At 45.1% G+C, this 115,343-nt stretch carries 81 protein-coding genes and 2 pseudogenes (2 of these 83 running past the window's edge); 49 read left to right on the forward strand and 34 right to left on the reverse strand.

Translation table 11 applies throughout. The features are described from left to right. Window positions 1–827, forward strand: partial view of a patatin-like phospholipase family protein gene (locus R3289_RS04945; RefSeq protein WP_318924381.1) — the 3' portion only. Its footprint begins 412 nt before the window's first position; 827 of the gene's 1,239 nt are visible here — the last part of the coding sequence; the start codon falls outside the window, past its left edge; it ends in the stop codon at window positions 825–827. A gap of 77 nt (window positions 828–904) precedes the next feature. Here the strand turns inward: R3289_RS04945 and R3289_RS04950 are convergent, their stop codons facing one another. Beyond that, window positions 905–1,810, reverse strand: a complete 906-nt coding sequence (locus R3289_RS04950) for a manganese-dependent inorganic pyrophosphatase (RefSeq protein ID WP_318924382.1) — start codon at window positions 1,808–1,810, stop codon at window positions 905–907. Window positions 1,811–2,175: 365 nt separating this feature from the next. On the opposite strand from R3289_RS04950, the gene R3289_RS04955 reads away from it, so the two are divergent. From R3289_RS04955 to emrD, 3 genes are all read left to right on the forward strand, one after another. Further along, on the forward strand, window positions 2,176–2,541 hold the full coding sequence (locus tag R3289_RS04955) for a hypothetical protein (protein ID WP_318924383.1): 366 nt from the start codon (window positions 2,176–2,178) through the stop codon (window positions 2,539–2,541). 356 nt (window positions 2,542–2,897) lie between these two features. After that, window positions 2,898–3,497 (forward strand): GTP cyclohydrolase II, encoded by a 600-nt coding sequence (locus tag R3289_RS04960; protein WP_318924384.1) that lies wholly within the window; start codon window positions 2,898–2,900, stop codon window positions 3,495–3,497. A gap of 393 nt (window positions 3,498–3,890) precedes the next feature. Continuing rightward, the gene (emrD, locus tag R3289_RS04965; protein ID WP_318924385.1) at window positions 3,891–5,099 is read left to right on the forward strand and encodes a multidrug efflux MFS transporter EmrD; all 1,209 of its coding nucleotides are present in this window, start codon (window positions 3,891–3,893) and stop codon (window positions 5,097–5,099) included. Window positions 5,100–5,181: 82 nt separating this feature from the next. Here emrD and R3289_RS04970 read toward each other — a convergent pair whose 3' ends face one another. Further along, window positions 5,182–5,508 carry an HI1450 family dsDNA-mimic protein gene (locus R3289_RS04970; protein ID WP_107284453.1) on the reverse strand — a complete coding sequence of 109 codons (327 nt, stop codon included), beginning with the start codon at window positions 5,506–5,508 and terminating at the stop codon, window positions 5,182–5,184. Between the two features lie 322 nt (window positions 5,509–5,830). Here R3289_RS04970 and R3289_RS04975 point away from each other — a divergent pair, with 322 nt between their 5' ends. Continuing rightward, on the forward strand, window positions 5,831–6,601 hold the full coding sequence (locus tag R3289_RS04975) for a nucleotidyltransferase domain-containing protein (protein WP_318924386.1): 771 nt from the start codon (window positions 5,831–5,833) through the stop codon (window positions 6,599–6,601). A gap of 93 nt (window positions 6,602–6,694) precedes the next feature. After that, window positions 6,695–9,073 carry a DNA polymerase II gene (locus tag R3289_RS04980; RefSeq protein WP_318924387.1) on the forward strand — a complete coding sequence of 793 codons (2,379 nt, stop codon included), beginning with the start codon at window positions 6,695–6,697 and terminating at the stop codon, window positions 9,071–9,073. A 79-nt stretch (window positions 9,074–9,152) separates the two neighbouring features. Here R3289_RS04980 and R3289_RS04985 read toward each other — a convergent pair whose 3' ends face one another. Then, window positions 9,153–10,463 (reverse strand): glycoside hydrolase family 18 protein, encoded by a 1,311-nt coding sequence (locus R3289_RS04985; RefSeq protein ID WP_318924388.1) that lies wholly within the window; start codon window positions 10,461–10,463, stop codon window positions 9,153–9,155. A 425-nt stretch (window positions 10,464–10,888) separates the two neighbouring features. Here R3289_RS04985 and R3289_RS04990 point away from each other — a divergent pair, with 425 nt between their 5' ends. Next, entirely contained in the window at window positions 10,889–11,143 is a 255-nt protein-coding gene (locus tag R3289_RS04990; RefSeq protein WP_318924389.1) for a DUF1289 domain-containing protein, read from the forward strand. Window positions 11,144–11,231: 88 nt separating this feature from the next. On the opposite strand, the gene rplY is transcribed toward R3289_RS04990, so the two are convergent. The 3 genes from rplY to R3289_RS05005 form a co-directional block, all read right to left on the reverse strand. Continuing rightward, window positions 11,232–11,510: a 50S ribosomal protein L25 gene (rplY, locus tag R3289_RS04995; protein WP_318924390.1), complete on the reverse strand. Its 279-nt coding sequence runs from the start codon at window positions 11,508–11,510 to the stop codon at window positions 11,232–11,234. Between the two features lie 206 nt (window positions 11,511–11,716). Next, window positions 11,717–13,459, reverse strand: coding sequence for a DEAD/DEAH box helicase (locus R3289_RS05000; protein WP_318924391.1), 1,743 nt, complete (start codon window positions 13,457–13,459; stop codon window positions 11,717–11,719). 243 nt (window positions 13,460–13,702) lie between these two features. Further along, the gene (locus tag R3289_RS05005; protein WP_318924392.1) at window positions 13,703–14,197 is read right to left on the reverse strand and encodes a GNAT family N-acetyltransferase; all 495 of its coding nucleotides are present in this window, start codon (window positions 14,195–14,197) and stop codon (window positions 13,703–13,705) included. A 276-nt stretch (window positions 14,198–14,473) separates the two neighbouring features. Between R3289_RS05005 and rsuA the strand changes: the two genes are divergently transcribed. The 4 genes from rsuA to R3289_RS05025 all read left to right on the forward strand — a co-directional run bounded on the left by rsuA (window position 14,474) and on the right by R3289_RS05025 (window position 19,230). Continuing rightward, window positions 14,474–15,169 carry a 16S rRNA pseudouridine(516) synthase RsuA gene (gene rsuA, locus R3289_RS05010; protein WP_318924393.1) on the forward strand — a complete coding sequence of 232 codons (696 nt, stop codon included), beginning with the start codon at window positions 14,474–14,476 and terminating at the stop codon, window positions 15,167–15,169. Window positions 15,170–15,415: 246 nt separating this feature from the next. Continuing rightward, the gene (locus R3289_RS05015; RefSeq protein ID WP_318924394.1) at window positions 15,416–16,606 is read left to right on the forward strand and encodes a Bcr/CflA family multidrug efflux MFS transporter; all 1,191 of its coding nucleotides are present in this window, start codon (window positions 15,416–15,418) and stop codon (window positions 16,604–16,606) included. A 16-nt stretch (window positions 16,607–16,622) separates the two neighbouring features. Next, complete coding sequence (locus R3289_RS05020) at window positions 16,623–17,285, forward strand: DUF2913 family protein (protein ID WP_318924395.1); 663 nt, start codon at window positions 16,623–16,625, stop codon at window positions 17,283–17,285. 373 nt (window positions 17,286–17,658) lie between these two features. Next, window positions 17,659–19,230, forward strand: a complete 1,572-nt coding sequence (locus R3289_RS05025; RefSeq protein ID WP_318924396.1) for a BCCT family transporter — start codon at window positions 17,659–17,661, stop codon at window positions 19,228–19,230. Window positions 19,231–19,285: 55 nt separating this feature from the next. Here the strand turns inward: R3289_RS05025 and R3289_RS05030 are convergent, their stop codons facing one another. After that, entirely contained in the window at window positions 19,286–20,746 is a 1,461-nt protein-coding gene (locus R3289_RS05030) for an SDR family oxidoreductase (protein ID WP_318924397.1), read from the reverse strand. A 628-nt stretch (window positions 20,747–21,374) separates the two neighbouring features. Here R3289_RS05030 and R3289_RS05035 point away from each other — a divergent pair. The 6 genes from R3289_RS05035 (at window position 21,375) to R3289_RS05060 (ending at window position 29,828) form a co-directional block, all read left to right on the forward strand. Continuing rightward, entirely contained in the window at window positions 21,375–22,046 is a 672-nt protein-coding gene (locus R3289_RS05035; protein ID WP_318924398.1) for an ABC transporter ATP-binding protein, read from the forward strand. Then, window positions 22,027–24,486, forward strand: coding sequence for an FtsX-like permease family protein (locus R3289_RS05040; protein WP_318924399.1), 2,460 nt, complete (start codon window positions 22,027–22,029; stop codon window positions 24,484–24,486). Before R3289_RS05035 ends, R3289_RS05040 begins: the two co-directional genes overlap by 20 nt. A 26-nt stretch (window positions 24,487–24,512) precedes the next feature. Then, window positions 24,513–25,613 carry a lipocalin-like domain-containing protein gene (locus R3289_RS05045; protein ID WP_318924400.1) on the forward strand — a complete coding sequence of 367 codons (1,101 nt, stop codon included), beginning with the start codon at window positions 24,513–24,515 and terminating at the stop codon, window positions 25,611–25,613. 123 nt (window positions 25,614–25,736) lie between these two features. After that, window positions 25,737–27,041 carry an amidohydrolase gene (locus tag R3289_RS05050; protein WP_318924401.1) on the forward strand — a complete coding sequence of 435 codons (1,305 nt, stop codon included), beginning with the start codon at window positions 25,737–25,739 and terminating at the stop codon, window positions 27,039–27,041. 95 nt (window positions 27,042–27,136) lie between these two features. Then, the gene (locus R3289_RS05055; RefSeq protein ID WP_318924402.1) at window positions 27,137–28,303 is read left to right on the forward strand and encodes a YcjF family protein; all 1,167 of its coding nucleotides are present in this window, start codon (window positions 27,137–27,139) and stop codon (window positions 28,301–28,303) included. Then, complete coding sequence (locus R3289_RS05060; protein WP_318924403.1) at window positions 28,284–29,828, forward strand: GTPase family protein; 1,545 nt, start codon at window positions 28,284–28,286, stop codon at window positions 29,826–29,828. The genes R3289_RS05055 and R3289_RS05060 overlap by 20 nt, the downstream gene beginning before the upstream one ends. A 159-nt stretch (window positions 29,829–29,987) precedes the next feature. Here the strand turns inward: R3289_RS05060 and cra are convergent, their stop codons facing one another. Further along, the gene (gene cra / locus R3289_RS05065) at window positions 29,988–30,971 is read right to left on the reverse strand and encodes a catabolite repressor/activator (protein WP_318924404.1); all 984 of its coding nucleotides are present in this window, start codon (window positions 30,969–30,971) and stop codon (window positions 29,988–29,990) included. Window positions 30,972–31,269: 298 nt separating this feature from the next. On the opposite strand from cra, the gene fruB reads away from it, so the two are divergent. The 3 genes from fruB to fruA are packed head-to-tail and all read left to right on the forward strand — an operon-like array spanning window position 31,270 to window position 35,168. Further along, window positions 31,270–32,388: a fused PTS fructose transporter subunit IIA/HPr protein gene (gene fruB, locus R3289_RS05070; RefSeq protein WP_318924405.1), complete on the forward strand. Its 1,119-nt coding sequence runs from the start codon at window positions 31,270–31,272 to the stop codon at window positions 32,386–32,388. After that, window positions 32,388–33,407, forward strand: coding sequence for a 1-phosphofructokinase (gene pfkB / locus R3289_RS05075; RefSeq protein WP_318924406.1), 1,020 nt, complete (start codon window positions 32,388–32,390; stop codon window positions 33,405–33,407). The genes fruB and pfkB overlap by 1 nt, the downstream gene beginning before the upstream one ends. Before the next feature lie 21 nt (window positions 33,408–33,428). After that, window positions 33,429–35,168 (forward strand): PTS fructose transporter subunit IIBC, encoded by a 1,740-nt coding sequence (gene fruA, locus R3289_RS05080; RefSeq protein ID WP_318924407.1) that lies wholly within the window; start codon window positions 33,429–33,431, stop codon window positions 35,166–35,168. Between the two features lie 218 nt (window positions 35,169–35,386). On the opposite strand, the gene R3289_RS05085 is transcribed toward fruA, so the two are convergent. Next, a complete protein-coding gene (locus R3289_RS05085) occupies window positions 35,387–36,220 on the reverse strand; it encodes a pyruvate, water dikinase regulatory protein (protein ID WP_318924408.1) in 834 nt (277 codons plus the stop codon). Window positions 36,221–36,405: 185 nt separating this feature from the next. On the opposite strand from R3289_RS05085, the gene ppsA reads away from it, so the two are divergent. Further along, window positions 36,406–38,778 carry a phosphoenolpyruvate synthase gene (gene ppsA / locus R3289_RS05090; protein ID WP_318924409.1) on the forward strand — a complete coding sequence of 791 codons (2,373 nt, stop codon included), beginning with the start codon at window positions 36,406–36,408 and terminating at the stop codon, window positions 38,776–38,778. A 122-nt stretch (window positions 38,779–38,900) separates the two neighbouring features. On the opposite strand, the gene R3289_RS05095 is transcribed toward ppsA, so the two are convergent. The 5 genes from R3289_RS05095 to R3289_RS05115 all read right to left on the reverse strand — a co-directional run bounded on the left by R3289_RS05095 (window position 38,901) and on the right by R3289_RS05115 (window position 46,724). Further along, a complete protein-coding gene (locus R3289_RS05095; RefSeq protein ID WP_318924410.1) occupies window positions 38,901–40,187 on the reverse strand; it encodes a carbohydrate-binding protein in 1,287 nt (428 codons plus the stop codon). A gap of 380 nt (window positions 40,188–40,567) precedes the next feature. Continuing rightward, on the reverse strand, window positions 40,568–42,007 hold the full coding sequence (locus tag R3289_RS05100) for a glyceraldehyde-3-phosphate dehydrogenase (RefSeq protein WP_318924411.1): 1,440 nt from the start codon (window positions 42,005–42,007) through the stop codon (window positions 40,568–40,570). 433 nt (window positions 42,008–42,440) lie between these two features. Further along, entirely contained in the window at window positions 42,441–43,538 is a 1,098-nt protein-coding gene (locus R3289_RS05105) for an anhydro-N-acetylmuramic acid kinase (RefSeq protein ID WP_318924412.1), read from the reverse strand. A 128-nt stretch (window positions 43,539–43,666) separates the two neighbouring features. After that, on the reverse strand, window positions 43,667–45,547 hold the full coding sequence (gene malZ, locus R3289_RS05110; RefSeq protein WP_318924413.1) for a maltodextrin glucosidase: 1,881 nt from the start codon (window positions 45,545–45,547) through the stop codon (window positions 43,667–43,669). Window positions 45,548–45,812: 265 nt separating this feature from the next. Continuing rightward, window positions 45,813–46,724, reverse strand: coding sequence for a LysR family transcriptional regulator (locus R3289_RS05115; protein ID WP_318924414.1), 912 nt, complete (start codon window positions 46,722–46,724; stop codon window positions 45,813–45,815). A 228-nt stretch (window positions 46,725–46,952) separates the two neighbouring features. Here R3289_RS05115 and R3289_RS05120 point away from each other — a divergent pair, with 228 nt between their 5' ends. The 4 genes from R3289_RS05120 to R3289_RS05135 all read left to right on the forward strand — a co-directional run bounded on the left by R3289_RS05120 (window position 46,953) and on the right by R3289_RS05135 (window position 52,181). Continuing rightward, on the forward strand, window positions 46,953–48,167 hold the full coding sequence (locus tag R3289_RS05120; protein ID WP_318924415.1) for a glycine C-acetyltransferase: 1,215 nt from the start codon (window positions 46,953–46,955) through the stop codon (window positions 48,165–48,167). Then, complete coding sequence (gene tdh / locus R3289_RS05125) at window positions 48,167–49,198, forward strand: L-threonine 3-dehydrogenase (protein ID WP_318924416.1); 1,032 nt, start codon at window positions 48,167–48,169, stop codon at window positions 49,196–49,198. The genes R3289_RS05120 and tdh overlap by 1 nt, the downstream gene beginning before the upstream one ends. A gap of 768 nt (window positions 49,199–49,966) precedes the next feature. Continuing rightward, the gene (locus tag R3289_RS05130; protein WP_318924417.1) at window positions 49,967–51,562 is read left to right on the forward strand and encodes an ABC-F family ATPase; all 1,596 of its coding nucleotides are present in this window, start codon (window positions 49,967–49,969) and stop codon (window positions 51,560–51,562) included. Window positions 51,563–51,725: 163 nt separating this feature from the next. Beyond that, a complete protein-coding gene (locus tag R3289_RS05135) occupies window positions 51,726–52,181 on the forward strand; it encodes a YaiI/YqxD family protein (protein WP_107282706.1) in 456 nt (151 codons plus the stop codon). 128 nt (window positions 52,182–52,309) lie between these two features. Here the strand turns inward: R3289_RS05135 and R3289_RS05140 are convergent, their stop codons facing one another. Together R3289_RS05140 and R3289_RS05145 are read right to left on the reverse strand one after the other, a co-directional pair. Continuing rightward, window positions 52,310–52,993: a pseudouridine synthase gene (locus R3289_RS05140; protein WP_318924418.1), complete on the reverse strand. Its 684-nt coding sequence runs from the start codon at window positions 52,991–52,993 to the stop codon at window positions 52,310–52,312. Between the two features lie 278 nt (window positions 52,994–53,271). Further along, a complete protein-coding gene (locus R3289_RS05145) occupies window positions 53,272–54,468 on the reverse strand; it encodes a hypothetical protein (protein ID WP_318924419.1) in 1,197 nt (398 codons plus the stop codon). Between the two features lie 389 nt (window positions 54,469–54,857). Between R3289_RS05145 and R3289_RS05150 the strand changes: the two genes are divergently transcribed. Continuing rightward, window positions 54,858–55,046, forward strand: coding sequence for a hypothetical protein (locus R3289_RS05150; protein WP_318924420.1), 189 nt, complete (start codon window positions 54,858–54,860; stop codon window positions 55,044–55,046). A 98-nt stretch (window positions 55,047–55,144) separates the two neighbouring features. On the opposite strand, the gene R3289_RS05155 is transcribed toward R3289_RS05150, so the two are convergent. The 4 genes from R3289_RS05155 to R3289_RS05170 form a co-directional block, all read right to left on the reverse strand. Beyond that, the gene (locus R3289_RS05155) at window positions 55,145–55,516 is read right to left on the reverse strand and encodes a hypothetical protein (protein WP_318924421.1); all 372 of its coding nucleotides are present in this window, start codon (window positions 55,514–55,516) and stop codon (window positions 55,145–55,147) included. 90 nt (window positions 55,517–55,606) lie between these two features. Then, window positions 55,607–56,713 (reverse strand): ParB/Srx family N-terminal domain-containing protein, encoded by a 1,107-nt coding sequence (locus R3289_RS05160; protein ID WP_318924422.1) that lies wholly within the window; start codon window positions 56,711–56,713, stop codon window positions 55,607–55,609. A 122-nt stretch (window positions 56,714–56,835) separates the two neighbouring features. Further along, complete coding sequence (locus R3289_RS05165) at window positions 56,836–57,516, reverse strand: DUF3334 family protein (protein WP_318924423.1); 681 nt, start codon at window positions 57,514–57,516, stop codon at window positions 56,836–56,838. A 179-nt stretch (window positions 57,517–57,695) separates the two neighbouring features. Beyond that, complete coding sequence (locus R3289_RS05170; RefSeq protein WP_318924424.1) at window positions 57,696–58,055, reverse strand: glutathione S-transferase N-terminal domain-containing protein; 360 nt, start codon at window positions 58,053–58,055, stop codon at window positions 57,696–57,698. Window positions 58,056–58,473: 418 nt separating this feature from the next. On the opposite strand from R3289_RS05170, the gene R3289_RS05175 reads away from it, so the two are divergent. The 7 genes from R3289_RS05175 to R3289_RS05205 all read left to right on the forward strand — a co-directional run bounded on the left by R3289_RS05175 (window position 58,474) and on the right by R3289_RS05205 (window position 65,814). Continuing rightward, complete coding sequence (locus tag R3289_RS05175; RefSeq protein WP_413466676.1) at window positions 58,474–59,406, forward strand: response regulator; 933 nt, start codon at window positions 58,474–58,476, stop codon at window positions 59,404–59,406. Continuing rightward, window positions 59,403–60,383, forward strand: a complete 981-nt coding sequence (locus R3289_RS05180; RefSeq protein WP_318924425.1) for a diguanylate cyclase — start codon at window positions 59,403–59,405, stop codon at window positions 60,381–60,383. The genes R3289_RS05175 and R3289_RS05180 overlap by 4 nt, the downstream gene beginning before the upstream one ends. Window positions 60,384–60,468: 85 nt before the next feature. Next, window positions 60,469–60,813, forward strand: a complete 345-nt coding sequence (locus tag R3289_RS05185) for a DUF3802 family protein (RefSeq protein ID WP_318924426.1) — start codon at window positions 60,469–60,471, stop codon at window positions 60,811–60,813. Between the two features lie 254 nt (window positions 60,814–61,067). Further along, the gene (locus R3289_RS05190) at window positions 61,068–61,805 is read left to right on the forward strand and encodes a tRNA-uridine aminocarboxypropyltransferase (RefSeq protein ID WP_318924427.1); all 738 of its coding nucleotides are present in this window, start codon (window positions 61,068–61,070) and stop codon (window positions 61,803–61,805) included. A 329-nt stretch (window positions 61,806–62,134) separates the two neighbouring features. Further along, window positions 62,135–63,046: an N-acetylglucosamine kinase gene (nagK, locus tag R3289_RS05195; RefSeq protein WP_318924428.1), complete on the forward strand. Its 912-nt coding sequence runs from the start codon at window positions 62,135–62,137 to the stop codon at window positions 63,044–63,046. Between the two features lie 158 nt (window positions 63,047–63,204). After that, window positions 63,205–64,446 (forward strand): DEAD/DEAH box helicase, encoded by a 1,242-nt coding sequence (locus R3289_RS05200; RefSeq protein ID WP_318924429.1) that lies wholly within the window; start codon window positions 63,205–63,207, stop codon window positions 64,444–64,446. A 99-nt stretch (window positions 64,447–64,545) separates the two neighbouring features. Continuing rightward, window positions 64,546–65,814: a GGDEF domain-containing protein gene (locus tag R3289_RS05205; RefSeq protein ID WP_318924430.1), complete on the forward strand. Its 1,269-nt coding sequence runs from the start codon at window positions 64,546–64,548 to the stop codon at window positions 65,812–65,814. A gap of 69 nt (window positions 65,815–65,883) precedes the next feature. Here the strand turns inward: R3289_RS05205 and R3289_RS05210 are convergent, their stop codons facing one another. Next, complete coding sequence (locus R3289_RS05210; RefSeq protein WP_318924555.1) at window positions 65,884–66,966, reverse strand: ketoacyl-ACP synthase III; 1,083 nt, start codon at window positions 66,964–66,966, stop codon at window positions 65,884–65,886. A gap of 239 nt (window positions 66,967–67,205) precedes the next feature. Between R3289_RS05210 and R3289_RS05215 the strand changes: the two genes are divergently transcribed. After that, a complete protein-coding gene (locus R3289_RS05215) occupies window positions 67,206–68,189 on the forward strand; it encodes a Gfo/Idh/MocA family oxidoreductase (protein WP_318924556.1) in 984 nt (327 codons plus the stop codon). Between the two features lie 127 nt (window positions 68,190–68,316). Here R3289_RS05215 and R3289_RS05220 read toward each other — a convergent pair whose 3' ends face one another. Together R3289_RS05220 and R3289_RS05225 are read right to left on the reverse strand one after the other, a co-directional pair. Further along, window positions 68,317–69,687 carry a DASS family sodium-coupled anion symporter gene (locus R3289_RS05220; RefSeq protein WP_318924431.1) on the reverse strand — a complete coding sequence of 457 codons (1,371 nt, stop codon included), beginning with the start codon at window positions 69,685–69,687 and terminating at the stop codon, window positions 68,317–68,319. 846 nt (window positions 69,688–70,533) lie between these two features. Continuing rightward, window positions 70,534–71,211, reverse strand: a complete 678-nt coding sequence (locus R3289_RS05225; protein ID WP_318924432.1) for a vancomycin high temperature exclusion protein — start codon at window positions 71,209–71,211, stop codon at window positions 70,534–70,536. 710 nt (window positions 71,212–71,921) lie between these two features. Here R3289_RS05225 and R3289_RS05230 point away from each other — a divergent pair. Next, a pseudogene (locus R3289_RS05230) lies at window positions 71,922–73,364 on the forward strand (chitinase); the annotation flags it as partial. A gap of 163 nt (window positions 73,365–73,527) precedes the next feature. Here the strand turns inward: R3289_RS05230 and R3289_RS05235 are convergent. Beyond that, window positions 73,528–75,216 (reverse strand): NAD-dependent malic enzyme, encoded by a 1,689-nt coding sequence (locus R3289_RS05235; protein ID WP_318924433.1) that lies wholly within the window; start codon window positions 75,214–75,216, stop codon window positions 73,528–73,530. Between the two features lie 293 nt (window positions 75,217–75,509). Next, window positions 75,510–77,876, reverse strand: coding sequence for a helicase-related protein (locus tag R3289_RS05240; protein ID WP_318924434.1), 2,367 nt, complete (start codon window positions 77,874–77,876; stop codon window positions 75,510–75,512). A gap of 260 nt (window positions 77,877–78,136) precedes the next feature. On the opposite strand from R3289_RS05240, the gene sbcD reads away from it, so the two are divergent. Beyond that, a complete protein-coding gene (gene sbcD, locus R3289_RS05245) occupies window positions 78,137–79,384 on the forward strand; it encodes an exonuclease subunit SbcD (protein WP_318924435.1) in 1,248 nt (415 codons plus the stop codon). Next, window positions 79,381–83,067: an AAA family ATPase gene (locus R3289_RS05250; protein ID WP_318924436.1), complete on the forward strand. Its 3,687-nt coding sequence runs from the start codon at window positions 79,381–79,383 to the stop codon at window positions 83,065–83,067. Before sbcD ends, R3289_RS05250 begins: the two co-directional genes overlap by 4 nt. 125 nt (window positions 83,068–83,192) lie before the next feature. Here the strand turns inward: R3289_RS05250 and R3289_RS05255 are convergent, their stop codons facing one another. The 3 genes from R3289_RS05255 to R3289_RS05265 form a co-directional block, all read right to left on the reverse strand. After that, window positions 83,193–84,638 carry an FAD-binding oxidoreductase gene (locus tag R3289_RS05255; RefSeq protein WP_318924437.1) on the reverse strand — a complete coding sequence of 482 codons (1,446 nt, stop codon included), beginning with the start codon at window positions 84,636–84,638 and terminating at the stop codon, window positions 83,193–83,195. A 275-nt stretch (window positions 84,639–84,913) separates the two neighbouring features. After that, window positions 84,914–85,123 (reverse strand): cold-shock protein, encoded by a 210-nt coding sequence (locus R3289_RS05260; protein ID WP_107282685.1) that lies wholly within the window; start codon window positions 85,121–85,123, stop codon window positions 84,914–84,916. A 402-nt stretch (window positions 85,124–85,525) separates the two neighbouring features. After that, window positions 85,526–85,735, reverse strand: a complete 210-nt coding sequence (locus R3289_RS05265) for a cold-shock protein (RefSeq protein ID WP_107282684.1) — start codon at window positions 85,733–85,735, stop codon at window positions 85,526–85,528. A 430-nt stretch (window positions 85,736–86,165) separates the two neighbouring features. Here R3289_RS05265 and R3289_RS05270 point away from each other — a divergent pair, with 430 nt between their 5' ends. Further along, complete coding sequence (locus R3289_RS05270) at window positions 86,166–86,471, forward strand: DUF496 family protein (RefSeq protein ID WP_107282683.1); 306 nt, start codon at window positions 86,166–86,168, stop codon at window positions 86,469–86,471. 283 nt (window positions 86,472–86,754) lie between these two features. Then, a complete protein-coding gene (locus R3289_RS05275) occupies window positions 86,755–88,029 on the forward strand; it encodes a MipA/OmpV family protein (protein ID WP_413466680.1) in 1,275 nt (424 codons plus the stop codon). Window positions 88,030–88,197: 168 nt separating this feature from the next. Here R3289_RS05275 and R3289_RS05280 read toward each other — a convergent pair whose 3' ends face one another. From R3289_RS05280 to R3289_RS05300, 5 genes and pseudogenes are all read right to left on the reverse strand, one after another. Then, window positions 88,198–88,791, reverse strand: a complete 594-nt coding sequence (locus tag R3289_RS05280) for an FMN-dependent NADH-azoreductase (RefSeq protein ID WP_318924439.1) — start codon at window positions 88,789–88,791, stop codon at window positions 88,198–88,200. A gap of 357 nt (window positions 88,792–89,148) precedes the next feature. Further along, window positions 89,149–90,579 carry a 16S rRNA (cytosine(1407)-C(5))-methyltransferase RsmF gene (gene rsmF, locus R3289_RS05285; RefSeq protein WP_318924440.1) on the reverse strand — a complete coding sequence of 477 codons (1,431 nt, stop codon included), beginning with the start codon at window positions 90,577–90,579 and terminating at the stop codon, window positions 89,149–89,151. 161 nt (window positions 90,580–90,740) lie between these two features. Then, entirely contained in the window at window positions 90,741–93,368 is a 2,628-nt protein-coding gene (locus tag R3289_RS05290; RefSeq protein WP_318924441.1) for a PqiB family protein, read from the reverse strand. Further along, the gene (locus R3289_RS05295) at window positions 93,349–94,545 is read right to left on the reverse strand and encodes a paraquat-inducible protein A (RefSeq protein ID WP_318924442.1); all 1,197 of its coding nucleotides are present in this window, start codon (window positions 94,543–94,545) and stop codon (window positions 93,349–93,351) included. The genes R3289_RS05290 and R3289_RS05295 overlap by 20 nt, the downstream gene beginning before the upstream one ends. Before the next feature lie 422 nt (window positions 94,546–94,967). Beyond that, window positions 94,968–96,461, reverse strand: a pseudogene (locus tag R3289_RS05300) (ABC transporter ATP-binding protein); the annotation flags it as partial. A gap of 108 nt (window positions 96,462–96,569) precedes the next feature. On the opposite strand from R3289_RS05300, the gene R3289_RS05305 reads away from it, so the two are divergent. The 4 genes from R3289_RS05305 (at window position 96,570) to R3289_RS05320 (ending at window position 100,666) form a co-directional block, all read left to right on the forward strand. Continuing rightward, window positions 96,570–97,028, forward strand: coding sequence for a GAF domain-containing protein (locus R3289_RS05305; protein ID WP_318924443.1), 459 nt, complete (start codon window positions 96,570–96,572; stop codon window positions 97,026–97,028). A 110-nt stretch (window positions 97,029–97,138) separates the two neighbouring features. Beyond that, window positions 97,139–97,783, forward strand: coding sequence for an RNA chaperone ProQ (proQ, locus tag R3289_RS05310; RefSeq protein ID WP_318924444.1), 645 nt, complete (start codon window positions 97,139–97,141; stop codon window positions 97,781–97,783). Window positions 97,784–97,800: 17 nt separating this feature from the next. Further along, window positions 97,801–99,801, forward strand: a complete 2,001-nt coding sequence (prc, locus tag R3289_RS05315) for a carboxy terminal-processing peptidase (RefSeq protein WP_318924445.1) — start codon at window positions 97,801–97,803, stop codon at window positions 99,799–99,801. 202 nt (window positions 99,802–100,003) lie between these two features. After that, window positions 100,004–100,666, forward strand: a complete 663-nt coding sequence (locus tag R3289_RS05320; protein ID WP_318924446.1) for a lipocalin family protein — start codon at window positions 100,004–100,006, stop codon at window positions 100,664–100,666. Window positions 100,667–100,734: 68 nt separating this feature from the next. On the opposite strand, the gene pncB is transcribed toward R3289_RS05320, so the two are convergent. After that, on the reverse strand, window positions 100,735–101,964 hold the full coding sequence (gene pncB, locus R3289_RS05325; protein ID WP_318924447.1) for a nicotinate phosphoribosyltransferase: 1,230 nt from the start codon (window positions 101,962–101,964) through the stop codon (window positions 100,735–100,737). Window positions 101,965–102,213: 249 nt separating this feature from the next. On the opposite strand from pncB, the gene pepN reads away from it, so the two are divergent. From pepN to rlmKL, 6 genes are all read left to right on the forward strand, one after another. Beyond that, window positions 102,214–104,853, forward strand: coding sequence for an aminopeptidase N (gene pepN / locus R3289_RS05330; RefSeq protein WP_318924448.1), 2,640 nt, complete (start codon window positions 102,214–102,216; stop codon window positions 104,851–104,853). Between the two features lie 126 nt (window positions 104,854–104,979). Further along, window positions 104,980–105,201, forward strand: coding sequence for a DUF2835 domain-containing protein (locus tag R3289_RS05335; RefSeq protein WP_318924449.1), 222 nt, complete (start codon window positions 104,980–104,982; stop codon window positions 105,199–105,201). 283 nt (window positions 105,202–105,484) lie between these two features. Beyond that, the gene (locus R3289_RS05340; RefSeq protein ID WP_318924450.1) at window positions 105,485–110,314 is read left to right on the forward strand and encodes an NAD-glutamate dehydrogenase; all 4,830 of its coding nucleotides are present in this window, start codon (window positions 105,485–105,487) and stop codon (window positions 110,312–110,314) included. A gap of 183 nt (window positions 110,315–110,497) precedes the next feature. Beyond that, on the forward strand, window positions 110,498–111,508 hold the full coding sequence (gene pyrD, locus R3289_RS05345; RefSeq protein WP_318924451.1) for a quinone-dependent dihydroorotate dehydrogenase: 1,011 nt from the start codon (window positions 110,498–110,500) through the stop codon (window positions 111,506–111,508). A 147-nt stretch (window positions 111,509–111,655) separates the two neighbouring features. Beyond that, window positions 111,656–112,204, forward strand: coding sequence for a cell division protein ZapC (locus R3289_RS05350; RefSeq protein ID WP_318924452.1), 549 nt, complete (start codon window positions 111,656–111,658; stop codon window positions 112,202–112,204). A 1,065-nt stretch (window positions 112,205–113,269) separates the two neighbouring features. Beyond that, window positions 113,270–115,343, forward strand: partial view of a bifunctional 23S rRNA (guanine(2069)-N(7))-methyltransferase RlmK/23S rRNA (guanine(2445)-N(2))-methyltransferase RlmL gene (gene rlmKL / locus R3289_RS05355; RefSeq protein ID WP_318924453.1) — the 5' portion only. The gene runs 65 nt beyond the window's last position; only the first 2,074 of its 2,139 coding nucleotides appear in the window; its start codon is at window positions 113,270–113,272; its stop codon lies beyond the right edge, outside the window.

Raw genomic sequence — 115,343 nt, forward strand, 5'->3', positions numbered from 1 at the left:
AATATCGGCAGGCATTTGCGTGTGCCACTCGCAAAGACACCTTGGCAGATATTTATTTGCCAATGTATCAAGAAAACTGGCGCGATGTACTTCGAGCAACATGTGCAATTCCCATGTTGTATAACCAGCCAGTAAACTTACAAGACTTGGAGTGGGTTGACGGCGGTGTAAGTGCTGCCGTTCCTGTTCAAGAAGCCTGGAAACGCGGGGCTGATCTCGTTGTTGTGGTAAGAACTGAGCCTCTTGAAAACAGTGATGACGGGGTTAGGGTGTTTGATGACTGGCGCGAGAAAATTGAATCTAGCCTGCCGCAATATATTGAGAAGCTTAATCTGAACCAGTCGCTTGAGAAGTTTAAGTCGATTCACAACGATCTCACCCAGCGCTTTGAGTTGTGGAAGGAGGGGCGGAACGATAAGGTGATAGAAAAAGAACAGCAGCGCTTACAAGAGCAGCAAAAGGTTATATCTGAGTTAATCGAACCGAAGAAGATGGATGCTGACGGTAGAAAATGGTTTACTTCCGACAATATCGAACGGTTTTTATCTATTACGGGCAAGGGAAAAAGTAGCGAAGTCATTGAAATGCTTGCTCGTTACTATCAGACATGCCGTGAAGTAAATGAATTTCTGGTTCAGCCTCCTGAAGGATTAAAGGTGATTCAAATTGCGCCCGATAAAAGATTGCGTAGCAGAGCGTTGCTGAGTGAAAAAGATGATCTGGAAGTTGACTACCGCGAAGGGAAACTAATCGGCCGACAGTTCGTTGAACATTTTTCGGATGCTCTGAATGAAACAACAAAACTTAATGAACACAGCAAGCTTTAAATAAAACAACCGATCCAAAAACAAAAAGGAACGCAATCGCGTTCCTTTTCAAGTTCGGGCAGAAATCACAGATTTTATTACGCCAGAACTTTCTGTAGCCAAGGCCAGCCTTGTTTCTTGCGGCTGAGTGTGTTTTCCATCATCAGCAGGCCATTGTCAGCATATTGCTCTAAGGTTGCGTTCCATTCACCTTTGAATAGCAGGCGCGTTGTGCTGCTAGTAATGTCAGTCAGCATTAAGGCTGCCATTGCCAGACCATCTTCATCACAACGACGCTGAAGATCTGCATTAAGCTCATCAATCATGCCGTCTACTTGCTCAAGAGTAGCAAGTTCGATTTGACCCACAACAACATCACGGTTGTTGAATGGGTAAGCTTTAAGATCTTTTTCAACCAGCTGAGAGGCAGAAAGGCCTTCGATATCAGTTTTTGCAATTAGCAGATCTTTGATGAAGGTATCAAGATCTTCAATACCCGCAATAGTTGTTAGCTCTGCTACAGCGTCTTTGTCTTTCTGAGTACAAGTAGGGGAAGCAAAGCCAACGGTATCACTTAAAATCGCTGACATCATCAGAACCGCGAGTGGGCGAGTGATCTCGGCATCTTCCATCTTGAACAGGTTGAACATGATGGTACAAGTACAACCAACCGGCCAGATCCAAGCTTCTAGTGGATTGGTTGTCGTTACATCGCCCAAGCGGTGGTGATCAACAATACCCAAGATCTCAGCATCAGCAATATCATCCGGGCCTTGAGCAAGGTCAGAATAGTCTACTAACCAAATGTTTTGACCAGCGACGCCAGTACACATTTCTGGTTGTTCTACGCCAGCTTGCTCCAGGATATGTTGCGTTTCTCGGTTTAGTTCGCCTTGACGAACGGCTTTAGCTTCCAGGCCACGAGCCTTAAGAAGTTCAGCGCCGACAAGGGCTGAGCAGATGCTATCACTATCAGGATTTTTGTGACCTACAACTTGAATCATGATGTTTCCTTTACTGTGTCAGGTACAGCAAAACCTTGCTGTAAGACGGAATGGGACTAACCTGATCTGCTGATTGTTAAAATCATTGTCAGAACAAGTGATCAAACTCGGGCAATTCTAGATGTTTTTTCACAAATAACAATTAAAGCAGGGCAATAAAAGGTGCGGTTGGCTAAATTGAGAGCTTTTTTGAGCGGTTTTATTATTCTTACTGTACGAAGAAGATGCTTTATTGGCAGAAGTGTGATCAAGCGGGATATCTTAATCCACACAATTAATGCGTTATTACAGCAGGTCGTTCCTGACTTCCTTTTTTGGTCATAAAGGTGTATGTATATTGCAAGTTATCTGTAAGGAATAGTGAAATGCAAGCACGACCAGCTCTTTTAAACATAAGATTAATGTTACCTGTACTGATCAGTTTATGGCTACTAGCAGCACATTTTTTGCGTGCAGGTGACATTCTGGTCAGTCTTGGATTGGCGGCTACACCGTTATTGCTTTGTGCACATAAAAGCTGGGCTGCTCGTACATTGCAAGTCATTTTGCTGGGAGCTTCATTGATTTGGATGCTATCGACCTATCAAATGCTGTCAACTCGCTTAATGATGGGAGACGATTGGATCAGAATGTTTATCATCATGGTTATCGTTATCTGTTTTACTCTTTTATCTGCTTGTGTATTTCTTCACCCTGAATGGGAGAAGAAATATGGCCTGAAGCGAAAATAGCCTGATGGTTCTGATTCTTTCAAAACTGTTGCATAATGAGTTCAGCATTGTTTTGTTATAATATAACAATCATCATTGATATTATGAAACACAGGAACAGATAACAGATCTTGTTCTGTAGTGCTGTTGTAGCGCAATTATTTTAGATATCATCTAAGCAATATAGAGGAATGCCTGCCTGTCGTATAAAGTGATTCGAATTATGCGATTACGATATTTGGGTGTTTGGTGAAGATTATCAGCCTTCTGGGATGCGAGTTAAGGTACAGAAGTGTACTTTAACGTTTAAATGGGCAAGTTCTACTAACCCAAATAACCCCGATCCCAGAGGGCCATTAAGAAGTACTAGGAACAAAATGGTTAATGTAAGGGCGAGAGTGCCTTTTAAAGTCGGCTTGAAGAGTAATATTTCAGCAGACTTACTTTCTTTTAATGGCCTTGAATCTGGCAAAGAACATGTTGCCGTCATTTTTCATGATGCTGACAAGCAGGCAGCAGCACCATTGGTACGCATGCACTCTGAGTGTTTAACCGGTGATGTATTTCACTCATCTCGTTGCGACTGTGGTGAGCAGTTAGATGAAACCATTGAAAAAATGGGCGAGATCGGAGGCATCATCCTGTATTTGCGTCAGGAAGGCCGTGGTATTGGTTTGTACAATAAAATCGATGCTTATGAGCTGCAAAGCCAGGGGATGAATACCTACGAGGCAAACAACCATCTTGGTTTCGGTGATGATTTGCGTGATTTCAACGAAGCGGCACTAATGCTAAAAGCACTCGGCATTAATGAGATCCGCCTGATTACCAATAATCCGAAGAAAATTGACGATCTTGAAAGGTGTGGTATCAAAATCGTTGAAGTAGTCGGCACCAAAACACATGTTAAAGACGGCAATGAAAGTTACCTGAAAACAAAAGCGAGTCATGGCAAACACCGGTTCAATTTCGATTGAGAATTTGCCATTCTTCAACAACGTTATGCTCGTAACGCAGTACTTGATTGCGCTGAAACGTAAAAAATATCGAATAATAGAAAAGCCCCGAGTATTCGGGGCTTTTCTATTTATGGTTCTTTGTTAAATCATCACTCCCAATTATCCATTATTTTTTCTAATCTAAATCATAATAAAGTTTCGTGCTTGGTGGCACGCTAATTTCTTGCTTGAATATCTTTTCACAATTATTATCATCGCTCTTTGAGTGAAGTTATAAACTGTATAATCTCTATAAAGAAGCCTTGTTTTTTAATTTTGTTTAAATATTTAGAATTATATCCTGATTTCGGGCGGATTTAATCAAATGCTCGTAAATTTCCTTTATATTGTTCTGTTGCGAGGGTATGGGTTGTGGTTCAGCAATCTTCTTCTGCTAAAATGTCAAAGTTGTTATTTTTAATTATCATTCTGGCTGCTGTCGGTCAGATGACGCAAACTATGTATGTACCAGCCATTCCTGTGATGGCACTTGAGTTTGCTATTAAGTCGTCATATCTACAGGCAGTTATGGCGGCCTATTTAATCCCGTATGGTCTGTCTCAATTTGTTTATGGACCGCTCTCGGATCGCGTTGGGCGTCGCCCAGTGATCATTGTCGGAATGGTGATCTTTCTAGTCGGTACTGTGGGCGCATTGTTTGCCCCTACATTCGAGTTGTTCTTACTGGCAAGTTTTATTCAAGGTGCTGGTACTGGCTGTAGCGGCGCGATGTGTCGAACTGTAACCCGTGACTGCTATGACGGTGCGGCGTTGCACAAGGCAAACAGCCTGGTTAGTATGGGCGTAATTTTCTCTCCACTCATTGCGCCGGTTTTAGGTGGTTATCTCTCATCAACGTTTGACTGGACTGCCAGCTATGTATTTTTACTGGTATTTGGGGCGGTTGTTACTGTTGCCATGATGGCGATGTTTACCGAGACACTACCCGTAGAAAATCGTCGTTATGAGCGTGTGTGGGTCAGCTATCGCTATGTGCTGGGTAACCGCCGTTTTCAGGGGTATGTGCTTTGCTTGATTGCAACGTTTGCGGGGATTGCTGTCTTTGAAGCCGCTGCGGGGGTATTGCTGGGCAGCGTGCTTAAATTGGATCCGCAAACAGTCAGCTGGTTATTTGTTTTACCTTTACCAGGCTACTTAATTGGCGCATGGTTGTCGGCCTTCATGGTTAAGCGAATTGGTAATGCTCGTGTGATGAATTTTGGTATGTTTGCGATTAGTTTGGGAGCGTTAACTATTTTGATCCCGGGTATGGCGGGGTTAGTTACAGTAAGCTCATTGATTGGCGGCGCGTTTATTTACTTTATTGGTGCTGGTGTATTGTTCCCCGCAGCAACAACCGCCGCTATTGAGCCTTTTCCTCAACATGCAGGTACAGCAGGAGCCGTACTTGGTGGATTGCAGAACCTGGGGGCCGGCATTGCGACTTTAGCCGCAGCATTTATGCGTGCAGAGGACCAATTCAGCCTCGGTGCGGTACTAACCGTGATGTCTGTTCTGGTAGCTATTAGCCTGTTTTGGGTTCGTCGTAGTCAACAGCCCAATACACCTGTATTAGCATAGGATGTTATTTGCATAAAAAAGGCGATGTATTTCCACATCGCCTTTTTTATACGCTAATTTTCTAGTTTCTAGAAATACGATTTTAATCGCGTTTCCATAAAATATGGCAGAACTTATGTTCAGGATCGCGGCTAATCAACATTCTTGCGAATACATCGTCAAGCTCGTCGTTTGCTTCATTGACCAGACCAATACGAACTTCGGCATAGCGTTCTTTATCGACGTCAAAACCAACATGTCCAGCCCAATCATCATGTGTTTCAACGACTTCAGCTGCGCCACGGTCTTCAAATTGAGCAGTAAAAAGAATAACGTCTGCAGGCTCAAGACTTTCTGGGGCCATTTCAAGGAAGATGTCGTAAGCCGCTTCAATAACGTCGTCAAAAGAAATTAGGTTTGATGTATCCATGTACTACACATATCTCTGGTTTGTGAGTGAAGGCATATTAGAACATGCTTTATGGTGTCGAGGTAAGGGGGTGACGAGACATTTCTGGAAACACCGTCGCTTTTTTGATGTTGCTAAGAGACTTAGTCGCGGGTATCTCGCTGCGTGAAAATGTGGTGGTGGCAGGTCAGATTACCGTTCAGTAAGCGGGGTTAATCTGTTTGGTCAACAGAGCCTTAGATTTGGTAGAATACGCGATAATATTAGGTATTAGTTGTTTTGTTGCAAATAAAAGCCAGTGGTTGTGACAAAAACACAATAAATAGAGAGAAAGAGGCTAGTGGTGAAAGGGTTACCCGTATTAGATGGCCAAACGCCTTTTCAACAGAAATATGTACCCGTATTGCTAGATGCCGTTAAGCAGCTGCGAACTGGATTAGGCGGGGCGTTCCATAGTCTTTATCTGTTTGGTAGTATTGCACGCCGAGAAGCAGTATGGGGGCAGTCAGATCTGAATCTGACGTTAATTCTTCAGCGACCACTTACCACGTCTGAGCAGTCGCTGCTCAATACGATAAAGTGGCGTCTATCTACCTACTATCCCGATGTACCTTCGGTTGAGATTAAAGTTGGATATTTATCCCACGTACTCTCTTTTGAGGCCATTTTTAAGTGGGGCTTTTGGCTAAAGCACTGTTGTCTCTGTTTGTACGGCGAAGATCTGTCGACCCGTTTTGGTCGCTTTGAACCAAGCTGGGATGTGGCGAAGGCTTTAAATGGTGATATCAAAGATGAACTGACCGTTTACCGCCAGAAGATCATGAAGACGAAAGTGGTCAGTAATTACCTTGATTATTGCCAGTATATTGCGAAGAAAATGCTTCGAAGCTGCTTTTCACTCGTGATGCATCGAGAAAAGTGTTGGGCTCATACGTCAGAACAATGCGCCGCCGCTTTTTTGAATTACTACCCTGATAAAAGTCTTGAAGTGGAGCGGTTATTTACTCTTATTAATGGCACTCAAGTACCAAAGCGTGCAGCGCTCTTTCTTCTTGAACAGTTTGGTAACTGGATAGTGAAAGAGTTTGAGAAGATAGATCGGAAAATTGGTTAACCTAACTGTCCACCTATTTTACTGTTTCGTCCAATAGCGACTTATTCTATTGATCCGCTATGTTTTTCCTTCATTGATGCTTTTGAGGCTTATTTGCAAACTCACTTAACAGGTTTTGTTTTAACGCGACAAAGTCGCGATTATCACGGTCAGACGGAGATCGTGCTATGGGTTAAAACTGATCTCGGTCCCTGTCGTTTACTTATTCATGGTGACAAACCAGTCTGTTTTATTCCTGTGGAAGAGCAGCAACAGGCATCTCAAGCCTTTGGTGCCGCTAATCTCCAGGTACAGTGGCGAAAGGTGTCGCTGCAGAACTTTCAACATAAACCTGTTAATGCTTGTTATACCCATACGGTACGCGATAGCTTACAAATTTCCGCCATACTTGCTGCCGAGGGACTGGCGGGTTTTGAAACCGATATACGCCTGGCCGATCGTTTTCTTATGGAGCGATTTATTCGCGGCGGAGTGGTGTTCGCGGGTTCGCCTAAACAAAAATTAGGCTATGTCGAATATTCGGACGTTAAAGCCAAGGCTGCTGATTATCTGCCTGAATTAAGCGTGGTGTCGTTAGATATTGAATGCTCAGAAAAAGGGGTCTTGTATTCGGTTGGCTTACATTGCGAGGTGGATAGCCGCGTCATCATGGTGGGGTCGCCAAAGCCTGAAGCTCATGATGAGCCATGGATCCAGTGGGTAGATTCAGAGAAAGCACTGCTGCTGGCACTAGAATCCTGGTTTTCTCAGTTTGATCCCGACATCATCATCGGCTGGAATGTTATCGACTTTGATTTCCGGTTATTGTTAAAGCGCGCTGAGTGGAACAAACTGAGCCTGAGGATCGGTCGTGGTAAACAAATACCGCACTGGCGTCAGTCGACACAAAATCCTAACCAGGGCTTTATTAGCATACCCGGTCGGGTTGTTCTTGATGGTATTGATACCCTGAAAACCGCCACCTATAACTTTCGCTCCTGGTCACTTGAATCGGTGTCCCAAGAGTTGCTGGGAGAAGGTAAGCAAATTCATAACGTGCATGATCGCATGGCTGAAATTAACCATATGTTCCGGCACGATAAACTATCGCTGGCTCGGTATAATCTGCAGGATTGCAAACTCGTTACCCGGATCTTTGAGCATACCCATTTACTCGATTTCGCCGTGGAGCGCAGCCGCTTAACGGGGGTGGAATTAGATCGGGTTGGCGGATCTGTCGCGGCATTTACCAATCTTTATTTACCACGATTACATCGGGCGGGATATGTTGCCCCTAACCTTGAGAGTGAGAATTGGATTGCGAGTCCTGGCGGTTACGTAATGGACTCGAAACCGGGCCTTTATGATGCGGTACTGGTTCTGGACTTTAAATCACTGTATCCCTCGATTATTCGCTCATTTCGCATTGATCCTATGGGGTTGGTGGAAGGGGTGTTATTGGAGGAAGGGAAAGAGAGTGATCAGGCTATTGCCGGTTTTCGCGGCGGGCGCTTCCATCGTGAGAAGCATTTCTTACCCCAAATGATCGAGGATTTATGGTCAGCGCGCGATCAAGCAAAACGTGATGGAGATAAGGCATTTTCACAAGCCATCAAGATCATCATGAATTCATTTTATGGGGTGTTAGGTTCATCTGGCTGCCGGTTCTTTGATCACCGCTTAGCATCATCGATTACCATGCGCGGGCATGAGGTACTCTCCCGCACCAAAGAGATGATTGAAGCAAAAGGCTACACCGTTATTTATGGTGATACGGATTCAGTCTTCGTGCATTTAGGTCGAAGTCATACCCAAGGCGAAGCCGATTTGGTTGGCGATCAATTGGTTGTCGATATCAATGCAGCATGGCAAGACCATCTTCGTGAAGAATATAGCCTTGATTGCTACCTTGAGCTTGAATACGAAACGCATTATCGAAAATTCCTGATGCCAACGATCAGAGGGCAGGATACGGGGAGTAAGAAACGTTATGCGGGATTAGTCTGTCAAGGTGATGAAGAAACGATTATTTTCAAAGGCCTTGAAACTGTCCGTACTGATTGGACGGTATTGGCTCAGGATTTTCAGAAAGTCTTGTACGATAAAGTTTTTCACAATCAGGATGTTGAAGAATATATTCGTGATTATGTAGAAAAAACCAATGCTGGTGAATTGGATGAAAATCTTGTGTACCGAAAAAGGTTACGACGTAACTTGTCTGACTATCAGAAAAATGTGCCACCTCATGTTCGTGCTGCCCGAATGGCTGATGACATTAATGAAAAAATGGGCAGGGCGTTGCAGTATCAAAATGGCGGCTGGATAGAATATCTGATCACTGTAAACGGCCCCGAGCCGAAAGAGGCCTTAACCAGCCTGATTGATTACAACCATTATGTCGACAAACAGTTGAAGCCCGTCGCCGATGGGATTTTACCTTTCATCGGACGCGGTTTTGATGAAATCACAGCCCCTCAGCTGGGGTTATTTTGACATTGAGTTGGCGTAACAAGAAAATTTTCGGGATCAACAGGGTTGATCCCGAAACCGCATCATTTCTGATCTGAAATGATTAAGACTTATCGCCTTTCAATGTTTGATACATGGTTTCTGTTAATTCGCCGGTTGGATCACCGGAAAGTTCCCAGGTAAACATACCGGCCAGGCCTTTTTGTTTGACCCACTCAGTTTTGGCTTTTACAGAATGTTTGTCTTCAAAGCTGATGAATACTTTTTTCTCCGGATGCCACAAGAACGGGGCTTCAGCCTCTTTATCATAGCCATACTTGTAACCTTGCTCCGGGGTATAGTTCTGCTTCAGATCCCAGTACATAAAATAGCCCGGCTCATCTTTGTCAGTACCGATGCTTGCCCCTTTTTCTGACACGAGTGAGTTGGTTGGCAGCTTACCATCAAAGTCTTGGGTGCCTTCCCAGCCACGACCGTAATACGCGGCGCCAAGCACGAGTTTATTTTGTGGAATACCAACCTCAATCATCTGACTGATAAAAGCATCTGCCCCCATTCCCCACCAGCTCCGATCTGTAGCATGCAGGTTAGTCAGGTGGCCTGTCTGCTGGCCCCAGCCGCCAAGGAAGTCGTAGGTCATCGCAAACATATGTGTCAGATAGGGTGCAGCGCCTGACCAGTCAATTTGTGCCGCTTTAGGGCCAACACCTACAGCGGTAGAGAGCTCGTAGTCACGCTTGGTCGTTATTGCCAGTTGATCCAGATCGGCACGCAGTGTTTTAACCAAGAAAGTATAGGCGTCGCGTTCTGCCGCTTTTTGATCATCCGACAATTTTGTTTTTTCATTCCAGGGTGATGTTGTATGGCCACCACCGCCAGGGTATTCCCAGTCAAGATCGATGCCGTCGAAAAAATCATATTTTGCAATCAGCTCAACAGCAGTTTTTGCAAAGTGGCGAATATTTGCTTGATTTTTCACCATGTCATGAAAAGGTTCAGACATTGTCCATCCACCGAAGCTCGGTAAGATCTTCAGATCCGGGTGTTTCTTTTTAAGCTCGGCTAATTGGGCAAAGTGGCCCTGGTAAGGGACATTAACACTGACTGTGCCAAAATCAATATCGAGTGCCGCTTTTTGATCCACGACAATAGCAGTGAATGGGGCTTTGTCTTGACATGCAGAGGCAACTTGTTGCTGCACCTTTTCTGATGCCCCCGTATGTGATCCGCACATACTCAGAAATGCATAGATCACATGGGTTAGCTTGTCTGCCGGAATATCTTTCACGGTGTAGGGCTTTTGCTCATTCGCATATTGCCAGTCTGCAAAATATCCTGCAATCACTTGCTGATCCGCAAGCGCAGCCGGTGCCAGCAAGCTGGCGATTAGCGCTGCTGTTAAAGTGTGTTTCATAAACGGTCCTTGTAGGCGAACGTAAAACTGGTGAGTAAGGGAGTCATATCGGTTTCGATAAATAATAATCGTTGAATGATCTGTGACTTAATATGATTGGTGGTTCTTTCCTTTTATCAAAATGCTCATCGTTAAGTTGCGGGGCAAATCTTGAAACGGCCGGACTGATTGAAGAGAAAGTCATTTATTAAGCGGATATCAAGTAATTAAATGTCACATAGGTAAATGGATAGAAATAATGTGAACTCTTGCTGAACACTGCAGCTTGAAATGGTTTGGCCATAGATCGTGTATCGATTACCGCTGGCTTGCTCGTATATACAGATTTGGCCTTGTACGGTGTGGTGATAGAATCAAATGAGCTTGATTGAATAATAAAGGGAGAGTTTGAGCAATAGGCTATTATTTATAGTTAGGGGGGAGATATGGAACAACTTGAATTTTTTTCTATTCCCAGCCCTTGCGTTGGTATCTGTCAGGTTAATGAGCGCGGTTATTGCAGAGGGTGCATGAGAAGCCGGGATGAACGGTTTAACTGGCAAAATATGACGGCTGACCAGCAGCGCAACACAATCCGCTTATGTCACCAGCGCTATATTCGAATGGTCAGGCAAGCAAAGGCTGAAAAGGCGTCGGCAGAATCAATATCAGAAGACGATTCTCAGCAGAGCCTTTTCTAACTGTTGTTCATATGATACCCAGCCTGAAAAAAGTACAAAAACAAAAAAAGCGCCGTTAGGCGCTTTTTGATTGAGTATGGCGTCGCAATTAGATGCGTTTAAAGTCCATGTGCTCAACTTTTGGCTTGTACACGTGACGTTGGATGTCTTGTGGCTTAACCTTAACTTCTTGACCATCAATTACAAGAATGATGCCTTCGTAGAACTCAGGCTTATCCATCTGGTTGATGATATCGCTGTGTACGATCTCGATTGCAACAGGAGCTGCTTCGCCACCGTAAACGATAGCTGGGAATTTTTCTGCGTGACGTAGACGGCGGCTCGCACCTTTACCTAGGTCAGTACGTACAACTGCTTCAAATTTCATATTAAATACTCTTTAATTTCATTAAGTTCACTGAGTAATGCGACCTTACTCAATGTCGTAAAAACGAGCGCGGATACTAACATTCAGGCCAAGTCTTAGCAAGGCTAATTATTGCCTTCTTGATTTAATTAGGAAATTGAGGTGTAAACGAATGATTTTTCGGCATTCTGTCTGGGAAGTCACCGGCCTGTTTTATGCCGGTTGGGTTACTCTTTTTTGTACTGGTTAAGATCGAACAGCTTGTCGCGAATGACCCAAAAACGCCCGCTTTTTCTTGTGATCACGATCTCTGGCGGACGTAATCGGTGTTCATTATTGGCCACTTTAGTGGGTGCAGTATCGGTGAAAGGGCGATGACGGTCGACCAGGTGCGGGTTAATGAATTTCTTTAAAAATGCTGCTTTCTGGGTCTTTGTCGACAGCGGCCAGACCTCGCTGATTTCAGAGCCTTCGTCGCTGATATAAATGACTTTAAGCTGAGGCTTATCAAATTTGTTTTTACCTGCTTCAAGGCGCAAATCAACGCATTTCATGATCATCGCATCTTTGAGTTTTAGTGCATCCCGTAATTTTTTATCCGGATCGACCATCACAGCATGACATTGGTGGCAACGGCGGGCTGCGATATCATTATCGGCACCACACTCCTCGCAATACTTGGCGCGGAAGCGATAACCACATTCTTCTCGTTCGCCATCATCATCTTCAAAATAGCCCTGGCAACGTCTGCCGTAGTGTTCAACCAGAAAGCCTGCAGGGTCTAATTTCCCCCAGAAGCTATTGTTGAAGCCGCAAGCAGGGCAGGGAACCATAATGACTTCGCTGTCGCTGTTGGGCTTAGGATCACCGACTTCTGGCTGATACAAGTCATAACAGTTTCCAGCGTACTCCAGAACCAGACAATCTTTTTTACCCTCAAACAGGCGGAGCCCACGACCGACAATCTGCTGGTACAAACTGATAGATTCTGTCGGGCGCAGAATGGCGATAAGATCGACATGGGGAGCATCGAACCCCGTTGTGAGTACCGATACATTGACTAAGTATTTAATTTCCTGACGCTTAAAGGCATTGATAATGCGATCCCGTTCATCAAGAGGCGTGTCACCCACCACTAACGCAGCATTTTCGTTGTGCAAATAACTCATGATCTCTTGGGCATGATTTACCGTTGATGCAAAAATCATAACCCCGCGTCGATCTTTGGCGTAATCGATAACCTGCTCGATGATCATTGGTGTGGCCCGGCTCGATTTTTCTATAACGTTATCTAAATCAGACTCGCGGTAATGTCCGGATGCCGATGGCGTCAGGCTGGAAAAATCATAGCCGATAACAGCCATATCCATGACTTTAGGTTCCGTCAGAAAATTTTCATCTAATAGATAGCGAATAGGGAGTTCAAAGATACAATCCCTGAAGAAGCGTTCCTGCTCGGTTTTTACTTGTCCCCGGGTATGGTATTTATAGATCCAGCCCATGCCTAAGCGATAGGGGGTCGCGGTCAGGCCAAGGATCTTAATACCCGGATTGATTTTCTGCAGGTGAGAGATAACCCGGCGATAAGCACTGTTTTCATCGTCCGGTACGCGGTGGCATTCATCGATGACCAACAACGAAAATTCATTCGCAAATTGTTCCAGGCTGTTAGCCATCGATTGTACGGAGGCAAACACCACTTGACGATCGGTTTCTTTACGGCCTAAACCGGCAGAAAATATCGACGCTTTCAGGCCATAACTTTCATACTTGCTGTGGTTTTGCTCAACCAGTTCTTTTACATGGGTTAATACCAAGACCCGCCCCCTGGCGATACGGGCCAATTCAGCGACAACCAGGCTTTTACCAGCGCCTGTTGGCAATGCTAATACTGCAGGGCTGCTATTTTTCCGAAAGTAATGAATAGTGGCTTTGACACTGTCTTGCTGATAGGGGCGAAGGGTATACATGTTCGAGCAAATAGTAATGGAAACTGGACTGGCAGTGTACCTAGATACCCAAACGACCTCAAGATGCAGCGTTGAGCGAGAATTCAGTATCTTGAGGTCACTTGGGCATAAAGGAACCAATGGCAATGGAGAGGCTATGAAAGTGATCAAGGCCACCTGAGTGGCTCAGGAGTCTCTTTGGGCCCACTTTTGTGAGCCCGGCTAAACAGGGATGTTGACGACGCCTTGTTTATGACGGCAAAGTTATGATGCTATGGTAAGTGGAACTTCTTCCGGTGTGATAATTTTTGTCATCATGCAGAATTGGCGACGTGGTACAAAATCATGTTTTTCATAAAAACGACGTGCACCAGAGTTACCGATGTTTATTTCTAGTGACAGGGCGTGGACACCGTTCTTGGCTAGATGGTGTTCAATTTGAGGGATCAGTTCGGTACCGATACCTTGCTGGCGCCATTCAGGCTTGAGGAAAAACTGATCGATAAAGCCGACACGGCCGCCGTGCTCAAGGCTAAAGCTGTAACTGACGATGATGTGACCTGCGATCGCTTTCTCGCCGTCATGTTCCACTTCAATAAACCATGCTTGTCCTAATTCCGGGTCATTTAGCAGCTGGTGTATAGCTTGTCTTGTCTGATCAATTTTTTGCGGGAGTGCTTCGTAAGCAAATAGTTCTTCGACGAGTTTTAATAGCATGTCAATAGAAGACTGACTTGGCGCAACAAGTGAGATTTTCATAGATTAACCTTGTTTGTTAGTCGATTCACTCTTGTTTGGCTACTGATAATACGTAACGAGTCTGTAGAGTGTCCATCCTTTAAGACTGGTTTAGAATAAAAATGTTCCACTTTTTTGAGCTTAGTAATAGTTCGATGAAAAAGGTCAGAAATTTTGCGATGAGTGTTGATTTTTACTCATTGGATAATCAGAGATCAGTATAACGGTAAGTTTTTAATGCAAGTTATGACGGAGCTTTTTATAATACGGACCCTTTTGTAACATGTGGAGCCCGTGATGAGGCTTGATAAATTCTTAGGTACCACTTTGGGTATTACTCGCAGAGAAGCCGGTAAGCTACTGAAAGACAAGTTAATTGAAGTGAATGGCGAGATTATAAAAAACGGTTCGTTTCAAATCACCGACGATTGCGAAGTTGAATTTAATGGTCGCATCTTAGCCTTACAAGGGCCGCGATATTTTATGCTAAACAAGCCGCAAGGTTTTGTCTGTTCGCATGTGGATGATCATAACCCGACGGTTTTCGTGTTAATTGATGAAGTCAGCCCGGAAAAAATGCACGTCGCTGGCCGTTTAGACGGTGATACGACAGGCTTGGTTTTATTAACGGATGATGGCCAGTGGTCACACCGTGTTACTTCGCCTCGCCATGTGTGTGAAAAAACGTATCACGTTGAATTGGCAGATCCTGTTCCGGAAGAAACTATTCAGACTTTTGCTGACGGTGTTCAGTTACGTAGCGAAAAAGAAATAACGCGTCCAGCTAAATTAGAGTTGCTCGGTGAGCGAGAAGCCTTACTGACGATTTCTGAAGGTAAATATCACCAGGTAAAACGTATGTTTGCCGCCGTTGGTAACAAAGTTGTCGGACTTCACCGCCAGCAAGTGGGTAAGGTGGTACTGGATGACGAACTGGAACCGGGGGAGTACCGTCCCCTGACAGACGAAGAGATAGCGTCTTTTCTGAAGTAACGAGTCCAAGACTACTTTAAGATGCTGAACTTTGCATTTTGGAGTGGTTTGGTTTCATTTCATTGCATCCCCCCTTTCATACCTCAGGAGTATCCTCCTCCAAATAGTTGTGGCTGTGGTTTAATGAAAGAGAAACTGATCTATTCCTGACGGGAAAGAATAAAATCGATCAATTCATCGTACAATACATTTCTTAATTTTTCCCATACTGTTCTTTGCAAAAATAACAGTACACGTAGTGAATATATGACCCGACAAGACAGCCAAAAACTGAGTCTGCAGCTGATTATAATTCTTGGTGCGATTGCTGCACTTACACCGCTGGCGATTGATATGTATCTGCCAGCAATGCCCGCGATTGCTAAAGATTTGGCGGTGACTCCCGGCTTGGTACAAACAACATTGACGGCTTATACCGCAGGCTTTGCTATCGGGCAGTTACTGCATGGTCCGCTCGCTGACAGTTATGGACGTCGTCCGATACTGATCATAGGCATTGTGTTTTTTACCATTGCCGCAGTGATGAGCGCGATGAGTCGCGATATTGTTGAGTTAACCTGGTTTCGTGCCGCACAGGGGTTTGCCGGAGCATCAGCCGCGGTGATTATTCAGGCGTTGGTTCGGGATATGTTTGAGCGTGAAGAGTTCGCTCGTACCATGTCATTTGTGACTCTCGTTATGACAATCGCGCCATTGGCTGCCCCGATGATTGGGGGATATATATCCGTTTGGTTTGGCTGGCGGTCTATTTTCTGGTTGCTGGCAATATGTGCCGTACTGGTGATTCTGGCGGTGCTGTTGAAAATACCGGAAACACTGCCAGCCGAGAAACGGCTGCCTTTCCATCTGGGTTCGACATTACGTAATTACGCCAGATTGATGACGACGCCAACTGCCGTTGGTTTTGTCTTCTGTAGCGGTTTTTCTTTTGCCGGTATGTTTACGTTTCTTACTGTAGGCTCATTTGTTTATATCGATCTTTATCAGGTAAGTACTCAGAACTTTGGTTATTTGTTTGGTTTAAACGTGATCTGTCTGATCCTGATGACCAGTATTAATGGCCGGTTAGTGAAGAAGATGGGATCTCACTGGATGCTGCGTTTTGGATTGGTCGTCCAATTAATCGCAGGTATTGGATTGATCCTTGGTCAGATATTTCACCTGGGCTTGTGGGGGGTAGTTATCCCTGTCATGCTTTTTGTTGGTACGATCTCAATCATAGGCAGTAATACCATGGCGTGTTTATTGGCGAAGTACCCGCATATGGCCGGAACCGCTTCATCGTTAGCGGGTACAATACGTTTTGGTACGGGAACTGTGGTGGGAGGGGCTGTTGCGATGATGCCTGATGCCACCGTCTGGCCTATGGCGTTAACTATGGCGGCTTGTGCATTGCTCTCAGCCGGTTTCTACTGGTTCATGTCCAGAGAAGCGTAAAGGTGTAAGGAAAACAATGGCGATTTACTCTCAAGAAATTTACAAGCTGGTAACGGCGGGTTTAAAAGAACTCGAAGAATCTCAGCTATCCGGAAAAATACAGAAAAACCCCGTGAGCGAAACGCATTTTCTCAGTGCATGGGTGACAAGAGCAATTAAGCAGCAGGCTTTCGACCGTTGTGTCGTACAAACACTGATGACTTGGCAGCAGCAAGCTCGCAGTATGGGTAAGAATGCCCAGCTAAAGCAAAATTTTGAACATATTGCAGAGGCCTATGAGGGTGTCCGCGGCGATGATGGTAAGGCTATGATCATTACGCGTGATCAGGTTCAGTCGCTTTATCAGTCGCTAGAGCAGAAAGGCTGGATGGTCACCACTGAGTTTGAAGTAACCCGCAAGGTTACCCACCATACAGAGGGGCAGGCGTCTCTAGTGGTGTGCGTGAAGCAATTCCGCGACGTATTTTCTATCCCGGACGGATCGACTGAACTGGCTAAGCCGCTATCGCTCTATGTTCGCGGTAGCGCTCAGGAGATCATTGATACGGCATTCAGCCTGGGGTTACTGTTGTTCAAGGTGACTGATTACAAATCGAAAGTGAAGTATCACGGTGAGTATATCCTGTATCCGAACAATAACGGTGCTGACTTACCAGAGTTACCAACACGCGAAATGTAGCTGAAGTAATAATAATTAGGGTGCAAACAGATAGAGTACAAATGGAAAATGGCCTGATTCAGGCCATTTTTTTATCTGAAAATCGTATTTGGCGCGTTATCAGTCATTTTAGCCGCTTTTATTAAAGGGGTATCTAATCTCGGTTGATGTAATTGATGACCTCTCTTTAGCGATGGGTAATTATCGACCGTTCAGTCATTTCAGAGAATAATAACCAAAAAAAGTTTAGTGCCCTAAGTAATTGATATCACTTTATCTTTCGTAATATAACAACAGAAGGTGTAGTTTTATTACTGTAATTAATGGTGTTTATGCTGGATGTGGCTAGTAATTGTTGCTAATGTGTCGCCCTCACACTGATAGTGAGAATTTTATGCAAAGCAACGCATGCCATCTTGGCAATAAATTAGTCGTAACATCTACAACGAAAGATACGAAAAAACGCCATGTTGGCGATAAACTTGTGCCAACGCTAACAATAGGTTTTATCAGCCTGTTTCTTCTGGCAGCACTGTTTGATCTCTCTCGATTTACCACCCTAATCCAGTCTTTGTTTTCATCAGCAGCCTCACAGTTTGGCTACTGGTGGCAATGGCTTATGGTTGTTAATTTTGCTTTAGCGTTGCTCATTGCAGCCAGTCGTTACGGTAAAACCCGGATGGGAACCCTAGCCAAACCGTCTATCGGTACGTTCCGTTGGCTGGCAATGATAATGTGTACGTTACTTGCTGGCGGCGGTGTCTTCTGGTCAGCAGCAGAGCCTATTTATCATTTTATTACTCCCTCTCCAAGCTATAACGGTGTGGTTGGCTCAACCGCTTCAGCCGTTGTTCCGGCACTAAGCCAGAGTTTTTTACACTGGGGATTCCTTGCCTGGTCGATTCTGGGCACATTAGCAACCATCGTGCTGATGTACGCGCACCATCAAGGCGGCGTCAAGCTTCGTCCGAGAGCCTTGCTGTACCCGTTACTGGGCGATCGCCTGGAAAATCACTGGGTGGGAGCGGTTATTGATGCTTGCTCAATTATTGCTGTGGCAGCTGGTACGATTGGCCCGATTGGCTTTTTGGCATCACAACTCGGTTATAGCCTGGAAGTGATCGCGGGTATTGAAAACAACGTCTCTTCACAGCTGGTCATTCTGGCAGCGGTTGTAGCGGCTTATTCACTTTCTGCCGCTTCAGGCATGGATAAGGGGCTGCAATGGCTGAGCCGCGCGAATGTTATTGGCGCTTTCGGCTTGCTGCTTGTAATGCTGATTTTTGGTCCTACCCAGTTCATCTTTGAGCAGTTTGGTAATGGCTTTGCCAGTTACCTGACAAACCTTCCTACCATGAGTCTGACGAATGACTCTGCAGACTGGAATATCTGGTGGACCTGGTTCTTCTGGGGATGGTTTATTGGCTTTGCGCCAATGATGGCCATTTTTATTGCCCGTATTTCTGAAGGCCGCAGTATTCGAGAGCTGGTGTTGGCTGTGGCGATTGGTGCGCCGATTGTAACTAACTTCTGGTTCTCTGTTCTGGGCGGTACAGGTATTTTCCTGGAGCTACAGACACCGGGTATTATTTCGGGTCCGCTAAATGACGCTGGCTTGCCGGCGGTATTATTGGCATCGCTGTCTCAGTTACCTTATAGCGGTATCATACTGCCAGCCTTCCTTGTCTTAACAACGACATTCGTTGTGACCACCGGTGATTCGATGGCTTATGCGATAGCCATGGTTGTTTCCGGTGATGATAAGCCAAGCCGCGTGCACCGTTTATTCTGGGCTATCATTATGGGCTGCGTGGCTGCCGTACTGCTGCTTGCCGGAGATGGCGGGCTTAATGCACTCCAATCCTTTATTGTGATCACTGCCGTTCCGGTTTCATTTATTGTTGCTGTAACGCTAATAACAGGTCCGATAGCTGCGATGAAAATGAGTCAGGCGCAAAAGCAATAAATATAGCTTTGATGCTGACAGTAGAAAAGAGGTGCATTCGCACCTCTTTTTTTATTTATAAAGTGACCGATTTACCTTCCTGTGCTTTCGCTTTGCAACGTTTTACCAACGCATGTGTCATGCCTCGGAATATGAACAAGTGGGCCGGCATCATCGTAAACCAGTATAGTAGCCCCGAAAAGCCTGCAGGGTGCCACCAGGCACGAATATCGACTTCGCGATACTCACCTTTGTCTTCGATGGTAAATTCTAATCGTCCTAATCCCGGGGCTTTCATGCCAAATAACAGGGAAAGAAAACGATTGGGTTCAATGTTAATGACTTTCCATGAATCGACCCGATCGCCTAATTCAAGCGTATGTGGATCACGACGAAAGCGGGTCAGGGCGTTTCCCCCGATCAAATGGTCGAGCCATTCCCGGATCCGCCATAATGTATTGGCATAAAAATAGCCTTCTTTTCCGCCTATCAATTGTACCTGGCGCCACAGTTGCTCGGCGCTGGCATCGGTTTTCAACGTGTATCCGGCTTGCTTGGGGTAATAACCATAACCCGGCTGCCAGCGAGCAAGGGCATCGGGATCGAACCCCCATACACTGCTGCGAACGACTTCGGTTTCTTGCCGAAGCGTCTCTTTCACCGCCTCCTCGTACGTTAGCAGATACTGAGGGATCAATGACTGAATGGCACTGCCGTCAGCGGGAAGATCAAACAGTAATCCTCCGACCAAAGCCCGAGCGACATTGGTCGGAACTGATGTAATGAACTTTAGCCAATAGGCCGCGACAGAGATGGGTAAAAAAGGCAACGGGATAACATGTACATTTTTGCCGATTAACCGGCCAAGTTGACGCATCTGCGACTCGTAGGAGAGTTGCTCAGGCCCTGCAACATCCATTATCTGGTGACGAGAAGGCGTGAAGCGAAGCAGCTCCAGTAAATAATGCAGAACATTACGTAAGGCGATAGGGGAGTTGCGTGACTTAACCCATTTAGGAGTCAGCATGACCGGTAAATTATAAATATAGTCCCGCATAACTTCGAAGGCTGCGGAGCCCGGACCAATAATAATACCGGCCCGGAGTTCAGTGATAGGAATACCACTCTCGCGCAATATTTCACCGGTGGCTTTTCGGGCGGCGAGGTGTTTGGAGTAACCTTTAACCGATTGCAGTGCGCCGAGGTAGATAACGCGCTGAACCCGGCTCAGTTTTAAAGCCTGACTGAAATGACGAGCAGCGTCGAGTTCGAAATCAATAAAATCATGACCGTGGTTCATTCCGTGAACAAGGAAAAAAACGGCATCAACATCAGCAAGAAGTGGTCGAAGGTCAGTGTTCTGGTTTAAATCCAGTTCGATAAGTTCAATGTTGGGCAGCGAGCTCCATCCTCTTTTCTGGAGCAACTTCAGACTTCGTCCCGTTGCCTTTACCTGATAGCCACTGTTGGCTAATTCCGGTACCAGGTGGCTACCGACATAACCAGATGCGCCGACTACCAGAACTGTTTTGATCATCTGTTGCATGCTCCCTGCAGAATAATCCAAGTCATGCCCTGAAATTATCCTTTGTTATAAAGAAGTTGTTATTGTACTTAACTGTAGCGGATAAAGATTGCCCTGTCTTTCTCGTACTTCTGTTGTGTGTTCTGCCACGATGCAAAGGCTATTTATACAGCCTGCATTCCGGCCATTGCGCGGCGTTTTTTGACATTACATTCTGATGATATATTGCCAATCGCTTGACAAATTATGCTGTTTTGAACAGTGATCTGGCCGATATTTTATGGCTGGTCAAGCTTGGTGAATGGTAACTGAAACCGAGGTGTTGCGGATTGATTTTTTTGTTGTTGCATATATTAAGTCTGGAGGCTCCATTCGGAAATGTCCTACAAATATTCTAAGCTGTGAATGATTTAAGTCGTTGATTCAATATTAAAAATTGTTAGTTGCTTGTAGTCAATTTGGCCTTTTTGTAGTCAATTTGTCATTCATTACATTTTATTTATGGCTAAGGATCTGAAAGTCCTTTCTCGTCGTCTGGCTTTGCTGTAAATTTCACTGTCGGCTGGAATGGCAAACTGTGCCATTTATTCAGTAATATAACTTTTTTATTTTAAGACCTTTTTCATTATCGGGGGCGTAGATGTTACGACTTGCTAAGCTTTGTAAAGGTTATCAGGATGGCGGTGAATACCATTCCGTTTTACAGGGTGCTGAGCTTGAACTGGAGCAAGGTGACCAACTTGCGTTGATGGGGGAGAGCGGTTCCGGTAAGAGTACCCTATTGAATTTAATTGCAGGGTTAGATTCAGCCGATTCAGGCGAAATATGGATTGGTAATACGCCAATACACACTATTTCAGAGCGTGAACGTACCGCATTCCGTCGCAATAACATTGGTATGGTATTCCAGCAATTTAATCTCTTACCGACGTTGACTATTGCCGATAATATTCGTTTTTGCCGTCAGTTAAAGGGGCTGGACGAAAAGCCCGAGCTGTGGCGACAGATCATCTCTGCTCTCGATCTGATGCCGTTATTAGGGCGCTATCCTGAAGAAATGTCGGGTGGACAGCAACAACGTGCAGCGATTGCAAGAGCGTTGTATATGGAACCCGAGATTCTGCTGGCTGACGAACCGACCGGTAGCCTGGATGAGCGCAATGCGGGCGCGGTGATCCGCTTGCTGATTAATCTGACTCATCAGCTTGATTGCACTTTATTATTGGTCACACACAGTAAACAAGTGGCTTCGCACATGCGTGGTTGTATTCGTCTTCAGGGGGGACAATTGGATGTCAAGCCCTGTAGCTAAAGCACTTTGGGGGCATTACCGCCGTCACCCATTTCAGATTTTACTGGTCTGGTTAGGGCTGACCTTAGGTATTGCGCTGTTAGTGGGTGTGATGGCGATCAACCAACAGGCTCGTGAAAGTTACCGTCAAGGTGAGCAGCTCTTTTCTAATCCTTTTCCTCACCGAATTCGTCACGTCCAAATGGGGCTGAAAGTGCCGCAGGGGTTTTATGTCCAACTGCGACGCTCTGGCTTTAATACCTGTGTACCGTTTGACCAACACCGTATTGTCACCGATCAAGGCCGAGACGTTGAAATTGTCGGTATCGATCCGGTTGCCATGTTCTCTAGTCTCAGAGGTAAAGAACTGGGGCAATACCGAGGTCAGATGCTGGAGATGATGAAGCCACCGTATCCAGTGATGATCGGTAGTCAGTTAGCCAGCTATATGGGGGTTGAGGAAGGGCAAAAGCTGACGCTGGATACTGGCAGACAAATAGGGCCGTTGCGCGTCGTTGACGATGAACGTACCGGCGGTCCAAGAATGATCGCAGATATGGCCTTACTGCGCGATCTGCATCCAAGCGCTGGTATTACGACGGTTCTTTGCGGAGAAATGGCACAGAAAAACCTGACCAAACTCTCCAATATACTTCCGCCGGGACTAACCTTAGAACGACACCAGGGAGCCAAACTTGAGCCATTAACGGATGCATTTCATCTCAATTTGTTTGCGATGGGAATGCTCTCTTTTGTCATCGGTTTGTTCATCTTCTATCAGGCAATGTCATTGTCATTATCTCAGCGACAGCCTCTGGTGGGGTTGTTACGCCAAGCGGGCGTGTCTGGCTTTCAGCTGGCCGGGGCACTGCTCATTGAGCTGATCGTCTGGATTATATTGGGCCTGATTGGCGGTAATTTGTTAGGTCTTTTATTGGCTCAGCAACTGCTTCCTTCGGTGGCGGCTACGTTAAGCGATCTCTATAGCGCCAACGTCAGTTTGTCTGTGACCTGGCACTGGCAGTGGGGCGCCGCCAGTGTTGCCATCGCGGTATTTGGCAGTTTGCTCGCCTGCGGTTGGCCAATGATTCGCTTAATTAAAACACCGCCAGCACGTTTAGCAACCCATATGGCCTTAGTGCGGTTCAGCGGACGTGAATTTGCGTGGCAAGCCTTATTCTCATGCATTTTTATTGGTGCTGCTATTGCTGTTTACCAACTGCCTCATGGACAGTTAGCGGGGTTTGTCTTAATTGCCTGTATCCTGATTGCTTCAGGATTGATGATGCCATTTTTACTGTGGCAGTTATTCCAGAGGCTGGGCTTATTCTGCCGTTCGGCACCTCTGCGCTGGTTTTTTTCCGATGCAGCAGCCAGCCTGAGCTACCGTGGTGTTGCCGCAATGGCCTTTATGCTGGCTCTTGCTTCGAATATTGGTATGGAAACCATGGTGGGCAGTTTCCGCAGTACAACGGAAAGTTGGCTGGGGCAACGTCTGGCGGCAGATATTTATGTTCGTCCGTCGCACAATGTTGCTCCGCGTATCGCGAAATGGCTGGAGCAACAACCAGAGGTTGAGCAAGTTTGGTGGCAGTGGCGCATAGAAACGCCGACTGATGCAGGTACATTAGAAGTCAAGAGTGTCGGAGGCAGCGCCGGCGAGAAAGACGCCTTGTTGGTCAAAGTGGCTGAACCGGACTATTGGTACAAGCTGCATAATGCTCAAGCGGTGATGGTCAGTGAATCAATAGCATTGAAGCAGGGATGGCGGCCCGGGGATAAGATCGAACTGCCCGCGCCAATGATAGGTGATTGGATCATCGCGGGGGTTTATTATGACTACGGTAACCCATATGGGCAGGTGCTGATTTCCAATAAGCACTGGCAGGCTCTGTGGCCGAAAGCCGGACAGGTTGGATTAGCCATTCATCTGGAAGAGAATGCCGACAGTACTCAATTAATGGCGAAGGTGGGCGAGCGTTTCCGTTTGCCGCCTGAAAGGGTGCGTAATAATGCCGAGTTGATGAATCAAGCCATGCGTGTATTCGACCGCACGTTTATTGTGACCGCGACATTAGGTAAGCTAACGTTATTTATTGCTGTTTGCGGCCTGTTCTTTGCTACCGTTGCTGGTGAAGTGTCACGTCAGCGGCAGTTCGCCTTGCTTCGTTGCATGGGTATGACCGGACGTGAATTAGCAGCGTTAGGTGGTGGGCAATTATTAGTTATCGGCCTGATGACAGCGCTGATGGCATTACCGCTCGGTCTCGTATTAGCACAGCTATTAATTGATGTCGTTTTGAAATACTCCTTTGGTTGGACTATGCCCATTCATTTTTTCCCAACACAATATTTACTGTCGCTGGGTAGCGCTTTACTTGTCCTTCTGGCCGCGGGGGCATGGCCAGTGTGGCGTCTTGTTAAACGTTCAGCTATCTTGTCGCTACGAGAGGCTTTCTGATGTTGATGCTATATTTGCAAAAATTAATGCCCAGTATTTTGATTTTAAAGGTAAAAGAAAAACAACACTGGTGGGTCACCTCACTGCTTATTTTGCTTTTACTGGGTTGTGAGCAGGCAGAAGAGCGTTCAACGACAGCAGAACAACTGACGCAGGTGAGTTCGGATATCTATCAACCTGTTGTCGAGGGCCATCAACTCCGTTTTCCTCGTGATTTTTCCAGCCATCCTGGTTTCAGAATGGAATGGTGGTACCTGACCGCCAACCTTGAAGATGAAAACGGCGAAACATTCGGGGTTCAATGGACCTTATTTCGTCTGGCGACAGGAACAGAAAGCGACGGTGGTTGGAAAACCCCACAAATGTTCATGGCTCATGTTGTGGTGACATCAGCGGAAAAAAACTGGTTTGCAGAGCGATTTGCCCGTGGCGGGATCGGGCAGGCAGGTGTGATGACCAAACCGTACCGTGCCTGGTTAGATAACTGGTCATGGCGGTCTTTAGGCCAGAGCCCATTCCCCGGCTTACTGGAATTTCAAGATGGTGATATGGCTGCCCGGCTGCAGATCAACAACCAAGGTTCAATTGTGCTGCAGGGAAAGGATGGGTACAGCCGGAAACACCGTTCTGAAAATATCGCCTCATATTATTACAGTGCTCCTTTTCTCAAAGTGGATGGTACCCTTGAGCTGGATGGCAAACTGTATAAGGTAAAAGGAGATGGCTGGTACGATCGTGAATGGAGCAGCACTATGCTGGCGCAAAACCAACAGGGCTGGGATTGGTTTTCTATTCATTTGGATGATGGGAGTGCCTTGATGCTTTACCAGATCAGGGAAAAAAATCGTCAACCATTTTATTTTGGCACCCTTAGCTGGCCTGATGGCAAAGTCGTTCAGTTAGGGCCGGAAGATATTCAATTAACGCCACTAGGATACACCTCCGTTGCAGGTAAGAGTTTACCCTTAGATTGGCGTATTGATGTACCATCACAACAGATAGAGCTTAGAGCGGAAGTTGTCCGCAAGGAACAGTGGTTACCTTTTACGTTCCCGTACTGGGAAGGGCCAATTAAGGTCAAGGGCAGTCATTCAGGACAAGGATTTATGGAATTAACGGGTTACTAATATCAATAAATATAGCGACCAGGCCTTTTGTTATAGCACGCAAACAGGGATGGGAGTCAATTGTTGAGCACGATTAATGTGAGTAAACCTGCCCGTTAGCCATAAAAGTAATAGGATTATTAAGTGGTAAACAAGTTAACTTTTGATGAGCAGGCGTTATCGCAACGCCTGATGAACTATAGGCGTGAATTTCACCGTTATCCAGAATCGGCCTGGTGTGAATTTTTTACAACCGGTCGAATTGCCGGGCTTCTGGAAAACCTTGGTTTTGAGTTATGTTTTTCTGACAGTATTATTGCCCGTGATGCCATTATGGGGCGAGATGAAACCAGTATCGCTGGCGCTCAGCAACGCGCTCTGAGCTGGGGGGCGGATGCCAATATACTCTCTAAAATGAATGGCGTTACCGGTATTGGAGCGGAACTTGATACCGGGCGAGATGGACCGGTTTATGCTTTTCGTTTTGATATTGATGCCGTAGAGGTGATGGAAAGTCAGGACGATTCACACCGTCCGCGATTTCTCGGTTTTGCCTCGTTGCTGCCGGGAATCGCACACGCATGTGGCCATGATGCGCATGCGTCAATAGGTTTGGGTCTGGCTGAAGTGCTGGCCGAAAATAAAGAAAAACTATCAGGTAAGATTAAATTACTGTTTCAACCCGCGGAAGAAGGCTGTCGTGCCGGAAAGGCAATTGCCGAAAGTGGCTGGCTGGATGATGTTGATTATTTTTTTGCAGCCCATATCGGTATGAATGTACCGAGCGGGACATTAGTGTGTGACCCCCAGCATTTCCTCTGTAGTTCCAAATTTGATCTCCATTTTAAAGGCAAACCAGCGCATGCCGGTATTGAACCTAATGCCGGGTGCAACGCATTGGCTGCAGCATGCACGGCCGTTACGCAAATGCTGGCTATTCCCCGTCATCGCGATGGTATGACCCGGGTGAATGTTGGCCAGTTAACGGCAGGCGACGGGCGAAACGTTATTCCGGATAAAGCTATATTAAAAGGTGAAACTCGTGGTGAAAATCGCGATCTGAATGACTATATGTACCAGCAGGTTGAGCGGATTGCTCAGGCCTCATCTATGATGCACGGTGTTAACGTTGAAGTTCATGCCCAGGGCGAAGCAATAGGCTTACACAATGATATTGAGCTGGTAGAACTGCTGGCATCTGTTGGCTACAGCTGTGGTTTCAATGATGTCATTCGTGAAAAAGACTTCGGTGCCAGTGAAGATGCGGGTTATCTGGTAGACCGTGTCCAATCCAAGGGCGGGAAAGCCATTTATTGCCTGGTGGGTTCAGATCTGACTGCCGGGCATCATAATGGCGACTTCGATATTGATGAAAGCAGAATGTTACCGGGGGTGAAGTTGTTTACTGCCGTGATTGAACGGCTGCAAAACCGATTCAGAGGAAATTGATGGGCGAGAAATCATGCCCGGAGATCAAAGCGGCTGAATTGAGGTTACTTAGCGATACACACGATTAACGGATGCCGATTAAGTGATGACTGAGCATGAATGGTTTTAAGAAAATCTTCGATTACATCAATCCGTCTGTTAACCCGGATCTTGAACCGGCCTTTATCCAATGGCAGACACAGTTGCCGACCTTATGGTTGCTGGGTAAGACCGGGGCAGGGAAATCGTCGTTAGTTCAGGCGCTGACGGGGAATTCTCAGGTAGAAATTGGCAATGGTTTCCGCCCCTGCACCAAGACTGCGGTGAGCTATGACTATCCGGTAAATAACCCCTTATTGCGCTTTCTTGATACCCGGGGCGTGTCAGAAACCGACTATGATCCCGCTGAAGATATTCAGCTCTGCCAGCAGCGAAGCCATGCCTTGATCGTAGTGATGAAAGCGGAAGAGCCTGAACAGAGCGGGGTGATTCATGCTCTTAAAAAAATCAAAAAATCTGGGGTGATAAAGCAGCTTCTTATTGTTCATACTGCGGTACTTGCCATTGCCGATATCGCTGAGCGTGAAAGGGCAATAGCCCATAACCAGAATCAGGTCGAAGCAGTATGGGGGAGTACGGTTCCGACAGTTGCGGCTGATTTTGTTCCCTTTGACGCAGGCAACGGTAGTGCCGATGATCCCCGCATTGGCGTAAGTGGCCTTCAAGAACTGGAAAATAAGTTGGCAGAGATGCTGCCGATCCTCAGTTTTTTGACCAATAAGCATGCACATGCATCACGCGAAGAAAGTAATTTTGAAAAACTCCGGTCAGAAGTGATGTGGTATGCAGGTGCGGCAGGGGCCAGTGATGCGATCCCGGCGGTAGGTCTGGTTTCTGTGCCTGCTATTCAGGGAAAAATGCTGCATAGCCTGGCTAACCAATACGCGGTGATATGGGATAAACAGTGCTTTATGGAGTTCATTGGTACATTAGGTACCGGCTTTATGGTGCAGTATCTGTCTAAGTTGGGGATTCGCCAACTGGTGAAGTTTATTCCTGCCTATGGTCAGACGGTCGGCGGTGCAACGGCGGCGGCAATCAGTTTCTCATCCACGTATGCGATTGGCCGGGCAGCATGTAAATATCTGTATCACAAGAGTAAAGGCGAAACTGTTACGAAAGAGGAAATGAAGGCGATCTTTGAGCAGGCTATCAAGGCTGTTGCCAACGTCGAAGCCGCCTGCGGCGGTAAACAGGAGGCAAATGAAACCGATAAAAAATAGCTATCAGTTGATGAGCCGGGTATCTGATGGCTTTGTTCCGTTGATGATCACGGCGATCATTCTGCCGTTTGGCGTTCTTGCTGTCTTTGGTGTGATATCGCTGTTTGAGAAAGGCTATTGGTTGCTGTTTTTGATGATTATTGCCATGTTATGCATCGCAATATTTTTACCGTACCTCTGGCTTCGACGAAAGCATAAAATCGAACGTTCAACCGCTGAAGAGTTTGCGGAAATCATGGTTGAGCCATCCCTGCAATGGGCTGACTTTGATCGCCAAGTCTGGCAATCCCTGAATATAATTATTGACCAGCAGCTAGCTGAGGCTGCAGATTGGCCATCGCTACGATCCCATGCGTTTACAGTTGTCAGTGCAGCGGCAAGGCAGTATCACCCGGAGAGCAAAGCAAAGGAGCTGGCATTTTCAGCGCCAGAATTTCTGCTAATGGTAGAAGAAGTCAGTCGTCGATATCGTCACTTGCTGCATGATCATATTCCGTTTTCTGAAAAGATCCGCATAACCACCCTAAAGCAGGGTTATGAACAGAAAGGTAAGATTCAAACGGCCAAGAAAGCCTATGACATTTACCGCGTTTTTCGCGCGGTAACCCCAGCAGGTTGGATCGCCGAAGCGAGAGGGCAAATCATCGGCCGATTGTTTGATGAAGTCAGCGCAGAAGTACAAGCGAAACTGAAGAAAACCTTATTGCAGGAGGTGGCGTCAGTTGCGATTGATCTATATAGCGGGCGCTTTAAAGCTAAAGATACCGAGTTGCAACATAGTCATGCTGCAGACTTGGATGAAACAAGATTGGCACCAGGTATCGAGCCATTGCGTGTCGCGGTTATCGGACAGGTGAGTGCAGGCAAGTCATCGGTGATCAACGCCATTGCTGGCAGTATAGTGGCTGAAGTCAGCACCCTTCCATCCACTGATCGGGTAACTGTGCATAAATGCGAGATAGAGGGGATCGAGCTTGTCCATTTGGTCGATTTACCGGGCATTGATGGTAACCCAAAAACGGAGTCGCTAATTTTTGAGCAAATTATTAACAGTGATTTGGTTCTCTGGGTGCTTAAAGCCAACCAGCCTGCTCGAGCCTTAGATAGCCAATTGAAAATCAGAGTGGATGATTTCTATGCCGATACGGCGAATCGTTCGAGAAAAAAGCCACAGATCATGGCACTCGTCAGTCAGGTAGACCGGTTACAACCGATTCAGGAATGGGCACCACCTTATAATTTATCGTCATGTGATACACCCAAGGCAACGATCATTAAAGAAGCGGTGGAATATAATCAGGCATTGCTGAACCCTGATCAAATATTGCCACTGTCTATCGGGGAAGGGAGAACGGCTTATAACCTTGACCAAATAAAGACGTTTATACAGTCAGCTTATGAGAGTGGCGTGAATACACAGTTGAACAGACGCCGTCTGGAACAGAATAAATTAGCGCTAGGTAAGCAGGCGAAGCGTCTCTACCGGCTAGGAAAGAAGATGTTTGAGTTATCAGCCAGAGACTGAACGATAATCAATTTAACAGCTGTGGGTGATATACCCAACCTCTCAAGATGCTAGCCCGACGAGTAACGTGGCTGTGGTGCAGAACAAGCCACCATTGCGATAGCATTCTGATGATGTTATCGCTCTGGTGCTTGGTTATAATTAATTTAAAATCAACGATTAACGTCGCTTAATCTTCCGGGGGACCACTTCAACGCCTGTGCGGTATCGTCCGGCCGTTGCATTAAGTGCTAATTCCAGCGCGCTGTCGGCAATTATCTCAAATTGCTGAGGAAGGGATTGAATTTTAATCGGCAGAAAATCCAATAAGCGATTGTCACCAAAGGTGGCCAGATGGATTTTCGCCATCAGCGCCGGATTGGCTAGCAGACAATCTAATACACCTTCAAACAAGGTATAAGAGGTGGCAAGAATGGCATCCGGCAAGTTGTTGCTATCTATCCATTGCTGTACCTGATGCTGACCTTGTTCCTGACTGAAGTGATCGCCGTAAGCAATCAGCGTTTCAATATCGGGGCGGTGGGTATTGATCGCCGCATAGAAACCTTGCTCACGCTCTTTTGATACCCCAAGCTCCGGTACCGCACCGATCAGGCCAATACTTCTTATCTCTTTTTTCAACAGGGTCTGAGTCAGTTCATAAGCACCGTCGAGATCTTCACTGATCACGCTGGCGAAGACTTCATCATCTAAGGCTCGGTCAAGCGCTATTACGGGGAGACCACCTGCCTGGATTTTTTTATAGAAGTCATGATCGGCGGGCAGGGCACTTGCGACCAGCAGGACATCGATACGACGGCTGAGCAAGGTCTCGGCAACGGTCATTTCGGTCTCAATATCATCATCAGAGCAGGAGATGATGAGCTGATAGCCCGCCTTTCTTGCATCGCGCTCCAGCAATTTAGCCAGCCTTGCGTAACTGCTATTTTCCAGATCCGGGATGATCAATCCAAATGAGCGACTGTTTCCCGCACGCAATGATTTGGCGGCATGATCAGGACGGAAGTTAAATTGATTAACAACAGCCATGACTTTCTGTTGGGTTTTTTCGCTGATCCGGTACTTGCTGGCTTTGTCATTAATGACATAGCTTGCAGTAGTACGTGATACACCAGCCAGTTTTGCAATTTCATCTAACGTCATCGTAATTTCTTATTCTTCACCGGAATATTTGTGCGCTTGATCATATATTCGCAAATGATCCTGCACGGAACAATTGCAATAATAGCTGAAACCATTCAGCATGTCAGGTGAAAGGTTTCAGCAGAGCTTTAAAAAGTTCGTCGGTTCTGCTGAGACTTTTAAATTGCCAAAAAGCTGAATCGGTTCAGCTTTGATTGTTACATAAACTTATAACTTAACGACGGGTCGAGATGAATCTTGAGTTCATCATAAAGAAGACCGAAGTAGAAGACAGAAAACTGTCATATGGAGTGAATTCATGTTGTCACTATCACAGAGCGATATTCAGTTAAAACAAGCCGCCCCTGATAAACAAGCGGCGATAAAGGCGTTAGCCGTCAGTTTAGCAAACCAGGGGCTGGTTGAAGCGGGGTATGTTAATGGAATGCTGGCTCGTGAAGCTCAGAACTCGACTTTCCTCGGTAATGGAATCGCGATCCCGCACGGCACAACGGATACACGTGGTTTGGTCAAGCAAACGGGGGTGAAGGTCCATCATTTCCCGCATGGTGTGGATTGGGGCAATGGACAAACCGTTTATCTGGCTATCGGTATTGCGGCTAAATCTGATGAGCACCTTGGTATTCTGAAGCAATTAACGAAAGTGCTTTGTGCTGATGGCGTTGAAGAGAAACTAAAGCTGAGCGACAGTGCTGACGGCATCATTGCGATTTTAAACGGAGATGAGCAGCTTGAAGTGGAATTTGATACCGGGCTGGTTCAACTGGCATTCCCGGCAACAGATTTGATTCAGTTAACCGCCGTTGCTGCCGGCCTGATCAAAAACCGCAAGTTTGCTGATAACGGTTGTGTCGCCGATGCGATTGCTTCAGGTGCAACTCACCTCGGCCAAGGATTATGGCTGGCAAAAAGTAACAAAGATGTGGTGAAAACGGCAATGTCTTTTGTTACGCCGTCGCATTCTTTTGCAGAAGACGGACAGCCAGTTAAAGGTCTATTGATGGTTGCGGCGTGTAATGCGGCTCATCTGAAGAACTTGGAATATTTAACTCAGTTACTTTATAAAAACGAATCAGAAAAATTGTTTGCCACAACCGCAGAAAAGGTGGTTTCACTTTTGACTGAAGAGACGATTGAGGGGGCGACAGAAGTCTTCAAAATCCGCAATTCACACGGTCTGCATGCCCGTCCTGGTGCGATGCTGGTGAGCGTGGCGAAGAAATTCAATTCAAATATTCAGGTGCTCAACCTATGTGGTGACGGCAAGCCGGCTAATGCAAAGAGCCTGATGAAGGTGATTGCTCTGGGTGTCAAACATGGCCATCAGCTGCAATTTACCGCGCAAGGTGACGATGCTGAGTTAGCATTGGCGTCAATTGGCGAGGCAATCGCTGATGGCTTGGGTGAGGGTAAGTAATGGCTGATTCAAATCCCCCTGTTTTTTGCCAGGCAGCAACACATAAGCCGAAGGTTGTCACCGTTACGCTAAATCCAGCGTTGGATTTAACCGGCAGCCTGCATACGCTCACGGCCGGAACCGTTAACGTCGTGAACAAAGGAAGTTTGCATCCGGCAGGTAAAGGCGTAAATGTAGCGAAAGTACTGGCCGAGTTAGGTGCAGAGGTTACCGTTACCGGTTTATTAGGTGCCGATAACCAAGAACCGTTCTGCCAGCTTTTCGAAGAACTGGGCGCAACGGATAAGTTTGTTCGTGTTAACGGTGCAAGCCGCATCAACGTTAAATTGGTAGAGCAAACCGGTCAGGTTAGCGATATCAACTTCCCGGGGGTTGCGGTATCTGAAGACGACATCATCCGTTTCGAACAAACATTATTTGAACTGGTAGAAAGCCATGATGTGTTTGTTCTCGCGGGTAGCTTACCTGTCGGTATTACCCCTGAGATGTGTGCGAGTTGGGTATCTCGTCTGCATCAATTGGGTAAGCAAGTGTTGTTTGATAGCAGTAAAGCGGCATTAGCGGCCGGGCTGGAAGCAAACCCATGGTTGGTAAAGCCTAATGATGAAGAGCTGTCAGATTGGGCCGGGCGTAAATTAACGTCAGAAGCGGAATGTACAGCAGTTGCAGAACAACTTTTACAAAAAGGAATTGCCAATGTGGTGGTGTCTTTAGGTGCAGAAGGCGTGATGTGGCTGAGCGATAAAGGATGGTTACGTTCGCAACCACCCAAAATGCAGGTTGTCAGCACCGTGGGTGCCGGTGACACATTAGTGGCAGGTATGTGCTGGGGACATCTCAACCACTGGAACAGAGAAGAAACTCTTCGTTTCGCAACGGCATTGTCGGCTTTGGCGGTGGCTCAAGTTGGAGTCGGTGTTGAAGATATTGAAACGGTGCTGGCGATGAAAGAAAGAGTGCAACTGTCAAAATCAGATCTTACTGAAAAGATCGGTTCAAACAATCACGTGAAGTGCTAACAAGGATCAGAGGGTATCAAGATGAATATTGCAATCGTAACAGCTTGCCCCAGTGGCATTGCAAACAGCGTCATTGCTGCAGGCCTATTAGAAAAAGCGGCAGCAGAACTGAAATGGAACGTCGATATTGAATGTCAGTCAACGGTTACAGCGGTGAAGTCTCTGACTTCTGCTCAGATCAAAGCCGCAGACTGCATTGTTATTGCCGCAAGTACTGCAATTGATAAATCACGCTTTGTAGGTAAAAAAGTTTATCAGTCAGAGGTTACTGACTGTTTTGCGGAGCCAAAAGTTTATTTGCAACAAGCAGTAGAAAAAGCAATTGTGCTATCCGTTTCTGCAGCTCAGCAGGGTGTCGGTGAAACGGTGGTTGCAACAGGGAAGAAGAAAATTGTTGCAATTACTGCCTGTCCGACTGGTGTCGCGCATACCTTTATGGCGGCGGAAGCACTGGAAGGTGAGGGTAAACGTCAGGGACATGAGATTAAAGTTGAAACTCGCGGCTCTGTGGGTGCAAAAAACCAGCTAACGGCAGAAGAAATTGCAGCGGCTGATCTGGTTGTTATTGCGGCTGATATTGACGTCGACCTTGCCCGATTTGATGGTAAGAGACTATACAAAACCAGTACCGGTCTGGCACTGAAGAAAACCGCACAAGAACTGGATAAAGCGTTTTCAAGTGCTGCGGTTTATAAGCATGAAGCAGGCAGTGCTTCTTCTGGCGAAGACAAGCAAGAGAAAATTGGGGCTTATAAGCACTTGATGACCGGCGTATCACACATGCTGCCGTTGGTTGTTGCGGGGGGCTTGGCGATTGCGTTGTCTTTTGTCTTTGGTATCGAAGCATTTAAAGAAGAAGGTACGCTGGCCGCGGCACTGATGACCATTGGTGGCGGTTCGGCGTTTGCGTTGATGGTGCCTGTTCTGGCCGGTTTCATCGCCTTTTCGATTGCTGACCGTCCGGGCCTGGCACCTGGTTTGATTGGCGGTATGTTAGCAAGTTCAATCGGTGCCGGTTTTCTTGGTGGTATTGTTGCCGGTTTCCTTGCGGGATACAGCGCCAAGCTGATCGCCGATAAAGTGCAGTTACCACAGTCGATGGAAGCGCTTAAACCTATTCTGATCATTCCGCTGGCAGCGAGCCTGATCACCGGTCTTATCATGATTTACATCGTGGGCGGTCCGGTTGCGGCTGCTATGACCAGTTTGACTGAGTTTTTGAACAATATGGGCTCTGCAAACGCGGTACTGCTGGGCATTACCCTGGGTTGTATGATGTGTTTCGATCTGGGTGGCCCGGTAAACAAAGCGGCGTATACGTTCGGTGTCGGTTTGCTGGCGTCACAAACTTACGCGCCAATGGCCGCAATCATGGCGGCGGGCATGGTACCTGCACTCGGTATGGGGCTGGCAACATTCCTGGCTAAAAATAAATTCAATGCAAGTGAATCAGAAGCGGGTAAAGCGTCCTTCGTGCTTGGTCTTTGCTTTATCTCAGAAGGTGCGATTCCGTTTGCAGCTCGCGATCCGATGCGCGTGATCCCTAGCTGTATGGCGGGTGGTGCGTTAACCGGTGCTCTGTCTATGCTGTTTGGCGCAAAGCTGATGGCACCTCATGGCGGTCTGTTTGTCCTGCTGATCCCAAATGCTATTACCCCTGTACTGATGTATCTGGTTGCGATTGCGGCAGGCACACTGCTAACCGGTGTGACTTATGCTTTCCTTAAAAGGTCAGAGCAAGAGCAGTTTGTGACAGCGTAACGCATAAAGTTTGTGACCCGTTGTTTGAGATGCCTGCATCTCAGGCCGAGTCGAAATGAAAAGCCCCGGCACCGATAATGCCGGGGCTTTTGCCATCGCGGGCTGCATCAATAGGTGTACCCGCGATGAGTCTCTTTTATTCTGATCCTGCCAGTCATGATCAGAGCGGTTCTGGTCAGTACGTGATACTTGTTTTTAAAAGAAAAAGATGTTTACCACTAGCACATTTTCCGTTTTAAACCGCTGATATCCAGCAAGCGAGTCGAGATTTCTTCGACTGACAGCGACGATGTGTTGAGGTAAGGAATGGCTTCACGCCGAAACATGGCTTCAACTTTATTTAATTCACTTTCACATTGCTGTCTGCTGGCGTAATCACTATTGGCATAGCGCTCATGGCGAATGGCAACCAGCCGTTCTGCATCTATGGTCAGGCCATAGGTTTTATAGCGGTATGGCTCAATAACTGCAGGCAGCTTCAAGCTTGCCATGTCCTCCGCTATGAAAGGATAGTTGACGGCACGAATGCCAAATTGCATGGCCAAATACAGGCTGGTTGGGGTTTTACCGCAGCGGGATACCCCCAGTAAAATCACATCGGCCTGATCAAGATTATTCAGTGAAATCCCGTCATCATGGGCTAAGGTATATTCAATTGCGGCGATACGATCCTGGTAGCTTGCCGCATCTCTGTTAATACTATGTGAACGTTGTAACTGTGGTTGCGGTTCAAGTTGTAAATCGTTTTTTAATGACTCAACCAGTACGTTAAGAACATCGTAAAAATGTGCCTGACTTTGTTCAATGATTGCTTTCACTTCAGGTAATACAATCGAATAAAAGACAAGAGGTTCTACGCCGGTGGATTCATATGATTGATTGATAAGGTTTTTAACCTGAAATGCCCGTTCGTTTGTTTCAATGAAGGGGAGGGTTGTCTGATGAATTTCGATAGGAAACTGCCCCAAAATAGCGTGTCCGAGTGTCTCAGAAGTAATCGCTGTGGCATCAGAAATGTAAAATACATCACGAAAATTAGATTTGCGCTGCATATAAAGTTGAATCCTTAAAATTATTCTGTAAGGTTGGCTACATTAATACTTATAACAATAACCTTATAGGGTATGGGGAACAGCCCGGCTATTGTGACGCAGTATTTTTTTAACTGCTAACGCAATCGTTGTCGTTGAGATCTTGCCCACATTTAATGCTAAATCCAAAAACAAGGAGATTGACCGTGCAACAGAACGTTGTTTGGTACGATGCTTTATCAATGAATGATGTTGATAAAGTGGGTGGAAAGAATGCTTCACTGGGTGAGATGGTTGCCAATTTAGCCAACGCCGGTGTGAAAGTGCCTAATGGATATGCGACAACATCGTACGCATTTAACCAATTTCTAGAAGCTGACGGCTTAAACAAACGTATTTATGGTCTTCTCGACACGCTTGATGTAGATGATGTCAATGCGTTGAAAGCGGCGGGTGAAACCATCCGTAATTGGGTTCTGGACGCGCCTTTACCGGCAGAGCTTGAGCAGGACATCAGACATTTTTATGCTGAACTGGGTAGCGGTGATGACCAACTGTCAGTCGCTGTTCGTTCATCGGCCACAGCAGAAGATCTGCCGGATGCATCGTTTGCCGGGCAGCAAGAAACCTTCCTCAATGTTCGTGGTATTGAGTCGGTTATTGAAGCGGTAAAGCATGTATTTGCGTCACTGTTCAATGATCGTGCTATTTCTTATCGTGTGCATCAGGGGTTTGATCATGAAGGCGTGGCCTTGTCTGCTGGTATTCAGCGCATGGTACGCTCCGACAAAGCCTCGTCTGGGGTTATGTTTACGCTTGATACTGAGTCAGGCTTTGACCAGGTTGTCTTTATTACTTCTTCATGGGGATTAGGTGAAATGGTGGTTCAGGGTGCAGTTAACCCTGATGAGTTCTATGTTCATAAGCCAACATTACAAGCCGGAAATCCTGCGGTGGTTCGTCGTACTATCGGCTCAAAGCTGATCAAAATGGTTTATTCCGAAGGCACTGCCTTGGGGACCCAAGTTGAGATTGTTGATACGTCAGATGAAGAACGTAACCAGTTTTCGTTAACAGACAAAGAAATCTCAGCCCTTGCCGAGCAGGCATTGATCATCGAAAAACACTATGGTCGCCCGATGGATATCGAATGGGCTAAAGACGGTGTGACCGGTGAGCTGTTAATTGTGCAGGCACGCCCTGAAACGGTTCGCTCTCGAGATGATCAGCAGGTGATGGAGCGTTTTCACCTTAACGTTCAAAGCACGCCTTTAATCGAAGGCCGTGCGATCGGTCAGCGGATCGGTACGGGCAAAGTCCGTGTTGTCTCTGATTTGAGTGAAATGGATCAGGTACAAAAAGGTGATGTGCTGGTGGCTGATATGACTGACCCTGATTGGGAACCGGTCATGAAAAAAGCGTCGGCGATTGTGACAAACCGCGGTGGTCGTACTTGCCATGCTGCAATCATTGCGCGTGAATTAGGCATTCCGGCTGTTGTGGGTTGTGCTTCGGCGACAGCCAGACTGTCGACAGGTCAACAGGTTACGGTTTCTTGTGCCCAGGGCGAAACGGGTTTTGTGTATGAAGGAGAGCTTGACTTTGAAGTGCGCCGCACTTCAGTTAACAATCTGCCTGATTTGCCCCTTAAAGTGATGATGAATGTCGGTAACCCTGACCGTGCATTTGATTTTGCCTGTATTCCAAATGAAGGGGTAGGGCTGGCGCGTCTGGAGTTCATCATCAATAAGATGATCGGAATTCACCCGAAAGCACTGTTAAATTATGACCAGCAGTCGGCAGAGCTTAAAGCTGAAATCGACCGTCGCATTGTGGGTTATGACAGCCCGGTAGAGTTCTACATAGCGAAACTCACCGAAGGGATTTCAACCCTTGCTGCTGCCTTCTGGCCGAAGCGTGTGATTGTGCGTATGTCTGACTTTAAGTCGAATGAGTACAGTAACCTGGTCGGTGGCAGTTGCTTTGAACCTACAGAAGAAAACCCGATGCTTGGCTTCCGTGGTGCTTCTCGTTACATCTCGCCGCAGTTCCAGGATTGTTTTGCGCTTGAGTGTGAAGCGATTAAACGTGTACGCGAGAAAATGGGATTAAAGAATGTTGAAATCATGATCCCATTTGTGCGAACTGTGAGTGAAGCGGCATCAGTCATCGATTTGCTTGCGAAGTTTGATTTACGTCGCGGTGAGAATGGCCTGAAAGTGATCATGATGTGTGAACTGCCATCGAACGCAATTCTGGCAGATGACTTCCTGAAGTACTTTGACGGCTTCTCGATTGGCTCTAACGACATGACTCAATTGACCCTGGGTTTAGATCGGGACTCTGGTGATATTGCCCACCTGTTTGATGAGCGTAATGCTGCAGTTAAAGCCCTGCTGTCGATGGCGATTCAAGCGGCGAAAAAGGCGGGTAAGTATATTGGTATATGTGGACAAGGACCATCGGATCATGAAGATCTGGCTGATTGGTTGATGGAACAAGGTATTGACTCGGTCTCGCTGAACCCGGATACCGTAGTTGAAACCTGGGTACATTTAGGGAAAAACAAAACAGCCTAAAATAGAAGGCAGCTATGCAATTTTCGCTTTCTGACTGCGAACATTGTGCTTAGTAACAAACTGAAAAGCGTGAAGGTTAACCTTCACGCTTTTGTTTGCAACAAAGAACTATCTATAAGCGATTAAAGCTGAGTAAATAGTGTCGGCTCTGTGCTTGGTGTCCAGGCTGCTTGAGAAGTATGAGCAGCATTAACAACATAACGCTTACCCATATAACTAACAACATCACCGTCGTTATAGCTTACATTTACCGTCCATACCGTTGTTGGCATGCTATTAACCCATAGGGTAGATGTAGAAGAAGGAGCCCAGTCAGCTTGTGCTGTATGTGCATTTACGGCTTTATAGATAGTATCTTGGTGAGTAACATAATCACCGGCTGCATATGCAGTATCTACAGCCCATACCGGTGCATAGTTGTCTAATGTATCAAAGACGTATCCTGCTTCTTTTGCGATTTTAATAAACTTAGCCAGCTTAGGTAAGTTTTGAGTTGCCCCCATGCCACGCTTACCATCTTCAAAAAGGAATGCATGAGTCAGGACAATCGACTTGTCAGCATGCAAAGAAGTACCGCATGGGAAAGTCTGCGACTTTGAGTTGACCGGCTCGATTGTTGTTGGCGCACATGTATTGAACGTTGCTTCAACATAACCCAAGAAGGCATCGGCTTCTGTCAAGCTGTTTGCCGGCATGGCAATACCCCAGTTCTCCGGTGCCCAGTCGACATCCCAGCCATGGAATTGGTAGTTTTTATTGGCCAAAATTTCGGCAACTTCGAGGGAAGCTTTAACACTGTTAGATGGGTTTTCAGGATCGCAGACGTATCCTGGTTCCCAAGGCTTGAAGTCATCTGATGTTGCGCATAAGCCATTACTCTTGAAATCTTTGGCTACTCGCCAGGTATTGGTGTAAGGCAGGCGAGCGAGGCTTTCACCTTTATAGTTTGGATAGCTGTTTACATTTGGAATGTATGACTCAATTACAGTGACGTTCTTGTCAAACATTGATGCATCGTAGACTGGATCCTGGTAAGAGTTTATCTGGTGGTCACCGGTAGCGTTACACTCGGCAGCGCTATTAGGGCCAAATTCTTCGACACAGTTGTGCACCATGTGATTATAACTGTGGTTGGCAACAGTATGCCCTGTATCTAACAGCAGCTGCAGTGCTTCAAGTGCTTTGCTTTCGTTTTCATCGGCAATCCCATCTAGGTGCCAGGCATTCACGTAGAACGTCCCTTTTACACCTGCCTCATTCATGATCTTAACGATTGGGATCGTTGCATCGATTGTACCGTCATCAAATGTTAGGTAAATCGTACCTTTAGGCGCAGCCTGAGCAGCCATTGAGCTTGCTAAAATTGTCGCGGTGCACAACGTAGACAGAACGGTTTTTTTTAATTTCATTTTTGATCCTTTCTTGATTTGAGAGTCGCTTAGATTCCGTTGAGGACTCAGCCCCGAATACCAGCAAGTGATTCTGGTATGTTATTGATTTAATTCATGCTTGATTGAGTATGAATCGAGGCGAGTATGCGGGGCGTACAGTGCGAACTCAATAACACGGGGAATAATATATTTGTCAGCATGATATATCTGCGTCTGATATCACTGATAGCTTGTGAGAGGTGACATTTTTTACAGTGGAAAATAAGGTCAAGGCCGCACTGTGGTCTTTGTTGTTAATTATGAGAGTGACATGATGAAAGTGACATGATTATGAGAGATAAAAAAGCCGCCTTGTGATCAAAGGCGGCAAAGAACAAGAGTTTGTTATCGCTTAAAAGTTACTTAAGCATGGGGTAGGTCTTATAACGAACCCCCATCATCTGTTCCATACAATGAACCACCTGGCAGCTGTAGCCGAATTCATTGTCATACCAGATATACAGTACGCAACGGTTGTCCTGCGCTATGGTCGCTACGCCATCAACAACACCTGCATGGCGGGAGCCGACTATGTCACTGGATACGATTTCGGTCGATTCAGTGAAGTCAATCTGACCAGACAGTGGCGATGCCAGTGCCATGTTACGTAAGTAGTGGTTTAGCTCGTCAGCGGAAACATCCGATTCTAAATTCAGGTTAGCAACGGCCATTGATACGTTTGGCGTTGGTACGCGAATGGAGTTGCCGGTTAACTTTCCTGAAAGCTCAGGCAGCGCTTTGGCGACGGCTTTGGCAGCACCGGTTGAAGTCAATACCATGTTAAGCGATGCGGAACGCCCGCGTCGATCACCTGTGTGGAAATTATCAATCAGGTTCTGATCATTGGTAAACGAGTGAACCGTTTCAACATGGCCGGATGTAATGCCGTATTTATCATTGACCGCTTTTAGAACCGGTGTGATGGCATTGGTGGTACAACTTGCGGCTGAGATGATCTTGTCATCTTCCTGGATAACCGATTCATTGACACCAAAGACAACGTTTTTGATATCGCCTTTGCCCGGCGCGGTAAGCAGTACTTTTTCAGCCCCTTTGCTGGCAAGGTGTTGGCTTAGCCCTTCACTATCCCGCCAAATGCCGGTGTTATCTACGATTAACGCATTATTGATACCATAGGCAGTGTAATCAACATCGGCAGGGCTGTTCGCATAGATGATTTGAATGAAGTTACCATTAGCGATGATGGCTTTGCGATCTTCATCAACAGTAATACTGCCATTGAATGGGCCATGAACAGAATCCCGGCGCAAAAGGCTCGCACGTTTTTCTAAGTCGCCATGTTTGCCACCACGTACCACCACGGCACGCAGACGAAGCGGATAACCCTGGCCGCTCTTTTCAATCAGGAGGCGAGCCAGTAAGCGGCCAATACGACCAAAGCCATAAAGTACCACATCACGGGGTTCAACAGATTGCGTGCTACTCAATGACTCTGTCAGTGCGGTCTGCAAAAAGTCATTTACGCCGTACTCTTCGTCTTGATCTTTCCAATATGCATAGGCTAACTGGCCAATATCAACTCGACAAGGAGACAGGTCAAGTGCGGCTAGCGCTTTAATGAGAGGAAGGGTTTGGGTTGGAGATAAAGTTTCCCCGGTATAGCGACGAGCAACACGGTGTGCTTTGATAATGTCGATGGTAGAAGCATTAACTAACTGGCGACCAAACAAAAGGACTTCAACGCCTTTTTGCCGGTATAGCTGACCAAGAAGTGGTGAGATGGATTCTGCATTCGTTTGGCTCGTTTGCCAATCAAGAAGGTATTTTTCCGGACTCATTATTACTTAGCACCTTTCACGTTTTGGTAACTATTCATGTCTTTGCTATGGCATAAAATAGCGTCAAGCTAAACAGTTACAGGGAGAAGTTGGATAAAATTTTACTAAGGAATCTTGTTGTTTTTATGTGGCGGAAGTGTAACGTTTGCGTCGTTTTTCTCCTAGCAAAATTAATGACTTATAAATGTGATCTTGGCGGGCATAAATGGGTCATAATCGGCATATAAATAGCAGGATCCAGCTATTTAATAGTGATGATCAGAAAACTTAATTTTTAATGATTCTTAATGTTTTTTAACTGATGAGTCATTTTCACTGTAATCATCATACGGTTGCAGTTTAAAAAACAGATCTGGATACAGAAAAAGAAGCCCAATCCATGTTTACGGTTTGGGCAAGGTGATTGGATATGAGGATCGAGGTATCTGATCGATTATGCCGGGTAAATCGCTCCCAGAGTGGTTAGCTTACTGGCACCTGTAACTTCTGGTAGATTTCCGGGTTGGTTATGTAGTGTTCGACAGGCGAGCCAGGCAAAAGCCATGGCTTCCATGTTATCGATATCAACGCCCCGATCTGCCGTTGTCAGTACATCCCAATAGGGTAATAATTCATTCAATCGCTGCATCAATTGTGGGTTGTGAGCCCCGCCGCCACAGACCAACAGCTCTCCCGGGCTCTGTTTTCTTACATCGTTGGCAATGGTTACGGCAGTAAATTCCGCTAATGTGGCCTGTACATCCTCAGGGAGAAGAATAAAGTCGGCGAGATGCCGCTCTAACCATAGCAAGTTGAAGAGCTCTCTCCCTGTACTTTTTGGAGGGGCCAGCTGAAAATACCGGTCATTAAGCAGCTGTTCCAGCAGGGGCTGATTCACTGCACCGGTCTTTGCCCATTGTGCATTTTCATCATAGGGCAAATCTTTATGCTTATTGATCCATGCATCCATTAACATATTGCCGGGCCCGGTATCAAAACCTGTAACGGGGGGGTCTGGTGCCAAAACGGTGATATTGGCAATGCCACCAATATTGAGAATAACTCGGGTAAGGGCGGGATCATGAAAGAGTTGTTGATGAAATGCGGGAACGAGTGGTGCTCCTTGACCGCCCAACGCCATATCTTTACGCCGAAAATCGGCAACCGTCGTGATGTTGGTTTTGGCAGCAATGATGTTGGCATCACCTAGCTGCATGGTAAAGGCGTACTGAGTCTCGGGCGAGTGGAATACCGTTTGTCCGTGACAACCAATGGCTTTGACTGATTTGGCTGAGGTGGCTGTTTTTGTCAGTAACGCTAATACAGCATCGGCGAATAAGTGACCTAAACGATGGTCAAGTTCACCAATAGTTTGAAGATTCGTTGGCTGGCCCAAACAAATATCAAGCAGGGCCTGTTTCAGGCTGGCATCCATAGGAAACGAATGCTCACCGAGCAAACGAATATCAGTGCCGTCAATTTCAACTAAAACTGTATCGACACCATCCATGCTGGTACCAGACATAATGCCTATATAACGTTCAAGACCCATAACTTCCTCAGTCATAACAAGGGAGTAGAAACTCCCTATAAATACCAACCAATGTAAACGGAAGGGATCAAGATGGAAAGGCTAATCAGTCAATGGCTGACGTTAATTTCAGCCATTGTGATTGTAAGTCAATAATCAGAAGTGCAAGAACCCCAGGAACTCGACAGCAACAAACCTTCTTTACCTGCCAGTGTGATGGCCAGTGAACCGTCTTTTACCTGCCACTCATCATCTGTCAGGCAGTCTTTCAGTGAGCCGGATTCAATACCGAGCTGCCACACCGGTAAGTGCAGGGTTTTGGCATTGTCACTGTTGTTGATCAGACAAATCATATTTTCGTCGTTGAATGTTCGAGCAAACGCAAAGTGCTGATTCTCTGCCAACAACCATTGCACGCTGCCTTGCTGTAACGCATAAGAGGATCTGCGCAGACCGATTAACTGTTGAAGGTAGGCAAAGGTCGAATGAGGCTTTGTCGTACGCTCCCACGGGAAACATCGGCGGTTGTCGGGATCCTGACCGCCTTGCAAACCAACCTCCGTGCCGTAATACAGGCAGGGTGTACCAACATAAGCAAACAACATTAGCAGTGCAAGGTGCATGGTTTCATGATCGTCACCAAGCATCGTCAGGAAACGCATAGTGTCATGGCTGTCGAGCTGATTCAGTTGCGCAAGCTGGTTTAACCAGGGCAGTTTAGTACGTGCCTCGTTTAACCAATCCATCAGTTCAGGGGCATCTATCTGGCAAGGGTGATAGGCAATATCTTGCTTGGCGAAGAAAGCGCGAACCGGGTGGGCAAAACCGTAGTAGTTCATGGCACCATCTTCTTGATCCCCTTGCAGCCAGTTTGACGCCTCAAAGAAGTGCTCGCCCAGTACGTAACATTCAGGGTTTACCGATTTGGCGGCCTCGCGGAATGCTTTCACATAATGGGCGTTATTCGCCGCACCGGCCCCTTCACCTAGCATGTGAATAACATCAAACCGCCAGCCATCGATATTGTAAGGTGGGCTCAGCCAATGTTTGATAACGGCATCTTTTCCGGCGTAAATATAATTCTGAACATCCGGATTTGAAAAATTGAGTTTAGGCAGTGTCGATATGCCATTCCAGCCGACATATTGATTCGAATCGCCGCTGAACTGGTAATGATGACGAAAAACTGAATCCGGATGATTATAGGCTCCAGATCCCTGCGCTTGAGTGTTGTGCTGGTACATATCAAACCACGGATGATTGACCGAGGTATGGTTATAAACGGCATCCAGCACGATTTTCATTTTACGGTTATGAAGGTCGTTAACCATCTCCGAAAATTGTTCGTTAGTGCCCAAATGCGGGTCAATATTGCGATAATCGGTTGTATCGTATTTATGGTTGCTCGGCGCGGTAAATATCGGATTCAAATACAGGGCAGTGACGCCGAGATCCTGGAGGTAATCAATGTTGTTCTGGATCCCTTGTAGATCGCCGCCATAAAACTCAGTCGGGCCATCAGCATTGTGATCGGATACCGGATCGCCCCAATTTTTTGCGATGGTCGGGCGCTTATCTCCCAGTAAACAGTATTCATCCGATTTAACGCTGATCTCAGGTTCACCGTTGGCAAAACGGTCTGGAAAGATCTGATAGAAAACTTGCTGTTTTACCCATGCTGGTGGTTGTTCTTCACGGTTGTATTTGAAATGGCTTTCTCTGCCAGGAATTCGAGGAGAAGACCCACAGCCGTGGAGCCACCATTGCCGACTGTTTTGCATTACTTTGAAGCAGTAGTGAGTCGTGGCTCTGTCTTGATTTAATGGTATATCACCATGCCAGTATTGAAGGCGGCCTTTGACTTCTCCACGCTCCATGTCGATCAACTGCTCTTCATTATCAGGCTCGCAGCGAATAAAGATCGCAGAAATCAAGGTGCCGGCTTCACTGACTAACGTTAATTTCAGGCTTTGTGAAGTAGGAGCAAGCCAGTGGTTATCCTGGCCGTGGTAAAGAAAGGGCGTTTTCATTGTTATTATCTCTGCCTGTTTCAGCTATTGGATGATCAATTGATTCCTCTATAACTTAGCAACTTTTGAAGACAAGAAACTCACCCTCGATCAAAAAAAGAAAGGAGTAGGGTGGCAGGCGTAGGGACGTCAGCCTGTTTGAAAGTGAGAGTGTGCCAACTGACTGCTAAAGACGGCATCGACTCGGACACAATCACACCTTGAGCGGATTTGAGCTCATGTATCCCCAAACCACTACCACGGGTGGATGATGCTTTACCCGCGGTTACTGAGAAAGATGCTCAGAGATATAATCGATAAATGCACGCAGCCTGGCTGGCATGTACTTAGTCTGGGCAAATTGAAGGGCGATATCGCCTTGATAATTGCCTTTGATCGTCCAGTCTTTCAGTACTTCTTTGACCGTGCCTTTTTCCAGTGCCTCTTTGATCACAAAATCAGGAAAAATACCAATGCCTAAACCGTCTTTAACGCCTTTCAAACGCATCTGGGAGTGGTTCACCGCATAGCGTCCCGTGACACTCACCGTATGGAATTGATCGTCTTTGACTAAGTCCCAAATATGGTCGGTGGCGGTTTCTCCCAGGTAGATACAATCGTGATCAAGCAGATCGGTTGGCACTTGCGGCTCGCCTCGTTGAGCAAGGTAATCGGGGCTTGCACACAAGGCTAGATTGACTTTACCTATCTTCTTATTCACCAAGGCTTCTGAAGGGCGTTCTGTTAAACGAAAGACAACATCAATACCTTCAGAAAGGATATCAATCTCACCATCTGAGGCTTTTAGCTTTAGCTGAATATAGGGGTATTGGTTCAGGAAAGGTGTCACTAAGGGTTGTAAGACTATACTCAGAAAGGCTTTCGGCGCGGCGACGGTAAGCATGCCAGACGGAATGGTATGCTCGAAATTTGCAATTTCAACGGCCTGCTTAGCAGCATTGGTCATGACTTTGCACTGTTCGTATATTTTAGTGCCCGACTCACTGATCATTAACTTACGGGTAGTGCGTTCAATTAACTTGACCGAAAGAGACTGCTCGAGGCGTGAAATCTGTTTACTAATCGCAGATGGCGTGACACCAAGCTTCTTTGCGGCAGCGGTATAACTGCCTTCATCGACAACAATGATAAAGACCGCAAGGTCAGGCATTAATGCAATAAGTCTGTTAGTGTCCACGGATTTGTGCCTCAGATTCAATAATCATTTTCCACGTGAGGGGATAATAGTTGTAATGCCCTTGAATTAGAATGTTTAAAGTTAAACGAAGCGTTAATTGCACGATTTATTAGCTAATCATCATATTGATGAGCGTTAAGCACCTTTGTTAGCGTGGTCTATCATTCGTTAACAGAGCAACTCGCTGGATAGCTATTTCCCAAAAATATAATAAATGTGAGGAACACTATGTCTGCTGCATTCTACGACCAAATCAACCAGCAAATTGAAGACGTAAAAGCTGAGGGTTTATACAAGTCTGAGCGTATCATTACGTCAGCGCAAAAAGCGGCTGTTTCTATCCTTAACAAAGATGGTGTTGATACTGGTGAAGAAGTTCTGAACTTCTGCGCGAACAACTACCTTGGTTTAGCCAATCACCCTGAACTGATCAAAGCGGCAAAAGCGGGTATGGATGAACATGGCTTCGGCATGGCATCGGTGCGTTTCATCTGTGGTACTCAGGATTCTCACAAAGAACTAGAACGAAAACTGTCAACCTTTCTGGGTACTGAAGACACGATCCTGTACACCTCTTGTTTTGATGCTAATACCGGCCTGTTCGAAACAATCTTAGGCCCTGAAGACGCTATTATCTCTGACGCCTTAAACCATGCTTCTATCATCGATGGTGTTCGCCTTTGTAAAGCCAAGCGTTTCCGTTATGCCAACAACAATATGGCAGAGCTTGAAGCGCAACTGATTGCAACTAAAGAAGCGGGCGTTCGCCATACACTGATTGTTACCGACGGTGTCTTCTCGATGGACGGCGTTGTCGCTAACCTTCCGGCAATTTGTGATCTTGCAGATAAGTACGGTGCGCTGGTGATGATCGATGATTCACACGCAGTCGGCTTTATGGGCGAAAATGGCCGAGGTACACACGAGCACCATAATGTAATGGATCGCATCGACATCATTACAGGCACATTGGGCAAAGCGATGGGCGGTGCTTCGGGCGGTTATACGTCTGGCAAGAAAGAAGTGATTGATTGGTTACGTCAGCGCTCGCGTCCGTACTTGTTCTCGAATTCAGTGGCTCCTGCGATTGTTTCTGCATCAATTCGTGTTATCGATCTGCTTGCTGAAAGTGGTGACCTGCGTAAGCGTCTATGGGAAAACTCAGCGCACTTCCGTACCCGTATGACGGAGGCCGGCTTCACACTGTCTGGTGCAGATCATGCAATCATTCCAATTATGTTGGGTGATGCGAAAGTCGCTGCAGAATTTGCAGAACGTGCCCTGGCGAAAGGTATCTACGTTGTCGGTTTCTCTTTCCCTGTCGTACCAAAAGGTCAGGCGCGTATTCGTACTCAAATGTCTGCTGCTCATTCACCTGAGCAACTAGATCGCGCAATAGACGTGTTTATCGAAGTGGGCAAAGAGATGGGGATTATCAAATAATGAAAATTAAAGCGCTATCAAAACTAAAGCCAGAACAAGGCATCTGGATGACTGAAGTAGACAAGCCTGAAATGGGCCATAATGATCTACTTATCCGCATCAAGAAAACAGCGATTTGCGGTACTGATGTCCATATCTACAACTGGGATGAATGGTCACAAAAAACCATACCGGTACCGATGGTTGTCGGTCATGAGTATGTCGGTGAAGTGGTCGGCATCGGCCAGGAAGTCCGCGGTTTTGCTATCGGTGACCGCGTATCTGGCGAAGGCCATATTACATGCGGCCATTGCCGTAACTGTCGCGGTGGTCGTACACACCTGTGCCGTAATACGACAGGTGTGGGTGTTAACCGTGAAGGTGCATTTGCTGAATATCTGGTTATTCCGGCATTTAATGCGTTTAAGATCCCGGACAGCATTTCTGACGATCTGGCATCTATCTTTGACCCGTTTGGTAACGCTGTTCATACGGCGCTGTCGTTCGATCTAGTGGGCGAAGACGTGCTCATTACCGGTGCTGGCCCAATTGGTATCATGGCAGCAGCTGTCGCTAAGCACGTTGGTGCCCGCCACATTGTTATCACGGATGTGAACGAGTACCGTCTGGATCTCGCTCGTAAAATGGGTGTGACTCGTGCGGTTAACGTCGCGGAAGAGAAGCTTGAAGATGTGATGGCTGAACTGGGAATGACCGAAGGTTTCGATGTGGGGCTAGAAATGTCTGGCGTACCATCGGCATTCAACAGCATGTTAACAAACATGAACCACGGCGGTAAAATTGCACTGCTGGGCATTCCACCATCAGACATGGCGGTAGACTGGAATCAGGTGATATTTAAAGGTTTGATTATCAAAGGCATTTATGGTCGTGAGATGTTTGAAACCTGGTATAAAATGGCAAGCTTGATTCAGTCTGGTCTGGATTTAACACCAATTATCACGCATCACTACAAGATTGATGATTTCCAGCAGGGCTTTGACATCATGCGTTCTGGCATGTCTGGCAAAGTTATTCTTGATTGGGAATAAGTCGTAGTCATCGACAGAATAATTAAAAACTGGCGAGCCTTTGGCTCGCTTTTTCTTTATCTGAACAGACTTGTTCTTGTCAAAAGAAAAGCTAATCCATTCACTTGATGTATTGCCGTGGAGCTCTTACTCATCAAGACATATGGCTCCATCTCGATGAAGCCTTATGTCTCGGTGAGTGCGGTGAGAAAGAATTTCAGCCGAACAATTCATACACTTATATTTAAGGTATTCTTTTCGAAACGCTTTCTCTATCAAATTTCTGTGTATTTGATTAAATACAACATCTTCATTACAAGACGGGCACTTTTCATAGATTTGCATACAAGCCTACCAGATCACGAATAAAAAGAGATTCATCCAGAAAGAATACAAAACAAGCCAATATGCATCCATGAGCGCATCGTGTGTGTATGGGTATTCTGCAGTATGAGTAGCAAAAATTCAGATCATGTCGACAGCGGGCAAACATGCTAATCAGGTATGAACCGAAAAGACTAATGCAGATATCTACGTCACCACTGAAATTTGTCATTTATCACCACAGCCAAATAACAGCTAGTTCTTCCTACATCGAATACTTTCCACCTCATAGTGCGGCATGTAGTAAGCCATTGTTTGATTTACAAAGACCGATAAACAGTCATTATTCATAGTGATGTGGCTCACGAAAGCTGATATACTTTCTCGCAATTAAAATTGAAGAAGCTGGCGAATGATGTCGGCTTTTTTAATGCTTGACACATAAACAATTTATGGAACAGTACCTTGATTTCTACAGCTAACATTACAATGCAGTTTGGCGATAAGCCATTGTTTGAAAATATTTCAGTTAAATTCGGCGGCGGTAACCGTTACGGTCTAATCGGTGCGAATGGCTGTGGTAAGTCAACATTCATGAAAATCCTTGGCGGCGAATTAGAGCAGTCAGGCGGTACTGTTTCATTAGATCCAAATGAGCGTATGGCTAAACTGGGCCAGGACCAGTTCGCATACGAAGAGTTCTCTGTTGTTGATACCGTTATCATGGGTCACAAAGAGCTGTGGGCTGTTAAAGAAGAACGTGACCGCATCTATTCTTTACCTGAAATGTCAGATGAAGATGGCATGCGTGTTGGCGATTTAGAAACAGAATTCGCAGAAATGGACGGCTACTCTGCAGAAGCGCGTGCAGGTGAATTGCTTCTTGGCCTTGGTATTCCTGAAGAGCAGCACTTCGGCCTAATGAGCGAAGTTGCACCGGGTCTTAAAGTACGAGTTCTTCTTGCACAGGTTCTTTTCGCGGACCCAGAAGTTATGCTTCTTGACGAACCGACGAACAACCTGGACATTCACACAATTAGCTGGTTGGAAGAGATCTTGTTGGCACGTAACTGCACAATGATCATTATCTCGCACGACCGTCACTTCTTAAACAGTGTTTGTACTCACATGGCTGATCTGGATTACGGTGAACTTCGCCTGTTCCCTGGTAACTATGATGAATACATGATCGCAGCAGAGCAGTCGCGAGATCAACTACATGCTGATAATGCGAAAAAGAAAGCACAGATGGCTGAACTTCAGACGTTCGTAAGCCGTTTCTCTGCTAACGCATCGAAAGCAAAGCAAGCGACTTCTCGTCAGAAGCAGCTAGACAAGATCCAGCTGAGCGAAGTGAAAGCTTCAAGCCGCCAAACTCCGTTCATTCGTTTTGACCAGGAAAAACCGCTTTTCCGTAATGCACTGGAAGTGGAAGGTCTGAAACAAGGTTACGGCGAGAACATTCTAATCAATGGCGTTAAGCTAATGGTTGAAGTGGGCGAGCGTATCGCAATCATCGGTCAGAATGGTATCGGTAAATCAACGTTCCTTAATACTCTTGCTGGTGCAATGGAACCAATGGAAGGTATGATTAAGTGGTCTGAAAACCACAATATCGGCTTCTATGCTCAGGACCATAGCGCAGACTTCGAACAAGATATGACACTTCTTGACTGGATGGGCCAATGGAAGAAAGAAGGCGACGACGAGCAAGTTGTTCGCGGTATCCTTGGTCGTATGCTGTTCTCACAAAATGACATCAAGAAGTCGGTAAAAGTGATTTCTGGTGGTGAGCAGGGTCGTATGTTGTTTGGTAAGCTAATCATGCAAAAAGCAAACATCCTTCTGATGGATGAGCCAACCAACCACATGGATATGGAATCTATCGAAGCATTGAACCTTGCGCTTGAGAACTTTAAAGGTACATTAATGTTTGTCTCTCATGACCGTCAGTTCGTATCTTCGGTTGCAACCCGTATCCTTGAAATCACCAAAGATGGTATTGAAGATTTCCACGGTACTTACGAAGAGTACCTACGTAAGCAAGGTCTTACTGGCTAATTTATTAGTCCGCTCTATTGGTTTGCACGATTAGTTTTCAAATACGGGCAAACTATAGAAGCTAAAAAAGCCGCCGTTAATTAATGGCGGCTTTTTTGTCTGTTATGCCAATTGGTATAAAATGGTGTTCACTCATGAACAACAAAATAGGAAAGAGTATACGATGCAGATTTGGGTTGATGCCGATGCGTGTCCGAATGTGATTAAAGAGATCTTGTTTCGTGTGGCAAACCGAGTAGGGATCATGGTGACATTAGTTGCAAACCACCATGTGCGAGTGCCGCCTTCACCACATATCCGATCAACACAAGTTCCGGCAGGCTTTGATGTGGCAGATAATCACATTGTGCAACAAGCTGAAAAAGGGGACTTGGTGATCACCGCTGATATTCCCTTAGCCGATGAACTGATCACCAATGGGGTACACGCATTAAACCCTCGCGGTGAAATGTACACCAAAGACACGATTAAGCAGCGTTTACAGATGCGTGATTTTATGGAAACCATGCGAAGCAGCGGAATTCAAACGGGTGGCCCTGCGACGTTGAATCAGGCTGATCGTCAGAATTTTGCCAACAAGCTAGATACGTTTGTTATGAAAAACCATAAAAAGCAGTAAGCGATAAGGTGAATTTAGCTGGAATTTCGAGAGCGCGCTGGAAAAATGTAGGCGAGCGGCATATATGGATTATGAGATAAAATATAAAGGTCAATTGATTAAGTTGATAAAAACGAAATAAGTTGATATTAAAAGGACTTTATTTCATCGGTCGTTAAATAACGCCATTCACCGAGTCCAATATCTAGATTTATGTCGCCGATCTTTTCACGGTGTAATGAGGCAACTCGATTGCCAACTGCTGAAAACATACGTTTAACTTGATGATATTTGCCTTCGGTTATTGTTAAAAGGACTTCTTTGGGGTGAATAACCGTTAATTTCGCCGGTGAGGTCAGTTGCTTTTCACCCTGTAACTGAACACCATTTTGAAATTTAAAAGCAACATCATCCGCGATAGGGTCACGCAAGCCAACACGGTACACTTTTTCACACTTTTTATTCGGTGTGATGATATTGTACGACCAACGGCCATCATCCGTGACCAATACCAAACCGGTGGTATCAGCATCTAAACGACCCGCTATATGCATTTCAGATGCGTTCTCGATATCAATATAGTTGAATAAAGACGGATAAACCTCATCAACGTTTGAGCAAATGGTATCAAGAGGTTTATGCATCATTATGTAACGCGAACTACGCGGTATCAGTTTTTCCCCATGAAGCGTAATGGTATTATTTTCATGAACTTGAGTAGTTCCGCATTCAATCACATTGTCATTTACAACTACATTCCCGGCATTGATTTCTTGCGTTGCTTCAGCTCTGGTTAACTTGGTACTTTTACAAATAAATCGATCAAGGCGCATTACAGACATCATTAGCAATATGAAGAGGAATGTTATTATCCTTGCTCATCAGTAATTATCAATACAAAAAACTAACAGAGAGCTGAGTACTCATTTAGACCTTTGAATTAGCCATAATCATTAGTGGTAATTTGAGGTTTTTACGGCTGACGCTAAAGTGGCGGGGCAGCGATTTCAAAAGAGAACCACTCTTCTATCAATCGCTATCCTTGAACTTGACTCCCAGTGGTGTTCTGAATCGTTAGATAATTAATGGAATTGGTATTATATGTGCTTTTTTAGTACAGCCGTAGCTCAACACCTTCGGGCGCAAGCAGTGGCTGGCCTTCTCTCAGATGCTGATGAAAAAACTGTACAAGCAATGCATTGCTTGCGTTATGCATAACTTCCGAATCAATGCTGCCAAGAATACCTGCGTATTTCAGTGGTGGAATGTGGTTCAGTACACTGAAATTCATGTGACCGGCCCCTGTGAATACCGCCTCACAGCCTCCCCCTGAATTTGCCTTTGCCACCTGCTGATTAGCCCATGAATAATCATTATTAATGCCTTCTAGCTGATTTTCGGTGGAATAGGCAAAGCATACTGGTGCGCTGCTGTTGGGATTGACCGAAAAGGAGAAGTGATTTCCATCTAGGTTGAAACCTGCTTTAACCCGCTCGTCGTTCATTGCTAAGTGTGAAGTTATGGAACCACCGAACGAGTGACCCAGCGCAGCCAGTTGGTCGAGATCAAGGTGCCCTGTTAACAGTGTTTGTTGTTCACCATTGGCGATATCTGGCAGTGCGTCAAGTAACAGTTGATTGTTCTCCAGCCATGGCTGAAAGTTGCTAACAGCCTTGCTCATAATAGACTGTTCATACTGTTGCATTTGTTGCTGCCATTCAGGCAAAGATTGGCTATGACGTAATCGGTTGTAATTTATCGAAATTTTATTAGCCATTTCGATATTGAAATCGTCAGCGCTGATAGCAACACTGCTCTGCTGAGGAACTAAATCACCGTTGATCCGTTTAACAATCAGACTATGACCGGGATGGCCTAATGCCAGTATGATAAAGCCATGACTTGCAAGCTGCTCCATATTGGTCAAGTTCTGTTGAGCAAAGGAGCCATAGCCGTGATTGAAAATCACAACTGGGTGCGTTCCTGCAAGCACTTGAGCATTAATGATAGATTCTGTCGGACGCTCATCCGTCATCAGCTCGCCCGGGAACCCCTGTTGTGCGCCTAATGCTTCGGCTAGGTAGGCTGGCATATAAGGTAATCGTTCACCATCCGCACTTGCGTTAGCCGGATACCAGGCCGTGACATGAACAAACTGATCACCTTCGGTGACTTCAAACTCAGTGATACCAACCTTGTGGGCGCCATCCGGTTTCGGTATTTCCGGAGCCGGTAGTACCAGCACCACTCCTACTAACAGCACCAACAAGCCGATCAGACCAACACCAATTCGAACAAACCACTTCATTGTATATTCCTTATACATCAACTAAATATATGCGCGTGAATGCATTGATTCTGATGTTGATTACTTGCCCAGTGCAAGCCCTTTTTTATAAGTAAATGTAACTGTTAACGAGATCATATTTACTCGTAGTTGATTTTTAACAGACGCACATGGGCAGAATTAAAGGCAGCTTAGACTAAGTCTTCGTTGTCAGGTTTTGGGCTGGTAATCAGTTGCCTATTTTGAACGTAATATTGATCCGTTACACAATATTACCTGTTAGTAATTTTGAGAAGTCATACGAACAGATCTATATCTCTCAATAATATGAGATAGTTGTCATCTCGACGTGACAACATGCCAATTGGCGTTACCGTATTAGTTGAACCTTCCGGAAAGGATTAATTATCATGAAAGTTATGAAGATAAGTTGGGTGGACTTGTGTGGTTATGGTGATTGGCTAAGCCCTGCTGCGGCAATCAAATTCGCAAATGACGATTATACGCACGTTGAGACTCTTGGGGAGATAGTAAAGTGCGAACTCAGTTATACAGATGATGGCACGCCACAAGTAGGCCTCGGTGAATTGATGAACTAAATTGGCAATAAAGATCAGCTGCATTATTGCAGTTGATCTTTAATCAGTGTCTACAGACATCGACAAGTGTCACCTCTCCGGTAACAGAGCCTCAGTATTTAAATGACTGCATAAATAAGAAAGCATCCGAAAAAGGCTGCAACGATCCCACCTAACCGAGAAAAGGGCAATGTAAAGCTGAGTACCCATGTGATTAAGCGTGTGAATCGAGAGCGGCCGATTGCTGCAAATATGATAGCTGCACTGACTGAAAGCCACCCGATGATCTCTAAGATAAAAGGATATTTTGATTCAGCGGCATATGTTAAGAGTGCCACACCCAAAATCAGTCTGATTATAACCGCAAAAATATGGAGACTAACTGATTCTGAATGGCTACGAATGAAGTCAAAAATATAAGCAGGTTTAATTATAATGAGTAAACCAGAAAATAGGATCAAAATACCAAAGAGTAGAATCACGTAGTTCATTGGTAATATTCCACTTTGCAACACTGAAACAACGGAATGAAAGGATTGACGATATACGCTAATACTCAATGATTGCTGAAATATCGAGCGTCACTTCTTAACCTCTTTCTCTTCTGGCGCAGTTTTATCTTTTTCTTTGGCGCTTTCTTCTGCTGACTCTTTTTTATCGTCCAATAAGCTTTTCGGGGTCGACTTTTCTTTTTTTTCGAGCCGATAGGCCATCGCGTAATGCCACTTGGATTTACTGTCAGTCAGCAAAGCGTCGAGTGCTCTGGCGTTGACTTGGCTTAACTGTCCCATTTCTTTAGCTGTTTTATTTGATTTTCCGATAATAGTGTCAGAGTCTAAATCAACCATTATTGTCGCGGCTTCCGTCAATGCTATCGCATATTGTTCAGGAACATTGAGGTCGTATTCAGATATATTCATTTTTTGACGTAAAATTTGAGACCAGTAGAGTTCAAGAAAAGAGGGCTCATTGTTTAGCTTGTTTTTTTTCGTTTTCTTAGGTGTTTCATAGCTAATACCTTTGAGAAAATAGACTAAAGAAAGGAACGGATCATGTTTCAACTGTTTGGTTCCCAGATATCCAGGCAGGCTTTTGGGTTTGATTTTTTCGCCTTTACTGTCATAGAGCCAGACCGCTTTATCGTGAAGCATTTCGGGCCAGAAGTCATCACCTGACGCTAGCAGGTTATATTCGACTTTAAGTGTTACAGGCACGCTGGTACCACCATTAGGCATATCCCAAAAAGTTGATAAAATATGGTGGTTGTTTGTTAGATAGAGCACTCCTTTTTCAGGGCCAACAACGACGGTTGACAGGTCATCAATGTGCTCGCCTGGTTTATCAATACATTGATATGATGCTATATCGGTGGGGAGTGAATCTTCAGTCCATTTTTCTATACCTTTCGCACCATTGAGACGGCAAAGATCGTCATACATAAATTTAAGGTTTTCGGCATAACGACCCAGGTTTGAATATTCATTGTCATAGGCGAGTACAGATTGGGTTGGAAGAAGCTGATCAAGACTAACCGTGATGACATCGCCAGGTTTAAGTTCGGCATACGTGATTTTCTCTGCCATTGCAGAAGGTGAGATGAATACAGAAGGAAGAATGATTGTCAGAAACGGTGCAATAGCAGAGAATAGTTGCGAACTCAGTTTGGGTTTGTCACGTGGTCTCTGCATGGATCATACCTATTGAAAGCATGGGGATTCAATACAGTCTAGCAAAACGAATCTTATTTTGAGTATTAAAGAGTGTATGGCAGGAAAAAAAAGAGACACATCAAGTGTCTCTTAACGATGAATTAAATACCCAGTTCATCCATCAGGTCTAAATCCACTTCTTGAGTAGATGAAGATGGCGCTGCGATGTATTGTTGGTCTTTTTTTGCATTATCGAAAATCGTATCCGGATCGACTTCACTATGTTGTTCAAATTCTTCAAGTTGAATAAATTCAGTTTTATCCATAGCCAGTTCGAGATAGAAGATATTGTTCTTTTCAGTGGTAAAACTGACGCGTCGTGCCTGCGGACGATCTAAGTTAGTATCAACCGATAAAAGTATTTGCTTATTTAAAGCCAGCATTTTTGGTTGATTTTGAGAAATCGAAATGTTCAATTCACGGCGTATCTTGCTGGTGAAGTCGCCGACAATCTGGTTCATTAATTCACCAAGCACATCAGCAACTTCATCAGAAGTATGGTGGATTGCTAATTCTTCTTCTGAGATCCCCATCTTCAACATGTATTCTCTGTAAAGCTCCAGCGCAGCCTGTTGAGAAAAGTTACTCACAACAAGGCCTGTGAAACCGCCATCAAAGAGTACAAAACAGCCAATATCAGGTTTCAGGCTGGTTTTGTTGATTTTTTGAACCATAGCAGAATAGTTAATGTTGCTATCGGTTGCTTTTGATAACACCTTTGAAAAAGACTGGCAAAGTTTTAGCAGGATATCGTCTGTAGTGATGGTTTTGGTTCGTTTCATTCATTGTCCTGTGTCAGCCGTACAGCTAACGTAATTGTTGGCGTAAAACCAGCAAGTTATAGAGTTAAAAATAGTGTGTCACTAAAAACCATAAATTGCACCGCTATAAATTTCAGTAGTAGATATGGCTCACTGATTTAATGTTTGCGTCTTACTTATCAGACGTGATCTGATGAGCGCTAGGCAAAGCGATTTTCTAAATATGTAATGATGTCATTGGATTCATACATCCACTGGACATCACCGTTTGCTTTTTCAATACGCAGGCAAGGTACTTTACGTTTACCACCCTCGTTAAGCAGTTCTTGCTCCCATGGCGAAACTTTTGCGTCACGAGCTTCCAATGGCAGATTCAGACGTTTCGCTGTTCGACGGACTTTTACGCAAAACGGGCAAGCCGCAAATTGGTATAACTTAAGCTTTGATACGGCTTGGTTGACGGTTTCTTGTTCTTCATTTTTCCGCTTCATGGATGTTGGAGAAAAAATAAAATTCAAAAGTAAGATCAGGCGTCCTAAGGACCAGCGGATGACTTTCATTAAGGGTTTTCCTATTAATTATTATGTATGAGCAAGCAGAGTGTATTACATCTGCTTAAGCTTGATAACCGCAATTTCACATCGATTCTTATTGTTTTATAACGATGAAGTAATATGCTGCGTTCTTCGGTTTACAGGTACTGGTGCGATGTATTGAAGCAGTGCTTTTACTGAATTGATGGATATAGATATTTCAAAGTGAATGAAAAACATCATGTTTCATCATGGATTTAAAAAATTCATAATACCGAGAGCAGGAAAAGCAGACCCACGTCACTTATTCAATAATTTTCATACGTAGTGGTTATGAATGATAGTGCAATCGATTATTATAAGAGCTTTACGATCTGATCCCCAGAGGCGCACTCGGCTAGTGATAATTACAAAGAATATACTCATCTGTGATGACTCAGCATTAGTGCACAAAGCAATTTTACGTTGGTTACCTGAAGACGACGGATTGAACCTGCATTATGCCGAAGACGGTAAGGCGGGGCTTGAGTGTTTGAGTCAGCATAATATTGATGTGATGTTTTTAGATCTGACGATGCCAGTAATGGACGGATTTGAAGTACTGAGATCACTGCCTGTCCGTGATTATGATACGAAAATTATAATCTTATCCGCGGATGTGCAAAAACAGGCGATTGATCGTTGTATCGAACTTGGCGCTGATCATTTCTTGGCAAAACCGTTTGCCCCTGAACAATTCACAAGGTTACTTGAAGAACTTGGCATTACAGCCCGTTCGGCGGCTCTACCCGTACATTTTTCCGAGAAACATCTTGATTATATAAGTATCTTTAAAGAAGTTGCTAACGTGGCTTTAGGGCGCGGAGCCGCGATCATTTCGGATCACTTAGGGGAATTTATTAAGATGCCATTACCCAATGTTGCCCATATGGGGGCAGGGGAGTTGGCAATGGCGATTACGGATATAAAGAACAACGGTAATTCGATTGCGATTGCACAGCGCTTTGTTGGAGGGGGGATTCACGGTGAAGCGCTGGTGAGTTTACGAGGTAAAGACATAGGCGTTTTTGGTGAACGTTTAGGTTTTAGTCAGATGGATGAGCACAAGAATGAAATTGTAATCGATATAGCAAATTTAATGGTGTCATCGTTTCTTGTTGCACTTTCTGAGCAAATGAATATCCCCTTTTCAGTTCGCCAACCTATTGTTCTCGAAGAATATATGGTATGGAATAAAACTGATAATGTCACTTCTGATCTCTTCACCGTAGAGTATACCTATCACGCTGAATCGTTAGATCTCGAATGTGATGTGTTGTTTTTAATGGATAGTGGCTCAACCCAAGTCATAATCAAAATTATGGATACATTACATTGAATCAAATCACGTTAGCAGATTTTCACCTTACCATGCAGGTGATGGATAATATTGATGCAGGGGTGGTTATTTTAGACAAAAACTACACGGTATTAGCGTGGAACACGTTTATGCAGGCTTATAGTGGCATATCCTCTGAACGTATTATGGGACAGAATCTTTTTGATACGGTGAACGACTTACCCGAAGAGTGGCTGAAAAACAAGATTGAATCGACGTTCAAGCTCAGAATGCGCTCATTTACATCATGGGAAGATCGACCGTCAATTTTCAACTTTTCTAACTTCAGCCCGGTATCCGGTGGTTCTGAGATCATGTATCAAAACATGACACTTACCCCACTGAAGTCACTCAGCGGAGACATGTCCCATATTTGTCTGGCGGTAACCGATGTATCTGATATTGCTAAAAATAAAACCCATCTTCGTGAATCAAATAAGCAATTGACCCATTTGAGTATGACAGATCGCCTTACTCAACTGTTTAACCGTGGGCATTGGGAAGGCTGCCTTGCCGAGGAGTTCGAGCGTTGTTGCCAGACCCAGATCCCATCGACCTTGGTGATGCTTGATATTGACCATTTTAAAAGAGTTAATGATACCTACGGCCATATCGCGGGCGACGGTGTTATTCGTATCATATCCAGTATATTGAGAAGAACGAAACGCCAGAGTGATATCTCAGGGCGTTATGGCGGTGAAGAGTTTGGGATCATCTTGCCTGGCACGACGGCAGAGATGGGACTGTACTTTACCGAACGTCTTCGTCAGCGGGTTGAACAAGCCAGGGTTTCGGTTGACGTAAGAAGTATTAACGTAACGATCAGCTTAGGTGTGTGCGAGTGGTACCCTGACCTGGGTAGTTATGAAGAGTGGCTGGAACAAGCCGATCAGGCGTTATATCAGTCGAAGCAGTCTGGACGTAATCAAACCACGCTCTATGAGCCGATTTCCAATCAAAAAAAAGATACCGCCTAATCGCAAATTCCGTGCATTAAGGCATTGTAATTCTAATCATTAGCCTTACAATTGATAAAATTATAATAATTATGAACGAATCATTATGGTTGTTGAATCTGAAGGTTATCACGCGCTGATTGAGTATTTTACTGAGCACCTTTCGCTGTTTGAGAGGGTGAGTTCTGATGTATCTGCAGATACCGTTGAAGATGTTGTGACCGATATGATTGCAACAAATTTAATGGCCGTGTTTGCTCAAAACCCTGACTTAGAATCCGACTTTCGCTTTATGCTGATGCGAGAAGCGGATGCGGTGGTGGACGATCTGAGTGAAGTATTAGCCGGCGCATGGCGTCGATGTCCGACGAACGAACAGATTGCCTTCTTAGAAGACTATATTGGTTTGGTGAAAAACCTGTTTGATAGTGCCATCGGTCTGCACGACTAATTTATCGGAACTTAATATCAGTGATACAGACGGCTTAGGTCGTCTTTTTTGTTGCTGTCGTTTGGAAATAGTTCTGATAAATATGATGGCTATTATGCCCAAGCGCCTCAAAACCCGGCTTTTGGGAGTGATGCATCTTGCAGTCGCATGGGGATATTTATGTCGTATTATTTTCTTACAGAATGTGACTTTTGATTGCAACAAAATCACGCGCCAGTAAAATGCAGGCGTTTTGTTTTAGATAATGAGCCGCTATGCGCATTCACGCTGTACATGATTTATATGAAGAACGACTGGCTCGTTCAACCCGACCATTTCGAGCACGAGGCTGCAAAGTAGAGCGTTGCCGCCTTTGTATGCTACGTACCCATCTCTGCATCTGTAGTGAAAAACCAGCAGTGTCATCTGATGCGGCATTTTTGTTGGTGATGTTTGATGACGAGATCCTAAAACCGAGTAATACCGGACGACTCATTGCGGATCTGTTTGAAGATACGTTTGCTTATATTTGGTCTCGTACTGAGCCTAATCAGGCAATGTTAGCGCTGCTCAATGATCCGCAGTGGCAACCTTATGTGGTTTTTCCGGCGGAATATGCCACACCTGAGCGAGTAGCAACGCACATTGATCTGGACAAGAACAAACGTCCGTTATTTATCATGCTTGATGGCAGCTGGGCCGAGGCAAAGAAAATGTTTCGTAAAAGTCCGTATCTGGATCGATTTCCGGTGCTGTCGATTAATCCGGAAAAACCTTCTCGCTACAAGGTAAGAGAAGCGTCAAAAGAGAATCAGCTGGGTACGGCTGAGGTTGCAGCCCGCATCATTGACTTGTTTGGTGAAAGCGATAATGCGGAAATCCTTGATCTATGGTTTGATGTGTTCCGTGAAAACTACATGACAGGTAAAATGAACCGACTATTGCCCGATGACTCAGCAATTAGCATGCTGAAAAATAAGTTGGTAACAAACCTTGAATCCCCCGCGGCGTGAACCAATAAAGCGTTAAAGTTACTGGGTATAAAGAAATGGATTTCTTTGCTAAAAATACCCCCTGATAATGAGTACCACACAGCTCTGGATGTAATATTTCGCTGTTTCTTTCAGCAAACGCGAGCGACTGCGGTAAAATCGCACACTAAATTAGCTATTGATCACAGTCTGTAGGCGTAGAAGTGTGGATAATTTTTTCAGTTTTGTAAGCTAAAAACTTTCTGCTATTTCGTTCAATAACACTTTTTTTTTGTTTTTGAACGAAATAGTTGCAGTGAACAGCGACGATGAATTTTTGAATCAAAGGTTTTATTTTTAGGGAGTGAAAGATGTACTACGGCTTTGATGTAGGCGGAACCAAGATTGAATTTGGTGCATTTAATGAAAAACTTGAGCGTGTAGCAACAGAGCGTGTAGCAACACCGGGTGATGACTACGATCAATTGGTTGATACTATTGTTGGTATCATTCAAAAAGCTGATCTGGAATTTAGTTGCGAAGGGTTTGTCGGTATCGGTATTCCGGGTATGGAAGATGCTCGTGATGGTTCGGTATTAACCTCGAACATTCCTGCTGCCAAAGGGCGCTTTTTACGTAAAGATCTAGAAGCGAAACTCGGTCGTAGCGTGTCTATTGATAATGATGCAAATTGTTTCGCGCTTTCTGAAGCATGGGACGAATCGATGCAAGATGAAAAATCAGTATTAGGTTTGATTCTGGGCACGGGATTTGGTGGCGGCTTAGTGTTTGATGGCAAAGTGTTCTCGGGCATGAACCATGTCGCTGGCGAACTGGGCCATACGCGTATGCCGATTGATGCCTGGTTTCACTTAGGTGAAAAGGCCCCGTTATTTAGCTGTGGTTGTGATAATAAAGGTTGTATCGATAACTACTTATCTGGTCGTGGTTTTGAGCAGTTGTATGCTCACTATTATGGCGAAAAGCTGAAAGCGATTGAGATCATCAGGCTTCATGCTGAAGGTGAAGAAAAAGCTGTCGAGCATGTTGAACGCTTTCTGGAATTACTGGCAATTTGTTTTGCCAACCTGTTTACCTGTTTAGACCCGCATGCTGTTGTTTTAGGTGGCGGTTTATCCAACTTTGAGCTTCTTTACGAAGAACTCCCTAAGCGTATACCCAAACATCTGCTCTCTGTTGCGCGTGTACCTAAGATTGTTAAAGCAAAACACGGTGATGCGGGCGGTGTTCGCGGAGCTGCCTTCCTCAATATTGAGAAGTAACCAATTGGTATCATCATTACTTCACTGATAAAAAGCACCGCAACGGTGCTTTTTTTGCGTCTGAAATTTATCATCATATTATTAGCATTAAATGTGATAGGTCAAAACAGATCTGCTAAAATCCGCTCTCTTTACCGTTTTATTTGTAGGAAAACATAATGTCATTTCAAGCATTAGGGCTAAATAGCCAGTTAGTCGATGCCGTCACTGAGCTAGGTTTTAATACGCCAACGCCCGTTCAGCAGCAAGCCATACCACAAGTGTTGGAAGGGCATGACATTATGGCCGGCGCACAAACAGGAACCGGCAAAACGGCTGCATTTGCGTTACCCATATTGGATCGCTTGCTGGCAACGGATAATCCAGAAAAAAAAGCCAATGCTATTCGGGCCTTGGTTCTAACACCAACCCGTGAATTAGCACAGCAAGTCTATGATAGCGTGGTTTCTTATAGCAAGAATGTCCCGGTAAAAGTGGCCGTTGCTTACGGTGGTACCAGTATGGGGGTTCAGGTTAAGTCCCTGAAGGCGGGAGTTGATATTCTGATTGCCACTCCGGGCCGCCTATTGGATCACGCTTTTGTCGGTACGGTTGATCTGTCCCGTGTTGAGTGTTTAGTCCTTGATGAAGCCGATCGCATGTTGGACATGGGCTTTCTTGTAGACATAAAACGTATTATGAAGCGGATGCCAGCGCAGCGTCAGACATTGTTTTTCTCTGCAACGTTCTCAAAACACGTTAAGACGCTTGCATACGCGATCCTGAACGAGCCCAAATTGATTGAGGTAACGCCGGCTAACAGTGCTGCCGAGAGTGTTGAGCAAATAGTGTACCCGGTCGATAAGCACCGCAAACGTGAATTACTGTCACACTTGATCGGAGCCAGAAACTGGCATCAGGTGCTGATTTTTACCAAAACAAAGCAAGGTTCAGATGCGCTGGCAAAAGAGCTCTCTTTAGATGGCATTAAAGCGGTTTCAATTAACGGCGATAAGAGCCAGGGTGCCAGACAGCGTGCGTTATCAGAATTCAAAGACGGAAAGATCAGGGCGTTAGTTGCGACAGATGTTGCAGCCAGAGGCCTTGATATTGAACAGCTTGGCTTTGTGGTTAATTATGATATGCCTTTTAAAGCAGAGGACTATGTTCATCGTATCGGTCGAACGGGCCGTGCCGGTTTGACCGGGCGTGCTATTTCACTGATGAGCCATGATGAAGAGTGGGCGCTGAGAGCGATTGAAGAACTGCTCGATAACCGACTACCTCAGGAGTGGTTAGAAGGTTATGAACCTGATCCTACGCAGGCTCCAATGGATAATCGCCGCAGCTCAATATTAGAGAAGCGCAGGGCCAAAGCAAAAAGTAAAATCCATAAGAACCGTGGTCGTCGGCTGCGCTAATTTATCTGAATCCGGTTTAGTCCGGATTTACAGCAGAAATGGATTTTTTTAGTGATTCTTAGGGAGAGAGAAGAAGTGGTGCTTACACGGTACTTTCGTTTGGCAACATTCATTCTTATTCTTTTTACTGTTGCGGCTTCTCTGTGGCACTGGCTGGGCGGGGCTGAAAAAGAGTTGGTGATTTCGCCACAAAATGTCTCTTTTAAGATTGTGGACGATACTAGCCAAGGAGGAACGACGCAGTCTGAACTGTATTTTAATGATCAGTCATCAACGCTCACTTGTCAGATTAAGAATACGGCTCAATGGCCATTTTGCGAAATAGCGATTGTTTTATCAGAAACTAATGAAGGGATAGATCTTCAGAAGTATCATTCAATCGGTATTAATGTTGATTACGATAGCCCGATAGAAAATGAACGGATTCGGGTTTATCTTAGAAATTATGATCCTTCTTACTCAAAGATAAGTGATCCGGTTTCGTTAAAGTTCAATGCGATTGAGTATGCACCAGGTCAACAATCTGGCTTGTCGGTTATTCCGCTGAAGGCATTTCAGGTTTTATCATGGTGGATTGCTGAATATGAGGTGCCAATAGAAAAGTCTGGTGCCCAATTTAATAACATCACATTCATTGAAATTGCAACGGGCAGTAACGTAAGAGAAGCCACATACACGATCAAGCTCAACAAGCTGGTTTTTTATGGTGAATGGATTTCAGAATCACACCTGATGAGGTTTCTCGTTGTTTTGTGGGTCAGTGTTGCGATTGTATTCTTATGTATCGAACAATGGCAATTACGTCGTCATTTGGTGGCGACTGAAGAAAGAGCTTCAATGTTGCATCATGCCAATCGAAATCTATACGAGAAAAGTCAAATTTTTGAAGATCTTGCTTACAATGATATGTTAACGGGTGTTAGAAATCGAAACGGTATCAATGAGTGGCTAGTGCAGATCATTGAATATTCGACAAGGAACGATCAACCATTTTCAATGATTTATCTGGATATCGACCACTTTAAAGTCATTAATGATTCTTTCGGACATCAGAAAGGCGACGAAACGCTTAAATTATTTGCTGAATTGATCTCTAAGCGAATTCGTAAATCTGACGTATTTGTGCGGTGGGGAGGTGAAGAATTTATTATTTTTTGTCCGACCACAACGCTGGCTGGTGCGGTAGAACTTAGCCAATTAATCCGTTCGATTGTTGAATCGTATCAATGGGCAGAAGGAAGAGTAATCACCTGTAGCGCTGGTGTTGCCGAACTGGGCGACGAAAATATTGAATCTTTAATAGCCAGAGCTGATGCGGCACTTTATCGGGCCAAACAGCGGGGAAGAAACCGGGTTGAGGTTGCCTGATCTGTTTTAAAAAGCGAGTAGAAGAGAAGCCAGTTTTACTGGCTTTTCTAATCGAATGGCAGACGCGGATTATACTTCTTTTAGAGTGATGCAGTGCTCAATGGCGTTTTTCAGTAAATCTCTGGCCGATTGTTCACATGCCGGTAATTCAATGTCGGATTGATGGACTGGTGTAGTCCGTTCTCCCCATTGAATCACTGTGGCCCCCCAGGTAAGCCCGGCCCCAAATGCTGCGGATAATATCTTGCTATTTGGTTTGATACGGCCTTCTTCGACGGCTTCACAAAGTGCAATAGGCACCGTTGCTGCAGAGGTATTGCCATATTTATGGATGTTAATAAATGCCTTATCAAGCGGGATCTTAGCGTGTTCGCATAGGGCTTCGATAATACGCTTATTTGCCTGATGTGGAATAACGACGTCAATATCACTGCTGTTAAGCTGGGCGCGGTCAAGTACGGTATTGGCTGCGGTTCCCATGCCCCTCACCGCACGGCGGAAAATATCCCGGCCGACAAAGTGGAAATCAAAATGCCCGGCGTCAGGATTAAAACGGTCCATTGCCGTACCAAATTCAGGAATGGCTAAGACATCTCGCCCTTTAGGATCACAACCTAATTGTGCTTGTAGTACGCCAACCGGTTTTTCACTTTTACTTAATACTACGGCGCCCGCACCATCACCAAACAACACGGCGGTGTCGCGTTTGCTCCAGTCTAAATACCACGATAAACGTTCAGCACCGATGACCAAAGCATGTTGGTAGTTACCCGCCTGAATCATACGGGTGGCAGTCTCAAGACCATAGAGAAAGCCAGTACAAGCTGCATTCATATCGAAGGCTGCGGCTCTGCTTGCACCAAGGTCAAGTTGAACCTTTGAGGCAATATTAGGGATCAATGTATCTGGTGAACAGGTTGCGACAATAATAAGATCAAGCTCGTCAGCCTCAATTCCAGCAGCGGCTAAAGCCCGGGCCCCGGCAATTTCGGCAAGTTTCGAGGTGTTGACATGGCTGATATGGCGAGATTCAATACCGGTACGGGTTTGAATCCATTCATCAGAGGTGTCGACAAAAGTACTTAGTTCGTCATTTGTTAAAACGGCCGGAGGTAGACATTTCCCCCAGCCAGTGATTTCAGCGTAATACATTATATTCTCTTCACTATTAATCATGGACCAGTGATCCTTCATAAGCCTGTCAGAATCACTAGTGTGTCATTTGAGAGGTGAGACCAGTCGAGCGGCTGAGCTCTGCTGGGTATACTACTCCATGCAGGCTTTAGTGCAATGTTCAGGCTCGCAATAATTCCAACGTATTTAATTCTCGATTATTGAGTGTTTTTTCGTGGATAATGGCGATAAATAAAATAAAAGCGCAAAGGATTATGATGATACGTTTTGGTGTAATTGGTACCAACTGGATTACCGACAAATTCATAGAAGGGGCTCACGCCTCTCAAAAGCTGCAGCTAACGGCAGTGTTCTCCCGCCAGTTAGATCGAGCAGAAGAGTTTGCTGCCAAGCACAATGTACAAAATAGCTTTGATAGTCTGGAAGAGATGGCAGCCAGTGACACTGTTGACGCAGTATACATCGCAAGCCCTAACTCTCTTCATGCCTCGCAAGCGAAGTTATTTATTGAACACGGTAAGCATGTTATCGGAGAAAAGCCGCTAGCCTCGAATATTCGTGAAGTTGAAAACCTGATTTCATTGGCACAAGAAAAAGGGGTTGTGTTATTTGAAGCATTAAAAACAAGCTATAACCCGAATTTTAATGTGATCCGCGAAGCGCTGCCTAAGCTGGGTAAGCTGAGGAAAGTGCATTTCACCTACTGCCAGTATTCATCCCGCTATCTCCGGTTCCTGAATGGCGAAAATCCCAATACATTTAATCCCGAATTTTCAAACGGGTCATTAATGGATATTGGTATCTACCCGTTAAGTGCTGCCATCGCCTTATTTGGTGAGCCAAATAGTTTTACTGCTCAGGGAGTCATGCTTCACTCAGGTGTTGATGCCCACGGCACTTTAGTACTTCATTACAATGACTTTGATGCTGTTATTACTCATTCTAAAGTCAGTAATGGATATGTTCCAAGCGAGCTGCAAGGTGAGCAGGGTACATTGCTGGTACAAGGTATTTCTGATTGCAGAGCCGTTGAACTGTATCGAACAGGTGAGCCGCCAGTGACGTTGTCACAAAATCAGGGTGATAATACCATGGTTTATGAAGCGGAGGAGTTTGCGCGATTAATTACACTGAAGCAAACTATGCATCTCGGATTGGTAAGAACACAAATTGTCAGTGCGATCATTACCCGAGCCCGTGAAATTATAGGTGTTCGTTATCCTGCAGATGAAATTATTTAAGTGGGTATTTTCATCGTGATGTTCAGGTAGCAGGTACAATAAAGATTATTGACATAAGATAAAAAGGTGGCCGAGATGGCCACCTAAGTAAAAAACGCAGGACATTATTACTCGATTTCCCTAGTGCTTACCAGAACATCCAGGCAAACAGTGTCAGTGCAGTAATACAGGCAATGTTGAGGTAAATACCGACTCTCATCATCTCGCTCTGTTTAATGTGGCCGGAACTAAAGACGATAGCGTTAGGTGGCGTTGCCACCGGTAGCATGAATGCACAAGAAGCGGCGATGGCTATCAGAGCTGACAGGATCACTGGTGATACCCCGAGAGCTTCTGCTACTGTGGCAAATACTGGCACAAGCAGAGCTGCACTTGCGGTGTTGCTTGCGAACTCAGTCAAGAACACCACAAAACCGACAACCACTAAGATAGTGAAGAACAAGCCTGCCTGTTCAAGGAACCCGCTCAGACTGTGAGCCAGAAATACACTGGTGCCAGTTGCTTTTAGAATATTACTCAGACAGATACCACCACCGAATAACAGCAATACACCCCAGTCAGTCGATTTTTCAATATCTTTCCATGAGACAACACGGGACACACCGAGAAGAACAAGAGCAAGAAGAGCGACTAAGGTATCAAATTTACTAAATCCTCCCAGAAATGCATTAACGGGCTTGCTGAAAATCCACAGAAAAACAGTTAAGGAAAATATAGCCAGGGTTATTAGCTTGCCGTTATCCCACTGAACTGGTTTGTGATCAAGTTCGAAAGTATGTTTTAAATTTGGCTTTACGATGGCATACAATAAGGCAACAGTGATAGGAAGCAGAATAAGTGCAACGGGAACACCAAATGCCATCCATTCAGTAAAACTTAAGCCAACTTCTGCAGCCGCTATCGCATTTGGTGGGCTACCAACAACGGTTGCTATCCCCCCAATACTTGCGCAATAAGCAATACCTAAAAGTACGAACACATAGGTGCTACGCTCACTCTTGGCATTGACTTTATTTAGAATACCTAACACAAGAGGTAGCATCATCGCAGTGGTTGCAGTGTTGCTGATCCACATCGAAAGGCCTGCAGTTACGCCAAAAAGCATGAATACGGCAACCGACATCCTTCCTTTGGCGATAAGCAGTACTTTGTCAGCAATCGCTTTGTCAAGCTCCTGCTTATGTAGCGCCGCAGCTAAAGCAAAGCCGCCTAAGAACAAAAAGATAATGGGATTGGCAAAGTTACTTAGTGCTTGCGGAGTTTGGAATATTCCAAAACCGACCGCCAATAAGGGAACGATGACCGCAGTGATACTGACGTGTACCGCTTCAGTCAACCATAAGACAGCAACAAAGGCCAAAATACTCAGGCCGATGACAACATTCTCATCAAAAGGCAGGGTGTTTAGCAGAACGGCAAACAACATAATATCAGCCAGGAATATCATGCTATTTCTATTAAGTAGCCACTTTTTGAGTGTCAGGGTTAAGGCTGTCATATACTTTCCTTTCAATGGTTTTATGCAGTGTATAAAACGCACCACAACGTTATCGTCGGCATGAATGTTACACGTTATACTTTTAATGTTAACGCCGTGATGCCAATTTGTTTCCCTTGGGAGGTGTCGGTTGTAAAAACTGTGAGGCGGTTATGCAATAATGTGTGGAAACCTACCCGTCTGATGCCTCATCAACGTAGGGTTTCATAAAGAATTATCAACTTAGACAGGCTTTTTATTCTTAAAGATATTATTAGATTGTCCCTTCTTATTATTTCATGCTGACTATTTATATTGGTTAATGACAACGTTTTTATATTGATTTTTTTAATAGTAAAGAAATAAATTGTTACATAATATCGCTTTAATATTTACCAATAAAACACTGGTTATAAAGGCGGCAACAGCAATATACAGAGCGTGACAAACATCGCATAAGTTTGTTTTTCATAATAATACTGATGGATATGAACTAAGTTCTTTTTGTAATATGTTATTGATGGAATATATATAAAAAACATCAAATTAACGGATTATACAGAAGGCTAGGTTATTATGAGTTCTAAGGATGCCCTAACGCGTCAGCGAGTACGTGCTGATGTACAGGCACATATCAAAGAAGTACGAGAAAAATTTCTAAAAAAATTTTCAGATAATGAAGATAAATTAGAGTGTGCTAATGCATGAGTAATTGTTTATTTCTACTTTTAATATTCTAATTATGAATATTATTTAAACCTTTTGATATAAAAGCAGCCAATATAATTACTTATTGGCTGTTTTTTAACTTTGATTTGATATTAATCGGTAAATATTCCGAGAGGTATTAAGTATCTGAGATACTTGTTAATTTATTGGTTCCGGTCCTTCAAGTTCTAACTGCAATGTTTCAATTGGTTCTTTAGGGCCAAGAAAGCGCGGCTTAACATCTAAGATGTAGAGATCAATGACCGCTTTAACTCTTGCCAGCACTTCTCGCAGACGTATTTTAAATCCGGCAATACCTTTCGGTTCAGGGGCGGCCAGACAAATGGCATCGATGTTATTGCTTTGGGCAATGAATAACGCCCGCTCACAGTGAAATTTCTGAGAAATGATCAAGAAGTGATCTGCATCAAAGATGGTTTTGGCCCTGACAATTGAATCAAGTGTCCTGAAACCTGCGTAATCCAACACAATATCCTGCTCTGGAATACCGGCTTTCAACAAGTCTCTTTTCATTGTCCAAGGCTCGTTATATGAACGATGAGCATTGTCGCCGCTTAACAAAAAAACGCTAATTTTTCTTTGCTCATATAGCTCCAGAGCTGCAGTCATACGGTAGGTGTAGTATGGGTTCAGAGACCTGGCAATATACTTGCTTGTACCTAAGACAAGCCCGATAGAGCGAGCGGGGATCAGTGAGGTATCACTAAATATACGATCAGATGTTTGAGCTGAAACCCACCGATCAATGACTAAAGTCATCGCCAATAAAACGATACAGAAAACTGCAAAAATACGTAGTGAAGGGAGCAGTTTCATAATCATCCTAATCTATAACCGAGAAGGTAACACTACCTTAATCAATTGATAATGTACTGTTATTCCTAATTTTTTTGAATTATATAATATTTGTCTATTACTGGCTACATCATGGAGCAACTGGGGTAATATCGCCCGGATACCCGGCTAGTACTCTAGAAGACCGACGCATGATTAATAAGATAATAGCCTTTTTTGTCTGCAAGAAACATATCGGCAATAAATCAGCCCTCTCGCTCTAGGAAGACTCCAATGTGATCCGTTTTAACATGTTTGAAATGCATCGCATATATGAAAACAAGTATTCATACCAGATATCAGAGTTTCCATCGAAAATTATGAGCCCATTGAAGAGTTTGTCGACTAAATGCCACAATAATTGATAGAAGGAGCAATTAAACTCTAAAAATTACAATCCATGAAGAGAATTCAGCACAAATCTAGTCTTGGGAAACTCAACCGCTCATTTTATAGTGACACCACAGGCCAGTTAGTGAATAAAGTCATACAAATTAATGATTAGTAATTACTCTACTCGCCAATAAACATTAAAACTGCAATGGAAAGTCATATTCCATGGCTTGCCGAATGCCTTTGGGTTATCTCTTCTTATGATAAAAAGGCTGTTCAAAGCGCAGTATTAACAGGTTTTAGGCCTCTGAAAGATATGCAGTAATAAAAAGAACATACACCTACACGGAGTTTCTCATATGTTTAAGCTAAGACTACTGTCGACACTTATCGGTTGTGGCATTGCAGCGAACAGTTTTGCAATGAATCCACAACCCGATCCACAAAATCCTACCGGTTACATTGTTTCGCGTGTTGAGCTGAAAGCTGCCGAAGACGCGCAAACTGCTAACCCAATGTACGCCGTCTGGGCAAAAGCGCTTGAAACGCGTCCAAATATCATCGTTGAGGCCATTGAGCCAAAAGCGGCTAGCAATCCAGAGAACGTTAAACGGGTAGAAAAAGTTTTCCCACCAGAACAATGGGACTTTTTGACCCAAATGGCAAAAGAAAAAGCGCCTGAGTATACTTATACTCGCTTCTTGCGCGCTATTGGTAAGTTCCCTGCATTCTGTGGTGAATATACCGACGATCGTAAAAGTCAATCAGATGCAATCTGTAAAAAATCGATCATTACTGCATTTGCCCATTTCTCACAAGAGACTGGTGGCCACATTACTAAAGAAAACATTTGGGATAACCCACTTGGCCTTGAAGAATGGCAGCAAGCTCTGGTACACGTGCGTGAAATGGGCTGGTCTGAAGGCCAGGAAGGTTATACCACAGGTTGTGGACAAGATGATTGGCAGAATAAACGCTGGCCATGTGCTGCTGGGCAAGGTTACTTTGGTCGCGGCGCCAAGCAATTGTCTTATCACTTCAACTACGGCGCTTTCTCAGAAGTGATGTACGATGGCGATGCCTCTGTGCTGTTGAATAGCCCTGGCTTGGTTGCTGATTCATGGCTGAACCTTGCCTCTGCAATCTGGTTTTTCCTTACGCCGCAAGCGCCTAAGCCCGCGATGCTGCATGTGATTGACCGTACATGGACCCCTTCACAGCGTGAAAAGGATGCTGGTATAGGCTACGGTTTTGGTACCACCATTAATGTGATCAACGGTGGCATCGAATGTGGTGAGCAAAACAAAGATAAAGGCCAACCTGTTAACCGTATTCGTTACTGGGAAGGCTTAGCTGCTCACTACAATATTCCGGTTGAGTTGGATGAGGAAAACACCTGCTGGCAGCAAACGCCATATGGCAGCCTGAATCTGAATGGTGCAACAGACGTGCTATATACCAACTGGGATGGCAACTGGAAAAATTACTCTGACCGCCCAGGTGGCGCGTCGTTTGAATGTGAACTGGTTGGTTTCCAAACGGCTTACTCAGCTCTGGTTCCTGGTGATTACGAGAAATGTGTAACCAACTTCTATGGTTCTCATGCCAATTGGCCAGAAGTGCGTGTCGTCGAGAAAATTGACTTACCAACTGAACCAACAGAGCCTAATGCCTGGAAGGCAAACACAGTCTATAACAAGGGGGAACAGGTTGTCGTTAATGGTGTGACCTACGAAGCTAAGTCCTGGACACAGGGCGATGACCCAGAGTTAAGCGGTCAGTGGGGACCTTGGAAAATAGTTTAATTTAAACTTTTTCTTAATAAATAGCGCCGTCCTACAAGGCGGCTTTGCTATTGAAGTGTAATGGTACTTTAGGCTACTCGATTTCCAATGAAGGAAAAAAGACAGCCCAAGTCGTAACCAAAGCCCGCGGGGTAGCGCGGGCTTTGACTATGCAACTGAATTAGAACGCAGTACGTTTATAACGGCGGTAGTCTGACTGCCAGAAGTTTTCATCGATCTTTTCTATGATTCGCTCATCGGTATTTTTGGGCGCTTTACGCTGTTCAACGGCTTTCTTGGCAACGGCAAAAGCGATTTTACGAGAGACTATCTGAATATCCTCCAGTGGAGGAAGAAGGGCACCATGGCCATTAATGGCTAGCGGTGAGCATTCAGCCAAAGCTCGACTGCTTTCCATCAGCATTTCATCCGTTACACGACGAGCACCAACGGCAAGTACGCCCAAGCCAATACCTGGGAAAATATAGCTATTGTTGCACTGTGCAATAGGGAATGTCTTACCATTGTGGAGCACGGGATCAAATGGAGAACCTGTTGCAACCAATGCTTTTCCATCTGTCCAGCGGATGATATCGGCAGGTGTTGCTTCAACACGGCTGGTTGGGTTCGACAATGGGAACACGATTGGACGTTCACAATGTTTATGCATTTCACGAATGACGTCTTCGCTGAATAGCCCCGGAACGCCAGAAACACCAATCAGGACGGTTGGTTTAGCATTACGCATTACATCCAGCAGTGAGACGTTGTTATCTTGAGTATCCCACTCCGTTAGTGCATGGCGTTTCTGTACCAGACGCTGTTGGAAGTTGAGCAGATTTGGCATATCGTCGATCAGCAGACCCCAGCGGTCAACCATGTAAACTTGGCTACGGGCCTGCTGTTCAGAAATACCTTCCGACACCATCTGCGCAATAATTGCTTCGGCAATACCACAACCGGCAGAGCCAGCACCAAGAAAAGTAATGCGTTGTTCAGACAACTTACTGCCTGCCGCTTTACAGGCTGCAAGCAAAGATCCCACAGTCACAGCGGCTGTACCCTGAATATCATCGTTGAAGCAGCACACTTTATCTTTGTATCGCTCAAGTACTGGCATCGCATTTTTCTGAGCAAAGTCTTCAAACTGGATCAAGGCATCAGGCCAGCGATGTTTTACCGCCTGAATAAACTCATCAACAAAGTTCTCGTATTCCTTGCCGGTAATACGCGGATGACGCCAGCCCATGTACATCGGATCAGATAGACGTTGAGGGTTATTTGTACCTACATCCAGTACCACTGGCAAGGTGTAAGCCGGGCTTATACCACCACAAGCGGTATACAGAGAGAGCTTACCAATTGGAATGCCCATGCCGCCGATGCCCTGATCACCCAGACCAAGAATGCGTTCACCGTCTGTCACCACAATAACTTTGACGTTATGGCGTGAAGCGTTGTTCAGCATATCTTCGATACGGTCACGGTTTGGATATGAAATGAACAAACCACGGCCACGGCGATAAATATTCGAGAAGTTTTCACAGGCCGCACCCACTGTAGGGGTATAGATGATAGGCATCATTTCAGTGATATGATTTTCTACCAGGCGATAGAACAGAGTTTCATTAGTATCCTGGATGTTACGAAGGTAGATGTGCTTATCAATATCATTATCAAATTTTTGGTATTGCTGATAGGCACGATCGGTTTGTTCTTCTATCGTTTCAATCGCTTCAGGAAGAAGACCTTCCAGGTTAAAGAACATACGTTCTTCAACAGAGAATGCACTACCTTTGTTTAGCAGAGGTGTTTCAAGCAGAGCGGGGCCTGCATAGGGAATATATAAAGGTCTTTTATTTTTGTTCATGCAATAGACTCTGTTTTCGTCTTAGAAGAGAAAATGGAAATAAGGGCGATATTTCCATTTGAGGCGCTAATCCTAGACCGTCAAAGCGCTTAATTCAAAGGGGAAAATGAATATTTTCGAGAAAGTGATCATGTTTTTCAACATTTAATGTAGATCTTAGTAGCCTTCACTCTCTAGGAGATAAAAAGATTATGCTGTTTGTGCTTGATTCCCAGCTTAGTATGCTTAAAAGGTAAAAAATAATTGTGTATTTTAACGTTGCTATCTGGTGAGGATAAAATAAGCACTGTGTCTTATTTTACATTGATAACCCGGCTGGCTTTTTTATATTGAACTTTCCACCCAGGCCAGCGTGGCAGTTCCCAGCGTTTCGGATCATTTTTACGATTACCGCTGGCGTAAACAACATAAACCCGTTTTCGTGCAACATCATATTCCACGGTCAGGTTTAGCTCGGCAAGCGTGAGTTTACGGGGAAACTCAGCATTAAAGTTAGCGGTTTCCCATTCAGGAATACCCGCAAAGACAAAATCATCATTGTGAAAAAGCATAATATCATCGACAGACTCAATCCCCAGGGCATCAATCTGCTCGGTTAGCCAGCTGATTAATTCTGCGGGCTCTGAACGTTCAGACATTCGCTGTACATTACGCCCTAATGTTAAATAGAGGTTCCATTGCGATATTTCATGATTTATCTTTTCCGCTAATCCATTCAGCAGCTTATTATTGAGGATCATTTCAACGATAGTCTGACTCACTACCTTGCCTGCAGGCTCTTGCTTCTTTACCTCAATCACCCGGCCAGCATAACGCCGTTTCATGACCGACAGACATTGGCCATCAACGATCTGGCTTTCTGCCAGTTCTAACTCCCCAAAATCGAGCTCTATAAGTTGGTTGAGTTTTACCGGTGCGATGCAGGTGCCTAATGACAGTGTTTGTTTTACGCCTCTGCCCGGCATGCTGTATTGATCAAAAATGACTGCCGCTTCAGCGCTGTCACTATATCGGCTGTCACGTCCTACCGTGGCTTCGCTGATACCGTTTGCTAATGCCTGGCGACGTTTCTCTCGTCTGACAAAAACCAGTTCCGGCGCAGCTTGCATAACGGCATTAAGCCAGCCGTCACGTTTAATGGCAGTAGCAACACTGAGCTGAGGCAACATCATGGCTGAGCGGATCTGGGCGGCCATCATGCGTGCTTCGGCAAGCAAATCATCATCGACGTGAAGAAAATCGGGTGTTTCATAACGGATAAGCTTGATCAATGTGGTTGCGTCACAATGGTGCTTTTCCCATTGCTGAAGCTGATCCAGTGCTTGTTCGTTTTTAGGCGGTTGGTATAAGCGCTGGGGAATAGAAAGGGCTGCAGCCAGATCGACCATGGCCTCCTGGCTTGCCTTATCCGGCATGGCCGTGATCAGGTGAGCAAACAGTGAATCAATGGGTAAGGGATAGATGCGCTTTCCGTGTTCAGTGATCTTACCTTTGTTATCAATGGCCTGCATCTGACGCAGCTTTACGAATGCCTGGCTCAGAGTTTTTTCGGGTAACGGGTCGAGAAAAGCCAAATCATTGAGTCGATAGCCACAACAGGCTGAGGCCAGCATCGGCTCAACCAGTTCTTCGCGGTGCAGCTCGGGTGGGGTCAGAAGCTCCAGCGGGGCGGCACTGCCGTACAGGCGAATACATAAGCCCGGGACAATTCGCCCGGCGCGGCCTTTACGCTGTTCTGCACTGGCGCGTGAAATTGCATGCAGACCCAGCACGGTCCGGCCATTACGCTGATGAGTGCGTCGCTCAAGACCTGAATCTATGATCACGGTCACACCGGGGATCGTCAGGGATGTCTCCGCGACATTCGTTGCCAGAATAATTCTTCGATGATCACTTTCATTTAGCGCCCGGTGCCGATCGGTATCAGAGACCGATGCATGAAGCGGAATGACCTCAGCATCTAGATGGCTGAGACTGTTCATGCATTGGCTGATTTCTTTGCGTCCCGGCAGGAAAACGAGAATATCACCTTCTATTCGCGCAAAAATATCGTCAACGGCTGTTCTGATTTTACTGTCGAGATGACGACTATCAGGGCTATGGCGGGGATCGCTGGCCTGATGCTCGACGGCGACAGGAAAACACCGGCCTTCGGCTCTGATCGGTTTAGCGCCCATATAATCCGCCAGACGTTGGCTGTCCAGTGTGGCAGAAGTGGCAACTAAACGGTGGGTATTGTGCTGTTTTAGCAGTGCCATCAACAAATCGGTATCCCATCGGCGCAGATGCATTTCATCGATAATGATGATATCGAAGCTGGCCAGCTGACCTTCGCTCATCCAACGCAGAGCGACGCCCGGAGTAACAAAAACAACTTTTGTCTGATCATCGAAGTGAGAGTCAAACCGAATCGCATAACCGATACTCTGACCTATTTTTTCGCAAGCCTGGTCAGCCAGAAATTCTGCTAACGAGGTACAGGCAATCCGGCGAGGCTGGATCACTAATACACGGCCTTGCTCTGCAGCCCATAAGGGCAGACGCGTTGACTTGCCTGATCCCGTTTCTGCTTCTACCACAAGGTGGTGTTGGGTAAGCAGGTCGAGAAAAACCGGTTTAATAGGATCAATCGGTAACAGCACAGGCGCAGAAATCCACATAACGAGAGGTGTGCCTAGTTTACCCGCGATTGCCCGTGGAAAGCACATAGGATGGTGTCAAACGCTTAATTTATCGTCATGAAAACCAGAATAAACGTGTAAACTATCATGCATTAACATCATCAGCTGTAAACCCGGACTTGTGAACGGGTTTTAAACATCGACTGGTTAAATTCAATGTCACAGCTATAGCTTGCTAAGGGCAATATAATATTGCTACTCGTAGCAAGCGTTATTATTTGATTCTAGAGCACTCCAATATGCGAATTTTGCACACATCTGATTGGCACCTTGGCCAGCATTTTATTACCAAAAGCCGGGCGGCTGAGCATCATGGCTTTATTACATGGCTATTAGAACAAATTGTTCAACACCAGATAGATGCCGTCATTATTGCCGGCGACGTGTTTGATACCGGTGCGCCACCCAGTTATGCCCGTGAGCTGTATAATCGCTTTGTGGTTGAAATGAACAAGCTTGGTTGTCAGTTAGTTGTGCTAGGTGGCAACCATGATTCGGTTTCAACCTTAGATGAATCCAAAGGGCTGCTGGCGTATTTAAACACCCAGGTTATCGCCAAAGTTCAGTCCGATCTCGATGAGCAAATTGTGGTGCTTAATAACCAGCAAGGTGAAGCCGGGGCCGTGCTGTGTGCCATTCCCTTCATTCGCCCGCGAGATGTAATGAGCAGTCAGGCCGGAGAGAGCGGAGCCGAGAAACAGCAAGCATTAGGAAAAGCCATCAGTGAGCATTATCAAGAGCTTTATCAACGTGCTGTTAAAAAAAGAAGTGAGTTTAGTCAGCCCCTGCCTATTATCGCCACCGGCCATTTAACGGCGATGGGAGTGAAAAGCTCAGATTCGGTACGGGATATTTATATTGGTACGCTAGAAGCCTTTCCGGCCAGTGCATTTCCACCGGCCGACTATATCGCGTTAGGTCATATTCACCGCCCACAAGTCGTTGCAAAATCAGATCATATTCGCTACTGCGGTTCGCCGATCCCGCTTAGCTTTGATGAATTGGGCAGTCAGAAACAGGTGCTGGTGGCTGAATTCACTGACGGGAAACTGGCTAAGTTGGATGCTTTGGAAATCCCTCTGTTTCAGCCTATGCAGGTGATTAAAGGCGATCTGGATAGCATTGAAACGCAATTGAATACATTGGCAGGCTACGATGGGGAGTTGCCGATTTGGCTCTACATTGAAGTTGAGACCCAGGATTACCTGAACGATCTGCAGCAACGCATTCAGGCGATGACAGCAGAGTTGAATGTGGAAGTGTTACAGCTGCGCCGCTCACGCACCAATCGACAAACTCAGATTGAACGTGAGGAAAAAGAAATGTTAGCCGAGTTAACTCCTCTGGATGTATTTGAACGACGGTTAGCTCAAGAGCAGTTTGATACTGAACAAGATCAGCAGCGTATTACACGTATTCGTCAGACTTTTTGTGACATTGTGGAAGAAGTGACTGAACCCGCCAGTGATCTAGAAGGTAAAGCATGAAAATTCTGAGTTTACGTTTTAAGAATATCAACTCGCTGAAAGGTGAGTGGAAAATTGATTTTACCCAGACGCCTTTTTCTGACAATGGTTTGTTTGCGATCACCGGCCCCACCGGTGCAGGTAAAACTACTATTTTAGATGCGATCTGTCTTGCTCTCTATCACCGTACGCCAAGACTGAATAATATTTCAAAAGCCACGAATGAATTGATGACACGTGGCACCACGGATTGTCTGGCTGAAGTGGAATTTGAAGTCAAAGGAAAGGGGTATCGGGCATTTTGGAGCCAGCGCCGCTCACGGGATAAGATCGATGGCAACTTACAAGAAGCCAAAGTCGAACTGGCCACAATCGATGACGGTAAAATACTCGCTTCGCAAGTGAAGAAAAAAGCCCAATTGATCGAATCATTCAGCGGGTTGGATTTTGCGCGGTTCACCAAATCTATGCTGCTTTCCCAAGGTCAGTTTGCCGCATTTTTGAATGCGGATGCCAACGATCGTGCTGAGTTGCTGGAAGAGCTTACCGGTACTGAAGTGTATGGCTTAATTTCAGAAAAGGTTCACGAGCATTTCACTACCACCAGAAACGAACTGGCACGACTGAAAGCGAAAGCCGATGGGGTCGAATTGTTGACCGCAGAACAGCTGGAAGCGCTGTTAGAGCAACAAATTCAATTGTCGGGTCAGGAACAAGATGCAGAGAAAACACAGCGGCAGTTACAAGCCCACCAACAGTGGTGGGAAAAGGTCATTGCTGCGACAAAAGCGGTTGAACTGGCGCAAAGTAATTTAAGTCAGGCCCGGTTGCGGCAACAGCAAGAACAAGCAGCGTTAGAGCGCTTAGCGCAAAGTGAGCCGGCAGAAAAAATGCGCGCTCAATTTACCTTGCATCAGGCAGCGACGGAAAAAGCAGCCCGGGCCAAAGGTGAAATAGAACGGTTAACACTGGCATTACAGCAAGCGAGTGAAAAAGCGGAACAGGCAAAACAGCAGTATAAACAGGCCAGTGACCGGTTCTCGCAAGCCAAGCAGGCTCAGCAGCAGCTGGATACTTTACTGAATGATAAAATTGTTCCGCTAGATGCTGAATGTAAACAAAGCTCTGATGAACTAACCAAGCTCCAGGCTCAGCAACAGGCTCAGGAAGAACAAAGTCAGCAGGAGGCTGAGCAGTTACAACTGCGTGAAGTGGAGACACAGCAACATAAAACGAAACTTACTGAAGTGGCGTCGTATCTTCAGCTGCACAGCAACGATGCGGCCTTGGCCGAACAACTGCCACTCTGGCAAGCGCAGTTTACCCGCCTGGGACAGTTGACCAAAGGTAAAACCGAGCTTGAGCAACGCTGTGCCCGAATTGATAAAGAGACCACCCAGCTGGTGGTGACTCAGCAGCAGTATCAACAAACATTAGCCAGTAAAACGCAGCAGGTTGAGCAGAGTAATGCTGAATTAATTTCTGTCGAACAAGCAGTGTCTCAAGCCTTAAAAGGCAGCGATGAAAGTAAAATAGAACAGCAACACCGCTTATTGGCAGAGCAACACGGGCTGCGGCTAGAGTTGCAGACGCTGGCACAACAAGCTCAAAAGTGTCATCGCGAACAAGAACAACGCTTAGCAAGGCAGACAGAATTAACCGCGACCAGCCAACAGTTGGATAAGCAGATTGACACCCTGCGCGGGCAGTATAAAGACAAGCGATCGCACCTCAAAGATCTCGATAAGCTGATCGAACAGGAAAAGCGCATTACAGATTTAACCGAAGAGCGCGCTAAGCTGCAACCGAATAACCCTTGCCCGTTGTGTGGTTCGAAAGAGCACCCATTGGTGGAAAGTTATCAAGCCTTAAATATATCGGAGACCGAGCAACGTCGCCAGCAGGTTGTAACTGAGTTAGACACGATCGAACAACGCGCCAGTCAGCTCAAAGAGTTGCTTAATAAAGAGCTGGTAGAGTTGAACGAATTGGCCCGGCGACTAGAACAGCTCACGGAAGAAAAAACCGAGCTGCGGCAAAAGTGGCAACAGCTCAGCGAATCATTGCAAATAGATTTGGCAATTACCGAGCAGGAACCGCTATCGACTTACCTTGATACCGTTCAATCACAACAGGGAAGATTATCTGCACAGCTTGAGCGGCTGAAACAGCTGAATCTGCAGAAAGTGACTGCTCAACAAGCCGTCGTCAGTGCAAAGCAGGCTGAATACGAGGTGAAACATCAGATTGCATTAAATACTCAGCAAAGTGAAAGCCTTAACAAGGAGGCAGCGCAAGTCAGTACTGAATTGGAGCAACTCGGTCAGGAAGGGCAAGCACTTGATGATAAGTTAAAAGCGCAGCTGGCTGATTTAGATCTTACGTTGCCAGAGCCCGATCAGATTGAAAGCTGGTTAGGGCAAAAGCAACAAGCGGCGGCAAGCTGGCAGCAGGCAGAAAAACAGCATCAGTCATGCCAGGAAGCATTGAAGGCCCTGGAGATTGAAACGACGAACCTGGTTGAAAAACAGCAAGAGCTCGGTAAGCAGTTGCAAGACCTGTCGTCACAGCAGCAGAGCGTAACAACACAATTGAATGATAAACAGCAGCTCAGATTCGAACTGTTTGGTGAAAAATCGGTAACGGATGAGCGTCATAAGGCGCAGCAGTTGACGCAACGCAGTGACAGTGAGTATCAGCAAGCACAAACCGCGCATCAGCTGGCGGATCAGGAGCTGCAAAATCTGACGGGGCAATATAGTGCAGCTGAAAAAAATCATCGCGCTCTTGCTGAGGATGCGCAAACGCAACAGCACAAGTGGCAGGCACAACTGGCCTCTAGCCCGTTTGCGACACATCAGGCTTTTGAGGCCGCCTTGTTAGCGGAAGATGAGCGTGCACGTCTGGTTAGCTTAAAGCAACAGATCCACGAGCAGTTAGCGCGAACTCAGGTTCTGAAAGAGCAGGCAGAAGAAGCTTACGCTGATCTGCATGCTAAACCAGAGCAGCAACAATTGGCGCAAACCCCCTTAGAACAAGTGGCCGAACAGCTAGCTACCATTAGCGCGACGCTGAGAGAGATCACCCACCGACAGGGTGAAATTAAACGCAGCCTTGATGATGATAGTCAGCGCCGCAGCAACCAGAAGTCGCTGTTTGCACAGATTGAACAGTGGCAAGAAAAATACGACGATATTGCGTATTTGCATGCATTGATTGGATCGCAAAAAGGTGACAAGTTCCGTCGCTTTGCCCAAGGGTTAACGCTTGATCATTTGGTTTATCTGGCAAACCGACAGCTTGATCGCTTACACGGTCGTTATTTACTGCAACGCAAACAAAGCGAAGCGCTAGAGCTTCAGGTACTTGATACCTGGCAGGGGGATACCGTGCGAGATACCAAGACGCTCTCTGGCGGTGAAAGCTTTCTGGTCAGTCTTGCCTTAGCGTTGGCATTGTCTGATTTGGTCAGCCACAAGACCAGCATTGACTCTCTGTTTCTTGATGAAGGGTTTGGTACTTTAGACAGCGAAACCTTAGACACCGCCCTTGATGCCCTTGATAGCTTGAATGCTTCAGGAAAAATGATTGGTGTGATCAGCCACATTGAGGCAATGAAAGAGCGGATCCCGGTACAGATTCAGGTGAAAAAAATGAATGGGCTAGGGGTTAGCCGATTGGAAGATCAGTATTGTGTCAGGTAGGTGCTTAGCTTATCAACGAATGGGTATATATCCACCTAGCTATGATCCGCCTGAAAAGGGCGGATCAATTAAATTATTTTGAGCTGAGGGGATGGTGCTTTCTTTGGTTGGACAAGGAACAGCAATCAGCTTGGTGTGATGTTCTGGTTCAGTCGGAAAAAATTGTCTGGGTCGTATTTTGCCTTCACTTTCGCCAGTCGATTGTAATTCGTACCGTATGCGCCCTGAACTCGATCTTCATCTTCACTGATGAAGTTAACGTATACGCCGCCAGTCGCTAATGGCTTGGTTGCTTCGTAGAATTCACGCGCCCATGTAACACAAGTGTCGTCTTGATCCACAGCCTCCCAACGCGCATGTACGTTCATAATGAAGGCGACGTCACGGTGCGGATAAGCGCTGGTGTCTGGCGCAACACGGTTGGTTGCACCTCCCATTTGTGCAACGAAGATCTCCGTCTCAGAGCTAGGAAGATTGTCTCCATACTCAACTAACTTATCGATTAATCCATCGCTCAGCTCGGTGAAGTTGTGTGACTTCCAGTAATTACGAGCCCCGGGAGTCAATAGCGGGTCGAAAGCTTGCTGAAATCCAACAAAGGGATGCGGTCCAAAACCATCCGCGATGGGTTGGCCCAGCTTACGTAACGGAGCCAATGCTTTTTCTCCTGCATCCATCGCACCGGTGTAGAGAGCAACCAGGATCAATACCCGGGTGCCGTGAACCTCTGGGGAAAGAAATGGTAACGGAGGCGCATTGCGTATTACTGCCCATACAGTTAACTCTTCGGGGCAGTTGGCACAGAATTCGCGGTATGAATGCAGAACTGACCTGGCTTGTTCAAAAGGAAAAATGATCGGCCCGGCCATCACTTCGGGACCAACAGGGTGCAGTCTGAACTCGAATGATGTCACAACACCAAAGTTTCCGCCGCCTCCGCATGAGGCCCAAAACAGATCAGCGTGATTTTTTGTATCACACCTCAGCCGCTCACCTGCAGCGGTAACCACTTCGATAGCGATAAGGTTGTCGATCGTCAGGCCGTGTGTTCGACTTAGCCAACCGAAGCCTCCACCGAGGGTCAGCCCTGCTATGCCGGTAGTTGAATTAATCCCGACGGGAACTGCCAAACCATAGGCTTGGGTTTCGTGATCTACATCGCCGAGTGTCGCCCCGGGCCCGACAATAGCGACACGTGAAACTGGGTCAACCTGGACGGATCGCATTGTGCTCAGATCAATCAAGAATGCGCCTTCGCAAAGGGACTTACCTGCGATATTGTGGCCAGCTCCACGGATCGATGTGAGTAACTGATATTGCCGGGCAAACTGTATTGCATGTATCACATCGGCCGTACCGGAGCAGCGGACGATGAGTGCCGGGCGTCGGTCGATCATCGCGTTCCATATCTGGCGAATCTCATCATAATCGGAGTCGTCAGGCAGCACGATTTGTCCGCGCACCCGGCCACGTAGGTCAGCTATTATATCGTTGTTAAGGGTCTTGGTTTCACCGTTAAGCAAGCGAGCCTGTAATTCAGCCATAATCACTTCTCCATTAGTTATGCGCAAAATCTCTAACGTCGAGCTACAAAAGGACACTTCGTTTTGTATCACTCTTGCACAATTAGAAATAGAGGCGCCCCCGAGAGTGTAGATGACACGCTGAAGAAAGAGCAAATAGGGGAGGTGGAGAGCTATTCTTGGAGGCTATGTAATATACCCAAGTTACCTTAAGTATAAGATGGGTGAATTCGAGTTGTTGAGAATAGATTCGTTGAAAGTAAAAAAACAAAAAAAGGGCATCCTAAGATACCCTTTGTCAATCTTACAAACTTAAAAGCGAATTAGATACGCTCAACGTTTGCAGCTTGAGGACCTTTCTGACCTTGTTCAACGTCGAAAGATACTTTTTGGCCTTCTGCAAGAGATTTGAAGCCGTCACCAGCGATAGCGCGGAAGTGAACGAATACGTCAGCACCGCCGTTATCTTGAGTGATGAAGCCAAAACCTTTCTCGTCGTTAAACCACTTAACAGTACCAGTTGTTTTAGACATAACATGTCTCCTGAAATTTGTATTTAAAATCACGCACTACGCGTACTTAAGCCAAAATAATGTATTACTTATGGACAAAAGAAGAATGAAGCTTCAGGACAACGACACTTTGACCAAGTGGTGTAACGAAGTTTTCTTTTTCAATTTCAATTTGCTGCATAAATAGGGCTGCATTACAGGGCAAAACTATTAAGCCACAGCGCTATTTTGAGGGCAAGACATTAGACTGAAAATCAAATAACCATAATAAAGAATTGTGATGAAAGTAGCATACTGGAGTCAGTAAAATATAATAATTAGAGTAGGTTAACGAAAATCCGACCGAACAATAAAAGGTTGGGTTAGTATTGTCAGGTCATAAAAAAGGGCCGAACAGCCCTTTTTAGCAAATCTAACATAGGACTACATTTTTTCTACATTAGCAGCTTGTAAGCCTTTAGGACCTTGCTCCGTTTCATATGTAACTTTGTCGCCTTCAGCCAGTGTTTTAAAGCCGTCACCAGTGATAGCGCGAAAATGAACGAATACATCAGCACCGCCGTTATCCTGAGTGATGAAACCGAAACCTTTTTCTTCATTAAACCACTTAACGGTACCTGTTGCTTTAGACATGTTGTCTCCTGGATTCTCTACATCAATACGTTATAGCCAATAACAATTTAACTTATGGTGACAATTGAAACTTCAACATCTTCAGGACAACTTTCTTAGATTAAGAACTGTTACACGAAGCTTTCGGTGTTCACATTGCTGCATTTATGTCAAACAACTACTGGGCTATAAAAAGAGTAGGCATTGATATGCTATTTGCAAATATTGAGGTGATAAATTTGTGATGACATTCACGCAGATAGGTGTAACCCTTTACAGGGTTAACAAAAGATATACTTATCGACCATGGCTCCAGGCGTCTGAATTTCATTGAACGAAATCAATGAACCATAGATAAATGGAGAGGATTCTATCTGTGACTTGAGGTTGTACATGACTTTCTGTTATAACGAACCGATTAAGATTTTATAGATTCATAAAAGGACAATATATGAGCAATATCTTAGATCTAGTACGACAGACTCGTCGTAAGAATAAGCTGAAGCGTGAAATTCTGGATAACGATCGTAAGATCCGTGATAACCGTAAACGTGTAGAGCTGCTTGAAAACCTTCTAGATTACATTCGACCTGAAATGACTCAGGAAGCGATTCTCGAGATCGTCGAAAATATGAAGGGTGATTACGAAGATCGTGTCGATGATCACATCATCATCAGCGCTGAGCTGTCGAAAGAGCGTCGTGAAGTGAGTAAGAACGTAAAAGAACTGAAGAAAGCCGAGATTGCTGCTAAGTAGTTATCAACTCTTTTTACGGTATTCAATGATTATTTGATGATTTATTGCTTACGACAGAAACAAAGCCCGATAGTGTTCGGGCTTTTTTTTCCCTTTTTTTACAGTCACGAACTATAAATAATTGCAGCTATGGTTACTCTTTAGCTAAATATTTTTGTATTGCAGAGGTAGTCTTTTGTTAAAGATCTGGGCCTGTTTTGTTTTATTGTTACCTTCACTGGCGCTGGCAAAACCAAGCGAGGGTCTTGCTCTTGCTGAACAACCACTTTCAGAAAATAATGAAATAGTCAGTGGTTCCATTTCTGTTGAAGAGTTGCGACAACAGAGATCAGAAGAGCAAGACTGGGGAATTGCGGCGGTGATCCGGCATGCGGAAATTCCTTACGCAGTAAATTCTGACCTTGAAGACAATACCGTAACGACCTTTGTTCCGATGATGTTTTACAGAGGGGAGCGTTTTTTCATTAACGGGACCGAAGGCGGTTTACATCTTTACCGACAGGATGACTGGGAAGTCAATGCACTACTGCGCATGCACTTTATTGATATTCCCTCCTCATATCAAAATCAGATAGGCGGCGACAGCGGGGATGGTGGTCTTCAGCTTAAGTTTCAGCTTGATGATAGCCTGTATAGCGAACTGGATTTCATGTTCGATCCTGATCTGAGGTTTCACTCCGTTGCTACGGTGGGGGGGCGATACAAGAATGGCAACTGGCTAGTTCATCCTAAAGCATCGCTGATTTGGAAAGAATCGGATTACAACAGCTACTACTATGGTCTGAACCAAGAGACGATTGATAGCGGAATATCTTTAAAGCTGGGGGCTAATGCTCGATATCATGTCGCTGAGAATCTCTATTTGCTTGGTGGGGCGTATGCCACACACTTCGACAGGAATGTGCGTCATGCCGTGACGATTGATACTGACTGGCAAGGCGAACTCTATGCCGGGTTTGGTTTCTTTCGTGACGACAGCAGGCCGAAGAAGTCATCGCTAATTCAGAAATCTTACTGGCGATTGGCACATGGTTGGGCGACGCCGTCTAATATTGGCGAAATCTTTTCAGGCAATCGAGTTAAAGATGAATATGATAATAAGCTGACATCTGTTTTTTACGGGCATCCGTTAACGGATGAACTGTTCGGTCTGCCGTTAGATATTTATTTAACCCCTGGCTTTGTATGGCATTGGAGTTCTGAGGTTCAGAGCTCTTCGCAGGAATATGTCGTTGCGATTAAAGCGTATTATACCTTTAACTGGCCGGTGGAGTGGCGATTTGGGGTGGCCGAAGGTTTATCGTATATCAATCATATTAGCTATATTGAACAAATTGAGATGGATCGAAAAGAATACGAACCAAGTAATCTTCTGAATTATCTGGATTTTTCATTTGATGTCAACGTGGGTGACTTGTTAAATCAAAAATCAATGAATGGGGTATGGCTTGGTTACAGCTTGCATCATCGTTCTGCCATTTTTGAGAGTGCATCTCAGTTTGGCCGTATCAAAGGTGGCAGTAACTATAATACGATTTACCTGCAGTTTGATTTTTAGCGCCAGTTAGTAAACTACCTTATTGTTGTTCCATTCACTACCTGTAATTTGAACGGCTACTGAATGAGGTGGATGTGTATAAAAAGCCCTTACCTGTCAGATGAAAACAGGTAAGGCAATGTACTAAATAAGCGTCTGGATAGCAGTAAAAACCATGGTATTGGAATGTTAGGCGGTTAGTTGTGCAATGGCTGATTTAGCTTCAGAAATACCTTTAGCGGCCATTTCATCTCCCATAGCCAGCGCTTCACTATAGATCACGTCTACATCTGTCATCCCGAGAAAACCTAGAATAGTTTTCAGATATGGCACCATCAGATCGGTTGGACCGTTTTTGTGTATACCACCACGCGTGGTAATGACAATCACTTTTTTACCTTCAATTAAGCCGACAGGGCCATTTTCAGTATATCTGAAGGTTACGCCTGCACGTGCAATAATATCAAACCAGTTTTTTAGCTGAGTCGGAACAGAGAAATTGTACATAGGTGCAGCAATCACAACGGTATCGCTGTTCTTTAGCTCTTCAATCAATTGATCAGAAAGTACGACTGCTTGTTGCTGGTGTTGGTTAAGATTATCGCCACCACGTAATGCACCGGCAATTTCACCATCTAATACGGGGACTGGGTTTACAGCCAAATCACGTTCAACAACAGAGCTGACGTTATCGCCCCATGAAGCAATTAAGTGGTCAATTAGGCCATTTGATTGAGAGTATTCACCTAGGATGCTTGATTTTAGTACCAGTACGTTAGACATAATGTGTTCCTTAATCGGTATTGGGGAGCATTTGCTTTGGTACCAACTATAAGAAGCTTGATGTGATGAAGATAGCGGAAAAAATTGTGTAACTTGTTCGATAAAATCGAATTAAGATTGGTGTGGTTTATTTTATAATGAATCAATGAGTTGAATGTGATGGTTTATGAGTGCGATAGTTTGTGAGTGAATGGCAGGGGAAGGAAAAAATAGCCCGAAACGACTCCTGTTTCGGGCTTAGGGGAATGGCTCGTGAGAGCCTTGCGCTAACTGGTTAGTAAATGGAGATCAATTACACTATCAATGTTAGTTCAAACAGCATAATTTGCCAGTATTACTAATAAGAAGTATTAATAGTTAAATATCAAATAAATTGGTATCTCTTACCAGCTCTCGCGGCAGGCCATTTTTGATTCGATTGCTGACCCACTTCCCGATACCAATAGGGTAATCGCGATAAGTTACAATGATCTCTCCCTTGCCTGATATCTGTTCCGGGCGAATATCTCGGCCCATAAACCACTCTTTAGCTTGTTCAGCTGTAAGGGCAATAGATATTTTTTCATCCCCCTTCGCTAAGGCCATGATGGCTTCGTGTTGCCAGCGATAGCCTTTTTTGTGCTGTTCTGCCAATTTGATGCCCATGCGCTGGAATCTTATCTCAGTGAGCAACGGACGAAGCTGAGAAGGGAACAACCATACTTCATTATCACGCAGCCATATTTGGCTATCTGATGGCAACGTGATATCCAGAGTGGCCTCAAGATCGTTAGCGATGGCCTGCGTATCTTGGCTTGATGCCGGATTAAACGGGAATTTACCTAAGCGCTTTTTCACTTGTGGTGATTCAACCGAAGCATGCTTGCGGATCCGTGCAACAAAGAAACCTTCGCTGTCGAAAATTTGCGGATAAACATGCAAGAACCCTTCTTCTGTACATACCTGATTGGCGCCGTCAAACAGATCGTTTAATGGCTCAAACTCAACGGCGTCATCAAAAAGGTCTTTCAAGTGATGACAAATGTTTTGGTTCTCACTCAAGTTCAGGGTGCACGTTGAATAAACCATAACGCCACCGGGTTTTAATGCCTGGAATGCGCTTTCAATCAGTTTGCGCTGAATGGCTGCGATGTCTTCAATAGATTCCAGACTCCAGTTAGCCATTGCATCGTCGTCTTTACGAATGGCCCCCTCGCCGGAACAAGGTGCGTCTAATAAGATGGAATCAAATGACTCGGGGGCCCAGCCGCCAAACACACAACCGTCAAAGTGGGTCAGGGCAACGTTGTAAACACCGCAGCGCAGAAGATTTGAATGCAGCACCTTAATGCGACTTGCGGCTAGTTCATTGGCGACCAGCGCCCCGCGATTTTGCATGGCACAGGCAATTTGAGTCGTTTTAGATCCCGGTGCAGATGCCATATCTAAGACACAATCGAGGGCATCATTGTCTTTTATCAAGGCGGTAACCGGCATCATGGAGCTGGCTTCCTGGATATAAAACAGCCCCGCCATATGTTCCGCGGTATTGCCAAGAGATACGGATTCCTCATCTTCACGCTCAATCCAAAAACCAGTTTCACACCAGGGTACAGGCGTTAAGGTCCAGTTTTTGTCGGCCACACGTTCAAGAAAATCGGCCACACTGATTTTCAACGTATTGACACGAATACTACGACGCAAAGGGGTTTTGCAAGACGCAATGAAGTCATCCATGCTCAAGTGATCTGGCATGATTTTGCGGATCTGTTCAATAAACGCGTCAGGAATATAGATGTTAGGGTGCAAGGGAGTATCTCGTTTAACTAGCAATGGAGCGAGAGTCTATAACAATCTTCATCATTAATCGATCTCTCACCGTTGATATGGTGGATGAAAGTGCGTGACTAACAGACAGTAAAAAGGAGCAACAATGTGCTCCTTTTTAGTGCTATACCGGACCTGTTGATTTAGTTACTTGGTATCGCTGTACGCCAGGTTTTCCATTCCGGTTTCGCATCTTTATAAAGCAAGAAGTGGCGGTTAGCTTTAGCTCGCGGCGATAGTGGCTGTTTTTCAGGTGTTGCAAAGGCAATCCCGCCTCGCAGCATACTATCAACGGTTCCGGTTTGAATGTTGGCTCCGGTTAAACCAATCGTTACATCAAGTCCAGAGGCATTCCAGAACACTGTATCAGTACGGATCAGGTGGCTATAATTTTGTTCAATCTGAACGTCAATCATCACGCGATCAGCCAGTTCACCCAGTGAGACTTTAATGACCTGGCCAACTTGAATATCACGGTAAAGCAGAGGCGTTCCTTCACTGATTGAATTACGGTTTTCGCTTTCTAAGATAAACGTCAAACCAGACTTAACCAATTCGGCTGAACCCAATTTAAAGGTTTGGGAATAATGACCGCCACCAGGTGCAACTGCAATGTAGGTACTGAGTAACGAATCTAAATTCTTCGAGCCGGTTAAGCTCAGCTTAGGCTTCACCGCCCAGAAGTAGCTGCCGGATTTTGCCACCACGTCAGCATACTTGGGGAACAACCGGGTTTTGATGTTGACATTGCCAGTCTTGAAGTCAGGTTCAATCGCCACCACACTGCCGATGTTTATTCCTTGATAACGGATGTCGGTGTTCTCTGATATCGCACGGGCATCGCTGGCTGTTAGGGTTACTAATAAACCAAAGTTCTGGGCTTTACTGAGGCTAGGATACAATTTATAACGCGCACCTGCTTTGTTGGCGACGCCTGGCAGATCGTCAAAAGCAATGCCGCCTTTTAATAAAGTGCTGATCGGGTCAGCTTTGACTTTTACCCCAGTTAAGCTGGCTTCAACTTCAACCCCGGAACGATTCCAGAAGACGGTATTTTTCGAGATCAGGTGACGGTATTTATTCTCTATCTCAATCGAAATAGTGACACCGTCACGTGTAAGGGCATACCCAGCCACTTCACCCACCGGTAAGTTACGGTAAAGAAGAGGACTGCCTTCTGAAACAGGTGGCAGTTCATCGGCAAAGAGGGTGAAGTTAGCAAAGCCTTTCTGGTGATCAGCTGCAAGCTGAGCCAAACGTCTATTTTTATATAAAGGATAAGTGGTCTGGATTTGCTGTTTACCTGAGGAGGTAAAGCTGATGCCATTACTGATCAGTTGGTCGGCTGGTGGCAGTGATACATCAAGACCTTGTGCGCTGATATTCGCTTCAATACCACCATCAATATAGAAGCGGCTATTTGATCGAACCAGGGCAGTGTATTCCGGCTGCACGATCACATCAAAACGTACTCGATCACCGTCAAACGAGACTTTTTTCACTCGGCCAACATCGAGGCCGCGATGTTTGATTTGTGCGCCTCGTTTAATGCCAAAGCTGTTATCCGCAAACAGTGAGAATGTAGCGATACCGGGCTGTTTCTCTTGTAGACTGTCTTGTGTGATCGCTTTGAATTTTCGAGATGGTTCGCCTTCTCCCGGGATCAGGGTGAGGAAGTTGCCGCGGATTAAGTTACTGATATTCTTCAGACCAGTTAAGGAGACAGCCGCTTCTTCAAGCAGCATGCTCGAACCTGCGGTAAGTAAATCACTCATACTTGGTTCAATTGCAGCATGAGCAATAACTTTATTGCGCTCTTTATCTAAACGTAAATCAGAGATCTGCCCAATTTGCAGGCCGCGGTAAATGATAGGGGCACCGCTGGTACTGATGTTATTATCGTCGGGTAATTCGATGGTAATCGCAATACCTCGACCCGCGGTATTCAGATCAGGATATAAGCGGAATAAGTGGTTGGTTTCAATCGGCAAACCTTCATCGGGAGAGTCAAAAGCGATAGCACCGGAAATCATCGCCGAAAGGCTTTCAAACTGAACATCAACACCATTGAAACCAATGTTGGCACTCATACCACTGACGTTCCAGAAACGGCTCTTGTTGGTCACCAGATCAGTATATTGAGGCTGAATCAACACATCGATAAGCACGTTCTTTTTGTCATTACTGAGAGTGTAGTTATAGACTTCGCCGACAGGGATCTTCTTATAGAATACCTGTGATCCTATACTGATTGAGCCCAGATCGGGGGAGCGAAGCTGAACGGTCAGGCCATCGCCCAGTGTCGTGTCAGAGGGCTGAGTATCTAATGCCGTAAATTTTGCCCTAAAATCACCTTCCCCGGGCTGCAGAGCGATATAGTTACCAGAAACCAATGCATCAAGACCGGAAATGCCGGTAATTGAAGCTTTAGGTTTGACCAACCAGAAGCGAGTACCATCTTTCAGCGTTTGTACAGCCTCTGGGTAGATATCTGCTTCAACATAAATACTGTGGAGATCTTCCGACAGATTCACGTCACGAACAATCCCGACTTCCAGCCCCTGATAACGGATGGTTGTTCTGCCCGCAATTAAACCGGCGGCATCGCTAAAGTGGATTTGTATGCGTTCTCCTGCCTCGTTCACCGCTTGAAATATGAGCCAGCCAGCCAGAACGAGGGCGAGCAGCGGCAGTAACCAAAGCGGTGAAAGCCCTAGGTCGCGACGAATATCTACCGGTTCTGGTTGTTGGTTATTTTGTCCGTTGTTCATAGTTGTCCCATATCAGACGAGAATCTAAGCTTTCAGCCGCCAGCATCGTTAACACCACCACAACGGCGAAAGCGATGGCTCCGGGGCCAGGTGTAAAATCTAAAATTTGTCCACGATCGATCAGAGCGACCATAAGCGAAATGACAAATAAGTCCATTACAGACCATTTCCCGATCCACTGTATGATGCGGAAAATTTTCATACGACTAAGATGATAAACGCGGCGTTTAAATTGGATACTCAGCAGGATGTACGTCAGCCCGAGTATTTTTGCCACCGGTACAACAATACTGGCGACGAAGATGATAATGGCGATACCAGCCATGTCATCTTTAATTAGCGATGCGACGCCTGAAAAAATGGTGTCTTCAACCCGCTTGCCGTTATTGAAGAATATTGAAATAGGGTAAAGGTTGGCAGGAAAAATAAATACAGCTGCCGCAATCAGGTAGGCCCAGGTTTTCTGTATTGAATGAGGCAGACGTATGTGTAGCGAATTACCGCAACGTTTACAGTGCGTAGCATTGGCCTGAGTCAAATGGCATGAATGGCAGTGCGCTTCAAGTTCATTGGCTTTATGGTCGGTTTCTGGCTGCCAGGCTTCCCAGTAGCGATTGAGGCTCACGCGGGTGATCAGCAACGACATGAGAACTTGCAGGATCACCAGACAATACAGGCCCGGCCCAACATAAATATCTGCTATTTCTTGTACTTTGAAACATGCAATCGCCAAACTGACCAGGAAAACATCGAACATTGCCCAGCTCTTTAAGTGTTTGATGATCCACAACGAAGATTTGAATAAGCGAAAATGCTTTAACCTTAACCCCAGTTGAGCACTAAAAACGGACAGACTCACCAGTAAAGGGGCAATCGAGCTGCAGAAAAGAATAAGAGCAGCTACCGCTGGAAAATCCGGAGCTAAAGTCAGGGTACCTGACGGGAGGGTCGCCGGGATCATCACGCCAAACAGGCGGATTGTAATAAGCGGGAAGATATGTGCAGGAATGAAAAGGATTAAACAGGCTAATGCAATCGCCAGCTCACCATTGAAGTGGCATTCACCACCGCGATAAAGACGTGTTTTACAGCGGGGGCAATACGCACTCAGGCCACGCGGAGCGACTTGAGGCATAATAGGCAGGTCACAGCCAGGGCAACGTCGAGCTGTAGACATGTTAGTTCAATCCCTTATTACGCACAAAAATCATCACTATTCTGACTGTTAAGTTTTATAAGTTGTTATAAATAAACACTATATTATTTTGTGGTCATTCTGGCTACCGCTAGTTGCTATTCAGGCGCTGTTAATGAAGGCTCAGACGACTGGACGGGACCATATAATGTTTGATAAAGCCCTTTTTCGTTGACCAGCTGAGAATGCGTACCGGTCTGGCTAACCTGGCCATCTTCGAGCACGTATATTAGATCAGCTTGCTTAACCGCAGATAAACGGTGGGCAACTATTAAGGTTGTTTTGTCAGATAAAAACTGGTTTAAAGCTGTATGTAACGCAGCTTCAGTCGCGGTATCTAATGCAGAGGTTGCTTCGTCGAGAATGACAAATTCCGGGTTGGTAAGGATCATTCTTGCGATGGCCAATCGCTGACGCTGTCCGCCTGACAAGCGGATACCCTGGCGGCCAATTACGGTCTCTAGGCCATGGGTCAGGCGCTGTGTAACGTCGGAAAGCTGGGCAATCTCAAGTGCTTGCCAAAGTTGCTCATCATCAAAGTCAGCACCTAATGTCAGGTTGTGCCTCAAAGTATCATTAAATAAAACGGGGTGCTGCAAAACAACAGCCATTCTGTCACGTAAGGGTTCATACCCGACACTTTCAATCGGATAGCCATTGACATATATATCCCCGTGATCTTTTTGATAGATGCCCAGCAACAGGTGAATAAGGGTTGATTTCCCGCCGCCAGACGAGCCCACCAAAGCAATACGTTTACCGGCCGGAATGGTTAAGTTCAGTCCTCTTAATACTTCTTTATCTTCATCATAGGCGAAATGGAGTTTTCTGATCTCAATAGTCAGAGCTTCGCCTTGCCGGAATGGGTTCTCTGTTGGTACAGGGCGCACTTCTTCCTCAAGTGCCATCAGGCCATTCAAGCGTTGCATTGCCGCTTTGGCACTGTACCAGGCAAACTGAAGACCAAGTAATTCCTGTACCGGGCCCAGCATAAACCACAGATAGCCAAAAACAGCGAACATTTGCCCGATGGTCAGATCGCTGAAAAGAACCATCAGCATTGCAGCAGCACGGAACAGTTCAAAGCCCAAGAGAAAAAGAAGAAATGACAGACGACCGGCTGCTTCTGATTGCCATGCGTATTGATCGGCATTGTGGCGAATATCACTGGCATTGGATTTTAGCTGGGTAAGAAATTCACGCTCTCGATTAGCAGCCCGAAGCTGGTACAGGCCATCTAATGTTTCTACTAAGCGTTGCTGGAACTTTTCAAAAGCCTGATTCTCTTTCTTTTTAAGGTTTTTAACCCGATTGCCCATCATGCGTGATGCATAAACAACGAGGGGGTTCATTAAAAGAATGAACAAACCAAGTTGCCAGTTAAGCCAAAGCAAAATAGCTGCGGTACCGATCACGGTGAGTAAGCCAATCAGAAAGCGACTTAGGGTATCGCCAACGAATTTATCGATTGTTTCGACGTCGGTAATGAGATGCGACGTAATACCACCACTGCCGCGTTCTTCGTACTGACGCATACTGATGCGGCCGAGTTTATCGATCAGGTGCTTGCGAATGTGATAAGTAATGTCTTTTGCAACCAGCGTAAACTGACGACTTTGCAGTATATTCAAAGCTTGACTGGAAATTCGCATCAATACGACGAGCACAAGCACTAACAGGATATAGCTGGCGGGTTGATGAAGCGAATCTGGCAGTAATATACTCAGAAACTTAACGCCGCCTGCCGGTTTGTTAAGCAATATCTCATCAACCATCAGAGGCATAAGTAATGGAATGGGTACGCTGATCAATGCCGCAATGAGAGCAATAATATTCGCGACAACCAGTCTTGGTTGATGGTGTTTAGCCTGCTTTAAAAGCCAAGACCAGTTAATCATCTGACTTGAAGGACCTTTCACGGTGATAATGGTTCCTATTACTGGTTGAGTTTGGTAGTTTAACGGCAATAAATGACAATAAATGACAATAAATATCTGGAGTAAGCCATGGAAAATAAAAACGCTTTTTATAATAGATTGACTCAACAGGCTATCGCTCTGATCGACGGAGAACCAGATGTTATTGCTAATATCTCTAATATTAGTGCGTTACTCTACATGGAGTTAGAAGATATTAACTGGGCTGGTTTCTATTTATTAAAAGATGATCAGTTAGTACTCGGTCCGTTCCAGGGCAAGCCTGCGTGCGTGCGTATACCCGTAGGGCGCGGCGTTTGTGGCAGCGCGATAGCCGAAAACAGAGTACAGCGTGTCAGCGATGTACATCAGTTTGAAGGTCATATTGCCTGCGATGCGGTAAGTAATTCTGAAATCGTTATCCCCCTCACGGTGAAAGGCGAACTGTTTGGCGTATTGGATATTGATAGCCCGACTGTATCAAGATTTGACCAAAATGATGAAGATGGTTTGGTTTCTTTTGTTGAAGAACTACAAAAAAGACTCTAATTGTATGCTTTCGGTGGTTTTTCAGCGTTAGGTAACTATAATAGCGACACTATTTCTTTTTGATCACAGTACTAACAGCGAGGTTACCTCGTTTGATGTCAGGAAACTCCATGGAAAACTCTGAAAAGTTAACGAACAGTAAAGAAGTTATTGCATACATTGCTGAGCGTTTCCCAAAATGTTTTACTATTGAAGGTGAAGCGAAGCCACTTAAGATTGGTATCTTCCAAGATCTCGCAGAGCGTTTGAATGAAGACCCTAAAATCAGTAAAACACAATTGCGTACAGCTTTACGTCAATATACCTCTTCCTGGCGTTACCTTCATGGCGTAAAAGCCGGTGTAAGCCGTGTTGACCTAGATGGCAATGAATGTGGTGTGTTAGAGCAAGAACACGTTGACCACGCACAAAAAGCACTGGAAGAAAGTAAAGCTAAAGTTCGTGCTCGTCGTAAAGAGCAGGCAGTCGCGAAAGCTGCAGCGAATAAAGAAGGTGAAGCAAAAGCGGATAATAATCGCACAAAAACGCTTAAACCTAGGAAGACGAAGCCAAATACGACTAAGCTAAATAAAAAGCCTGCTGAAACTACCCGTGCTCTTACTGCTGATGAAGTGAAAGTTGGCAACGACGTTCGTGTCAACATGGGTAACGGGAACATGCCGGCTACTATCGTTGAAATTAATAAGGACGATGTGCGTGTTCGTTTGACCAACGGTTTAACCATGGTTGTAAAAATGGAGCACCTGCGTTCGTAAAGGAGAATGCTCGACGCATGAACTGTCGATTCCGTTTCTCACTGATCTCTGCCGGCATGATGCTGGCAGCTTCAGCGCAAGCCCTAGAGGCTAAATATTCATTAAGTGACTTGCCGCAGCTCGCCCCTGAAAAGCAGCATGCAACAGCAAGCAAAAGGATAGCTTCGCGGTATACACGGTCGCATTACAAGCAATTCTCTCTTGATGATCAATTTTCTGCCGACATTTTTGATCGTTATATCGAAATGTTGGACTTTAATAAGAGCTTTCTGACCTCAGCTGATATTAAGCAATTTGAAAAATGGCAAACCGAGCTGGATGATCAACTCAAAAGAGGAGATACCACCGGTGCTTTTGATATTTTTAATAAATTGCTACAGCGTCGATTTGACCGCTATCAGTATGCGTTAAGCTTGCTTGATAACGAAATTACCTTCGATCAACCGGATAATTTTGTTATTGACCGCTCTGAACTTGCCTGGGCAAAAGATCGCAATGAATTAAATGAGATCTGGCGTCAGCGTGTTAAGTATGATGCGCTGAATCTGAAGTTAACGGGCAAAGAGTGGAGCGAAATAAAAGAAACATTGGCTAAACGCTATAACAATGCGTTAAAGCGCTTAACTCAGACCCACAACGAAGATGTATTTCAAATTTACATGAATGCATTTTCCCGTGAAGTTGATCCGCATACGAGCTATTTGTCACCACGAAATGCTGAACAATTCCAGGCAGAGATGAATTTGTCTTTGGAAGGAATTGGTGCAGTACTTCAAGTGGTTGATGAGTATACTGTTATTCGTTCCTTGGTTGCTGGTGGTCCAGCGTCAGCGTCTAAAAAATTGGCTGCTGGTGATCGAATTGTCGGTGTTGCACAAGATGGCGAAGATGTGGTTGATGTTGTGGGCTGGCGTCTTGATGATGTCGTCCAATTAATCAAAGGTCCTAAAGGCAGTAAAGTTAAGCTTCAGATCTTGCCTGAAGGCACAAACCAAAAAAGTTACGATGTAACTATTGTTCGTGACAAGATCCGTCTGGAAGACAGGGCGGCAAAATCGTCTGTGAAGAAAGCTCAAGGTAAAAAGATAGGTGTTATTGAAGTACCTAGTTTCTATGTAGGCTTATCTGAAGATACGAAAAAAGAGATCGCCAAGCTGAATGAAGATCAGGTCGACGGTATTGTTATTGATTTACGTAACAATGGCGGTGGTGCGTTAACGGAAGCGACCGCATTAACCGGCCTGTTCATTAATAGTGGTCCCGTTGTTCAGGTTCGTGATAGCTATGGTCGTGTCAAAGTAAATGGCGATTCCGATAACCGGGTCTATTTTGATAGCCCATTAACAGTGCTTATCAATCGATATAGTGCATCGGCATCTGAAATTTTTGCTGCCGCAATGCAGGATTATGGCCGTGCTATTGTGCTAGGCGAGCAGTCTTTCGGTAAAGGCACTGTTCAGCAGCACCGTTCACTGAATCATATTTACGATCTGTTTGATCAACCTTTAGGTCATGTGCAATATACCATTCAAAAGTTCTATCGAATCAATGGCGGTAGTACTCAGAATTTAGGTGTCGTGCCTGATATTGCTTTCCCGACGGCAATTGATCCTGCTGAAACAGGAGAGAGTGTTGAAGACAATGCATTACCATGGGATAGCATTAAACCTGCTAGTTATCAGAAAGTGTATAATTATTCAGCAGTTCTGCCTCCTTTGAAAGCCAAGCATGATAAACGTATCACCAGTGATCTGGAATTCCGCTTTATTCTTGACGATATTGAAAAGTATAAAGTTGAAAAAGATATTAACCAGATCTCATTGAGTGAGAAACAGCGCATTGCTGAGCAGGAGAAAAATGATCGTGATCGCTTGACGCGTTTGAACAAGCGCCAAAAAGCGTTAGGCAAGAAGTCTTTTGCTTCTCTAGAAGATGTGCCTAAAGATTATGAATCACCAGATGCTTATCTTAATGAAGCAGTAGCAATTACAGCGGATTTAGTCAAAGCACAAAGTTAATTCTTTGATTTGATATATAAATAAAAAACGGCATCTTTTCAAGATGCCGTTTTTTTGTATCAGTCAGTTAGCTATGCTGATTGGTATTATTCTTGAGACAATTGCATTTCAACTTGTGATTGAAGTCATCTTTTAATGCAAAATAAAGCATTGCAGACTAGGGTTTATATAGGATCTTGTGTGTTGTCTCGGGAGCAATGCTATGTATAAGTCTCTACTGGTTGCGATTACACTTTACTTAAGCACCTTTAGTAGCCATTTGTTTGCAGATGATCTTACTGAGTTTGACTACCCCTTACTTCTCGGTGACTGGTATTGGTTCAGTACGACAGAGAAAGGCGTCGAAAGTGAAGGGGCGAACTATCGCGCCATGAACATAAAATTTAAGTCATCTTATAATTTTGTAATTCGTTTACTGAGAGTCGATGGCACGGTTGATGAGTGGGACGGCAAGTACGACATTGATGAAACTAATATCAACTTCTTGGCAAAAGGGCAAGATGAACAGCAACACAGTTATATGCTGAGTTACAATCAATTTATTTTGGATGGAGCAAGGTTTACTAAATTAGCACCTGATAATTTGCCTGGCGAATGGCGCTCTTCTAATATATCTGGAAAAGATGTCGATGAAGGGATAGAGCAGCTATCTATTTCACTACGACCTGATTTTTTATTTTCAGCTGAAGTTTCTAATTCAGAGGGAAAGAAAAAAGAACACCGCGGTATTTATTATCTAGAAGGTGACCATATTGTTTTAATATATGAAGATGGTCAACAAGAGAGTCAATTTCTTTTGGGAACAGACACGCTTATATTAACCAATAAACAGTTTGGTATGGAAGCCACTTTTCAAAGAGAATAATCGAGACGTTATAATTAAAGTTATTGAAGTTAAAAAGGCTTATCCCAGATAAGCCTTTTTAACAGTAATTACAGACACGTCGAACTATGATGCGAAATTTTGAAGGCCCGACGAAGCTGGTTTAGATAAGCTTCATCGCGACATATACTTTTAGCTGGCTCATCCGAAATTTTTGCCACTGGTCGGCCTTCACATTCTGTCAGTTTTAATACGATATTCAGTGTGTCGGTGCCGGGTAAATCACAGGTTAACTGTGTACCAATACCAAAGCTGACATTGATACGATGGACAAAGTGCTTGTAAATATTCAGCGCTTTGTCCAAGTTTAAATTATCAGAGAAAATCAGCGTTTTGGTTTTTGGATCAATTCCGAGCGATTTATAATGCTGGATTGCTTTTTCGCCCCAAGATATTGGATCAGCACTATCATGACGCAGGCCGACAAAACGTTTTGATAAGCGGAGATCGAAATCACGCAAGAAAGCATCCATATTGATGCAGTCGGTGAGGGCAATACCTAACGAATCTGGGTATTCCTGAATCCAGCGATTCAGTGCCAGTTGTTGTGAATCTGCCAGTTCACCGGCTAACTGCTGGTGCGCCTGGAACCATTCATGCGCCTGGGTGCCAAAGGGTGTCAGACCACGAGTACGGGCTAAATGATAGTTAGAAGTGCCTTTAAATTCAGGCATATTAGCGATTAAATAGTCGACAACCTGATGATGCACGTCTTTTGAAAAACGACGACGAGTACCAAAATCAACCAATGAAAATTGGCTCAAATCTACCGCGTCTTCGTTATGTGAAGCTTGAGCATTTTGGTAAAAACGCTCAATTTTTGTTTTTAACTGACCAATAGCATCAGCAGCTGTTGCTTGCGGATAGCGTTGAGTTGCGCGTATTTCACAGATGATAGCCAGCAGAGGCACTTCCCAGAGTATAATGTCAATCCATTTCCCTGTGATTTTAATGGCTAATTGATCACCTGAATCGTCAACTTCTACCTGCGCGCTGTTTAGCGAGAAGGTTTTCAAGTAGTCAAGATAGTCACGCTGGAAGAAAGAAAGCGTTGATAAATATTCCAGTTCTTCGGCAGAGAAGGCTAATGCTGAAACTTGTGCAATTTGCGCTTTAATTTCTTTGCAGTAAGGACGGAGGTCTTCTTGGCTTCGGCAATGAAACTCCGCAACCGCCTCTATATTCGGGTATTGATGGAAAATCGCTTGCTGCATATGCAGCTTATATGCATCGGTATCAAGCAGGGAGTCGATAACCCCAATGTGTCCTGTGTTATTCATATCTAGTGCTGTTGTTTTTCGCAATCCGGAAAGTTTACATTATTTTCGGTCTAATTTGGCTTAAATCATTCAAATCAGCAAAAAAATATAGGCTAAACACATTATACAAATCTTTAAAGCAACAAGATTGTTCACAATATGATATAAATTCTTGTTTGATGGCTGAAAAGCCAGAATAATACGAGTCTCGTTTTCAGCCGTTTATGATGGGCATACCTTGCTCTGGCGGATAACAAAGGAACAGAAACAATGGCAGAACAGTCTACAGCAGAGCAATCTACAGTCACACAACCAACAGCTAAATACAGAGCCGACTATCGCGCTCCTGATTACACTATTACCGATATTGCACTTGAGTTTGATCTTCATGATGCTGATACTCATGTTGTTGCCGTCAGTCAGGTCAAACGCCTGGCCGAGGCTGAAGCCGAACTAGTGCTCGATGGTGATGGTCTGAATCTGGTACGTATAGAAGTGAATGGCAAGGCATGGTCAGATTATGACGAAGCTGAAGCATCACTGACTTTGCGTGGGCTACCTGCTGAATTTGAATTGACCATCGAAACGCAAATCAACCCTGAAGCAAACACGCTGCTGGAAGGATTATACAAGTCGGGTGGTGGGTTCTGTACCCAGTGTGAGGCCGAAGGCTTCCGTCGTATTACTTTCTATCTTGATCGCCCGGATGTACTGGCTCGCTTTACAACTAAAGTCATTGCTGACAAAGCAGAATTTCCTTACCTACTGAGCAATGGTAACCGCGTTGATTCTGGTGATCTGGGCAATGGCCGCCATTGGGTACAATGGCAAGACCCATTTCCGAAACCGAGCTACCTGTTTGCTCTTGTTGCCGGTGATTTCGATGTATTGCGTGACAAATACATCACGATGAGCGGCCGTAACGTTGAACTGGAGATCTTTGTTGATAGAGGAAATCTTGATCGCGCTGATTATGCCATGACATCGTTGATTAATTCGATGAAGTGGGATGAAGAACGTTTTGGTCTAGAATACGACCTTGATATTTATATGATTGTTGCCGTTGATTTTTTCAACATGGGGGCAATGGAAAACAAAGGTCTGAATGTTTTCAACTCGAAGTTCGTACTGGCTAATTCAAAGACCGCGACGGATACAGATTACCAGGGTATTGAAGCGGTCATTGGTCACGAATATTTCCATAACTGGACGGGTAACCGAGTAACGTGTCGTGACTGGTTCCAGTTAAGTCTGAAAGAGGGTTTAACAGTATTCCGCGATCAAGAATTCTCATCAGATCTGGGTTCTCGCGCCGTTAATCGTATCAATAATGTCCGTATTGTTCGTGGTCCGCAGTTTGCTGAAGATCGTGGCCCGATGTCTCATCCAATCCGTCCGGAAAAAGTGATTGAGATGAATAATTTCTATACTCTGACCGTGTATGAAAAGGGTAGTGAAGTGATTCGCATGATGCATACCTTACTTGGCGAAGATAAATTTCAGGCAGGTATGAAGTTGTACTTTGAGCGTCACGATGGAACCGCTGCAACGTGTGATGATTTTGTACAGGCAATGGAAGATGCGTCGGGTATTGATTTAACACAGTTCCGTCGATGGTACAGTCAATCGGGTACACCCGTTGTTAAAGTAACGACAGACTATAACGCAGAACAAAAGTGTTACCGTGTCACTGTTCAGCAGCAAACCCCCGCCATAGCTGGACAGGAAGAGAAACTGCCACTGCATATTCCGCTTGATATTGAGTTGTATGATAGCCAGGGTAATGTCATTGAGTTACAGTGTAACGGGAAGGTAATTAAAAACGTGCTGGATATCACGGAAAGTGAGCAGGTTTTTGAATTTACAGACGTTAATGAAAAGCCTGTAATCTCACTGATACGCGAATTTTCTGCCCCGGTTATTCTGGAATATGACTATTCAGATCAAGAGCTGGTCTTTTTGATGGTCTATGCACGTAATGAATTTGCCCGTTGGGATGCAGGCCAGATACTACTGGCTAAATACATCCGTAATAATGTTGAACGAATCCAGAAAGGCGAAGATGTTGATTTTCCAGCTTCTGTGGTGGATGCGTTCCGCGGTGCATTACTGGATGAGAAACTGGATCCGGCATTTATTGCAGAGATGTTGACATTGCCAAGTGAGAACGAGATAGCTGGCTGGTACAAAACGGTGGACGTCGATGCGATTCATACCGTAGTCGGTCAGATCGAGAAGATCTTAGCGACTGAAATGGAAGATGAGTTTACCGCTATCTACCATTTATTAGCGCAAGCTGAATACAGTAACTCTCATGAAGCGATGGCCAAACGCGCATTGCGTAACTGTTGTTTAGGTTATCTGGCTTTCACTGAAGCAGGTAATCAGTTAGTGACAGAGCAATATAACCACTCTGATAACATGACTGATACGATGGCGGCGATGTCAGCGGCGAATAATGCTGAACTGGTATGTCGCGAATCACAAATGACTGATTTCAGTGACAAATGGACGCATGATGGTCTGGTAATGGATAAGTGGTTTATCCTGCAAGGTAAAAACCCGGTTGAGAACTCGCTTGAGAAAGTTCGTCAAACCATGACGCATCCAGCGTTTGATTTGAAGAACCCTAACCGTACTCGCAGCCTGGTGGCAAGTTTTTGCGCGAATAACCCTGTTCGTTTCCATGCTAAAGATGGTAGTGGTTACCAGTTCTTGTCGGAAATTCTGACAGAGCTGAACACCAGCAACCCGCAAGTGGCTTCTCGTTTGATTGAACCATTTCTGAAGTATCGCCAATATGACGCGCCGCGTCAGGTATTGATGCGTACAGAGCTGGAAAAATTGGCAAAGCTGGATAATCTGGCAAAAGATCTGTTCGAGAAAGTGCAGAAAGCACTAGAACAGTAATATCTGCACGATGACTGATAGAGTCTCTAAATGAGAGGCTCTATTTATTTTCGAGTTTCTAGTTAAGAGTATCGAGAAATGCACTTCTTGATCTAGCGACTCGCCACTCTCAATAACCGTATTCCTATGACAACCTACACATTCTCACTCAACATCACCTATCAATCATTTCTTAATCATTATTCAGGTGCAGCCAGTACCGTAATCGTGGTGACAGAGAATGGTCTGAAGCTGCAGCTTCCCGCCTCGCGCTTTCGCCCCTTTTTGACTCAGTTGGGGGTAAAGGGCTATTTCCGTGTGCGCGTAGACAGCCGGAATAAAATTGAAACTATCGAAAGGGTTGCATAATAAAGGCAGGGGGAAAAGTCAGAGATACGTAAATATAATGCTCGAGTCGTTGGTTAACATCATTTTACTTTGCTGATTACTTGTTAACCATCATTCTGACTATTAGCAGATAGAACAACTATCAAAAATCTTTACCTTAGTCACATATTCGATTTATTCTTATCTTAACAACGCAATTAACGTAACTAGTTTGCAACAAAACCCCCTACAATAGCTATCACGCTAAAGCGTTCAAACCCCCTATACTAGATTTATAAAACATAATAATGATGGAGCACTCGCTATGACCGCCCCCGATCCGATAGTGCCGGTACTGCTTGAGAAAGTGTATGGCTTAATCCAGGATAAGATTGAAGTTCCTCAGCAGTCATTAGTAGAAATTTTCGCTCAACGACTGTTAGGGCAATTAGCTGATGACGATCTGCTTCAACGAAATGAATCTGATTTATATGGTGCCGTATTGAGTTTGTGGCACCATCTAATGCAAAACAAACCTGATCAAATTTCAATACGTGTTTATAACCCGACACTTAGCCGCTACGGTTGGCAATCCACCCACACGGTTGTTGAGATTGTCATGCCAGACCGTCCGTTCTTGGTAGATTCTGTTCGTATGACACTCAATCGCATGGATATTACCAGCCACCTGATGTTTAACGGCCCTTACTTCTTTAAACGAAATAAACAAGGGGACATTATTGAAGCGTGTGGTAATGAAGGTGATTATCAGACACTGTTCCATATCGAAGTAGACCGCCTTACCGACAAAGCACAAATGCAAGCACTAAAAGAAGAACTAGAAAATGTGCTTCATGATGTAGATTTGGTGGTGACTGACTGGCAGGCCATGAAAACAAAAATGGAGGAAATTGCGGATGAACTAAAAACCACAGATTTGCCTGTTGATGATGAGCATCGTGATGAAGCCATCGAATTTATTGACTGGCTAAATCGCCATAATTTTACATTTATGGGGTATCACCAATACGATTTAATCGCTATTGAAGGTGACTTTGAACTACGGCCAACAAATGAGCCTGGTTTAGGGCTCCTTGGTAAGGCAGACAAAGTCCATAGTCTGTTATTATCAGAACTTCCCGAATCAGCCCGTTTTGAAGCGCGTAAGCATGAACTTCTTATTTTAACCAAGAGTAATACCAAGTCTAAAATTCATCGCCCTGCATATGTCGATTATGTCGGTATTAAGCGCTTTGATAAAAAAGGAAATGTGATTGGTGAGCATCGCTTTATCGGTCTTTATGCATCGACCGCTTATCACCAGACCGCGATGAATATCCCGCTTATTCGAAACCGAGTAGCGAGAATTCTGGATGCGAGTGGGTATTCCCCCGGTTCACATTCCTGGAAAGCACTAAACAACCTGCTTGAAACATATCCTCGCGATGAGTTGATCCAGGCAAATGAGAAAGAAATGCTGGATGTTGGCTGCGGTGTCGTACGAATGCAAGATCGCGACTTATTACGTCTTTTTGTTCGACGTGATCCGTTTGGTCGATTCTTCTCTTGCATGGTGTATGTAACAAAAGAGCGTTATAACACTGAATTACGAACTAAAACGCAGGCCATTCTTAAAGACTACTTTGGTTCTGATCAGCCTGTTGAATTCACGACTTTCTTTTCCGAAGATTCACTCGCAAGAACGCATTATATCGTGCGGGTTAAAAATAATAATTATGATGTGGATGTGAAGGCTATCGAACATAATTTGGTTGAAGCGGCAGCATCTTGGGAAGATCGTTTAAGTAACTCATTAGTAGCCAACTTTGGTGAAAGTAATGGCATCCCATTAGCGAAGAACTATTCGCGCGCATTCCCTCGGTCATATAAAGAACAGATGTTACCCGGGTCTGCTGTTGCAGATATTGAGCAACTTGAAAGCCTGAGCGAAGACAATAAACTAGGGATGCTTTTCTACCGTCCTCAGGAAGAAGCCAATGATTCACGTTTTGTGAAGTTAAAGTTGTTTCATCGCGATGAGCCGATTCACTTATCGGACGTGATGCCTATGTTGGAAAACTTAGGATTGCGAGTGATTGGCGAGTCTCCGTATCAAGTGGTTACCGCGAATGGTACAGTTTTCTGGATCCTTGATTTTTCAATGTTTCACAATGCCTGTACAGGGATAGATCTCAGCGAGGCACGGGATCGTTTTCAAGAAGCCTTTTCTGCTATCTGGCATGGCAGCCTCGAAAGTGATGGTTTCAACCGCTTAGTACTTTGTGCTGGGTTAACCGGGCGTGAAATTACCGTTGTACGAAGCTATGCGCGCTATATGCGCCAAGTCGGTTTCCCGTTTAGTCAGCAGTATATTGAAGAAACCTTGTCTAGCCATAGCGATCTCGCCCGCGATCTGGTTAAACTTTTTATCTTCCGTTTCGATCCAAAAAATCATCATTCAGAGAAAGCCGAGCAGGATCTAATTAAAAAACTGCATAAAAAACTGGATCACGTGGAAAGTCTTGATGATGACAGGATCATCCGACGCTATATGGAGATGATCCTCGCCACCCAACGGACTAACTATTATCAAGTGGATGATCAAGGCAGTGCGAAGCCATGGCTGTCACTGAAACTGCGCCCGTCTGAAATTCCTGAGATTCCAGCACCGGTACCGTTTTTCGAGATCTTTGTGTATGCACCGGATATAGAAGGTGTTCACTTGCGAGGCGGTAAAGTGGCCCGTGGTGGCTTACGCTGGTCTGATCGTCAGGAAGATTTCCGGACTGAAATTCTGGGGCTAGTTAAAGCACAGCAAGTTAAGAATACGGTTATTGTTCCTGTGGGAGCGAAGGGTGGTTTCGTCTGCAAACGTCAGCCACAAATGACAGCACGAGATGAAATTTTGGCTGAAGGGCAACGCTGCTATAAGCGTTTCATCTGTGCCTTGTTGGATGTGACCGATAACATTCGTGATGGTGTTCTTGTGCCACCAGCAAATGTTGTTCGCCATGATGAAGACGATCCATATCTGGTTGTGGCTGCCGATAAAGGAACCGCAACATTCTCAGATTTAGCAAACTCAGTATCGGATGAATATAACTTCTGGTTAGGTGATGCATTTGCCTCTGGTGGCTCAAATGGTTACGACCATAAGAAAATGGGGATCACCGCGAAAGGTGGCTGGGAATCAGTTAAGCGTCATTTCCGTGAGCTGGGGATAGACTGCCAGACGACAGACTTTACCTGCGTAGGGATCGGCGACATGGCCGGTGATGTATTTGGTAATGGTATGTTATTGTCAAAACATACCCGCCTGGTTGCTGCGTTTAACCATATGCACATCTTTCTGGATCCAAACCCAGATGCCGCATCAAGCTGGCAAGAACGAGATCGTCTGTTTAACCTGCCACGATCCAGTTGGGAGGATTATGATCAAGGCCTGATCTCGGAAGGGGGCGGGATCTTTTCGCGCCGCAGCAAGTCGATCAAACTGACACCACAGATCCAGAAATTGCTGGGTACGCGTAAGCAGAGCCTGACACCGAACGAACTGATCCGCCTGATTTTACAAATGGAAGTGGATTTACTTTGGAATGGCGGTATCGGTACGTATGTGAAAGCACAAAGTGAAACTCATACCGATGTAGGTGACCGCGCTAACGATGGGCTTCGTATTAATGGCGGCGAGCTACGTACCAAAATTGTCGGTGAAGGTGGAAACTTGGGGATGACCCAGCTTGGCCGAGTTGAGTTTGCCAAGAAAGGAGGGAGGGTTAACACCGATTTTGTTGATAATGTCGGCGGTGTTGACTGTTCTGATAATGAAGTAAACATTAAGATCTTGCTCAATAGCCTGGTGGCATCCGGTGACTTGACCTACAAACAACGTAATGAGCTGCTGGCACGTATGGAAGATGAAGTCGGCGAGATTGTTCTTGATAATGCTTACTGCCAGAGTGAATCTATTTCAGTGACTCAACAGCAACAGGCACAGTTACTGAAAGAGCAAATTCGCTTTATCCATCAGCTAGAGCGTGCAGGAAAACTTGATCGTGCGCTTGAATACCTACCCGATGATGATACGCTGGCAAAGCGAGAAAAATCGGGCATGGGGCTAACTCGCCCTGAGCTCGCGGTACTCGTGGCATACGGCAAGATGGTCCTCAAAGAGGATCTAGTCAGCGATGAGATCGCTAATGATCCTTACCATAGCCGCTTGTTGCCGGGTTATTTCCCGAAAGAGTTACAGGAAAAATACCGTCTGCAGATGGATCAGCATCCGCTGAAACAAGAGTTGATTGCGACTGCGCTGGCTAACCAGATGTCGAATGAAATGGGGTGTAATTTTGTCACTCGTCTGCAGGATGAGACTGGGGCAACCATAGTTGAAATATCTGCCGCTTATACCATTGGCCGTCAAGTCTTTAATTTTGAAAGAGTCTTTGACCAGATCCGCGAACTTGATAATGTGAGTCCGGCAGAAGTGCAGTATGAGATGATATATCGCTGCCGTCGTATGTTACGTCGTGCGACTCGTTGGATCTTGCGCAACCGTAATCGGGCAATGGGTATTGAACAGCAAATTGACTTTTATCGACCTGTAGTGAAAACACTGGATGCCAACCTAGAGCGTTACCTTGTAACGGAAGAGGTGGAAGAGCATAACGAGCAAGCCGAGTTGATGATTCAACAGGGGGCACCAGAAAGTCTGGCTCATAGTATTGCCCGCCTGACCAGCTTGTTTTCAGCAATGGATATTGCGCAGATTGCGAATGAGTTGGGTAAAGAGATTGATTATATCGCCAGAGTCTATTTTGTCGTAGGAGCTAAGCTGTCATTGCACTGGTTCTTAAAGCAGATACACAACCAGCCTGTAGAGAATCATTGGCAGGCATTAGCACGTGCATCTTTCCGCGAAGATCTTGATTGGCAGCAACGTCATCTGACATCTGCGGTCATTACCAGTTCTCAAGAGGCGCAAGAACCGGAGCTGAGTATTGATAGCTGGCTTGATATGAATCAGGCTGTGATTCATCGTTGGAATAGCGTGTTAGCCGAATTCAAAGTGGGTAAAACTCATGAGTTTGCGAAATTCTCAGTCGCATTGCGTGAATTGATGCTGCTTAACTTGAATTGCCGTTCGAATGTGTAGCAAATAGCTATACTATTACCATGAGATGTAATCAGTAGTTTTGTGTTTAAAAGGCCATTATGTCTTCGGATATAGTGGCCTTTCTGTTATTGCATAATCATTATTGCCGAAATCGTTTGCGTTAAAAGGTAAACCTGTGAATAATGTCAACCCGTTTATACGGGGCTTTTTTAAGGAGGTACAATGATTTACCGCCTCGCACGATCCGCTATTTTCCAGCTAGACGCAGAAAAAGCACATGATCTTGCTATTCAGAACTTTTCTCGCTTTACCGGCACTCCACTTGATCTTTTCTACCGTCAACACGTTCCCGATCATCCTGTTGAAGTCATGGGTATCACATTCAAAAATCCGGTAGGACTGGCTGCAGGCCTGGACAAAAACGGTGAATGTATTGATGCATTCGGCGCGATGGGTTTTGGTTTTGTTGAAGTCGGCACAGTCACGCCTCGCCCTCAACCGGGAAATGACAAACCTCGTCTTTTCCGGGTTATTCCCGCCGAAGGGATTATCAACCGATTTGGCTTCAATAACTTAGGTGTTGATAACTTGGTTGAAAATGTGAAAAAAGCCAAATATGACGGTGTCATTGGTATTAATATTGGGAAGAATAAAGATACACCGATTGAAAAGGGCGTAGAAGATTACTTAATCTGCATGGATAAAGTTTATGAACACGCCGGTTATATTGCGGTTAATGTATCTTCACCGAACACGCCGGATCTTCGCTCACTGCAGTACGGTGAAGCACTGGATGATCTTCTTGGTCAATTAAAGCAGAAACAAACAGAGTTAGCTAAGAAGCATGATAAGTATGTGCCGTTGGCATTGAAGATCGCGCCGGATCTTGAGGATCATGAGATAGTGCAAATAGCAGATGCTTTGATCCGTAATGAGATTGATGGCGTCATCGCGACGAACACCACGCTTGACCGTGCCCTGATACAAGGTATGCCTCATTGTGATGAAGCAGGGGGGTTGAGTGGCCGTCCACTTCAGAATCGAAGTACTGAAGTTATTCGCAGCCTTGCTCAAGCGCTTAATGGTGCGCTTCCTATTATCGGGGTCGGCGGGATTGACTCTGCAGTTTCTGCTCGCGAAAAAATGTTAGCTGGTGCTAAGCTCGTTCAGATTTATACAGGCTTCATTTACCACGGGCCAAAATTGGTTAAAGATATTGTGATTAATATTTAACCATATCTTGTCAAAGAAACATTAAGCAAACACCAATAAGGGGGATTTATTTCCCCTTTTCTTTTGTAATCAGAGCAGTAAAATTCTCCTAAAGTTTTTTCCATATCGTTTGATAACAATATAACGGACTGATTTTGGAGAGTTTACGTGCTAAAACCTAATGACTCATGGAAGTGGTATTACGACCATAAGGATGACTCCCTGATGCTAGATCTGGGGGGCGATATGGTTTTTCGCGTTTCAATTCCGACTAAGAACCTTATTCCCTGCGCGTATGATCAGTGCGTATTTACCGTCGATGATGCGACAGTATTTCAGACATATAAAGAAAGCATTTCCCACCTCGACATTTCTGTACCACGCAAAGCAGAGCTGGCCCTTAACGCCGTTGCTGCAAGTCGTTTCCATAAGCCGATGATGCCTAAAAGCTGGTTTTTTGAAGCCAGGCCGGAAGGGTGTGAACCCGTCAACGGAGATATTGTGACTTTACAGACTTCTCTTGGTACGGCCAAATTCCTTGTCATAGAAAATTGTGGTACAGCAAGCCTTTGTATGATGACAGAGATTGAGCCATTAGCCTTATCAAACACCAAACAGATGGCGTTTTGCGACACAATTAAGGTGATGAACGACCGTATCGAGCACTACGAACAAGAGACCTCAGCAGACTCGCTTAATTTGGCCATGGTCGGTTAGCGACCCGCGTATCAATGATCTAAAATCCCCGAACAAGCAGGGCCTTTACCCCCGTATTTACTATCCTTCTGCATCACTCCTAATTCCTATTTAAGTCCCAATGACCCATAGATCCGATAGCCTTTTATTTTTGCTTTTCTAGCAAAAACATCTTGAGCTTACTATGAGTACCCAGATCGCCGTCTTACCAACGTCATTATATCTTGTCATTCAGAGAGGCTCTCGGATGGAATCAAAGCTGCTTGCAGCCGGGTTTTTTAGGGATCTGTCAGGAAAACACCAGCTTATTCTACTTATCATAGAAAAATGACAGGCTGCGATGGTTTGGTTCGAGTCAGCACTCTGATGAAAATATGAACAAAATAAGTGATTTCCCTCAAAAATATCCTAAATAATATTATTTTTTTGTGCTCCTTTTTTGTGTATTTTCACAAAAACAGTCGCGAAAAACCGCATTTCTTGCCTCGTAATATTGGCGACCAGAAGAAACATTTCCTCATTTCCTCCCTTTCGTGAAAGTTAATTACAATGGACCATTTCTTTTTTCGCAATAGTTTCCAGATGGGAAAGTATTATGATTAAGAGTGACTAAGCTGGATTGAAAGGGATATAGCGACAGTAAGTAATTACCATTAGTAACTACATTTCCTTTTAGTTATGGTCTTTTTTGTATGTTCGAACCCATCAAAATCAATAGCTTAAGCGTTTGTTTCTGTATGGAAACAGTGCTTATTTCGTGTGTGAGCACACACTTTTACGGAAGTTCTTGAGAGTTGGTGTTATTATTGTCCACGCATGGAAACGGTGTTTTTGTTCTCGGCTTACTGCTGAAATACTGTGCGACAGTTCATAATTTTCCGGATGGTTGTTACCGATGGCGTGGTTTTTGGTGGTTGGTTGATGGTGCGATTCAAGGCTGAAATAGCGGTAAAGCTTTGATTGAATCATCTGAGGTCGAAAATTGCTGTTTTTTTAGCTAAATGTTGCCATCAAGTTTGTGAAGAAAGAGGTATTTACTCGGTTTTCGGTTATAATTCTCGCCAACTTAAGTGTGAAAAGAATTCCATGAATCAATATCTAGCTATTACCTCTCGAGGTCTTGAGAACCTCCTTGCAGAAGAATTAGTACAACTTGGTGCTCAAGACATCCAGGTTGCTCATGCTGGTGTCCGTTTTAAGGCCGAGCAGGCTACGGCTTATCGCTGCTGTCTATGGACCCGCATATCATCTCGTATCATTCAGGTCCTCAGTGAGTTTAATGTCCGTGACGACATGGACTTGTATCTGGGGGCGACAGCTATTCACTGGCCGGACTACTTTGGTAGTGACACGCGCATTATTGTCGATTTCAACGGTACTAACCGTGAAATTCGCAATAGCCAATACGGTGCTATGAAGGTAAAGGATGCCATCGTCGACCGTTTCACCAAAGCTGACATGCGTCGTCCGAATATCGATCGTGAACGTCCGGATCTGCGTATTCACATGCGTTTATCTGGTGAGAAAGGTGTCCTTGGTCTTGATATGGCAGGTAGTGGCCTGCACCAGCGCGGCTATCGTACCGAAGCGGGTAAAGCGCCATTGCGTGAAACTCATGCCGCGGCACTGGTCATGAAAAGCGGCTGGACGCCAGAGAAGCCGTTATTAGATCCAATGTGTGGTTCTGGTACCTTGCTTATTGAAGCGGCCATGATAGCTGCCGATATTGCACCGGGCTTAAAGCGTAAGCGCTGGGGTTTTGAATCGATTAAAGATTTTGACAAAGAATCATGGTTGGAAATCCACGCAGAAGCGTCAGTAAAAGCACGTCGCGGTCCGGCAAAAGTTGAGACTAAGTTCTTTGGCCGTGAGATGGATCGCCGTGTATTAACCATTGCTCGCGATAATGCTGGCCGGGCTGGCGTGAAAGATCTGATTAATTTCGAATACGGCGATGTGACACAGCTTGTGAGCCCAGAGGGCTTTGAAGCCGGAGTGGTGCTGTGTAACCCTCCATATGGTGAGCGTTTAGGAACTACGCCTGAGCTGATTTCACTTTACACCGAATTTGGTAATCGCTTAAAGCTGGCTTTTACCGGTTCGACTGCGGCAATCTATTCAGGTTCGAATGAGCTATTAAGCTGCTTACGCATGCGTGCTGACAAGCAGTTCAAACTGAATAACGGTGCGCTCGACTGTGTGCTTAAAACCTATTTGATCACCGGTGGTGGCGTAAAGCAGGTCGAGGGCGAGCAAGAAGGCAAAATCGAGCAAGAACAAGTTGCACCAGATTTTGCCAACCGCCTGAAAAAGAACATTGCGAAGCTAGGTAAGTGGGCGAAGAAAGAAGGGGTCGAATGTTACCGCATTTATGACGCTGATCTGCCTAACTACAATGCCGCTATTGATAAGTATAAAGATTACTTGATCATTCAAGAGTACGCTGCACCGAAGACGGTTCCGGAAGAAATCGCTCGTCGCCGTATTATGGATGTACTGCGTGCTACGATTGAAGTCACGGGTGTTGATAATAACAAGGTTATTTTAAAAGTTCGTGAGCGGCAAAAGGGTAAGAATCAATACCAGAAGCTATCCAGTGCAGAACGTCACATGACAGTGAATGAGTACGGTGTTGATCTGAAAGTAAACCTGTACGATTACCTTGATACGGGCTTATTCCTTGATCACCGTATTACCCGTCGTAAGCTGGGTGAAATGGCAAAAGGCAAAGACTTCCTGAACTTGTTTGCTTATACCGGATCAGCAACGGTTCATGCCGCTTGTGGTGGTGCCAAGTCAACAACCACGGTTGATATGTCCAATACTTATTTGCGCTGGGCTCAAGAGAACATGGAGCTGAATGGGCAGGTAGGGCAAGAGCATGAATTCGTTCAGGCTGATTGCTTGCAGTGGCTGCAGGAAGTCGATGATACGTTTGATCTGATCTTTATCGATCCGCCGACGTTCTCGAATTCTAAGCGTATGAAGCAGACTTTCGATGTTCAACGTGACCACGTCATGTTGTTGGAAAACCTAAAGCGCATGCTACGTCCACAAGGGCAGATTGTCTTTTCTAACAATAAGCGCCAATTTAAGATGGATCTGGAGAAGTTAGAAGAACTTGGCCTGAAAGCCCAGAATATTTCTGACAAAACGCTTC

Source organism: Photobacterium sp. (assembly GCF_033720175.1).
Taxonomy (GTDB): Bacteria; Pseudomonadota; Gammaproteobacteria; order Enterobacterales; family Vibrionaceae; genus Photobacterium.

Excerpts from the sequence above, each read along its gene's own strand:
- R3289_RS04950 (WP_318924382.1), bottom strand. The coding sequence starts at position 1,810 with ATGATTCAAGTTGTAGGTCACAAAAATCCTGATAGTGATAGCATCTGC.
- R3289_RS04955 (WP_318924383.1), top strand. The coding sequence starts at position 2,176 with ATGCAAGCACGACCAGCTCTTTTAAACATAAGATTAATGTTACCTGTA.
- R3289_RS04960 (WP_318924384.1), top strand. The coding sequence starts at position 2,898 with ATGGTTAATGTAAGGGCGAGAGTGCCTTTTAAAGTCGGCTTGAAGAGT.
- R3289_RS04970 (WP_107284453.1), bottom strand. The coding sequence starts at position 5,508 with ATGGATACATCAAACCTAATTTCTTTTGACGACGTTATTGAAGCGGCT.
- R3289_RS04985 (WP_318924388.1), bottom strand. The coding sequence starts at position 10,463 with ATGAAACACACTTTAACAGCAGCGCTAATCGCCAGCTTGCTGGCACCG.
- R3289_RS04990 (WP_318924389.1), top strand. The coding sequence starts at position 10,889 with ATGGAACAACTTGAATTTTTTTCTATTCCCAGCCCTTGCGTTGGTATC.
- rplY (WP_318924390.1), bottom strand. The coding sequence starts at position 11,510 with ATGAAATTTGAAGCAGTTGTACGTACTGACCTAGGTAAAGGTGCGAGC.
- R3289_RS05000 (WP_318924391.1), bottom strand. The coding sequence starts at position 13,459 with ATGTATACCCTTCGCCCCTATCAGCAAGACAGTGTCAAAGCCACTATT.
- R3289_RS05005 (WP_318924392.1), bottom strand. The coding sequence starts at position 14,197 with ATGAAAATCTCACTTGTTGCGCCAAGTCAGTCTTCTATTGACATGCTA.
- rsuA (WP_318924393.1), top strand. The coding sequence starts at position 14,474 with ATGAGGCTTGATAAATTCTTAGGTACCACTTTGGGTATTACTCGCAGA.
- R3289_RS05015 (WP_318924394.1), top strand. The coding sequence starts at position 15,416 with ATGACCCGACAAGACAGCCAAAAACTGAGTCTGCAGCTGATTATAATT.
- R3289_RS05020 (WP_318924395.1), top strand. The coding sequence starts at position 16,623 with ATGGCGATTTACTCTCAAGAAATTTACAAGCTGGTAACGGCGGGTTTA.
- R3289_RS05025 (WP_318924396.1), top strand. The coding sequence starts at position 17,659 with ATGCAAAGCAACGCATGCCATCTTGGCAATAAATTAGTCGTAACATCT.
- R3289_RS05030 (WP_318924397.1), bottom strand. The coding sequence starts at position 20,746 with ATGATCAAAACAGTTCTGGTAGTCGGCGCATCTGGTTATGTCGGTAGC.
- R3289_RS05035 (WP_318924398.1), top strand. The coding sequence starts at position 21,375 with ATGTTACGACTTGCTAAGCTTTGTAAAGGTTATCAGGATGGCGGTGAA.
- R3289_RS05040 (WP_318924399.1), top strand. The coding sequence starts at position 22,027 with ATGTCAAGCCCTGTAGCTAAAGCACTTTGGGGGCATTACCGCCGTCAC.
- R3289_RS05045 (WP_318924400.1), top strand. The coding sequence starts at position 24,513 with ATGCCCAGTATTTTGATTTTAAAGGTAAAAGAAAAACAACACTGGTGG.
- R3289_RS05055 (WP_318924402.1), top strand. The coding sequence starts at position 27,137 with ATGAATGGTTTTAAGAAAATCTTCGATTACATCAATCCGTCTGTTAAC.
- R3289_RS05060 (WP_318924403.1), top strand. The coding sequence starts at position 28,284 with ATGAAACCGATAAAAAATAGCTATCAGTTGATGAGCCGGGTATCTGAT.
- cra (WP_318924404.1), bottom strand. The coding sequence starts at position 30,971 with ATGACGTTAGATGAAATTGCAAAACTGGCTGGTGTATCACGTACTACT.
- fruB (WP_318924405.1), top strand. The coding sequence starts at position 31,270 with ATGTTGTCACTATCACAGAGCGATATTCAGTTAAAACAAGCCGCCCCT.
- pfkB (WP_318924406.1), top strand. The coding sequence starts at position 32,388 with ATGGCTGATTCAAATCCCCCTGTTTTTTGCCAGGCAGCAACACATAAG.
- fruA (WP_318924407.1), top strand. The coding sequence starts at position 33,429 with ATGAATATTGCAATCGTAACAGCTTGCCCCAGTGGCATTGCAAACAGC.
- R3289_RS05085 (WP_318924408.1), bottom strand. The coding sequence starts at position 36,220 with ATGCAGCGCAAATCTAATTTTCGTGATGTATTTTACATTTCTGATGCC.
- R3289_RS05095 (WP_318924410.1), bottom strand. The coding sequence starts at position 40,187 with ATGAAATTAAAAAAAACCGTTCTGTCTACGTTGTGCACCGCGACAATT.
- R3289_RS05100 (WP_318924411.1), bottom strand. The coding sequence starts at position 42,007 with ATGAGTCCGGAAAAATACCTTCTTGATTGGCAAACGAGCCAAACGAAT.
- R3289_RS05105 (WP_318924412.1), bottom strand. The coding sequence starts at position 43,538 with ATGGGTCTTGAACGTTATATAGGCATTATGTCTGGTACCAGCATGGAT.
- malZ (WP_318924413.1), bottom strand. The coding sequence starts at position 45,547 with ATGAAAACGCCCTTTCTTTACCACGGCCAGGATAACCACTGGCTTGCT.
- R3289_RS05120 (WP_318924415.1), top strand. The coding sequence starts at position 46,953 with ATGTCTGCTGCATTCTACGACCAAATCAACCAGCAAATTGAAGACGTA.
- tdh (WP_318924416.1), top strand. The coding sequence starts at position 48,167 with ATGAAAATTAAAGCGCTATCAAAACTAAAGCCAGAACAAGGCATCTGG.
- R3289_RS05135 (WP_107282706.1), top strand. The coding sequence starts at position 51,726 with ATGCAGATTTGGGTTGATGCCGATGCGTGTCCGAATGTGATTAAAGAG.
- R3289_RS05140 (WP_318924418.1), bottom strand. The coding sequence starts at position 52,993 with ATGCGCCTTGATCGATTTATTTGTAAAAGTACCAAGTTAACCAGAGCT.
- R3289_RS05145 (WP_318924419.1), bottom strand. The coding sequence starts at position 54,468 with ATGAAGTGGTTTGTTCGAATTGGTGTTGGTCTGATCGGCTTGTTGGTG.
- R3289_RS05150 (WP_318924420.1), top strand. The coding sequence starts at position 54,858 with ATGAAAGTTATGAAGATAAGTTGGGTGGACTTGTGTGGTTATGGTGAT.
- R3289_RS05155 (WP_318924421.1), bottom strand. The coding sequence starts at position 55,516 with ATGAACTACGTGATTCTACTCTTTGGTATTTTGATCCTATTTTCTGGT.
- R3289_RS05160 (WP_318924422.1), bottom strand. The coding sequence starts at position 56,713 with ATGCAGAGACCACGTGACAAACCCAAACTGAGTTCGCAACTATTCTCT.
- R3289_RS05165 (WP_318924423.1), bottom strand. The coding sequence starts at position 57,516 with ATGAAACGAACCAAAACCATCACTACAGACGATATCCTGCTAAAACTT.
- R3289_RS05170 (WP_318924424.1), bottom strand. The coding sequence starts at position 58,055 with ATGAAAGTCATCCGCTGGTCCTTAGGACGCCTGATCTTACTTTTGAAT.
- R3289_RS05185 (WP_318924426.1), top strand. The coding sequence starts at position 60,469 with ATGGTTGTTGAATCTGAAGGTTATCACGCGCTGATTGAGTATTTTACT.
- R3289_RS05190 (WP_318924427.1), top strand. The coding sequence starts at position 61,068 with ATGCGCATTCACGCTGTACATGATTTATATGAAGAACGACTGGCTCGT.
- nagK (WP_318924428.1), top strand. The coding sequence starts at position 62,135 with ATGTACTACGGCTTTGATGTAGGCGGAACCAAGATTGAATTTGGTGCA.
- R3289_RS05200 (WP_318924429.1), top strand. The coding sequence starts at position 63,205 with ATGTCATTTCAAGCATTAGGGCTAAATAGCCAGTTAGTCGATGCCGTC.
- R3289_RS05210 (WP_318924555.1), bottom strand. The coding sequence starts at position 66,966 with ATGTATTACGCTGAAATCACTGGCTGGGGGAAATGTCTACCTCCGGCC.
- R3289_RS05215 (WP_318924556.1), top strand. The coding sequence starts at position 67,206 with ATGATACGTTTTGGTGTAATTGGTACCAACTGGATTACCGACAAATTC.
- R3289_RS05220 (WP_318924431.1), bottom strand. The coding sequence starts at position 69,687 with ATGACAGCCTTAACCCTGACACTCAAAAAGTGGCTACTTAATAGAAAT.
- R3289_RS05225 (WP_318924432.1), bottom strand. The coding sequence starts at position 71,211 with ATGAAACTGCTCCCTTCACTACGTATTTTTGCAGTTTTCTGTATCGTT.
- R3289_RS05235 (WP_318924433.1), bottom strand. The coding sequence starts at position 75,216 with ATGAACAAAAATAAAAGACCTTTATATATTCCCTATGCAGGCCCCGCT.
- R3289_RS05240 (WP_318924434.1), bottom strand. The coding sequence starts at position 77,876 with ATGTGGATTTCTGCGCCTGTGCTGTTACCGATTGATCCTATTAAACCG.
- sbcD (WP_318924435.1), top strand. The coding sequence starts at position 78,137 with ATGCGAATTTTGCACACATCTGATTGGCACCTTGGCCAGCATTTTATT.
- R3289_RS05250 (WP_318924436.1), top strand. The coding sequence starts at position 79,381 with ATGAAAATTCTGAGTTTACGTTTTAAGAATATCAACTCGCTGAAAGGT.
- R3289_RS05260 (WP_107282685.1), bottom strand. The coding sequence starts at position 85,123 with ATGTCTAAAACAACTGGTACTGTTAAGTGGTTTAACGACGAGAAAGGT.
- R3289_RS05265 (WP_107282684.1), bottom strand. The coding sequence starts at position 85,735 with ATGTCTAAAGCAACAGGTACCGTTAAGTGGTTTAATGAAGAAAAAGGT.
- R3289_RS05270 (WP_107282683.1), top strand. The coding sequence starts at position 86,166 with ATGAGCAATATCTTAGATCTAGTACGACAGACTCGTCGTAAGAATAAG.
- R3289_RS05280 (WP_318924439.1), bottom strand. The coding sequence starts at position 88,791 with ATGTCTAACGTACTGGTACTAAAATCAAGCATCCTAGGTGAATACTCT.
- R3289_RS05290 (WP_318924441.1), bottom strand. The coding sequence starts at position 93,368 with ATGAACAACGGACAAAATAACCAACAACCAGAACCGGTAGATATTCGT.
- R3289_RS05295 (WP_318924442.1), bottom strand. The coding sequence starts at position 94,545 with ATGTCTACAGCTCGACGTTGCCCTGGCTGTGACCTGCCTATTATGCCT.
- R3289_RS05305 (WP_318924443.1), top strand. The coding sequence starts at position 96,570 with ATGGAAAATAAAAACGCTTTTTATAATAGATTGACTCAACAGGCTATC.
- proQ (WP_318924444.1), top strand. The coding sequence starts at position 97,139 with ATGGAAAACTCTGAAAAGTTAACGAACAGTAAAGAAGTTATTGCATAC.
- prc (WP_318924445.1), top strand. The coding sequence starts at position 97,801 with ATGAACTGTCGATTCCGTTTCTCACTGATCTCTGCCGGCATGATGCTG.
- R3289_RS05320 (WP_318924446.1), top strand. The coding sequence starts at position 100,004 with ATGTATAAGTCTCTACTGGTTGCGATTACACTTTACTTAAGCACCTTT.
- pncB (WP_318924447.1), bottom strand. The coding sequence starts at position 101,964 with ATGAATAACACAGGACACATTGGGGTTATCGACTCCCTGCTTGATACC.
- pepN (WP_318924448.1), top strand. The coding sequence starts at position 102,214 with ATGGCAGAACAGTCTACAGCAGAGCAATCTACAGTCACACAACCAACA.
- R3289_RS05335 (WP_318924449.1), top strand. The coding sequence starts at position 104,980 with ATGACAACCTACACATTCTCACTCAACATCACCTATCAATCATTTCTT.
- R3289_RS05340 (WP_318924450.1), top strand. The coding sequence starts at position 105,485 with ATGACCGCCCCCGATCCGATAGTGCCGGTACTGCTTGAGAAAGTGTAT.
- pyrD (WP_318924451.1), top strand. The coding sequence starts at position 110,498 with ATGATTTACCGCCTCGCACGATCCGCTATTTTCCAGCTAGACGCAGAA.